Annotated in this window: 101 protein-coding genes, 1 tRNA gene, 1 other RNA gene and 1 pseudogene (1 of these 104 only partly in view); 52 read left to right on the top strand and 52 right to left on the bottom strand. The window is 71.4% G+C overall.

Features of this window, described 5'->3' with window-relative positions:
- The 4 genes in view from efeO to AQJ67_RS12890 are tightly spaced (at most 9 nt apart) and all read left to right on the top strand, a layout consistent with a single transcriptional unit that may run on beyond the window.
- Positions 1–224, top strand: partial view of an iron uptake system protein EfeO gene (gene efeO, locus AQJ67_RS12905; protein ID WP_062718722.1) — the 3' portion only. Its footprint begins 922 nt before the window's first position; 224 of the gene's 1,146 nt are visible here — the last part of the coding sequence; the start codon falls outside the window, past its left edge; the stop codon is at positions 222–224.
- Between the two features lie 9 nt (positions 225–233).
- Positions 234–1,502: an iron uptake transporter deferrochelatase/peroxidase subunit gene (gene efeB / locus AQJ67_RS12900; RefSeq protein WP_062718720.1), complete on the top strand. Its 1,269-nt coding sequence runs from the start codon at positions 234–236 to the stop codon at positions 1,500–1,502.
- Positions 1,503–1,505: 3 nt separating this feature from the next.
- The gene (gene efeU, locus AQJ67_RS12895; protein ID WP_062718718.1) at positions 1,506–2,378 is read left to right on the top strand and encodes an iron uptake transporter permease EfeU; all 873 of its coding nucleotides are present in this window, start codon (positions 1,506–1,508) and stop codon (positions 2,376–2,378) included.
- Positions 2,338–3,330, top strand: a complete 993-nt coding sequence (locus tag AQJ67_RS12890; protein WP_062718716.1) for an SCO2278 family lipoprotein — start codon at positions 2,338–2,340, stop codon at positions 3,328–3,330. The genes efeU and AQJ67_RS12890 overlap by 41 nt, the downstream gene beginning before the upstream one ends.
- Before the next feature lie 37 nt (positions 3,331–3,367).
- On the opposite strand, the gene AQJ67_RS12885 is transcribed toward AQJ67_RS12890, so the two are convergent.
- Both AQJ67_RS12885 and AQJ67_RS12880 read right to left on the bottom strand, forming a co-directional pair.
- Entirely contained in the window at positions 3,368–4,102 is a 735-nt protein-coding gene (locus AQJ67_RS12885; RefSeq protein WP_062718714.1) for a bifunctional DNA primase/polymerase, read from the bottom strand.
- A gap of 156 nt (positions 4,103–4,258) precedes the next feature.
- Positions 4,259–4,897, bottom strand: a complete 639-nt coding sequence (locus AQJ67_RS12880) for a TetR/AcrR family transcriptional regulator (RefSeq protein WP_062718712.1) — start codon at positions 4,895–4,897, stop codon at positions 4,259–4,261.
- A gap of 109 nt (positions 4,898–5,006) precedes the next feature.
- Here AQJ67_RS12880 and AQJ67_RS12875 point away from each other — a divergent pair, with 109 nt between their 5' ends.
- Positions 5,007–5,201, top strand: coding sequence for a DUF6243 family protein (locus tag AQJ67_RS12875; protein WP_062718710.1), 195 nt, complete (start codon positions 5,007–5,009; stop codon positions 5,199–5,201).
- Between the two features lie 34 nt (positions 5,202–5,235).
- On the opposite strand, the gene AQJ67_RS12870 is transcribed toward AQJ67_RS12875, so the two are convergent.
- The 5 genes from AQJ67_RS12870 to AQJ67_RS12850 form a co-directional block, all read right to left on the bottom strand.
- Positions 5,236–6,270: a small ribosomal subunit Rsm22 family protein gene (locus AQJ67_RS12870; protein WP_062718708.1), complete on the bottom strand. Its 1,035-nt coding sequence runs from the start codon at positions 6,268–6,270 to the stop codon at positions 5,236–5,238.
- The gene (locus AQJ67_RS12865) at positions 6,267–10,472 is read right to left on the bottom strand and encodes a caspase family protein (RefSeq protein WP_062718706.1); all 4,206 of its coding nucleotides are present in this window, start codon (positions 10,470–10,472) and stop codon (positions 6,267–6,269) included. The genes AQJ67_RS12870 and AQJ67_RS12865 overlap by 4 nt, the downstream gene beginning before the upstream one ends.
- On the bottom strand, positions 10,469–11,386 hold the full coding sequence (locus AQJ67_RS12860) for a hypothetical protein (protein WP_062718704.1): 918 nt from the start codon (positions 11,384–11,386) through the stop codon (positions 10,469–10,471). The genes AQJ67_RS12865 and AQJ67_RS12860 overlap by 4 nt, the downstream gene beginning before the upstream one ends.
- Before the next feature lie 118 nt (positions 11,387–11,504).
- Complete coding sequence (locus AQJ67_RS12855; RefSeq protein ID WP_079055935.1) at positions 11,505–12,638, bottom strand: serine hydrolase domain-containing protein; 1,134 nt, start codon at positions 12,636–12,638, stop codon at positions 11,505–11,507.
- On the bottom strand, positions 12,635–13,933 hold the full coding sequence (locus tag AQJ67_RS12850) for a multidrug effflux MFS transporter (protein WP_062718699.1): 1,299 nt from the start codon (positions 13,931–13,933) through the stop codon (positions 12,635–12,637). Before AQJ67_RS12850 ends, AQJ67_RS12855 begins: the two co-directional genes overlap by 4 nt.
- Before the next feature lie 103 nt (positions 13,934–14,036).
- On the opposite strand from AQJ67_RS12850, the gene AQJ67_RS12845 reads away from it, so the two are divergent.
- The gene (locus tag AQJ67_RS12845) at positions 14,037–15,068 is read left to right on the top strand and encodes a Gfo/Idh/MocA family protein (protein ID WP_062718697.1); all 1,032 of its coding nucleotides are present in this window, start codon (positions 14,037–14,039) and stop codon (positions 15,066–15,068) included.
- Here the strand turns inward: AQJ67_RS12845 and AQJ67_RS12840 are convergent.
- Positions 15,055–16,698 carry an alkaline phosphatase D family protein gene (locus tag AQJ67_RS12840; RefSeq protein WP_062718695.1) on the bottom strand — a complete coding sequence of 548 codons (1,644 nt, stop codon included), beginning with the start codon at positions 16,696–16,698 and terminating at the stop codon, positions 15,055–15,057. The two genes, AQJ67_RS12845 and AQJ67_RS12840, sit on opposite strands and share 14 nt — an antisense overlap.
- A 134-nt stretch (positions 16,699–16,832) precedes the next feature.
- Here AQJ67_RS12840 and AQJ67_RS12835 point away from each other — a divergent pair, with 134 nt between their 5' ends.
- Complete coding sequence (locus tag AQJ67_RS12835) at positions 16,833–17,609, top strand: SDR family oxidoreductase (RefSeq protein WP_062719332.1); 777 nt, start codon at positions 16,833–16,835, stop codon at positions 17,607–17,609.
- Between the two features lie 248 nt (positions 17,610–17,857).
- On the opposite strand, the gene AQJ67_RS12830 is transcribed toward AQJ67_RS12835, so the two are convergent.
- Entirely contained in the window at positions 17,858–18,844 is a 987-nt protein-coding gene (locus tag AQJ67_RS12830; protein WP_062718693.1) for an aldo/keto reductase, read from the bottom strand.
- 77 nt (positions 18,845–18,921) lie between these two features.
- Positions 18,922–19,248 carry a hypothetical protein gene (locus tag AQJ67_RS12825; protein WP_062718691.1) on the bottom strand — a complete coding sequence of 109 codons (327 nt, stop codon included), beginning with the start codon at positions 19,246–19,248 and terminating at the stop codon, positions 18,922–18,924.
- Between the two features lie 147 nt (positions 19,249–19,395).
- Between AQJ67_RS12825 and AQJ67_RS12820 the strand changes: the two genes are divergently transcribed.
- Positions 19,396–19,962 (top strand): DoxX family membrane protein, encoded by a 567-nt coding sequence (locus tag AQJ67_RS12820; RefSeq protein ID WP_062718689.1) that lies wholly within the window; start codon positions 19,396–19,398, stop codon positions 19,960–19,962.
- Between the two features lie 154 nt (positions 19,963–20,116).
- Here the strand turns inward: AQJ67_RS12820 and AQJ67_RS12815 are convergent, their stop codons facing one another.
- The 4 genes from AQJ67_RS12815 to AQJ67_RS12800 all read right to left on the bottom strand — a co-directional run bounded on the left by AQJ67_RS12815 (position 20,117) and on the right by AQJ67_RS12800 (position 26,088).
- Positions 20,117–21,775, bottom strand: a complete 1,659-nt coding sequence (locus AQJ67_RS12815) for an SMP-30/gluconolactonase/LRE family protein (RefSeq protein WP_062718688.1) — start codon at positions 21,773–21,775, stop codon at positions 20,117–20,119.
- Positions 21,772–23,574: a flavin-containing monooxygenase gene (locus tag AQJ67_RS12810; protein ID WP_062718687.1), complete on the bottom strand. Its 1,803-nt coding sequence runs from the start codon at positions 23,572–23,574 to the stop codon at positions 21,772–21,774. The genes AQJ67_RS12815 and AQJ67_RS12810 overlap by 4 nt, the downstream gene beginning before the upstream one ends.
- Before the next feature lie 147 nt (positions 23,575–23,721).
- Positions 23,722–24,483 (bottom strand): response regulator transcription factor, encoded by a 762-nt coding sequence (locus AQJ67_RS12805; RefSeq protein ID WP_079055934.1) that lies wholly within the window; start codon positions 24,481–24,483, stop codon positions 23,722–23,724.
- 84 nt (positions 24,484–24,567) lie between these two features.
- Positions 24,568–26,088: an esterase/lipase family protein gene (locus tag AQJ67_RS12800; protein ID WP_062718685.1), complete on the bottom strand. Its 1,521-nt coding sequence runs from the start codon at positions 26,086–26,088 to the stop codon at positions 24,568–24,570.
- A gap of 283 nt (positions 26,089–26,371) precedes the next feature.
- Between AQJ67_RS12800 and AQJ67_RS49235 the strand changes: the two genes are divergently transcribed.
- Together AQJ67_RS49235 and AQJ67_RS12795 are read left to right on the top strand one after the other, a co-directional pair.
- Entirely contained in the window at positions 26,372–26,785 is a 414-nt protein-coding gene (locus AQJ67_RS49235) for a hypothetical protein (RefSeq protein ID WP_244190447.1), read from the top strand.
- A gap of 550 nt (positions 26,786–27,335) precedes the next feature.
- On the top strand, positions 27,336–27,836 hold the full coding sequence (locus AQJ67_RS12795; RefSeq protein WP_062718683.1) for a hypothetical protein: 501 nt from the start codon (positions 27,336–27,338) through the stop codon (positions 27,834–27,836).
- A gap of 121 nt (positions 27,837–27,957) precedes the next feature.
- Here the strand turns inward: AQJ67_RS12795 and rnpB are convergent.
- Both rnpB and AQJ67_RS12785 read right to left on the bottom strand, forming a co-directional pair.
- An RNA gene (gene rnpB / locus AQJ67_RS12790) (RNase P RNA component class A) lies at positions 27,958–28,359 on the bottom strand.
- 103 nt (positions 28,360–28,462) lie between these two features.
- Entirely contained in the window at positions 28,463–29,041 is a 579-nt protein-coding gene (locus AQJ67_RS12785) for a Uma2 family endonuclease (protein ID WP_079055933.1), read from the bottom strand.
- A gap of 166 nt (positions 29,042–29,207) precedes the next feature.
- Here AQJ67_RS12785 and AQJ67_RS12780 point away from each other — a divergent pair, with 166 nt between their 5' ends.
- Positions 29,208–29,969, top strand: coding sequence for a MerR family transcriptional regulator (locus AQJ67_RS12780; protein WP_062718679.1), 762 nt, complete (start codon positions 29,208–29,210; stop codon positions 29,967–29,969).
- The gene (locus AQJ67_RS12775; protein WP_062718677.1) at positions 29,969–30,574 is read left to right on the top strand and encodes a hypothetical protein; all 606 of its coding nucleotides are present in this window, start codon (positions 29,969–29,971) and stop codon (positions 30,572–30,574) included. The genes AQJ67_RS12780 and AQJ67_RS12775 overlap by 1 nt, the downstream gene beginning before the upstream one ends.
- On the opposite strand, the gene AQJ67_RS12770 is transcribed toward AQJ67_RS12775, so the two are convergent.
- Positions 30,537–31,985 carry an RNB domain-containing ribonuclease gene (locus AQJ67_RS12770; protein ID WP_062718675.1) on the bottom strand — a complete coding sequence of 483 codons (1,449 nt, stop codon included), beginning with the start codon at positions 31,983–31,985 and terminating at the stop codon, positions 30,537–30,539. The two genes, AQJ67_RS12775 and AQJ67_RS12770, sit on opposite strands and share 38 nt — an antisense overlap.
- Positions 31,986–32,061: 76 nt before the next feature.
- On the opposite strand from AQJ67_RS12770, the gene yaaA reads away from it, so the two are divergent.
- Together yaaA and eda are read left to right on the top strand one after the other, a co-directional pair.
- Positions 32,062–32,844, top strand: coding sequence for a peroxide stress protein YaaA (gene yaaA, locus AQJ67_RS12765; RefSeq protein WP_062718673.1), 783 nt, complete (start codon positions 32,062–32,064; stop codon positions 32,842–32,844).
- A gap of 73 nt (positions 32,845–32,917) precedes the next feature.
- Complete coding sequence (eda, locus tag AQJ67_RS12760; RefSeq protein ID WP_062718671.1) at positions 32,918–33,556, top strand: bifunctional 4-hydroxy-2-oxoglutarate aldolase/2-dehydro-3-deoxy-phosphogluconate aldolase; 639 nt, start codon at positions 32,918–32,920, stop codon at positions 33,554–33,556.
- Here the strand turns inward: eda and AQJ67_RS12755 are convergent.
- Genes AQJ67_RS12755 through AQJ67_RS12745 form a run of 3 tightly spaced genes read right to left on the bottom strand, consistent with a single transcriptional unit; the run spans position 33,539 to position 36,482 of the window.
- Complete coding sequence (locus tag AQJ67_RS12755) at positions 33,539–34,867, bottom strand: bifunctional RNase H/acid phosphatase (protein ID WP_062718669.1); 1,329 nt, start codon at positions 34,865–34,867, stop codon at positions 33,539–33,541. The genes eda and AQJ67_RS12755 overlap by 18 nt on opposite strands.
- A 20-nt stretch (positions 34,868–34,887) precedes the next feature.
- The gene (locus AQJ67_RS12750) at positions 34,888–35,631 is read right to left on the bottom strand and encodes a zinc ribbon domain-containing protein (RefSeq protein WP_062719330.1); all 744 of its coding nucleotides are present in this window, start codon (positions 35,629–35,631) and stop codon (positions 34,888–34,890) included.
- On the bottom strand, positions 35,628–36,482 hold the full coding sequence (locus AQJ67_RS12745) for a Nif3-like dinuclear metal center hexameric protein (protein ID WP_062718667.1): 855 nt from the start codon (positions 36,480–36,482) through the stop codon (positions 35,628–35,630). Before AQJ67_RS12745 ends, AQJ67_RS12750 begins: the two co-directional genes overlap by 4 nt.
- A 278-nt stretch (positions 36,483–36,760) precedes the next feature.
- Between AQJ67_RS12745 and AQJ67_RS12740 the strand changes: the two genes are divergently transcribed.
- The gene (locus AQJ67_RS12740; RefSeq protein ID WP_062718666.1) at positions 36,761–37,948 is read left to right on the top strand and encodes a hypothetical protein; all 1,188 of its coding nucleotides are present in this window, start codon (positions 36,761–36,763) and stop codon (positions 37,946–37,948) included.
- Between the two features lie 95 nt (positions 37,949–38,043).
- The gene (locus AQJ67_RS48205; RefSeq protein WP_167366203.1) at positions 38,044–38,208 is read left to right on the top strand and encodes a hypothetical protein; all 165 of its coding nucleotides are present in this window, start codon (positions 38,044–38,046) and stop codon (positions 38,206–38,208) included.
- Between the two features lie 82 nt (positions 38,209–38,290).
- On the opposite strand, the gene AQJ67_RS12735 is transcribed toward AQJ67_RS48205, so the two are convergent.
- The 3 genes from AQJ67_RS12735 to AQJ67_RS12725 are packed head-to-tail and all read right to left on the bottom strand — an operon-like array spanning position 38,291 to position 41,221.
- Positions 38,291–39,229: a 3-oxoacyl-ACP reductase gene (locus AQJ67_RS12735; RefSeq protein WP_062718664.1), complete on the bottom strand. Its 939-nt coding sequence runs from the start codon at positions 39,227–39,229 to the stop codon at positions 38,291–38,293.
- A 25-nt stretch (positions 39,230–39,254) separates the two neighbouring features.
- Positions 39,255–40,331 carry a Zn-dependent alcohol dehydrogenase gene (locus AQJ67_RS12730; RefSeq protein WP_062718662.1) on the bottom strand — a complete coding sequence of 359 codons (1,077 nt, stop codon included), beginning with the start codon at positions 40,329–40,331 and terminating at the stop codon, positions 39,255–39,257.
- Positions 40,332–40,363: 32 nt separating this feature from the next.
- Complete coding sequence (locus tag AQJ67_RS12725; RefSeq protein WP_062718660.1) at positions 40,364–41,221, bottom strand: MaoC/PaaZ C-terminal domain-containing protein; 858 nt, start codon at positions 41,219–41,221, stop codon at positions 40,364–40,366.
- Between the two features lie 329 nt (positions 41,222–41,550).
- Between AQJ67_RS12725 and AQJ67_RS12720 the strand changes: the two genes are divergently transcribed.
- Positions 41,551–42,696, top strand: a complete 1,146-nt coding sequence (locus AQJ67_RS12720) for a sensor histidine kinase (protein ID WP_062718658.1) — start codon at positions 41,551–41,553, stop codon at positions 42,694–42,696.
- On the opposite strand, the gene AQJ67_RS12715 is transcribed toward AQJ67_RS12720, so the two are convergent.
- The 5 genes from AQJ67_RS12715 to AQJ67_RS12695 form a co-directional block, all read right to left on the bottom strand.
- A complete protein-coding gene (locus AQJ67_RS12715) occupies positions 42,677–44,431 on the bottom strand; it encodes an amylo-alpha-1,6-glucosidase (RefSeq protein ID WP_062718656.1) in 1,755 nt (584 codons plus the stop codon). The genes AQJ67_RS12720 and AQJ67_RS12715 overlap by 20 nt on opposite strands.
- A gap of 37 nt (positions 44,432–44,468) precedes the next feature.
- A complete protein-coding gene (locus AQJ67_RS12710; protein ID WP_062718654.1) occupies positions 44,469–45,293 on the bottom strand; it encodes a carbohydrate ABC transporter permease in 825 nt (274 codons plus the stop codon).
- A complete protein-coding gene (locus tag AQJ67_RS12705) occupies positions 45,290–46,273 on the bottom strand; it encodes a carbohydrate ABC transporter permease (RefSeq protein ID WP_062718652.1) in 984 nt (327 codons plus the stop codon). Before AQJ67_RS12705 ends, AQJ67_RS12710 begins: the two co-directional genes overlap by 4 nt.
- A gap of 20 nt (positions 46,274–46,293) precedes the next feature.
- A complete protein-coding gene (locus AQJ67_RS12700; protein WP_062718650.1) occupies positions 46,294–47,541 on the bottom strand; it encodes a sugar ABC transporter substrate-binding protein in 1,248 nt (415 codons plus the stop codon).
- Positions 47,542–47,721: 180 nt separating this feature from the next.
- A complete protein-coding gene (locus AQJ67_RS12695; protein ID WP_062718648.1) occupies positions 47,722–48,735 on the bottom strand; it encodes a LacI family DNA-binding transcriptional regulator in 1,014 nt (337 codons plus the stop codon).
- A gap of 402 nt (positions 48,736–49,137) precedes the next feature.
- Between AQJ67_RS12695 and AQJ67_RS12690 the strand changes: the two genes are divergently transcribed.
- The gene (locus AQJ67_RS12690) at positions 49,138–52,788 is read left to right on the top strand and encodes a LamG-like jellyroll fold domain-containing protein (RefSeq protein WP_062718647.1); all 3,651 of its coding nucleotides are present in this window, start codon (positions 49,138–49,140) and stop codon (positions 52,786–52,788) included.
- Positions 52,789–52,853: 65 nt separating this feature from the next.
- Positions 52,854–53,486, top strand: a complete 633-nt coding sequence (locus tag AQJ67_RS12685) for a response regulator transcription factor (RefSeq protein ID WP_062718645.1) — start codon at positions 52,854–52,856, stop codon at positions 53,484–53,486.
- 70 nt (positions 53,487–53,556) lie between these two features.
- On the opposite strand, the gene AQJ67_RS12680 is transcribed toward AQJ67_RS12685, so the two are convergent.
- Complete coding sequence (locus AQJ67_RS12680; RefSeq protein WP_079055931.1) at positions 53,557–54,987, bottom strand: MFS transporter; 1,431 nt, start codon at positions 54,985–54,987, stop codon at positions 53,557–53,559.
- Between the two features lie 191 nt (positions 54,988–55,178).
- Here AQJ67_RS12680 and AQJ67_RS12675 point away from each other — a divergent pair, with 191 nt between their 5' ends.
- The 3 genes from AQJ67_RS12675 to AQJ67_RS12665 all read left to right on the top strand — a co-directional run bounded on the left by AQJ67_RS12675 (position 55,179) and on the right by AQJ67_RS12665 (position 58,751).
- The gene (locus AQJ67_RS12675; RefSeq protein ID WP_062718643.1) at positions 55,179–56,921 is read left to right on the top strand and encodes an MFS transporter; all 1,743 of its coding nucleotides are present in this window, start codon (positions 55,179–55,181) and stop codon (positions 56,919–56,921) included.
- 167 nt (positions 56,922–57,088) lie between these two features.
- On the top strand, positions 57,089–57,739 hold the full coding sequence (locus tag AQJ67_RS12670) for a class I SAM-dependent methyltransferase (RefSeq protein ID WP_062718642.1): 651 nt from the start codon (positions 57,089–57,091) through the stop codon (positions 57,737–57,739).
- Positions 57,740–57,803: 64 nt separating this feature from the next.
- The gene (locus AQJ67_RS12665; protein WP_062718641.1) at positions 57,804–58,751 is read left to right on the top strand and encodes an N-acetylmuramoyl-L-alanine amidase; all 948 of its coding nucleotides are present in this window, start codon (positions 57,804–57,806) and stop codon (positions 58,749–58,751) included.
- Between the two features lie 134 nt (positions 58,752–58,885).
- Here AQJ67_RS12665 and AQJ67_RS50185 read toward each other — a convergent pair whose 3' ends face one another.
- Positions 58,886–59,008: a hypothetical protein gene (locus AQJ67_RS50185; protein ID WP_279616885.1), complete on the bottom strand. Its 123-nt coding sequence runs from the start codon at positions 59,006–59,008 to the stop codon at positions 58,886–58,888.
- Between the two features lie 28 nt (positions 59,009–59,036).
- Between AQJ67_RS50185 and AQJ67_RS47625 the strand changes: the two genes are divergently transcribed.
- The 4 genes from AQJ67_RS47625 (at position 59,037) to AQJ67_RS12640 (ending at position 62,099) form a co-directional block, all read left to right on the top strand.
- Positions 59,037–59,423 (top strand): hypothetical protein, encoded by a 387-nt coding sequence (locus AQJ67_RS47625; RefSeq protein WP_159058763.1) that lies wholly within the window; start codon positions 59,037–59,039, stop codon positions 59,421–59,423.
- Between the two features lie 389 nt (positions 59,424–59,812).
- Positions 59,813–60,640, top strand: a complete 828-nt coding sequence (locus tag AQJ67_RS12650) for a DUF5336 domain-containing protein (protein ID WP_062718638.1) — start codon at positions 59,813–59,815, stop codon at positions 60,638–60,640.
- 107 nt (positions 60,641–60,747) lie between these two features.
- Positions 60,748–61,758, top strand: coding sequence for an LLM class F420-dependent oxidoreductase (locus AQJ67_RS12645; RefSeq protein WP_062718637.1), 1,011 nt, complete (start codon positions 60,748–60,750; stop codon positions 61,756–61,758).
- Positions 61,759–61,805: 47 nt separating this feature from the next.
- Positions 61,806–62,099 carry a hypothetical protein gene (locus AQJ67_RS12640; RefSeq protein ID WP_062718636.1) on the top strand — a complete coding sequence of 98 codons (294 nt, stop codon included), beginning with the start codon at positions 61,806–61,808 and terminating at the stop codon, positions 62,097–62,099.
- Positions 62,100–62,206: 107 nt separating this feature from the next.
- Here the strand turns inward: AQJ67_RS12640 and AQJ67_RS12635 are convergent, their stop codons facing one another.
- The 3 genes from AQJ67_RS12635 to AQJ67_RS12625 all read right to left on the bottom strand — a co-directional run bounded on the left by AQJ67_RS12635 (position 62,207) and on the right by AQJ67_RS12625 (position 65,614).
- A complete protein-coding gene (locus AQJ67_RS12635) occupies positions 62,207–63,277 on the bottom strand; it encodes a prenyltransferase/squalene oxidase repeat-containing protein (protein WP_062718634.1) in 1,071 nt (356 codons plus the stop codon).
- Positions 63,274–64,008, bottom strand: coding sequence for a class I SAM-dependent methyltransferase (locus tag AQJ67_RS12630; RefSeq protein WP_062718633.1), 735 nt, complete (start codon positions 64,006–64,008; stop codon positions 63,274–63,276). Before AQJ67_RS12630 ends, AQJ67_RS12635 begins: the two co-directional genes overlap by 4 nt.
- 70 nt (positions 64,009–64,078) lie before the next feature.
- Positions 64,079–65,614 (bottom strand): glycosyltransferase family 4 protein, encoded by a 1,536-nt coding sequence (locus tag AQJ67_RS12625; RefSeq protein WP_244190446.1) that lies wholly within the window; start codon positions 65,612–65,614, stop codon positions 64,079–64,081.
- Between the two features lie 220 nt (positions 65,615–65,834).
- Between AQJ67_RS12625 and AQJ67_RS12620 the strand changes: the two genes are divergently transcribed.
- Positions 65,835–66,455, top strand: a complete 621-nt coding sequence (locus AQJ67_RS12620; protein ID WP_062718632.1) for a TetR family transcriptional regulator — start codon at positions 65,835–65,837, stop codon at positions 66,453–66,455.
- Positions 66,456–66,710: 255 nt separating this feature from the next.
- Here AQJ67_RS12620 and AQJ67_RS12615 read toward each other — a convergent pair whose 3' ends face one another.
- A complete protein-coding gene (locus AQJ67_RS12615; protein WP_062718631.1) occupies positions 66,711–66,944 on the bottom strand; it encodes a ferredoxin in 234 nt (77 codons plus the stop codon).
- A 3-nt stretch (positions 66,945–66,947) separates the two neighbouring features.
- Positions 66,948–68,405 carry an aldehyde dehydrogenase gene (locus tag AQJ67_RS12610; protein ID WP_062718630.1) on the bottom strand — a complete coding sequence of 486 codons (1,458 nt, stop codon included), beginning with the start codon at positions 68,403–68,405 and terminating at the stop codon, positions 66,948–66,950.
- A 208-nt stretch (positions 68,406–68,613) separates the two neighbouring features.
- Here AQJ67_RS12610 and AQJ67_RS12605 point away from each other — a divergent pair, with 208 nt between their 5' ends.
- From AQJ67_RS12605 to AQJ67_RS12570, 7 genes are all read left to right on the top strand, one after another.
- Positions 68,614–69,657, top strand: coding sequence for a Strvi_7410 family MBL fold metallo-hydrolase (locus tag AQJ67_RS12605; protein WP_062718629.1), 1,044 nt, complete (start codon positions 68,614–68,616; stop codon positions 69,655–69,657).
- A gap of 334 nt (positions 69,658–69,991) precedes the next feature.
- Positions 69,992–71,233, top strand: coding sequence for an SCO2321 family membrane protein (locus AQJ67_RS12595; RefSeq protein ID WP_062718627.1), 1,242 nt, complete (start codon positions 69,992–69,994; stop codon positions 71,231–71,233).
- Positions 71,230–71,874, top strand: a complete 645-nt coding sequence (locus AQJ67_RS12590; RefSeq protein ID WP_425264148.1) for an SCO2322 family protein — start codon at positions 71,230–71,232, stop codon at positions 71,872–71,874. The genes AQJ67_RS12595 and AQJ67_RS12590 overlap by 4 nt, the downstream gene beginning before the upstream one ends.
- Positions 71,867–73,039: an energy-coupling factor transporter transmembrane component T gene (locus tag AQJ67_RS12585; RefSeq protein WP_079055930.1), complete on the top strand. Its 1,173-nt coding sequence runs from the start codon at positions 71,867–71,869 to the stop codon at positions 73,037–73,039. Before AQJ67_RS12590 ends, AQJ67_RS12585 begins: the two co-directional genes overlap by 8 nt.
- Entirely contained in the window at positions 73,036–74,769 is a 1,734-nt protein-coding gene (locus tag AQJ67_RS12580) for an ABC transporter ATP-binding protein (protein WP_062718626.1), read from the top strand. Before AQJ67_RS12585 ends, AQJ67_RS12580 begins: the two co-directional genes overlap by 4 nt.
- The gene (locus AQJ67_RS12575) at positions 74,766–75,638 is read left to right on the top strand and encodes an ECF transporter S component (protein WP_062718624.1); all 873 of its coding nucleotides are present in this window, start codon (positions 74,766–74,768) and stop codon (positions 75,636–75,638) included. The genes AQJ67_RS12580 and AQJ67_RS12575 overlap by 4 nt, the downstream gene beginning before the upstream one ends.
- Positions 75,639–75,995: 357 nt before the next feature.
- Complete coding sequence (locus AQJ67_RS12570; protein WP_062719327.1) at positions 75,996–76,412, top strand: aggregation-promoting factor C-terminal-like domain-containing protein; 417 nt, start codon at positions 75,996–75,998, stop codon at positions 76,410–76,412.
- Positions 76,413–76,504: 92 nt separating this feature from the next.
- Here the strand turns inward: AQJ67_RS12570 and AQJ67_RS47620 are convergent, their stop codons facing one another.
- Positions 76,505–76,672, bottom strand: a complete 168-nt coding sequence (locus tag AQJ67_RS47620) for a hypothetical protein (RefSeq protein WP_159058762.1) — start codon at positions 76,670–76,672, stop codon at positions 76,505–76,507.
- 116 nt (positions 76,673–76,788) lie between these two features.
- The gene (locus tag AQJ67_RS12565; RefSeq protein WP_062719326.1) at positions 76,789–78,024 is read right to left on the bottom strand and encodes a cytochrome P450; all 1,236 of its coding nucleotides are present in this window, start codon (positions 78,022–78,024) and stop codon (positions 76,789–76,791) included.
- 236 nt (positions 78,025–78,260) lie between these two features.
- On the opposite strand from AQJ67_RS12565, the gene AQJ67_RS12560 reads away from it, so the two are divergent.
- Entirely contained in the window at positions 78,261–79,430 is a 1,170-nt protein-coding gene (locus AQJ67_RS12560; protein ID WP_062718623.1) for a steroid 3-ketoacyl-CoA thiolase, read from the top strand.
- Here AQJ67_RS12560 and AQJ67_RS12555 read toward each other — a convergent pair.
- The 3 genes from AQJ67_RS12555 to AQJ67_RS12545 are packed head-to-tail and all read right to left on the bottom strand — an operon-like array spanning position 79,414 to position 80,817.
- Positions 79,414–79,695: a DUF397 domain-containing protein gene (locus tag AQJ67_RS12555; RefSeq protein ID WP_062718622.1), complete on the bottom strand. Its 282-nt coding sequence runs from the start codon at positions 79,693–79,695 to the stop codon at positions 79,414–79,416. The two genes, AQJ67_RS12560 and AQJ67_RS12555, sit on opposite strands and share 17 nt — an antisense overlap.
- A 35-nt stretch (positions 79,696–79,730) precedes the next feature.
- Positions 79,731–80,009 (bottom strand): DUF397 domain-containing protein, encoded by a 279-nt coding sequence (locus AQJ67_RS12550; protein WP_062718621.1) that lies wholly within the window; start codon positions 80,007–80,009, stop codon positions 79,731–79,733.
- Positions 79,969–80,817: a helix-turn-helix domain-containing protein gene (locus AQJ67_RS12545; protein WP_062718620.1), complete on the bottom strand. Its 849-nt coding sequence runs from the start codon at positions 80,815–80,817 to the stop codon at positions 79,969–79,971. The genes AQJ67_RS12550 and AQJ67_RS12545 overlap by 41 nt, the downstream gene beginning before the upstream one ends.
- A 91-nt stretch (positions 80,818–80,908) precedes the next feature.
- Here AQJ67_RS12545 and AQJ67_RS12540 point away from each other — a divergent pair, with 91 nt between their 5' ends.
- The 4 genes from AQJ67_RS12540 (at position 80,909) to AQJ67_RS12525 (ending at position 88,259) form a co-directional block, all read left to right on the top strand.
- Entirely contained in the window at positions 80,909–81,334 is a 426-nt protein-coding gene (locus AQJ67_RS12540) for an ATP-binding protein (RefSeq protein WP_062718619.1), read from the top strand.
- Positions 81,335–81,490: 156 nt separating this feature from the next.
- Positions 81,491–82,375 carry a hypothetical protein gene (locus tag AQJ67_RS12535; protein ID WP_062718618.1) on the top strand — a complete coding sequence of 295 codons (885 nt, stop codon included), beginning with the start codon at positions 81,491–81,493 and terminating at the stop codon, positions 82,373–82,375.
- A complete protein-coding gene (locus AQJ67_RS50180) occupies positions 82,372–86,586 on the top strand; it encodes a caspase family protein (protein WP_079055929.1) in 4,215 nt (1,404 codons plus the stop codon). Before AQJ67_RS12535 ends, AQJ67_RS50180 begins: the two co-directional genes overlap by 4 nt.
- Positions 86,583–88,259 (top strand): hypothetical protein, encoded by a 1,677-nt coding sequence (locus AQJ67_RS12525; protein WP_062718617.1) that lies wholly within the window; start codon positions 86,583–86,585, stop codon positions 88,257–88,259. The genes AQJ67_RS50180 and AQJ67_RS12525 overlap by 4 nt, the downstream gene beginning before the upstream one ends.
- On the opposite strand, the gene AQJ67_RS12520 is transcribed toward AQJ67_RS12525, so the two are convergent.
- Positions 88,213–90,282: a bifunctional glycosyltransferase 87/phosphatase PAP2 family protein gene (locus AQJ67_RS12520; protein ID WP_062718616.1), complete on the bottom strand. Its 2,070-nt coding sequence runs from the start codon at positions 90,280–90,282 to the stop codon at positions 88,213–88,215. The two genes, AQJ67_RS12525 and AQJ67_RS12520, sit on opposite strands and share 47 nt — an antisense overlap.
- Before the next feature lie 356 nt (positions 90,283–90,638).
- Between AQJ67_RS12520 and AQJ67_RS12515 the strand changes: the two genes are divergently transcribed.
- Positions 90,639–91,310 carry an O-methyltransferase gene (locus AQJ67_RS12515; protein WP_062718615.1) on the top strand — a complete coding sequence of 224 codons (672 nt, stop codon included), beginning with the start codon at positions 90,639–90,641 and terminating at the stop codon, positions 91,308–91,310.
- A 19-nt stretch (positions 91,311–91,329) separates the two neighbouring features.
- Here AQJ67_RS12515 and AQJ67_RS12510 read toward each other — a convergent pair whose 3' ends face one another.
- The gene (locus AQJ67_RS12510) at positions 91,330–91,722 is read right to left on the bottom strand and encodes an FHA domain-containing protein (RefSeq protein ID WP_062718614.1); all 393 of its coding nucleotides are present in this window, start codon (positions 91,720–91,722) and stop codon (positions 91,330–91,332) included.
- A gap of 98 nt (positions 91,723–91,820) precedes the next feature.
- On the opposite strand from AQJ67_RS12510, the gene AQJ67_RS12505 reads away from it, so the two are divergent.
- Positions 91,821–92,261 (top strand): DnaJ family domain-containing protein, encoded by a 441-nt coding sequence (locus tag AQJ67_RS12505; RefSeq protein ID WP_062718612.1) that lies wholly within the window; start codon positions 91,821–91,823, stop codon positions 92,259–92,261.
- Here the strand turns inward: AQJ67_RS12505 and AQJ67_RS12500 are convergent.
- The gene (locus AQJ67_RS12500) at positions 92,250–92,552 is read right to left on the bottom strand and encodes a hypothetical protein (protein WP_062718610.1); all 303 of its coding nucleotides are present in this window, start codon (positions 92,550–92,552) and stop codon (positions 92,250–92,252) included. The genes AQJ67_RS12505 and AQJ67_RS12500 overlap by 12 nt on opposite strands.
- Before the next feature lie 5 nt (positions 92,553–92,557).
- A complete protein-coding gene (locus tag AQJ67_RS12495) occupies positions 92,558–93,235 on the bottom strand; it encodes a hypothetical protein (RefSeq protein ID WP_062718608.1) in 678 nt (225 codons plus the stop codon).
- A gap of 128 nt (positions 93,236–93,363) precedes the next feature.
- On the opposite strand from AQJ67_RS12495, the gene AQJ67_RS12490 reads away from it, so the two are divergent.
- Entirely contained in the window at positions 93,364–94,020 is a 657-nt protein-coding gene (locus tag AQJ67_RS12490; protein ID WP_062718607.1) for a dihydrofolate reductase family protein, read from the top strand.
- A 545-nt stretch (positions 94,021–94,565) separates the two neighbouring features.
- Here the strand turns inward: AQJ67_RS12490 and AQJ67_RS12485 are convergent.
- Entirely contained in the window at positions 94,566–96,623 is a 2,058-nt protein-coding gene (locus AQJ67_RS12485; protein WP_062718605.1) for an MDR family MFS transporter, read from the bottom strand.
- A gap of 171 nt (positions 96,624–96,794) precedes the next feature.
- On the opposite strand from AQJ67_RS12485, the gene AQJ67_RS12480 reads away from it, so the two are divergent.
- Entirely contained in the window at positions 96,795–97,778 is a 984-nt protein-coding gene (locus AQJ67_RS12480) for a peptidoglycan-binding domain-containing protein (protein WP_063807323.1), read from the top strand.
- A 298-nt stretch (positions 97,779–98,076) separates the two neighbouring features.
- On the opposite strand, the gene AQJ67_RS12475 is transcribed toward AQJ67_RS12480, so the two are convergent.
- Together AQJ67_RS12475 and AQJ67_RS12470 are read right to left on the bottom strand one after the other, a co-directional pair.
- A complete protein-coding gene (locus AQJ67_RS12475; RefSeq protein WP_062718603.1) occupies positions 98,077–98,745 on the bottom strand; it encodes an HAD family hydrolase in 669 nt (222 codons plus the stop codon).
- Positions 98,746–98,934: 189 nt separating this feature from the next.
- The gene (locus AQJ67_RS12470; protein WP_062718601.1) at positions 98,935–99,516 is read right to left on the bottom strand and encodes a TMEM165/GDT1 family protein; all 582 of its coding nucleotides are present in this window, start codon (positions 99,514–99,516) and stop codon (positions 98,935–98,937) included.
- Between the two features lie 377 nt (positions 99,517–99,893).
- Here AQJ67_RS12470 and AQJ67_RS12465 point away from each other — a divergent pair, with 377 nt between their 5' ends.
- The 5 genes and pseudogenes from AQJ67_RS12465 to AQJ67_RS12445 all read left to right on the top strand — a co-directional run bounded on the left by AQJ67_RS12465 (position 99,894) and on the right by AQJ67_RS12445 (position 104,902).
- Positions 99,894–100,538 carry an HNH endonuclease family protein gene (locus AQJ67_RS12465; RefSeq protein WP_062718599.1) on the top strand — a complete coding sequence of 215 codons (645 nt, stop codon included), beginning with the start codon at positions 99,894–99,896 and terminating at the stop codon, positions 100,536–100,538.
- Between the two features lie 102 nt (positions 100,539–100,640).
- On the top strand, positions 100,641–102,293 hold the full coding sequence (locus tag AQJ67_RS12460; protein WP_062718597.1) for an alkaline phosphatase D family protein: 1,653 nt from the start codon (positions 100,641–100,643) through the stop codon (positions 102,291–102,293).
- A pseudogene (locus AQJ67_RS12455) lies at positions 102,294–103,444 on the top strand (FAD/NAD(P)-binding protein); the annotation flags it as partial.
- 90 nt (positions 103,445–103,534) lie between these two features.
- Positions 103,535–103,972, top strand: a complete 438-nt coding sequence (locus AQJ67_RS12450) for a DoxX family protein (protein WP_062718595.1) — start codon at positions 103,535–103,537, stop codon at positions 103,970–103,972.
- Between the two features lie 330 nt (positions 103,973–104,302).
- Positions 104,303–104,902 (top strand): DedA family protein, encoded by a 600-nt coding sequence (locus tag AQJ67_RS12445; RefSeq protein WP_062719323.1) that lies wholly within the window; start codon positions 104,303–104,305, stop codon positions 104,900–104,902.
- A 715-nt stretch (positions 104,903–105,617) separates the two neighbouring features.
- Here the strand turns inward: AQJ67_RS12445 and AQJ67_RS12440 are convergent.
- Positions 105,618–105,854 carry a DUF2277 domain-containing protein gene (locus tag AQJ67_RS12440; RefSeq protein WP_062718593.1) on the bottom strand — a complete coding sequence of 79 codons (237 nt, stop codon included), beginning with the start codon at positions 105,852–105,854 and terminating at the stop codon, positions 105,618–105,620.
- Between the two features lie 89 nt (positions 105,855–105,943).
- Here AQJ67_RS12440 and AQJ67_RS12435 point away from each other — a divergent pair, with 89 nt between their 5' ends.
- A complete protein-coding gene (locus AQJ67_RS12435; RefSeq protein WP_062718591.1) occupies positions 105,944–106,882 on the top strand; it encodes a ketopantoate reductase family protein in 939 nt (312 codons plus the stop codon).
- Positions 106,883–107,026: 144 nt separating this feature from the next.
- On the opposite strand, the gene AQJ67_RS12430 is transcribed toward AQJ67_RS12435, so the two are convergent.
- Positions 107,027–107,794: a class I SAM-dependent methyltransferase gene (locus AQJ67_RS12430; RefSeq protein ID WP_062718589.1), complete on the bottom strand. Its 768-nt coding sequence runs from the start codon at positions 107,792–107,794 to the stop codon at positions 107,027–107,029.
- A 189-nt stretch (positions 107,795–107,983) separates the two neighbouring features.
- On the opposite strand from AQJ67_RS12430, the gene AQJ67_RS12425 reads away from it, so the two are divergent.
- Positions 107,984–108,328: a hypothetical protein gene (locus AQJ67_RS12425; RefSeq protein WP_062718588.1), complete on the top strand. Its 345-nt coding sequence runs from the start codon at positions 107,984–107,986 to the stop codon at positions 108,326–108,328.
- Positions 108,329–108,375: 47 nt separating this feature from the next.
- Here the strand turns inward: AQJ67_RS12425 and AQJ67_RS12420 are convergent.
- Positions 108,376–108,447: transfer RNA gene (locus AQJ67_RS12420), tRNA-Val, on the bottom strand.
- A gap of 195 nt (positions 108,448–108,642) precedes the next feature.
- Between AQJ67_RS12420 and AQJ67_RS12415 the strand changes: the two genes are divergently transcribed.
- Together AQJ67_RS12415 and AQJ67_RS12410 are read left to right on the top strand one after the other, a co-directional pair.
- On the top strand, positions 108,643–109,422 hold the full coding sequence (locus AQJ67_RS12415) for a DUF4097 family beta strand repeat-containing protein (protein ID WP_062718586.1): 780 nt from the start codon (positions 108,643–108,645) through the stop codon (positions 109,420–109,422).
- A gap of 73 nt (positions 109,423–109,495) precedes the next feature.
- On the top strand, positions 109,496–110,923 hold the full coding sequence (locus tag AQJ67_RS12410; protein ID WP_107122867.1) for a coiled-coil domain-containing protein: 1,428 nt from the start codon (positions 109,496–109,498) through the stop codon (positions 110,921–110,923).
- A gap of 33 nt (positions 110,924–110,956) precedes the next feature.
- Here the strand turns inward: AQJ67_RS12410 and AQJ67_RS12405 are convergent, their stop codons facing one another.
- A complete protein-coding gene (locus AQJ67_RS12405; protein WP_062718585.1) occupies positions 110,957–112,123 on the bottom strand; it encodes an amidase domain-containing protein in 1,167 nt (388 codons plus the stop codon).
- A gap of 112 nt (positions 112,124–112,235) precedes the next feature.
- A partial coding sequence (locus tag AQJ67_RS12400; RefSeq protein ID WP_482258142.1) for a polysaccharide deacetylase family protein occupies positions 112,236–112,944 on the bottom strand: 709 nt, incomplete at its 5' end.

The following is a 112,944-nucleotide window of genomic DNA, read 5'->3' as shown; positions in this document are numbered from 1 at the left end:
TGAAGCCGGTCGCCAAGGAGAACGACCAGGCGCTGGTCACCGAGCTCGACAAGCAGTTCGGCGCGCTGAACACGCTGCTCGACAAGTACCGGGCGGACAAGGCGTCGTACGACTTCACCTCGTACGACAAGGTCGGCGACGCCGATCGCAAGGAGCTGTCGGACGGCGTCAACGCGCTCGCGGAGCCGCTGTCCAAGCTCGCCGCCGCCGTCGTCGTGAAGTAGGGGCACCCCATGACTGAGACCTCGACCGGGAGTTCCCCCTCCCCGTCCCGGCGTGCGCTGATCGGCTGGGGCGGTGCCGGGCTCGCGCTCGGTGCCGCCGCGGCCGGCGGTGCCGTGGCGATGGCCCGCACGGGCGACGACGTGGATCCGGTGGGCGCCGACACGGGCGCCGCGATCGGCTTCCACGGCGCCCGGCAGGCCGGCATCGCCACCCCCGTGCAGGACCGGCTGCACTTCGCCGCGTTCGACGTGAAGACCGACGACCGCGCCGAGTTCGTGCAGATGCTGAAGGACTGGACGGCGGCCGCGCGCCGGATGACCGCCGGGCAGGCGGTCGGCGAGGGCGCGTACGGCGGTCTGGCCGAGGCGCCGCCGGACGACACCGGCGAGGCGCTGGGGCTGAAGCCGTCGCGGCTGACGCTGACGATCGGCTTCGGGCCGTCGCTCTTCGAGAAGTACGGCGAGGCGTTCGGCATCGCGGACGCCCGCCCCGAGGCCCTGGAAGAGCTACCGAAGTTCGCCGGCGACAACCTCGACAGGAACCGCAGCGGCGGCGACCTGTGCGTCCAGGCCTGCGCGGACGACCCGCAGGTCGCCGTGCACGCCATCCGCAACCTGGCCCGCATCGGCATGGGCAAGGTCGTCATCCGCTGGTCCCAGCTCGGCTTCGGGAAGACCTCGTCGACCACCCCCGAGGAGCAGACCCCGCGCAACCTCATGGGGTTCAAGGACGGCACCCGCAACATCGCGGGGACGGAGACGGACCGGCTGGAGAAGTTCGTCTGGGTGGGCGAGGAGGACGGCCCGCGGTGGCTGGCCGGCGGTTCCTACCTGGTCGCCCGCCGCATCCGTATGCACATCGAGACCTGGGACCGCACCTCGCTGCAGGAGCAGGAGGACATCTTCGGCCGGGACAAGGGCGAGGGCGCCCCGGTCGGCAAGGCCAAGGAGCGGGACGAGCCGTTCCTGAAGGCGATGCTGCCCGACGCGCACGTCCGGCTCGCGCACCCCGCCTCCAACGACGGGGCGACGATCCTGCGCCGCGGCTACTCCTTCACCGACGGCACCGACGGCCTCGGCCGTCTGGACGCGGGCCTGTTCTTCCTCGCCTACCAGCGTGACCCGCGCACCGGGTTCATCCGCATCCAGCGCAACCTGGCCACGGACGCGCTCAACGAGTACATCCAGCACGTGGGTTCGGCGCTCTTCGCGGTCCCGCCCGGCGTCCGTGACAAGGACGACTGGTGGGGCCGGACGCTGTTCGGCAAGGAGGCGTAGGCCGTGTTCTCCAACTACCTGATCGGACTGCGCGAGGGCCTGGAGGCGTCGCTCGTCGTCTGCATCCTCATCGCCTACCTGGTCAAGACGGACCGCCGGGACGCGCTGCGGCCCATCTGGACCGGCATCGGCGTCGCGGTCGCCCTGGCCCTCGGCTTCGGCTGCGCGCTCGAATTCGGCTCGCAGGAGCTGACGTTCGAGGCGCAGGAGGCGCTCGGCGGCTCCCTGTCGCTGCTCGCGGTCGGCCTGGTGACGTGGATGGTGTTCTGGATGCGGCGCACCGCCCGGCATCTGAAGGCCGAGCTGCACGGCAAGCTGGACGCAGCGCTCCGGATGGGCACGGGCGCGCTGGTCGCCACCGCCTTCCTCGCCGTGGGCCGGGAGGGCCTGGAGACGGCCCTGTTCGTGTGGGCGTCGGTGCGCGCGGCGGGCGACGGCAGCCCGCGCCCGCTGGTCGGCGCCGCCCTCGGCATCGCCACGGCGATCGTCCTGGGCTGGCTGTTCTACCGCGGCGCCCTGCGCATCAACCTCGCCAAGTTCTTCACCTGGACCGGCGGCATGCTGGTCGTCGTGGCGGCGGGTGTGCTGGCGTACGGCTTCCACGACCTCCAGGAGGCGCGCTGGCTGCCGGGGCTGAGCGACAAGGCCTTCGACATCAGTGACACCGTCGATCCGTCGAGTTGGTACGGCACTCTGCTGAAGGGCGTCTTCAACTTCCAGCCCGATCCGACCGTCCTCCAGGTCACGGTGTGGCTGCTGTACCTGGTCCCGACACTCGCGCTCTTCCTCGCCCCGGTAGGGTTCGCCTCCGGGAAGGGGAAGGTGAAGGAACCTGATGAGCAGGGATCGCGGCCCTCGAAAGCTCCGCAGGCTTGACCGGAGCGCACTGATTGCGGCATCGCTGACCGCTTTGTCGTTGACGGCAAGCGGATGCGTGGTGGTCCACGGGGAGCGGGAAGTCCTCCCGTCGGCCACCAAGGCGGAGGCCGCCAAGGCACTCCAGCAGTTCACCACCGCCTACAACGAGGCCGACAAGGCCTACGACAGTTCGCTGGACGCCGACCATGTCAGCGGCGCCCTCGGTGCCATCGACGAGGCGCGGCTGAAGGCCGGCAAGGCACTCAGTCCCGACGGCAACGCGGCGCACACCCCGCTGGAGCTGTCGGACACCAAGTTCACGATCCCGAAGAAGGCGGGCTGGCCGCGCTGGTTCGTGGCCGACGCGGCCGCCAACAAGGGCGCCACCGCCCGCTGGGTCTTCGTGTTCAGCCGCGACAGCCTGGCCGAGCCGTGGGAGGCGTCGTATCTGACGCTGATGGCCCCCGGCGACGTACCGCAGTTCAAGACGGACAAGGACGGCTGGGCCGAGGCCGTCCCGGCGAACTCGACCGAACTGGCCGTGCCGCCGGCGGACTTGAGCAAGGACTACGCGGCCTACCTGAAGGACGGCGGGAACACCTTCGCGGACAGCCGCCACACCAGCGGATGGCGTGCCAAGCGGGCCAAGGAGGCCGAACGTCCGGGCCTGGTCCGGCAGTACATCGACGAGCCGCTGACGGACGGTGACTACGCGCCGCTGGCGCTGCGCACGAAGGACGGCGGGGCGCTGGTGTTCTTCACCACCCGCCACTACGAGAAGGAGACGGCCCACTCCGGTGCCGCCGTCCCGACCCCGGAGAAGGCCGTGCTGGCGCTGACGACGGGCGAGATCAAGCAGTCGCTGACGGTGGAGATCGTCTCCAACGGGGCGGCGCTGGACCCGAAGGGCTCCGGCAAGGTGCAGATCATCGGCCGGACCCAGGGCATGACGTCGGCGAAGGGCGAGTAGTCACCGTTCGTACGGCGGCTCGCCGTTCACCGGAAGCTCAGTGGCGGCGCAGGGGCCAGGCCGCGGAGACGTGGTCGGGCTCCTCGCCGACATGGCGGGCGCAGGCGTCGGTGAGGGTTTCGAGGAGGCTGAGCGGGTCGGGCAGCGGGTGTTCGAGGCCGCGTACCCAGTGCACGGTCTGGCCCTCGCCGGGCAGCTGTGCGGGCGGTACGAGGACGTAGGACCCGCGGCAGTGCCAGCGCAGTCCCGGGTGCTCGTCCATGGTCTCGGGGTGGCAGTCCAGCTCGCAGGGCCACCACTCGTCCTCGTCCTCGGGGGTGCCGCGGGTGAGGGTGAAGAACAGCAGGCGGCCGTCGCCGCTCTCGGCGACCGGGCCGACCTCGATGCCCGCGCCGAGCAGCCGCTCCAGCGCCTCGCGCCCGGCCTCGACCGGGACGTCCAGGACGTCGTGCACCATGCCGGTGGCGGTGATGAAGTTGGCCTGCGGCTGGTGGCGGGCCCAGCGCTCGATCTGGGCGCGGTCGGTGGTGGACTGCGTCTGCCAGGCGAAGGACACCGGGTGCCGGGCCGGGGTGGGACAGCCGACGCGGTCACAGGAACATCGGTAGCCGGCCGGGTGCGCGGCGGGCGCGAGGGGCAGTCCCACCGCCGCGGCGGCGAGCAGCAGGTCCTCCCGGCCACCGTCGCCGGTGGCGTCCTTGGGGCGGCGTCCGCGCAGCCACTGGGAGAGTTTGCCCTGCAGGCCGGTCGGGCCGCCCAACTCCGCGCTCATCTATCCCCTCGCCTCGCTGTCGTGCGGAACAGCATGCCCTATGGTCCCACCATCGTGCGCTTCGGGGGGCCTTAGCGGACAACCGGGCCAGGTGGGGCGAGGTGTACACAGCACCTGGATCAGCGGTAATGGGCTCCTTTGGCGGGATTTACGCCTTTACCGCGCATGCGGGGCGATGCCGTACAGGGCGTAGTCGACGAGGGTGTCGGTGTACTCGTACGTGATCGGGCCGGTGTACTGCAGCCAGCGCTGGGCGAGGGGCGAGACCCAGAGTTCGAGGGCGATGCGCGGGTCGACCTCCTGGCGGACCTGGCCGGCCTCCTGGGCGGCGCGCACCCGGTCGACGTACAGCAGGAGCGAGGGTTCGAGCAGCTTGGTCATGCAGACCCGGCCGAGCTCCTCGTTGACCACGCCCTCGGCGGCCAGCGCGCGGGCCGGGACCTCGAAGCGGGGGTCCTTGAGCTGGTCGACGGTGAGGCGCAGCACGGCCTTGAGGTCGGCGGCGAGGTCGCCGGTGTCCGGGATGGCGAACTCGTACTCCGGACCGGCTTCCCGGGACGCCTGCTCACTGAGGTCGAGGAAGGCCTCCAGCAGGACGTCCGCCTTCGACGACCACCAGCGGTAGATCGTCTGCTTGCCGACGCCGGCGCGGGCGGCGATGCCCTCGATCGTGGTCCTGGGGTAGCCGACCTCCCCGACGAGGGCGAGGGCGGCGTCGTAGATGGCCCGACGGGACCTCTCGCTCCGGCGGGTGGTGTTGGGTGCGGGCTGCTGAGCGGACTTTTGAGCTGCCATGGCTCGAATTTATCAGGTTGACAAGACGGAGCGTCTCGCCGGACCCTGAACGGGTCGACATATCAAGACGATACGTCTCGTCCACGCGGGACATCGAGAGGAGCCCACCATGGCCCGAAGCGGCGGAAACATGCTCGGAGTCGGCGGCACCCGCCGCAACCTCGGCCGCAAGGCGCTGCGCGGCGGCGGCCGCGGCGGCCGGATCGGCGGCGAGGCCGACCCCCAGGCCCAGAAGAAGGAGCTGCTGCGCAAGTTGCAGGAGAAACAGCAGGGAGGCGACGGCACGGCAGAAGAGTCCGCGTGACCCGTCCGCCGCCAGGTGGCCGGCGCCCCGTCTCCTATACCTCTGGTACCTCTGGTACCTCTGGTACCTCTGGCTCCCGGTCCTCGGCCGGGGGCCAGGCGTCTCCCCAGTCCGTGTCGCGGGCCGCCCGGTAGAGGGCGCCGTGCCGTTTGGTGACCGTGGTGCGGCGCAGGGCGGGTTCGGTCTCGCACAGGTCGAGGAGGACCTGGCCCTTGCGGATCTGGGGTTTACGGACGACGCGGGCGGGGGCCGGGGTGACCGGGAGGCGGGTGGCGGCGACGTAGCTGAACTTCTCGTCCTCGTAGGGCAGGGAGCCGCCCTTGATCTGACGGTGGAGCGAGGAACGGCTGACCCTGGCCGCGAAGTGGCACCAGTCCGTGCCGGGGACGATGGGGCAGGCGGCGCTGTGCGGGCAGGGGGCGGCGATGCGGAAGCCGGCGGCGACGAGACGGTCGCGGGCCTCGATGACCCGGGCATAGCCGTCGGGGGTGCCGGGTTCGACGATGACGACGGCCTGGGCGGCGGACGCGACGGTGTCGAGGAGGGCGGTGCGGTCGGCCGCGGTGAGTTCGTTCAGGACGTAGGAGACCGTGACGAGGTCGGTGGGGTCCAGGGCGAGGGACGGGCCGATACGGGCCCGCTGCCAGCGGACCTCCCTCAGCGCCGGGTTCGCGGCGGCGATCTCCCGGCCGGCCGCGAGGGCGGGCTCCGCCCAGTCCAGCACGGTGACGCCGCGCTCGCCGGGCCAGGTCGCGCTGACCGCCCAGGTCGCGGCGCCGGTCCCACCGCCGACGTCGGCATGGCTGCCGGGCGCCCACTCCGGCACGGCCTCGGCGAACGCCTCCAACGCCGCGTGGACCGCCTCGAACGTGGCGGGCATGCGGTACGCGGCATACGCGGCCACGTCGGCCCGGTCGCGGAGAATCGGGGCGTCGGTGGGGGTCGCCCCGCGGTAGCTGGCGATCAGCCGGTCGACGGCCTGCGCGGCCTGGCGGGGCGGGAGACCGTCCAGGAGGGTGGCGAGGGCGCTGCGCAGGGTTTCGGCGGCCGGGAGTGCGGGGGCGTTCACCCGGCGATTCTACGAGTCCGGGACGCGCCCGCCTCGCCGGTCAGGGTGAGGACGAGGACCTCGTGCCTGAGGCCGAGCACCACGTCGGAGCCGAAGGTGGCCAGACCGTCCACCACGAGCGGCATCGCGATCGTCTCGACGAGCCTGTTCACGGCCAGGTCCCAGATCCGTACGGTCTTGTCGTCGCTGCCGGTCACCGCGTGGGGGCGGCCGTCGATGGTCAGGGGGGCGACGACGTTCACGGCGTCGGTGTGGCCCGTCAGCGTGGCCCGGTGCGTGCCGTCGGTCAGGTCCCAGACCCGGACGGTGTGGTCGTCGCCGCCGGTCACGGCGTGGGGGCGGCCGTCGATGGTCACCTTCGCCACGGCGCCCACCGGGGTCTCGTGGCCCTCTAGCGTGCTTCTGAGGGTGCCGTCGGTCAGGTCCCACACGCGCACCGTGTGGTCGACGCCGCCCGTGACGGCGCAGGGTGTGCCGTCGACCGTCACCGCGGTCACCGCACGCACGCCGCCGTCGTGGCCCACCAGGTTGGTGCGGAACGTGCCGTCCGTCAGATCCCACACCTGCGGTTCCGCCGGCGTGTAGCAGGAGATGACCGCGTGCGGACGGTCATCGACGGTGGCCGCCGTCATCGCGCGGACCCCGTCGATACGACGGCCTTTCAAGGTGGCACGGAGGGTGCCGTCGGTCAGATCCCACACCTTCGGACGCCCGGTCACGTAGCTGCTGGTGACGGCGCAGGGGCGGCCGTCGACAGTCGCCACCGCAACCGCACGTACCCAGAATTTGTGGTCGGCCAGGGTCGCACGATGGTTGCCGTCGGCAAGGTCCCACATCCGCACCGTCTGGTCGTCGCTGCCGGTGATGACACACGGGCGTCCCTCGACCGTCGCCACCGCGACCGCACGCACCCAGTCCCCGTGCCCCTCCAAAGTGGCCCCGTGGGCGCCTTCGGTCAGGTCCCACACCCGGACGGTCTCGTCCTGGCTGCCGGTCACGGCGTGCGGTCGGCCGTCGATCATCGCCACGGTCACCGCGTTCACCGGGAGGGTGTGGCCCCTGAGGGTGGCGCTGGGTGTACCGGCGGTCAGGTCCCACACCCGCACGGTGGTGTCGTCGCCGCCCGTGACGGCGTGGGGACGACCCTGGATCATCGCCACGGCCACGGTGTTCACCCCGTCGGAGTGCCCGTCCAGAGTGGCGCGCTCGGCCCCGTCGAGCAGGTCCCACACCCGCACCGTGCCGTCGTCATCACCGGTCACGGCATGCGGGCGGCCCTCGATCACGGCCAGGGCCACGGCGGACACTCCGCTGCCATGGCCTTCCAGGGTGGCGCGCTCGGAACCGTCGATCAGATCCCACACCTGTACGGAACCGCCCTGACCGGCGGCCACGGCGTGGGGGCGGCCGTCGAGGTCGGCCACCGCGACCGCCTTGATGCTGCCGCTGTGAACTTCGAGAGCGCCGCGCTCGGACCCGTCGAGCAGGTCCCACACCCGCACCGTGCCGTCGTCACCACCCGTCACCGCATGCGGACGGCCCTCGACCATCGCGACGGCGACGGCCCGTACGACGTCCGTGTGCCCTTCCAGGGTGGCGCGGTGACCCCCGTCGGTCAGGTCCCGTACCCGCACGGGACCGTCGTCCCCGCCGGTCACCGCATGGGGACGGCCGTCGATCACCGCCACGGCCACGGCTTCCACCTCGTCGGCGGGATCGTCCAGCGCTGCGAGCGTCGTGCCGTCGATCAGATCCCACACCCGCACGGCCCCGTCCTGACCGCCGGTCACGGCATGCGGTCGGCCCTCGACGGTCGCGACGGCCACCGCCCGCACGCCGCTGCTGTGCCCGGTCAAGGTGGTGCGCAGCGAGGGATGCACCAGCGCCCCGGTCGCCCAGCGCGGCTGCCAGGACCGTCGGCGCGTGAGTTCGGCGACGAGGTGGGGCTGGTTGTAGCGGGCCGCGTCGACGGCGAGGATGTCGCGTCTGGCGGTAGGTGAGGCAGCGGCGTGGGTGTCCGCCGAGGTGCGGTAGATGGCGCACACCGTCCGGGCTTCGGGGCTCTGGGCGGAGCGCATGGCCCGGGACAGCGGCAGGGGCGTCGCGTGGACGAGGTAGTCGGTGTCCTGCAGGAGGGCGTCGAGGGCGAGCGCCGCGGCCGCGTGGGTGGCGAGGTGGTCGCGGATGTACGGGTGGGCGGCCGGCCAGTCCCGGCTGCCGGTGCTCGGGTCGCGGGGTACCAGAGCGAGCAGCGCGTTCGTCACGGCCCGGTGCCGGTCGACGTCGTGGCCGGGGGCGCGCAGGTGCTCGGCCATGGTCTCGTGGAAGAGCCGGTAGGCGGAGCCGGCGGGCGTGGCGGCCTCGACGATGTAGGCGCCGGCGTGTTCGTGGAGCCACTGGAGGTCGTCCTGGGAGCACGGCACGCCGGACAGGGCCTCGACGAGCGGCGCCCAGAGCGTGGACCAGGGCAGGCCGGCGCCCTGGGCGTAGGCCAGGGGGCGCATGAGGCGTTCGACCTTGGGGCGGTGGGCGCCGAAGCGGGCGAGGTAGGCGGCGAAGGCCTGTCCGGCGTCGCTGGGCAGGGTCTGCTGCCAGCCGGGGCGGTCGGGGTCGATGGTGATCTGCCCGTGGACCAGTGCGCGAGCGGTCATCCGCGCGACGAGGAACGAGGTCCCCGCCCGGCCGGCTATCCCGGTGGCGACGACTTCCGCGAGCGCAGGGTTGCCCCGGTAGGGGGACAGGCTGTCGGGGTCGTGCGCGTCGAGCAGGAGGTCGCGCGCGTAGGCCGCGACGTCGCCGGGGCGGATGTAGCGGGGCTGGTCGAGGTCGATGATCTCGACGGCCCGGCCGAGCGCGGTGATCAGGGGGCGGCGGGTGCCGACGATCAGGCGTACGGCGGGCAGGGCGGTGAGCGGTTGCAGCAGTTCGCGTGCGATCCGGAAGCCTTCGGTGGCGTCGCCGACGGTTCCCGCCTCGTCGAGGGCGTCGACCAGGACGGTGACGGGTTCGGTGCGCTGCCCGAGCGCCTGGAGGAGCTCGTCGCGGTCGGCGCCCGGCAGGTGCAGGGCGCCGGCGAGGTCGGCGGCGATCTCCTCGGCACTGGCCCGGCGGGCGTGCAGCGGCACGACCGTAAGCCCCGCCGGTGGCAGTGCGTCGGCGGCGGTCCCGGCGCCGGGGCCGCGGGAGGGGTGGTCCGGGTCGGTCAGGGCGAGGAAGCGGCCGAGCAGGGCGGACTTTCCGGAGCCGGGGTCGCCGGTGACGACGCGGGCCTTGCGGTCGTGGCGGTCGGCGCGCAGCCAGCCGGACAGTTCGGTGAATGCGGCGGTGCGGCCGGTGAAGTAGTCGCCCTTCTCGCCCGCGTGCTCGACCCCGCGGCTGCGCGGGTCGAAGTGGCCGGCGTGCTGTCTGCGCAGCCGGGTCAGGGTCGCGACGTCGAGGTCGTCGGCGGGGAGGTCGGGGACGTGGGCGGGGTTGCGGAAGAACGGGTCCTGTCCGTCGCTGTCGACCGTGGAGTGGCGGGCGTGCTGGTGGGGGTGGTGGCCGCGGAAGTGGGCGTTGACCCGCTCGGTGACCTCGCGCACCCCCAGGAACTCCTGGTAGGCGCCGGCCCGTGGCTGGCCGAGCACGTCGGCGAGGGCGTCCACGAACGCGTTCTCCTTGGCCTTCTCCTTGCCGCGGGCCGCCGCGAGGAGCCAGCGCCCGGCACCGCCGCGCTGGGTGAGGGCGAGTTCGTTGGCGAGTACGGCGATGTCACCGGTGCCGGCGGCGGCGTAGCAGGTGTCGAGGATGACCAGGAGGTGGCCGACCGGGCTGCGGACCAGGGAGCGGGCGAGGTCCTCGCTGGGCAGTGCGGTGCTCCACAGGCCCTTCTCGGTGGTGGAGCACAGCAGGTAGTGGCGGTCGTCCGGGCGTTCGCCGTGGCCGGCGAAGTACACCACCACGACGTCCCGCGCGCCCAGGTCGGCGCCGGCCGCCCAGCGTTCGATCCCCTGGGCCAGTTCGGCACCGCCCGGGTCCACGGACAGCTCCGGCAGGATCCGGGTGTAGCCCATCGGCGCCAGCAGTGCGCAGACCCGCTCCACGTCGCGGGGGACCCCGGGCAGGTCTCCGATGCCCGCGTCGCGGTACGTGGAGACGCCCACGGCGATGAGGAAGCGCCGTCCGGGGGCCGTCGTCGTCCCGTCATCGTGCCGGCCGCTCACGAAGCCCGGTCTCCGCTCCCGGCGTCCTTGGTGGCGGGGCCGTCGAGCCCGGCGGCGACGGCGGCACCGGTGGTCCTGGCGGTGAGATAGCGCAGGAGGTCGTGCATGGCCGTTCCGTTGTGGATCCGACGGTCGCTCACCCGGTCACCGAAGCGCGGTGCCAGGGTGTGGACCAGGGCGACGATGTCGCCGGGGTCGGCGATGTTCGTCCAACGGTCCACCGCGCCCGGCCAGGCGCCAGTCCCGTCGGCGGGGGCGGGGTCGAGGCGGTCGAAGACGATCGGCAGGCCGAGCGGGGAGCCGACGGTGACGAGGTCGGTGACCGGCCAGTCCGGGTGTGCGCACAGGGCCTCGTAGGCGATGACAGAACCGAGGGAGTGCGCCACCAGGACACGGGTGTCGTCGGTGATCTCGGCGGCGATGCGCTCCCGCGCCGACCGTCTGATGTCCGGCTCGCTCAGATAGCGCCGGACCTGCTTCAACGCGAAGATCAGCAGCCGGTCGGAGACCTTGGCGAAGAACGGTGACGCGGCCAGCGCGACGAGCGCCTCCCGTACGCGGTCGGAGAGCAGGGCCCGGGACCCCGCGAACCCGACCAGGCCGCGGGTGTCGGTGTCGTCCGGGGGCGGCACCGCCGGGTCGGTGCGGGCCGCGGCCTCCCACCAGGCGGCCAGCAGCTCCGCCTCCAGCCCTTCCTCGACGTCGTGCTCGTCCCAGGGCGGCAGGTCGGTGCCGCGCATGCCGGGTTCGAAGTAGATGTCGCCGTAGAAGGCGCAGGAGACGTCCGAGGGGTCGAGTCGCGGTCCGGACGCGAGCCGTACGCCGTCGCGCAGTGCGGGACCGACCTGTTGTGCCATCAGTTCCGGACCGAGGAACTCCTGACCGACCCCGTGGACGACCACCACCCGAGCCATACCCCACCCCCAACTACCGTGCCCCGCGGCCCGATACGCCGGGCAGAGCCGCTGAAGCGAACTTTAGGACAGGCCGTGCCGCTCGCGCCGGAACATCCGGGAGCGCGCACCGAGCCGCTCACGCTCCCCGGACCGCCCGCGCCACCCGCGTCCCCGCCGCCGCCCGCGGCCGACTGTCCGGCGGTGTCCTGCGGCGCGGATGCACCGTGTTGGCCAGCAGGACGAGGAACGTGTCCGTCACCGGGTCCAGTACCAGCGAGGTCCCCGTGAATCCCGTGTGCCCCGCCGCTCCCCGCCCCGCCAGCTCCCCCATGAACCAGGGCTGGTCGACGCCGAAACCCAGCCCCGGCGGGGTCAGCAGCAGCTCCACGAAGTCGGGGCCCAGGATGCGGGCGGGGCCGTAGGAGCCGCCGGAGAGCAGTGTCCGGCAGAAGACGGCGAGGTCGCGGCCGGTGGAGAAGAGGCCCGCGTGACCGGCGACCCCGCCCAGCGCCCAGGCGTTCTCGTCGTGGACGACGCCCCGCAGCATGCCCCGGTCCGCCTTGGCCCAGGGCCGTCGCTGGTCCTCGGTCGCCGCGGCCTCGGGGCAGGGGCCGAAGCGGGTCGCGGTCATGCCGAGGGGGCGGGTGATGCCGTCGTGGACGAGGACGTCGAGGGTGCGGCTCGTGAGGCGTTCCAGGACGTGCTGGAGCAGCAGGAGGTTCAGGTCGGAGTAGCAGTAGGTGCCGGGCACGCCGACGGGTGGCTCCGCCCGGAGCGCCTCCAGGCGCTCGGCGTCGTCGGCGCGGTCGTACAGCGGGAGTTCGGGGCGCAGTCCCGAGGTGTGGGTGAGCAGTTGGCGCACCGTGAGGTCGTGCCGGGCGGCTGCGGGGAAGTCCGGCAGGTAGGCCCCGATCCGTGCGTCGATGCCCAGGGTGCCGCGTTCGATCTGCTGCACGGCGGCGACCGAGGTGAAGAGCTTGGTGAGGGAGGCCAGGTCGAAGGGGGTGTCCGTGGTCATCGGGACGCGTGCCCGGGGCGGCAGTTCCACCCCGGTGTCCTTCTCCTCGTCGTAGGAGGCGTAGCGCACCGCCCAGCCCGCCGCCTCCTCGACGGCGAGGTACGGTCCCCGCCCGGCGACCAGCACGGTCCCGGCCGCCCAGGGGCGTGGGCCGGTGGTGAGGTCGTGGACCTCCTGGACGAGGTGACGGATCTCCTCGGGGTCGAGTCCGGCCCTTTCCGGCGTGTCCCCGCGCAGTCTCGGCGCGCTCAGTTCTCTGCTCCCTCAGCATCCGTACGTTTGTTCCAGGGACGGCACATTCCCATGAAGCAGGCCAGCGCCACCAGTGCTGCGGCCAGTTGGACGACGGCCATCGGGACGGCGGTGTCCTCGCCGGCGATGCCCACGAGGGGCGACGCGACGGCGCCGATGAGGAAGGAGGACGTGCCGAGGAGCGCGGAGGCGGACCCGGCGGCGTCCTTGGTGCGGAGCAGGGCGAGGGCCTGGGTGTTGGGGAGCGTGACGCCCATCGCGGACATCAGGACGAAGAGGGCGGCGGCCACCGGGACCAGTCCGGCCTCGCCGAACACGTCGAGGGACATCAGCAGCAGCGCGGTCGCGGCCAGGATGACGACCGTCAGGCCCACGCCCAGCACCCGGTCCAGGCTGACCCGCCCCACCAGCACCTTGCCGTTGATCTGGCCGACGGCCACGAGGCCGACCGAGTTGAGCCCGAACAGCAGGCTGAAGGTCTGCGGCGAGGCGCCGTAGATCTCCTGGATCACGAACGGGGACGCCGCTATGTACGCGAAGAGGGCGGCGAAGGCGAACCCACCCGCCAGGGTGTAGCCGGTGAAGGCGCGGTCGGCGAGCAGCCCGCGCATGGCGCGCAGCGCCTCGCCGACGCCGCCGCCGTGCCGGTCCTCGGGCGCCAGGGTCTCGGGCAGCTGCCGCCAGACGAGGGCGGCGAGGAGCACGCCGACCACCGTGAGCACGACGAACACGCCCCGCCAGTCCGTGACTCGGAGCACCTGTCCGCCGATGAGTGGCGCCACGATCGGGGCGACCCCGGAGATCAGCATGAGGGTGGAGAAGAAGCGGGCCATGGCGACGCCGTCGTAGAGGTCGCGTACGACCGCCCGCGCGATGACGATCGCCGCCGCACCCGCGAGGCCCTGGGCCAGCCGGAAGGCGACCAGGAACTCGACGGTGGGCGCGAGGGCGCAGAGCGCGGTGGCGACGACGTAGACGGCGAGGCCTGTCAGCAGCGGGCGTCTGCGGCCCCAGCGGTCGCTCATCGGGCCGACCACCAGCTGCCCGAGCGCCATGCCGGCCAGGCAGGCGGTGAGGGTGAGCTGGACGGTCGCGGCGGGCGCGTGCAGGGAGCGGGTGACCTCCGGGAGGGCGGGGAGGTACATGTCCATCGCCAGCGGGGGTGTGGCGGTCAGGCCGCCGAGGACGAGGGTGACGAGGAGGCCGGTGCGGCGCAGGGAACGGGTGGATGCTTGTTTCGCCGTCGGTGCCGCCGTCTGCGGCACGTCCTGTATCGGCCGTCCACGCTCGCCCATGCGCCCCTCCCACTTCGACTGATCCGCCCTCTATGCTCTCAGCTCGTACAGAGTGCCGAGGGTCACATGAGCGAGGGGCGGGGCCGCAGTGGCGGAACGAAGCGTGCGGTGGGGAATCCTGGCGACCGGCGGGATCGCGGCCGCGTTCACCGCTGATCTGGTCGATCTGCCGGACGCCGAGGTGGTGGCGGTGGCCTCGCGGTCCCAGGCGTCGGCCGACGCCTTCGCCGAGCGGTTCGGGATTCCCCGGGCGTACGGGGACTGGCGCACGCTCGCCGAGGACGGCGACATCGATGTCGTGTACGTCGCCACCCCGCACGCGGCACACCGCGCCGCCGCCGGGATGTGCCTGGAGGCCGGGCGGAACGTGCTGTGCGAGAAGGCGTTCACGCTGAACGCGCGGGAGGCCGCGGAACTGGTCGCCCTGGCGCGGGCGCACGGCAGCTTCCTGATGGAAGCCATGTGGATGTACTGCAATCCGCTGGTCCGGCGCCTGAAGGCGCTGGTGGACGACGGCGCGATCGGCGAGGTGCGGCACGTCCAGGCCGACTTCGGGCTGGCCGGCCCCTTCCCGCCCGCGCACCGGCTGCGCGACCCGGCGCAGGGCGGCGGCGCGCTGCTGGACCTCGGCGTGTACCCGGTCTCCTTCGCCCAGCTGCTGCTCGGCGAGCCGTCGGACGTGACGGCGCGCGCGATGCTGTCGCCCGAGGGCGTCGACCTCCAGACGGGCGCCCTGCTCTCCTGGGACAGCGGGGCGCTGGCCTCGCTGCACTGCTCCATCGTCGGCGGTACGGCGACCTCCGCTTCGGTGACCGGCTCGGGCGGCCGTATCGACGTGCCGAACGGCTTCTTCTTCCCGGACCGTTTCGTGCTGCACCGCGACGGCCGTGACCCCGAGGAGTTCACGGCCGACCCGGCGGACGGGCCTCGCAACAGCCTGCGGCACGAGGCCGCCGAGGTGATGCGGGCCGTGCGGTCCGGCGAGACGGAGTCGCCGCTGGTCCCGCTGGAGGGCACGCTCGCCGTGATGCGGACGCTCGACGCGATCCGGGACCGGGTCGGCGTCCGCTACCCGGGCGAGGCCCCCGGGGAGGGTTCCGGCGAGGACCTCGCGCCCGTGCTCACGCCGGCGTGAGCCCCGGCTCCCCCACCTCCGTGACGAAGGACGCGGCCGTCGTGACCGGCGCCCCGGGCGTGGTCACGTACGGCACCGTCTTGAAGTCGGTCCGCGCCGACTGCTGTCCGAGCGCGACGGTCACATAGCCGCGCCGGCCGTTGTAGAACCGCATGTGCGGGTTGGCCCGCATGTACGTGTCCCAGTTGGCGGGCTTGTCGGTGCCGTCGCGGCCGCTGGCGATCGAGGTGGCCACGATCTCCGTGCCGAGCGTGGCGGAGTCGGGGTCGTCGAAGTCGTCCTTGATGTCGAAGCCGTACCCGACGTGGACGTCGCCGGTGAGGACCATCAGGTTCTCGATGCCGGCGGCCCGGGCGCCGTCCAGCACGCGGCGCCGGGAGGCGCGGTAGCCGTCCCAGGCGTCCATGGACAGCCGGGACGGCGTGGCCAGGTCGAACTTCCGCTGGGAGAAGGTGACCTGCTGCGGGACGACGTTCCACAGCGCCGCCGAGTCGCGCCAGCCGTCGAGCAGCCACCGCTCCTGGGTCGCGCCGGTCATCGTGCGCGCCGGGTCGTCGACGTCCGGTCCGGGGATCTGGGAGCCGTCGCCGTACGCCTGGTTGGAGCGGTACTGCCGGGTGTCCAGCACGTCGAACTGGGCGAGCCGGCCCCACGTCAGACGGCGGTAGAGCTGCATGTCGGGGCCGACGGGCTGCTGCGGGCGGCGCAGCGGCTGGTTCTCCCAGTAGGCCCGGTAGGCGGAGGCCCGGCGCAGCAGGAACTCCTCCGGCGGGACGCTGTTCTCCGGGGTGTCGCCGGCGTAGTTGTTCTCGGTCTCGTGGTCGTCCCAGGTGACGACGAAGGGGTGCGCGGCGTGCGCGGCCCTGAGGTCGGGGTCGGACTTGAAGAGGGCGTAGCGCAGCCGGTAGTCCTCCAGGGTCACCGTCTCCCGGTTGTAGAGGGCGGGGAGCGTGCGGTCGGTGTAGTTGCGGTAGCCGCCGACGGAGTTGACGGCGTACTCGTACAGGTAGTCGCCGAGGTGGAGGACGACGTCCACGTCGTCCTGCGCGAGATGGCGGTACGCCGTGTAGTAGCCGTCGGTGTACGCCTGGCAGGAGACGGCCGCGAGGGTCAGTGAGCTCGCCGCGCCGGCCGGCGAGGGCGCGGTGCGGGTGCGGCCCGTCTCGCTGATCCAGGTGCCCGCGCGGAAGCGGTAGTGGTAGACGCGGTCCGGGTCGAGCGCGCCGACCTCGACGTGGACCGTGTGGTGGAACTCCGGGTAGGCGATGGCGGCACCGCGTCTGGCGATCCTGGTGAAGTTCTCGTCGTGCGCCAACTCCCAGTGCACCGTGACCCGCTGGGCGGGCAGTCCGCCGTCGGGCTGGTAGGGGGCGGGCGCGAGCCGGGTCCACAGCAGGACCGAGTCGGGCAGCGGGTCGCCGGAGGCGATGCCGAGGGTGAAGGGGTCGGTGTCGATCCTGCGGGCGTCGAGCTCGGCGGCGCTCGCCGCGCCGGCCGCCGGCAGGTTCACGGCGAAGGCGAGCGCGGCGGCCGCGCCGGTCACGGTCAGGAAGCGGCGCCGGCCGATGTGGCGGGCGGCCGCACGCAGTTCGGGTGCGTGCTGGGGTCGAGGGTGTGCTGCGAGTGTCATCCGGTCCTCCCCTGACTGATGGATGCACGAGGCATTGGAGTGGCCGGGGACGACACTCGCTTGGCGCGTACACAACACCCGGATGGCGGATGGATGAGTTCCGAATGGCGGACCCTCCCGTACGCTGCCGGACCATGAATGACAGGCAGACGGAGACGGGGACGGACGCGAGGATCGCCGTGGTGACCGGCGCGGGCTCCGGCATCGGACGCGCGGTCGCGGCGGAGCTGCTGCGGGCGGGCTGGTCGGTGGCGCTGGCCGGGCGGCGCGTCGAGACGCTGGAGGAGACGGCGGCACTGGTGCCGGACGGGACCGCGCTCGCCGTACGGACGGACGTCTCACGGCAGGAGGACGTGGCCGCGCTGTTCGCCGCCACCGTGGAGCGGTTCGGTCGGGTCGACCTGCTGTTCAACAACGCGGGGACGTTCGGGCCGGGCGGGGTGCCGGTGGAGGAGCTGGCGTACGAGGCCTGGCGGCATGTGGTGGACACCAACCTCAACGGGGCGTTCCTGTGCGCGCAGGCGGCGTACCGGCAGATGAAGGAGCAGGACCCGCGGGGCGGCCGGATCATCAACAACGGCTCGATCTCCGCGCACACACCCCGCCCGCACTCCGTCGCCTACACGGCGACCAAGCACGCACTGACCGGCCTGACCAAGTCACTGTCCCTGGACGGCCGCCGCCACAACATCGCCGTCGGCCAGATCGACATCGGCAACGCGGCGACCGACATGACCGCGCGGATGCAGACGGGCGCCCTCCAGGCGGACGGTTCGGTGGTGCCCGAGCCCGTGATGGACGTGGCCGACGTGGCACGGACCGTGCGGCACATGGCGGAGCTGCCGCTGGAGGCGAACGTGCAGTTCGCGACGGTGCTGGCGACGGCGATGCCGTACGTGGGACGCGGCTGAACCCCCCGGTCTCCACAACTTGCACAAACGGAATCAGAAATTCCGCTGCGTAGATGCCGGTAGGCGACTTATGCTCAACTTCACCTACACCAGAGCTTCACATGTGGAGTAGGGGGCTTCGGTAGGCCGAACCGAGGGGGGAACGGCAGCCGTTCCATGAACCGGGTGGGGGTGGACCTCGCGTGGGACCGCGAGGTACGCACCGGTTCGTGGAACGGCTGCCGTATGCGTACGTCCTGCGGCGGCGCTCAGCGACCGAGGATCGAGTCGACCTCCGCCACCTGCCCGGCCGTCAGCGGCCCCTTCGCCAGCGCGCCGGCGTTCTGCTCGGCCTGCTCGACGGAACGGAACCCCGGGATCGGCACCGTGCGCGGGCTGCGGGCCCAAAGCCAGGCCAGGGCGCCCTGGCCGAGCGTACGGCCGCCGCTGGTGAGGATGTCCTTCAGCGCATCGACACGGGCCAGCCAGTCGGGGTCGGCGCCGGATCCGTCCTCGAAGCCCTGCAGCCACTCCGGCGGCCGGCTGCGGATGTCCCCGGCCTCCAGGGCCTGCCCGGTGCGCCGCTTGCCGGTCAGCAGGCCCATCGCCAGCGGGCTGCGGTTGATGCTGGCCAACTCCAGTTCCTCGCACAGCGCGAACATCTCCGGCGCGTCCTGGAGCACGTTCGCCATGTGCTGTACGGCCGCGCAGTGCTCCCCGCGCGCGAACACGGCGGCGCGGGCCGGGTCGTCGGTGCTCCACGCGTAGGCGCGGATCAGCCCCTCCCGCACGAACTCCTCGCACAGGTCACGCAGCTCGGCGGCGCGCTCCGGGTCGGCGTCGGAGAGGTGCAGCTGGTAGAGGTCGACGTAGTCGGTGTCCAGGCGCTGCAACGAGGCGGTCAGCGCGCGGCGGGCGTACGCCACGGTGTCGTCGGCGCCGGTGAGGGTGCGGGTCTCCTCGTCGAAGACATTGCCCCACTTGGTGGCGACGACGACCTCGGCACGGCGCTTGCCGAGGGCCCGGCCGAGGACGCGTTCGCTGTGGCCTGCGCCGTAGGTGTCCGCGGTGTCGAAGAAGGTGACGCCCAGATCGAGAGCGCGCCGGACCGCCCGCACCGACTCCTCGTCGTCCACCTTGCCCCAGCCGAGCGGCTGCCCGTCGGCGGACTGCCACTCCCCGCCGATGGCCCAGCATCCGAAGCCGAGGGCACTGACCTCGATGCCCGTGCGCCCCAACGTCCTCTTGGTCTCCATGGTCTCCATGAGGAAGGACGTTAGGAGTTGGAGTGCACACGAGGGCAAGCGCTTGTGAGGCTTTTTTGAGACGGGCCCTAGGCCTGCCCCGTCTCGAAGCGGGAGATCGTGCCGTCGTCCCCGACCTCGAAGTGCCAGCGGGTGCGCATCTCGCCCCAGGTGTCGTTGCGGTAGTGGGTGAGGAGGTCGCGGCCGCGGTTGGACTCGTTGTCGACTTCCATGTGGCCGTTGGAGGAGAAGATCTCCCGCTCGATCCAGTCGGCGAGGTCGCGGTCGGTGCCGTCGTCCGCCATGGTCGCGCCGGGCGCGAGGATGCTCAGGAAACCCTCGCGGTCATGAGCGTTGACGGCGGTGACGAAGGCACGGACGGCGGGATCGCTGAGTTTGGACGTCTGAATCGTCATACCGGTCAGCCTCACATCGCCTCCGTCGGCCCGCCACCCGAACGGCGGCGAGAGCGGGCCGGGTGGGTGTGGGCGGTGCGACGGTGGATACGCGGGAGGTCGTCCTGCCCGTGCCATCCGCCCGTGCTGTCTGTTCCGGGAGTCACCGTGAGTGCTTACGACCGACGTGATCTGGGCCTGCTGCTGCTCCGGCTGGGAGCCGGCGGCGTGCTGGCCGCGCACGGCACGCAGAAGTTGTTCGGCTGGTTCGGCGGACACGGTATCGAGGGGACCGGCCAGTTCATGGAGTCCGTCGGCTACAAGCCGGGCAAGGCCAGCGCGACGGCGGCGGGCCTCGCGGAGGCAGGCGGCGGCACCCTGCTGGCGCTGGGCCTGGCGACACCGGCGGCGGGCGCGGCGGCCGCCGGCGGCATGGCGGGCGCGGCCACCGTGCACGCCCCGAACGGCTTCTTCAACCAGGAGGGCGGCTACGAGTACGCCGCCACCCTCGCCCTCGCCGCGACCGGCCTCGCCATCGCCGGCCCCGGCCGCCTCTCCCTCGACCACGCCCTCGGCCATGTCTTCGACCGGGGCTGGATGGTGCCGACGGCACTGGGGGCGACGGCGGCGGTGACGGCGCTGGTGGTGGGGGCGCGGAACAGGAGGCTGGACCGGGCGGAGAAGGAGGAGCAGGCGGGCCTGTTCGACGAACAGGAGGCGCTGTTCGGGGAGTAGGCGCCCCTTCGGCCCACCTGAGCAGCCTGAGCGAACCGGGGCACGGTCCAGCAACCCCCTAAGGGGCGCGGGGCTGTGACATGTGCGGCTCCGCCGCGTGGGCGCGACCAGCCACGACGCACCCGCAGTCGCTCTACGACCTATCCCGGCACTGTCAGCGGGCGTTCGGCGTCAACCGCAACACCGCCCCCTCTCCGTTCCCCGACAGCAAAAGCACCCCATCCGACCCTGCCGCCAACCCCGCAAACCGACGAGCCATGCCCGGCATCCCGTTGGCAAAGAGAGCAGGTTCCGCACGCGGAACCACCCCCGGCGGCGCCCCGACCGGCAGGTCCTCCGCGTCGACACGGCCCTCCCCCACCGCCCCCTCCGCGAGCGACACCGCCCGCAGCCTGCGCGCCCCCGTCTCCACGACGAACAGCTCCTCACCCAGCACCGCCAGCCCCTGAGGCGCCGCCAGCCCGTCCGCCACCACCGCCGGCGGCCCCTCCGCCTCGATCCGCAGCACCGCGCCGAGCCGCTCGTCGCTGACGTAGCAGCGTCCCCCGGCATCGAAGGCCACGTCGACGGGCTGTTCGAGTCCGTCGGCGAGGACGGTGAGGGTGTCCTGCTCGTCGACGGCCACGACCCGCCCCGCGTCCGACTCGGCGACGACGAGCGAGCCGTCGGGCGCGACGCCGATGCCGAGCGGCCGCCGCAGCCCGCCGGCCCGCTCCCGCACGGCCCCGCTCCCGGGGTCGTACGTCTGAACCTGCCCGAACTGCGAGGTGAGGTGCAGCAGTTCGCCGTCGGCGACGATGCCGTGCGCGAAGTGCAGCAGGGAGTGGGTGGTGACGCCGGTCGGCGACGGCCCGGCCACCCGGTAGTGGTCGGCGGCGTACACCGTGCCGCCGAGGTCGATCGTCACGCCGTACGGTCCGTCGAGTCCGCGCGGCACGATCTCGCGGGTGCGCCCGTCGGGGTGCATCTCGGTGACGCCGCCGCTGGCGTAGCTGGAGACGAACATGCGGTTCTCGGCGTCGAAGGCCGCGTTGTCCAGCCCGACGACGCCGCTGGTGACCAGGGTCCGCGAGCCGCTGCCGTGCAGGTCGACCCGGGTGACGATGCCCTCGGGGCCCCGGGACAGCACATGCAGCACCCCGCCCCGGTCGAACCGCACGGCGACCGGCTGGTGCACGTCGTCCGCGACGACCTCGGGCGCGCCCCCGTCCGGCGGGATCCGCCAGACCTGGCCGGTGAGGAGAGGATTCGGGCCGCTCATCATGTGCGGGTAGTAGAGGTGCCCGTCCGGGCCGACCTGCATGGCGTTGCCGAGGGCGAGCCCGCTGGTGAGGACCACCGGCTCGCGGGCGCCGTCGGGGAAGAGCTCCATCAGCCGCCCGTCCGGCTTCATCTCGTTCACGAACAGCCGGTCGCCGAGGCAGGTGATGCCGTTGGGGTTGGCCACGTCCCCGGAGACGAGCGTGTACTCCCCGTCCGGGCTGCGCCGCCACACCCGCCCCGGCACCAGGTCGGCGATGAACATCGAGCCGTCCGCGCCGAAGGCGAGGTCGTCCGGCGACTGCACGGGACTGTCCATCGGTACGACCACCTCGACATCGCCGGTGGCCGGGTCGACGGCGCTGATCTGCCCGGCGAGGAACTGGGCGACGTACAGCCGCCCGTCGGGCCCGAACGCGACGCCGTTGGAACCCCACAGCCGGTTGGGCGGGTTGAGCCGCTCGACCGTCCAACGGGCGCTGGTGGCAGCGTCGCGCTCGCCCGCCGCGCCGTACCTGCTCGGCTCACCGCCGGGCTCGCGGGCGACGCTCATGCCTCTCCCTCCACCAGCACCTCGCGCATGCCGCCGTCCGACCGCCAGCGCCGCAGCAGTTCGTGGAAGGCGACGGGCCCGTCGCCGTACGACTCGCTGCGTTCCCGGGGCCGCCCCTCGTTGTTGTAGTAGCCGGGCGTGCACTCGGCCTGGAACTTGTACAGGTCGGCGGCCTTCTGACGGATCGTCGCCACCCAGGCGTCCTGCGCCGCACCGGTCGGCTCGACGTACCGGGCCTGCCGCTTGCGTGCCTCCGCGACGACCTCGGCGACATGTGTGGCCTGTTCGTCGAGGATGTGGACGTAGTTGACGGAGGCGGCGTTCTGCATGGAGCCGAGCAGGAAGAGGTTGGGGAAGCCGCGGGTGGTGAAGCCGTGCAGCGTCTTCAGCCCCTCGGTCATCCAGGTCTCCAGCAGCCCGGCGCCGCCCCGCCCGTACACCGGAAGCCTGCCGGACAGCACCCCCGACCGGCCGACGTCGAAGCCGGTGGCGAAGACGATGCAGTCGACCTCGTACTCCTCGCCGCCCACCACGACGGCGTTCTCGGTGATCCGCTCGACGCCGTGGGTGTCGGCGGTGTCGACGAGGGTGACGTTGGACCGGTTGAAGGTCTGGAGGTAGTGGTCGCTGAAGGTGGGCCGCTTGCACATGTAGCGGTACCAGGGCTTGAGCGCTTCGGCCGTCGCCGGGTCCTCGACGATGTCCTCCACCCTGGCGCGCAGCTCGTTCATCTTCTGGAAGTCGGCGACCTCGTAGGCGAGTTCGCGCTCATCGGCCGGGACGTCCGCGTAGGCGTTGGTCGGGATGAGCTTCTCCTGGAGCCGCGCGCTGGACGTCCAGGCGTCGTTCACCAGGTCCTCGTCCTGCCGGACGCCGGTGACGACCTTGAGGAAGTTCTCCATGCGGAGCCGCTGCCACCCGGGCTTCAGCGCTTTCGCCCACTGCGGATCGGTGGGCCGGTTGCCGCGTACGTCCACGGAGGACGGGGTCCGCTGGAAGACGTACACCTGCGCCGCGTCGGCCCCGAGGTGCGGTACGACCTGGATGGCGGTGGCGCCGGTGCCGATGACGGCGACGCGCTGGTCGGCGAGCCCGGTCAGACCGCCGCTCGCGTCGCCGCCCGTGTAGGCGTAGTCCCAACGGCTGGTGTGGAAGGTGTGCCCGCGGAAGGTCTCGATGCCGGGGATGCCGGGCAGCTTGGCCTGGCTGAGGGTGCCGCTGGAGACGACGACGTACCGCGCCCGCACCTCGTCACCACGATCGGTGCGCACGACCCACTCCAAGTCCTCCTCCTCCCAACGGAGTTCGGTGACCTGGGTCTGGAAGCAGGCGTGGTCGTAGAGGCCGAAGTGGCGGGCTACGGCCTGCGCGTGCTCGCGGATCTCCTCGCCCGGGGAGTACTTCCACTTCGGTACGTAGCCGAGCTCCTCCAGCAGCGGGAGGTAGATGTACGACTCGATGTCGCAGTGGATGCCGGGGTAGCGGTTCCAGTACCAGGTGCCGCCGAAGTCCGCGCCCTTCTCGATGACCCGGATCTCCTGAAGCCCGGCCTGCCGCAGCCGCGCCCCCGCGAGCAGCCCGCCGAACCCGCCGCCGACGACCACGGCCTCGACCCGGTCCCGCAGGGGCTCGCGGGTGAACTCCGGGTCGGCGTGGGGGTCGTCGTCGTACGTCCCGAACTCGCCGACGGGCTGCTGGTACTGCGCGGATCCGTCGGGCCGGATACGCCGCTCGCGCTCGGCGCGGTACTTGGCGCGCAGGGCTTCGAGGTCGAACTCCAGGTGCCGGGGCTCGGACATGGGGTGCTCTCCTGGTCGTGGGGCCGGCCACGGGAGGGCCGGGTCAGGGGAAGTGAGCGCCAGTCAAGCGAAGCGGGCTGACAGCTCCCGGACATATCCCGGACACTTGATCAATGTGCTCCAGGCCACAAGACGCCGCGCGGGTGCTTACGGCCTTCCTGCCTGCCCCAGCCAGTAGCCGAACCCCCGCCGGGTGTGGATCAGCGCGGTCTGCTCCCCGTTCACCTTGAGCCGCAGTCGCGAGACGAGCCGCTCGATCGCGCCGTCGGTCGGCGGGTCGTCCCAGACGTGCCGCCCGATCTGCTCCTTGGACAGCACGCGCTCGGCGTTGACGAGCAGGCAGCGCAGCAACCGGTACTCGGCGGGCGTGAGCTCGATGGCGCGCTCGCCACGCCGGGCGCGACGGGTGGAGTGGTCCAGCACGAGGTCGCCGTAGCGCAGGGCGCCGTCCCATCCGCCGGGCTCTGCGCCGCGCACCAACTGCCGTGCGTGGGCGAGCACTTCGGCCACCCGGCCGGAGGCCCCGCCGCCCTGCCCGTCCACGCCGTCCGCACCGTCCGGGCCGCCGCCGGGAAGGCTGCCCAGGAACTCGCCGTCGCCCGTGAGGAGCAGGACGGCCGGGCGGTCGGGGGCGAGGAGACGGCGGCTGTGCCGCAGCGCCTCGGTGTCCGGCAGCGTCACATCGAGGATGACCAGATCGAACCGGCGCCCGGCGAGCAGGTCGGTGGCCTCGGTGGCCCGGTCCACCACGACGGTCCGGTATCCAACGAGCTCCAGCATCGTGGAGAGCGGATCGGAGGTACGGGCGTCGCCTACGACGAGGAGGACGTCCGGTACGGCGTCTGCCGCGCCCACCGCGTTCACCGCGTTCACCGCGTTCACCGCGTCGGAGGACGGCGGCTTCGGCATGGGTTCACTTTACCTGCGGGTCGTCCGGGACGAGTCAGGGGCGAGTCAGGCGCGAGGGCGAGGCCTCAGGTCCAGGGCGAGGCCTCAGGTCCAGGGCGTGGCGACGAGCCGGATCCGCGCGTCCGGGCCGAGGAGGGGTGCGGCGGTGGTGGGAAGGGGAATGTGGGCGACCCAGCGATCCGGGGTGGGATCCTCGTCGACGCGCGGTTCCCCGGCGACGCCGTGGTCTCGGATGGCTCCCTCGATGTCCGAGTTCCAGGCGGCCCAGATACCGGGGCCGGCCTCCGGTGTGCCCACGTCGATGACGAGGGTGTCGGAGAAGTCGGCGGTCTGCTCCAGGTGCTCGCCGAGGTCGAGGATGCCGTGCCGCTCGCGCAGGGAGATGAGCCGCAGACCGAGGATGAACCGCATGGGTACGCCTTCGGACTGTCTCAGCGCACTGTTGAGAAAGGTGGTCGCGAGGGACACGGCGGCCGGCCCGGCTGCCGGTGCCGCCTGCCCGTCCGGGGCCACGTCGAGCTGGATGGGACACCAGTGGGCCGCGAGCCGCTGATGCATCACGACGGGCAGCCCGCGCACCGACAGACGTGTCTCGCCCTGCCACACGAGGTCACCGTCACGGCGCAACCGGTAGTCGACGAGCGAGGCCTCGATCCGGGTGTCCCCGAACAGGAACCGCCGCAGGTTCTGGTACCCCTCCTCGGAGTTGACCATCCCATAGCGCCCGCTGTGACTCCGGTGCACGAACGCCCGGTGCGCGCCCGGCACATACGCCCGCTCGATCTGCACGAGCCCGTCGCTGTGCGGTCCGACGGCGGCGGAGGACAGCCCGAAGGCCACGTCGTAGTCGGCCGGGTCGGTGCCGACCAGACAGAAGACCCGCTCGACGGGCAACGCCCCCGGCCCGGCCGGCATCCGACGGGCGTCCCACCCCTCGGGCGGGCCGTCGGGGTCGAAGTCGGCCTGCGGGGTGAGGTACTCGTACATCCGCCGGGGCCCGAAGATGTCCGCGCCCTGAACACCGGTCATGTCCCGAAGCCGGTCCAGCAGCCCGCCACCGAGGTCGAAGGTGATGCCTCCGTGCGGGGTGCCGTAGGTGAAGAACTTCGCCACGCACCCGACGGCGTCCCGCCCCCGGTCCGGCAGCACCTTCTGCAACAGACACCGGCAGATCAGCCCGCCCATGGAGTGGGCGACGAGGATGACGGCCGGCGCCCCTGTCCTGTCGAGGATCAGATCGATCAGCTCGAGCAGATCAGCGGCGGCGGTCTCCAGCCGGTACTCCTGGGGGCTGCCTCCCCAGGTGGTGGCCGAGCGGTCGTAGAAGCGGTGGATCCAGATGGTGTGGGCCGGGATGTCGTCGTGCTGGTCCAGGTAGGCCGCCTGGTCCCCCTTCACCAGCAGTTCGTAGCCCTCCTCGCGCAGGAGGCGCAGCAGCGGGCTCTCGAACTGGTGGAAGTGGGGCTGGTTGTTCGCGCCGACACGGATGTGCACGGAGCCCTCGTTGAAGCCGTAGAAGGGGTCGTCCACGGCTTTGTCGATGCCTCGGGTCCCGCCGGCGAAGCCGCGGACGTAGACGAGGGGAAGTTTGCGGGGGTCGTCCACGGCTCGCCTCCGAGCGTTCTGGGTTCACTCCTCCTGAGTCCTGAGTCCTGAGTAGATGAAGACCGGGGCTCTGGCCTCCGGGAATAGGCCGGAGCGGTGACGTGCCGCGGCGGGCGGCGTAATGGCACGTTCCTGGCCGCCGAGTTCCCCACGTCCCTCCAGGCGCGCCACGTGCTCTCCGTGATCGGCAGCGGCGAACGCACCTTCGAAACCATCGCCGCAAAGGCCCGGAGCCGCCGGTCGCCCCCTCCTTCCCGGCTCACTCGACCCGGCCCTGCGCGCCTTGGCGGACAAGCGGCTCATCGCCGTCGACACCCCGCGCCCCACTCGCCCCGGCGACCGCGACCGCCGCCACCGCGTCGCCGATTCCTACGTCCGGTTCTGGCTGGCCTTTCTGGAACAGGGCATCGCCGAGACCGAGCGCGGCCGCGGCCGACTGGTGGCCGAAGCGGTCGAACGCGGCTGGACCTCATGGCGCGGCCGCGCGATCGAACCCGTCGTACGTCGGCTGGACCTCGTGGCGCGGCCGCGCGATCGAACCCGTCGTACGGCGGCTGGACCTCGTGGCGCGGCCGCGCGATCGAACCCGTCGTACGGGAGTCCCTGGCCCGGCTGCTGCCCGACGGGACATGGCCGCAGGTCCGGGAAGTCGGCGGCTGGTGGCCCCGCACGAACAACCCCGAGGTGGACCTGGTGAGCGCGGACCGCTACCCCACCCGGAGATCGCCTTCGTCGGCTCGATCAAGTGGCACGAGAACGGCTCTTTCGACATGGGGTGGAGCGAGGGCGGGTGGGGCTGCCGCCCGGCTTGCTCGAGCCGGCGTGCGTTGTGGTCTTTGTGCGGTGGTGTCGGCAAGTCTGTCCGCGGTGGCTGTGTGGGGCCCGCTAGAGTCCGTGTTGTGAGGCGCTGATCAGGGCAGATCCAGATGCTCGAAAGTGGCCTCCTAGCCGTCGTGCGGGGCGTTGTCAATGCCCGACACGCGCGCAGGAGTGTGACGGGGAGTCAGTCAGGCCCCCCGGATGGCCCAGTGTTGTGGCCAAGTCGCTTCTCCTCTCACTTTTTGACGGCCCATCACATGTGCTGTTTCGGGATCTTGAACGCCCGATCGGCCCCTTCCTTGCGCCTCCCACAGATTTCTGAAGTGGCGACAGAATTCGGCGTGAGTAGGTTCTTCCGTAGGCGGCCGGGTCGGCTGACATCCCTGAGAGATGGAGAAAGCAATATGCCTGCGAGAGGGAGAAGCGGAATGCGTACGCGTACCGTGGTCGGGATCGCATTGTCGGTGGGCATCACCGTCGTCGCTGCAACCACCGTGAACTATGCGTCGGCTTCGAGTCCCGCGCCGGAGTCCGCCCCGGCGGTGCAGGAGGCCGCCGCCTCCTTGCCTCAGGGAGGGGACGTGGGCGGGAACGGGCAGACGGGAGGGGACGAGCTGTCGAACCACGGCTACGGGAGGGACGATGACGATCGCGGACGGGTCTATGTCAACGAGCGAACGTATTCGGTCGAGGGGGGCGAGTGCATCGCTGTAATCAGTAGTCCGGCCACCAGCTTCAACGTCCGGAACGAAACTGACAGGAGAATCGAATTCTTCACCGGGATTACGTGCGACAACGGCGCTGCAATTGCGACCATCGGCCGCGGAGACTCCAGCAACGCAATCCCCGGAACTGTGGTCTTCGACGGGACCGTGGTGCCCTTCGCGCTCGTCGGCAGCTTCCGGGCCGTCGACAGGAAGCACCACTGACCCCGATACCGGCCAGGGCCTGCGGCGACGGCAGCAGAAGTAACGCACGATGGGCCCGGACCGCTCGGTCCGGGCCCATCGTGTGCATGGTCAGGGTCCGCCTGGCCAGGTCCTTGGGCGGCAGACGAGTCGGGCTGTACGCCGGGTTCTGTTCCGGAGGGTCCTCACGAACCCCCCGGCGACGGCCATCCATCTACGACCGGCGTTGCCACCGGCCTCCTGCGGTCTACCCGCGGACTCGGGCGGGCAGCCCTCGAACGTCCGCGCAGAAACACCGGGGTGTTTCCTCTTGACCTTGCTCCGGGTGGGGTTTACCTAGCTGCTCAGGTCACCCTGAGCACTGGTGGTCTCTTACACCACCGTTTCACCCTTACCGAGGACCGAGGTCCCCGGCGGTCTGCTTTCTGTGGCACTGTCCCGCGGGTCACCCCGGGTGGCCGTTAGCCACCACCCTGCCCTGTGGAGCCCGGACGTTCCTCGGGAAGCTCCCTGGGGAGCTCCACGCGGCCGTCCGCCCGGCTCGTCTGCCGTGCGGACCATGTTACCGGCCCGGACGGGGCGGCCGTCGCCAGGACCGAGCCGGCCACGGCCGTGCTGATCGCGCCGACGGAACCAGAGTGAGGTGCTCAGAGAAAGTCCGACGTGTCCAGGTCGAAGGCGAAGGGCTCCGGGAGGGCGAGGGGTTTGCCGAGGGGGCGCGTGCAGTGCTCTCGGTAGTCGTCCTTCTCCGGGTCGCTGAACAGCGTGATCGAAGATGCCTCGCGATCGACGAGCAGGTAGAGCGGGATGCCACCGCGGGCGTAGCAGCGGCTCTTGGCCTCGCGGTCGGCCTTGGGCTTGGTGGACGTCACCTCCAGGACCAGGGCGACGCCCTCGCAGGGCATCCAGGAGTCGGCGCCCCGGTAGAGCCGCAGCTTCGTGGGAGCGATGGTGCCGTCCGGGATCACGTGGTCCTTCGGGCAGCCGCCTCCGCTCTGCAGCTTCAGCCCCTTGTTTCCGGAGAAGTCCATGTCGGTCCGGGACCTCCTGATCACCTGCTTCATGATCAGATTGATGTAGTCCTCGTGATCCCCGTCCGGCGGCGGCGTCACAACGATCTCCCCCTCGATCAACTCGGCCCGGAAACCCTCCGGGGTGTCCAGGGCGAGAAAGCCCTCCAGCAGGACCTCTTCCTGCGTGAGCGGCTCGTGGGCCATGGCAGTCATGTCACGCCCCTCCTTCTGTCGCTCGCCAGACTGGGACATCGGTTGATCACCTGGCCGTGAGATCGGGAACCGTTCCCTCGATCGTGGCACACCGGCAGCGCCACCGGCAGGCGACGAGTCCGCGTCCGCTTGACCCTGCCGCGACGTCAACGTCTCTACTGATCCCATGCGGATCGGAGAACTCGCCGCCACCGTAGGCGTGACCACGCGGACCGTGCGGCACTACCACCACCAGGGCCTGCTGCCCGAACCGGAGCGGCGGCCGAACGGCTATCGGGAGTACACGCTGCGGCACGCGGTCGTGCTCGCGCGGATCCGGCGGCTGACCGAGCTGGGGCTCGGGCTCGCGGAGGTGCGGGACGTGCTGGCCGAGGACGCAGGGAAGGATCTGGTCGAGGTGCTCACCGAGCTGGATGAGGATCTCGCCCGACAGGAGGACGCCATCCGGGAGCGGCGGGAGCGGCTGCGGGCGTTGCTGGAGACGGAGGGCGGGCTGCCGGCCGAGGGGCCGGTGTCGCCGAGGCTGGCCGCGCTGTTCCAGGACATGGCGCACATCGGCGGCGACTCCCCGATGGCCGCCAAGGACCGCGAGATGCTCGCGCTGATCGAGACCACGGCCGGTCCCGAGGCACGGGAGGAGTTCATGGGCGCCCTGGGCGGCGCGCTCGCCCGGCCCGGCGGCCAGGAGCGGGCCCTCGCCGCGTACGCCCTGCTCGACCAGCTGGCCGACGCCGACCCCGCCGACCCGCGCGTGGACGAGGCGGCCCGTGCCCTCGCCGACTGCCTGCCTCGCGACCTGTTCCCGGGGCCGGTCGGCGTCGACCCCGACAACAGCTTCCTGCGCGCCTTCTACGCCGACTTCGCCCCGGCGCAGGCGGAGGCCATCCGCCGTACCCTGCGCATCCTCACGGAAGGAGACGGGCCGTGATGCGGGCCTCGGTACGGTCCCTGCTCGCCCTCGTCCGGCACGAGCTGCGGCTCCTCGTCAGTCTCGGGCTGTGGGTGACCCGGCGCCGGCAGGGGATCGGCGACGGTGGCACCGCCTTCGGGTACGCGCGCGGGCAGGGCCCGATGATGTTCGGGTTCGCGTTCGTGTGCGTGATCGAGTCGCTCACCATGGCTGTTCTGTTGCGGGACTTTCCGGCCGTGCACCGGGTGGTGTTCATGCTGGACGTGTACACCGTCGTGCTCGTCGTCGGGATGCACGCCGCCTCCGTCGTACGGCCCCACGTCCTCGACGCCCATTTCCTGCGCGTCCGGCGCGCCGCGCACGTCGATCTGCGCATACCGCTGGAGAACATCGCGCACGTACGGCGCGAGCTGCGCACCACCCATGAGCGGGCCGACGGGGAGCTCAACCTCGCGATCGGCGCGCAGACCACCGTGACGGTCGAACTCGCCGAGCCCGTCGCCCACTTCACCTTCCTGGGCCGCCGGCGGGACGTCCGCCTCGTGCGCCTGCACTGCGACGAGGCCGCCGACCTCGTCCAGGCGGTCAAGCGGGCTCGAACCGCACCTTCGCCGCTCGGGTGAGGCGGACCCTGAGCCGCTCGCCCAGCGGCAGACGGTCCCCGTCGGTGTTCTCGATCCGGCCGATGACCGCCGGGGACTCCAACTGGACCGTCCCGACGGCAGGACGGCGTTCCTCCACGTCCACCACCCAGCCGTCGAACACCTCCCCGACCCGGTCCTTCAGCAGCGCCCCCTCGACGAGGTCCAGGCACTCCCGCTCCACCGTGCCCGCGCGCCGGGCCCCCTCGGCCATCCGCGCGGGCAGCGCGTCGAGGCCGGCCCGCACCCAGTCGGGCACCGGCTGCCCCGCCGCCACCGCGAGGCAGATCTCGCAGGCGTAGCGGTCGGCGAGGCGGCGCAAGGGGGCCGTGCAGTGGGCGTACGGGGCGGCCACGGCGGAGTGGGTGGTGATGGCCGGGAGGGTGCCGTCGTGGAAGACCGTGTATCCGGCGCCGCGCAGCAGGGTCGTGCATTCCTGGAGGAACGCCGCGTGGTGCGGGCGGTGCGGGTCCAGGGAGCGGACGAGTCCGGCGTAGGAGACGTGGTGCGGCCAGTCGATGCGCAGGGCGTGCGCGGTACGGCGGAGCCGGCCGACGGCGCCGTCGGGGGCGGGTGGGAGGGTGCGCAGGATGCCCGTGCCGCCGGCCAGCATCAGGTCGGCCGCGGCCATGCCGGTCAGCAGGGAGATCTGGGCGTTCCAGCCGTCGGCCGGCAGCGGGGCGCGATAGGCGAGCTCGTAGGTGTGGTCGCGCTCGACGATGTCCTGCTCGGGCACGCTGAGCGAGATCCCGCCCCGCTCGACCTCCAGCCGTTCCCGCAGCTCCCCGATCTCCTTGAGCAGCGCGAGCGGCTCCTCGGCCGTCGCGCCGTCGATCTCCTTCTGCACGCCCGCGTAGTCCAGCTTGGCCCGGCTGCGGACGAGGGCGCGGCGGACGTCGACGGCGAGCGTACGGCCGTCCGCGTCGAGGTCGATCGTCCACAGCACGGCGGGCCGGTCCTGGCCGGGCAGCAGGCTCGCCGCGCCCTCGCTCAGCGACTCGGGGTGCAGCGGGATGCGCAGGTCGGGGAAGTAGAGGGTCGTCACCCGCCGGTGGGCCTCGCCGTCGAGCGCGCCCGACGGTACGACGAAGGCGGCGACGTCGGCGATGGCGTACCGGACGCGGTAGCCGCTGCCGGTCCCGGCGCGGGTGCCCTGGCGGGACAGGTGCAGGGCCTGGTCGAGGTCGGTGGAGGTGGAAGGGTCGACGGTGAAGAAGGGGATGTCGGTGGCGTCGTACGGCGGGCGGGCCGGGGCCTTCGCGGCGCGCTCGGCCTCCGCCAGCACCTCGGGCGGGAAGCTCCCGGGGACGCCGAGTTCGGTACGCAGCGCGGTGAGGGCGGCCCGGAGGGGGGCCTCGGGGGCGCCGGTCACCCGGATGTGGCGGCGGGGCATGAGTCGAGCGTAGGGCGCGGGCCGCCGACCGGCACGCCGTACCCTCGGTGTCGGAGTTTTGAGAGAAGGAGTACGTGTGCTTGTCCTGCTGCCGCCTTCCGAGGGGAAGGCCTCGTCCGGTCGGGGTGCCTCGCTGAAGCTGGAGTCGCTGTCCCTGCCGGGGCTGACCGAAGCCCGCCAGGCCGTGCTGAATGAGCTGGTCGAGCTGTGCGGCGGCGACGAGGACAAGGCGCGCGACGTCCTCGGGCTGAGCGAGGGGCTGCGCGGGGAGGTCGCGAAGAACGTCGGGCTGCTCTCGGCGGGGGCGCGGCCGGCCGGGGAGATCTACACCGGTGTGCTGTACGACGCCCTCGACCTGGCGTCGCTGGACGCGGCGGCGAAGAAGCGGGCGGCCGGGTCGCTGCTGGTGTTCTCGGGCCTGTGGGGCGCGGTGCGTGTCAACGACCGCATCCCCTCCTACCGTTGCTCGATGGGCGTGAGGCTGCCCGGTCTCGGGGCGCTCGGCGCGCACTGGCGGGAGCCGATGGCGCGGGTGCTGCCCGAGGCGGCCGGGGACGGGCTGGTACTGGATCTGCGGTCGTCGGCGTACGCGACGGCGTGGAAGCCGCAGGGCGAGGTGGCCGGGCGGACGGCGACGGTACGGGTGCTGCACGCGCCGACCCGGAAGGTCGTCAGCCACTTCAACAAGGCCACGAAGGGCCGGATCGTACGGAGCCTGCTGACGGCCGGGGCGGCGCCGAAGGACCCGGCCGGGCTGGTGGAGGCCTTGCGGGATCTCGGGTACGAGGTGGAGGTGGAGGCGCCGGCCAGGGCGGGGAAGGCGTGGACGCTGGACGTGCTGGTGGCGGAGATCCACTGAGGCACAGCCGCAGCGCGTTGCAGTATGCGCAATGACCTTTGCGCACTGTGCTTGATGCCGACAGGATGAGGCCATGCCCTCTCCCCTGCCTGCCTCCGTGCTGGATCTCGCGCCCGTCGTCCCCGTGGTCGTGGTCGACGACCCCTCCGACGCCGTACCGCTGGCCCGCGCCCTCGTCTCGGGCGGGCTGCCCGCGATCGAGGTGACCCTGCGGACGCCGGCCGCGCTCCAGGCGATCCGGGCCATCGCGGACGCCGTGCCGGACGCGGTGGTCGGGGCGGGCACCGTGATCACGCCGGAGCAGGTGACGGACTCGGTCACGGCGGGCGCGCGTTTCCTGGTCAGCCCCGGCTGGACGGACGTACTGCTGGACGCGATGCGCGCGTCCGGGGTGCCGTTCCTGCCCGGGGTGTCCACGACGTCGGAGGTCGTGGCGCTGCTGGAGCGCGGGGTGCGGGAGATGAAGTTCTTCCCGGCCGAGGCGGCGGGCGGTACGGCGTATCTGAAGTCGCTGGCCGGACCCTTGCCGCAGGCCCGGTTCTGCCCGACGGGCGGCATCGGCCCGGCGACGGCAGCCGACTATCTCGCGCTCCCCAACGTCGGCTGCGTGGGCGGCAGTTGGATGCTCCCGGCGGACGCGGTGGCGGCGCGGGACTGGGGGCGGGTGGAGGCGTTGGCCCGCGCGGCGGCCGGGCTAGGCGCGCAGGTGTGACGTGTCGTTGAAGAGCCGTACGCTCGCGTTGCCGTCGGCGTAGTACGCCACCGCCGAGAGGGAGGCCGCCGAGAGTTCCATGCGGAACAGGGACTCGGGCGGGGCGCCCAGGGCGAGGCGGACGAACGTCTTGATGGGCGTGACGTGCGAGACGAGCAGGACGGTGCGGCCGGCGTGGGCCGCGACCAGCTTGTCGCGGGTGGCGGCGATCCGGGTGGCGGTCGCCGCGAAGCTCTCGCCGTCGCCGGTGGGGCGGGCCTCCGGGTCGGCCAGCCAGGCGTTGAGGTCCTCGGGGTAGCGCTCGCGCACCTCGCCGAAGGTGAGCCCCTCCCAGGCGCCGAAGTCGGTCTCGCGCAGACCGTCGTCGACGGTCACCTCCAGGCCGAGGCGGGCCGCGACGATCCCGGCGGTCTCCCGGGTACGGGCGAGCGGCGACGCCACGATCGCCTGGATGGTGCCGCGCCGGGCGAGGGCGGCGCCGACGCGCTCGGCCTGGTCCCGGCCGACGTCGGAGAGGGCCGGGTCGGTACCGCCGCTGCCGGAGAACCGCTTCTGCGGGGTGAGGGGGGTCTCGCCGTGCCGCAGCAGGACGAAGGTGGCGGGCGCGCCCATGTCGGCGGGGGCCCAGCCGGACGAGGGCGCGGCCACGGTACGGGCGGCCCTGACATCTCCCTCGGCCTTGGCCCTGGACTCGGCGTCGGCAGCGGAAGCGGAAGCGGAAGCGGATGCAGTGGCCGAGCCGCGTCCCTCCGCCAGCGCCGCACGCGCCCGTGCCGCGCCCGCGGCAGCGTCTCCCGGCGGGCCGGACGGCTCCGGCTCGGCGGCCCCCTTCGCAGCCCTCGCGGCCCTCGCGTCAGCCGCCTCCAGCTCCGCCGTCGAAGCCGCCGCCGACCACTGCTCCCCCCGCTTCCCGGCGTCCATCGCCTCGTTGGCCAGCCGGTCCGCGTGCTTGTTCTGCTCGCGGGGGATCCACTCGTACGTCACCTGGGCAGCCGGGTAGACACGCGCCGCCTCGAACGCCAGCGGCTTCATGTCGGGGTGCTTGATCTTCCAGCGGCCCGACATCTGCTCGATGACGAGCTTGGAGTCCATGCGGACGTGGATCGTGGCCGCCGGGTCCAGGTCGTACGCGGCGCGCAGACCGGCCACCAGACCCCGGTACTCGGCGACGTTGTTCGTGGAGACGCCGATGTACTCGGCCGCCTCGGCCAGCGTCTGGCCCGTCGCCGCGTCGATCACGACCGCTCCGTAGCCCGCGGGCCCCGGGTTGCCCCGTGACCCGCCGTCGGCCTCGACGATGAACTCCCGCACGGCACAGACTCCCTGGGCTCTTAAAGGCCGGACTCGGCCGTACGCACCAGGATCCGGCGGCAGTTCTCGCAGCGCACGACGGTGTCCGGAGCCGCCTGGCGGATCTCGTTCAGCTCGGTGATGGCGAGCTCCTGGCGGCAGCCCTGGCAGGTGCGCTGGTACAGCTTGGCCGCGCCGATGCCGCCCTGCTGCTCGCGCAGCTTGTCGTAGAGCTTGAGCAGGTCGGCCGGGACAGCGCTCGCGATGACCTCGCGCTCCTTCGTCACGGTGGCCACCTCGCCGTCGATCTCCTCGAACGCGGCGTCCCGGCGGGCGGTCGCGTCGTCGACCTTCCCCTGCACGGCGCCGACCCGCTCGGTCAGCTCGGCGACCCGCTCCTGCGCGGACTCCCGGCGCTCCATGACCTCCAGGACGATGTCCTCCAGGTCGCCCTGGCGCTTGGCGAGGGAGGCGATCTCGTGCTGGAGGTTCTCCAGGTCCTTCGGGGAGGTGATGGCGCCGGAGTCCAGGCGCTGCTGGTCGCGGGTGGCGCGCTGGCGCACCTGGTCCACGTCCTGCTCGGCCTTGGTCTGCTCGCGGGCGGTGTCGCTCTCCTCGGTCTGCGCGGCCACGAGCAGGTCGCGCAGCTGGGTGTGGTCCTTGGTCAGCGACTCGATCTCGGCGTGCTCGGGCAGCGACCTCCGCCGGTGCGCGAGCTGCTGGAGCCGGACGTCGAGGGCCTGGACGTCGAGGAGGCGGATCTGGTCGGCGGGCGCGGCGTTCAGTTGGGGGCTCCAGTTGTGTCGGTGACGGTGGATGCCGCGTGGGCGGTCCAGGGGTCGGTGACCGTCTTCGAGACGTGGACGCGCAGGTCCCATCCGTTGCGGTCGGAGATCTCGTCGAGCTGGGTGGCGGCCAGCTCGCACCAGGGCCACTCGGTGGCCCAGTGCGCCGCGTCGAGCAGCGCGAGAGGACTGTGGGCCACGGCCTCGGACGCCGGGTGGTGGCGGAGGTCCGCGGTGAGGAAGGCGTCGACGCCGGCGGCCCGGACCTGGTCGAAGAGGCTGTCGCCGGAGCCGCCGCTGACGGCGATCGTGCGGACCGTCGCCTCGGGGTCGCCGGCCACGCGGATGCCCTGCGCGGTGGCGGGCAGCCGCTCGGCGGCGCGGGCGGCGAGTTCACGGACGGTCAGCGGGTGGTCGAGTTCGCAGATCCGGCCCAGACCCCGGCGGCCCGCCGGGTCGTTCGCGTCCGGCACCAGCGGTCCTACGACCCGCAGGTCCAGGGCGCCGGCCAGCGCGTCGCTGACTCCCGGGTCGGCGGTGTCGGCGTTGGTGTGCGCCACGTGCAGGGCGATGTCGTTCTTGATCAGCGTGTGCACGACCCGGCCCTTGAAGGTGGAGGCCGCGACGGTCGTCGTACCGCGCAGATAGAGCGGATGGTGGGTGACCAGCAGGTCGGCGCCCAGCTTCACCGCCTCGTCCACGATCTCCTGGACCGGGTCGACGGCGAACAGGACCCGGGAGACCTCCTGGTCGGGGTCGCCCACGACGGTGCCGACCGCGTCCCAGGACTCGGCCCGCTCGGCGGGCCACAGGGTCTCCAGCGCGGCGATGACTTCAGACAGACGGGGCACGAAGGAAAGGCTACCTGGGCACCTCTGTGCGCCTGAACCGGCGCCGCTCTCGCGTAGGTGGCTGATCGCCGTCGTGGTTCCCCACTTGATGGTTGCGGTGGTCTTTGCGGGCGCGACGCTGCCGATCGGCCCGCGGCCACCTCCGGCCCGCCCAGCACAATCACCCCCGTTACCTCAGGCGAATCGTTCCTGGGCCACCCCTTTGTGTGAAGCCGAACCTCGTCGATCCCACGCCCGCGCGTGCGAAAACTAGCTTCGTTACCGGAGGTGACCGGACCATGACGGCCTGTGCGATCGAGCCTGCGGCGGAGCACGAGGACGGCGACGCGCCTCGGGCGGGGTGCAGCATCACGGCGGACGGTTCCTACGCCGCCCGTCTCGCGCCGTCCGGGGACTGCTGGTTCCCGGAGCGGTGGACCCTGGACGGCCCCGAGCCGTATGCCGTGCCGCTGCCCGCCCATCAGCCGGAGGAGCCCGGCACCGAGGTGCAGCCGATGGGCGACGGGCGGGTCCTGATCTGCCGCCGGACCGACGGACGGCACCTGTTCTCGCTGCTGTACCCGACCGGCCCCGGCACCGGTGAGCTGCCGCTGGGCGCGGTGCAGTGCCCGGACGAGCAGACCCGGCTGCGGCTGCTGCCCCCGGCGCCGGGCGGCGACAAGGCGTACGCCCTCGCGGTCGGCCGGCGCTCCAGCGCGGTGTGGCTGGTGGCGGGGGGTGCCTTCGGGCCCGAGCGGCTCGCGGAGGTCCCGGGGCGCTGCTCGGGCGGGGTGTGGCTGGACCGGGGCGGGCGGATGCTGGCCCTGGACCGGGAGTCCGGGGGCCGTACGAAGGCCGTCGTGGTCGACCTGGAGCGGGGCGGCGAGGTCTCTCCGCTGCTGCAGATCACGGACGACAGCGACGACCGGCTGGCGCTCGCCGACCCGGACAGCGGGCTGCTGCTGATCCGGTCGGACGCTCCCTCGCCGGGTCGGGAACGGCTGGGCTGGGGCGTGCTGGGCAGCACGCTTCCGGTGCGCTTCCCGGAGTGCCTGCGGATGCCCGACTGCGTGGTGACGCCGTTCGCGATCCAGCCGGGCCAGGTGCTGACCCCGGAGGGCTGCGGGGTGGCGTTGCGCATCGACGGCCCGGCCGGCACCTGGGTCGGCGTCTGGAGCGCGGCCGAACGCCAGGTACGCCATCTCCCGGCACCGGAAGGGTGGTTGGCGGGGTCGGGTTGGTGGACCCGGGAGGGGGTGCTGCAACTGCCGTACGCGACACAGGAGATGGGGTGCGGCGTCGCCGGCTGGGAAACGCCGCACAGGGAAACCCCCTCAAGGGGCGCGGGGAACTGCGCGACAAGCCACGACGCCGCCGCACCCGCCCAACAACAGCACCCGGCACCCCCAAAGGCCCCCTCGCCCCCCGCGCGGCAGCGCCCCGTGCCGCTCCAGCAAGCCCCGTTGGGCGGTCTTGTAACGAAGTAGTGGCGGTTGGCGTGGGCGCCTGGATTCGGCCCATGGTGCTCTGGTTAAACTCGCCCGGCTGTAAGAAAGATCATGTTGACGGGGTGAGTTTTCCGATGAGTAACGCCAGCACGACCCAGCCGGGGCCGGCCGACGTTCACGACGTTCAGAAGGCCGCCGGTCACGGCAGGCACCGGGGCCCGGTGTCCGCCCAGGACGGCGAGACGGCCCCCCGCGGCCGTCACCGCAAGCCGGTCGAGGAGACCGAGACGGCCGCCTGACGCCGCGCTAGCAACGGCATACGGCCCTGTCCTCACGAGGGACGGGGCCGTTCCCATTTCCACCGCCGCCTCCGGTCCCGCGTCAGGCCCGCTTCAGCCCCAGCACCTCCGCCGCCCCGAACGTCTCTCCCGCCGGCCGCCCGGCGAAGTGCGAGGTGAGCAGCGCGTCGAGCTCGTCGTAGGTGAACGTCTCCTGCTTGCTGTCGAACTTCGCGGCGATCCGCGGCCGTTCGACGACGGCCACCATGCCGCCGTGGACGACGAGCAGCTGGCCGTTGACCCGGGCGGCGGCCGGTGAGGCCAGGTAGCCGACGAGCGGGGCGACATGCTCCGGGGCGAGCGGGTCCAGTCCGTCGTCCGGCCGGGCGAGGCCGGCGAAGACGTCCTCGGTCATCCGGGTGCGGGCGCGCGGGCAGATGGCGTTGGCGGTGACGCCGTACTTGGCGAGCGCGAGGGCGGTGGAGGTGGTGAGCCCGACGATGCCGCCCTTCGCGGCCGCGTAGTTGGGCTGCCCGGCCGAGCCCGCCAGGAACGCCTCCGAGGAGGTGTTCACGATCCGTCCGTACACCGGCCCGCCCACCGCCTTGGACCGCTCGCGCCAGTGCGCGGCGGCGAAACGGACGGTGTTGAAGTGTCCCTTGAGATGGACCCGGATCACCGAGTCCCACTCACCCTCCGCCATGGAGAAGACCATACGGTCGCGCAGGATGCCCGCGTTGTTGACCAGGATGTCCAGCTTGCCGAACTCGGCTACGGCCAACTCGACCAGTGCCGAGGCCTGTTGGAAGTCGGCGACGTCCCCGGTGTGGGCGACTGCCGTGCCGCCCGTCGCGCGGATCTCGGCGGCGACCTCCTCGGCGGGCCCGGCGGAGGCCTCGCCCGAGCCGTCCCGGCCGGGCTGTCCGTAGTCGTTGACGACGACGGCCGCGCCGAGCCGGGCGAGTTCGAGCGCCTCTGCCCGGCCGAGCCCGCGCCCGGCGCCGGTGACGATCGCGGCGAGGCCTTCGAGTGGCAGTGACATCAACGCCCCTTCGCAGCAGGTGGGTTCAGATCTCTATGCAGGTGCGCAGGGCCGTGCCCGTGCGCATCTGGTCCAGGGCCTCGTTGATGTCGGCCAGCGGCACCCGGTGCGTGATCAGGCCGGCGAGGTCGATACGGCCCGCGCGCCAGAGGGCGATCGTGCGCTCGTAGGAGCGCAGGACGTCTCCGCCGCCGTACATGGACGGCAGGATCCGCTTCTCGTCGAAGAACAGCTCGAACATGTTGAGCTGGAGGAAGTCGTCCATGGCGCCCGCGCCGACGACGACGAGGGTGCCGCCGCGCCGGGTGTTCTCGTAGGCCGTGCGGGCGGTGGCCGACCTGCCGACGACCTCGAAGACGTAGTCGAAGCCCTCACCGGCCGTGACCTGCTGCTTGGCGTCGGCCAGCCCGTCCGGGGCGACCGCCTTCGTGGCGCCGAACCGGAGCGCGGACTCGCGGCGCGAGGCGACCGGGTCGACGGCGACGATCTCGGCGGCGCCCTTGAGCCGGGCGCCCTGGATCGCGGAGATGCCGACGCCGCCGCAGCCGATGACGGCGACCGACGAGCCGGCCTCCACGTCGGCGGTGTTGAGCGCGGCACCGAGCCCGGTGGTCACCCCGCAGCCGATGAGGGCGGCGATGTCGAAGGGCACGTCGTCGGGGATCGGCACCGCGCAGCCTGCGTCGACGACGACCTCCTCGGCGAAGGTTCCGGTGCCGGCGAAGCCGAAGACGTCCCCGGCGGGGCGTTTGAAGTTGGGGGTGCCGGCGTTCATGAACCCGGCCAGGCACAGTTCGGTCTGGCCGCGCTTGCAGGCGGCACAGGCACCGCAGGCGGGCAGCCAGCAGACGACGACCCGGTCACCGGGCTTCAGGTCACGGACGCCCTCCCCGACCTCGACGATCTCGCCGGCGCCTTCGTGGCCGGGTACGAAGGGCGCGGGCTGGGGCAGTACGCCGTTCATCGCGGACAGGTCCGAGTGACACAGCCCGGTGGCCCGTACCCGGACCCTCACCCGGCCGGGCCCGAAGCCCACCGCCTCGACGTCGTCGAGGACCTCCAGCTTGTCCTGGCCGGTCTCGTGCAGTACGGCTGCGCGCATGGTGCGGGCTCCCCTCGTACGGCGTTCTGGGTTCAGGAGTGTTCGACGACGGTGTCGGCGAGGACGGGCGCGTCCTCCCGCTCGACCGCGCTGACCGCGACCCGTACGGCACCGTCCTGCCGCCACATGCGGATGCGCAGGGTCTCCCCGGGGTACACGACCCCGGCGAACCGGGTGACGTAGGACCGCACCCGGGTCACATCGCCGCCGAGCAGCGTGTCGACGACGGCCTTCAGCGTGATGCCGTAGGTGCACAGCCCGTGCAGGATGGGCCGCTCGAACCCGGCGACCTTGGCGAACTCGGGGTCGGCGTGCAGCGGGTTCCAGTCGCCGCAGAGGCGGTAGAGCAGCGCCTGGTCCTCGCGGACGGGCCGCTCGACGGTCCGGTCGGGCTCGCCGGCCGGGGGGTCGAGGCGGGCGGAGGGGCCTCGGTCGCCGCCCCAGCCGCCCTCGCCGCGGATGAAGATCTGGGCGTCGTTGGTCCACAACGGGCCCTCGGCGTCGGCGACTTCGGTCCGCAGGACCAGGACGGCCGCCTTGCCCTTGTCGTGGACGGCGGCGACGCGGTGGGTGGCGGTGGCGGTGCCCGCCGTCGGGAGGGGCCGGTGGACGGTGAGCGACTGGCCGCCGTGCAGGACGCGGGCGAGGTCGACGTCGATGCCCGGCATGGACAGTCCGCTGATCACGCCGGGCGAGCCCGAGCCGGCGACGGTGGCGAAGCTGGGCAGGACGTGCAGACGGGACTCCAGGGTGTAGCGCAGCTCGTCGGGGTCGGTGGCCGGGATGCCCGCGCCGATGCCCAGGTGGTAGAGCTGGACGTCCTTGGAGTTCCAGGAGATCTCGCCGGTCCGGGGTTCGGCGGCGAGGGCCTTGGCTGCGTCGATGGGCATACGGCTCCTGACAGTGGCTTCGGTCAAGACCCCGGTACGGCCGTCCGCACCGTCGGCCGCACCGAGGTCGTCGCGGGCCGATCTAGAACGCGTTCCAGTCCGGCGACCTCTGTATAGCCGAGCACACCGCAGTTGTGAAGGCTCCTGACGGAGTGTCAGGTCGCCATGGTGCCACGGCCCGCCCCTCCCGTCCGTGACATTTGTCCTGCCGGAGTGCGGACAGGCGGCCCTGCCGGACGCGGGCCTCGATCCGTAACGTCGGAGGCATGACACTGAGGACGGGGCCGAGGACGGACCCGACGACCGAACCGGTGAACGGGGGACGGGACATGTCCTGGATGCGCAAGGTGTCGTGCACGCCGGCCCCGCACCCCACCGGCTTCGCCCTGCTGCCGTGGCTGCTGCTGGGGATGGGCTCCTTCTCCAACCTCTTCCAGGGCCGGACCCCCAACCCGTGGATCGGCGGCCTGGGCCTGTTCGTCTTCAACTCGCTCTACATCTACATAGCGACCCGCGCCTTCGTGAAGGAGAAGCGCGAGTCCCCCTCCACCCAGGTCGCGCTGGCCGCGCTGGCCGCGGTGACCTGCGGGCTCGGCATGGGGTACGGCGGTTCCTGGCTGCTGTTCTTCCCGCTGCTCGGGCTGGCGACCGGGGCGGCCGTACGGATGCCGCGGCTGCGCTGGACGGGTGCCGCGGTGACCGTGCTCGCCGGGGCGACGGCCTTCGTACGGGATGGCTGGGGCGGCCTCGACATCGCGTACGCCACCTGGATCTCGACGATCGTGACGGCGGCGATCCTCTCCTTGTCCGAGGCGGTACGGGAACTGCGGGCCGCCCGCGAGGAACTGGCCCGGCGCGCGGTCGAGGAGGAACGCCTGCGCTTCTCCCGCGATCTGCACGACCTGCTCGGTCACACCCTCTCCGTCATCGTGGTCAAGTCGGAGGCGGCGCGGCGGCTGGCGGCTCGCGATCCGGACGCCGCGCTGGCCCAGGTCGTCGACATCGAGTCCGTCGGCCGGCAGGCGCTCACGGAGATCCGGGAGGCGGTGACGGGTTACCGGGACGGGAGCCTGGCGACGGACCTGGACCGCGCGGGCTCGGCCCTGTCGGCGGCGGGTGTGACCCCTCGGATCACCCGGTCAGGCCCTCCGCTCGCGCCGCGCACCGAGGCCCTGCTGGGCTGGGTGGTGCGCGAGGCGGTCACCAACGTCGTCCGCCACAGCGACGCCACCCACTGCGAGATCGCCCTCTCCGGCACCCCGGAACACGCCCACCTCACCATCACCGACGACGGCACCGGCACCCCCGTCACCACCCCCCGCGAGGGCATCGGCGGCACCGGCCTGAGGGGCCTGGCAGAACGCCTCGCCGCGGCGGGCGGCACGCTGACGGCTGGGCCGGGGTCGCGCCGAGGGTTCGTGGTGACGGCGGAACTGCCGGTGGAGGCACCCTCTTTCAGCCCGTCCGGCGTGTGAGGACGCCGTCTCGGTGTGCGTGCGCCTGTGCGAGCAGGAGGTAGCTGCTCGCGGTCCACGTGTAGGCGCGGTCGCGCAGGCCGGTGCCGGTGAGGGCGTCGAAGTTCTCGGCGAACCCGTGGGTCTCGCACAGGGCGCGGAAGCGGGCGCTGATGTCGTCGGCGAGGCGGTCGTGGCCGGCGCGGCGCAGGCCGTCCTCGACGAGGACCGTGGCGGGGGCCCAGATCGGGCCGCGCCAGTAGCCGTCGGCCAGGTAGTGCGGCGAGGTGGGCAGTTCGGTGGCGAGGCCGTACGGGGTGAGGTGGGCCTTGATGTGGTCCGCGAGGGCGGCGGCGATCTCGGCGGGCAGATGCTCGCCCAGCGCGATGGGCATCAGGTCGAGGAGGCTGGCGCTGCTCCAGGTCTCCCCGGTGTCGGCCGAGCGGGCGACGAACCTGTCTCCGGTCCAGAGCTGGTCGAGCAGGGCGGTCTGCGTCTCCTCGGCCGCGGCACGCCAGCGGCTCGCCTCGCCGGGTCTGTTCAACGCCGTGGCCAGTTCGGCGAGTTCACGCATCTGGAGGGTGAGGAAGGCAGCCAGGTCGGCGGTGACGACCACGCGTTCGGGGTCGAAGGTGGTGGCGTTGTCCCAGCCGCTGTCATTGCCGTGCTGGTAGTGGGGCAGGTCGGCGCCGGGGGCGCGGCGGGCGGCGAGCCAGAAGCCGGTCCAGCGTTCCAACCGCTCGTACACCTCGGCCAGTTGGGCCTGGTCGAACGAGGTCGGGAGCCGACGGTTGAGGTGGCCGAAGGCCCAGCCGTGGATGGGCGGCTTGACGAAGTTGTAGAGGACCTCGGAGTGGGTGACCGAGTCCGGCAGGGCGCCGCTGTCGTCCTGGTGGTCGAAGGGCAGGTGGAACTGGTCCTGGGCCAGTTCCGGGCAACCGGGTGCGAGGGCGAGGGCGTTGAAGCAGTGGTCCCAGCTCCACACCTTGTCCATCCAGTGCTTGGACATCAGCACACCGGGCCGGGTGACCAGGCCCTTCGCCGCCACGGTCGCCGACCACACGACGTAGGCGGCGAGTTCGGCGGCCGGGGTGGCGTCCGAGCGCCAGGGGGCCACGGCGTCGACGAAGTCCGCGAAGGCGCCCCGCGCGGCCGCCACGATGTCGTCGAAGGAAGCCGAGGAGCTGTACGGCGGCCGGGCGGTGTCGAGTTCCTCGATCGCGATCTCCCAGCCGCCGTCCGCCCGCACGGTCACGGCGACGCCGCGCTCGCCGCCGCCCAGGGCCTGGGCGCCGGCCGTGCGGGCGATCGTGCCGGACAGCACGGTGACGCGGTAGCGGCGGCCGGTCTCGTAGGAGGTGAACACGTGCCCGTTCGCCGCCGGGTCGTGGAAGAAGTACGTCCCGCTGAAGGGGGTCAGGGTGTGCGCGGCGGCGAAGACGCCGAGGTCGAGGCCGCTCCCCCGCAGTCGTACGGTGTCCGGTGCCTCGTACGCGAGGTCGACGCGTCCGCGATCGGCCGTCCAGCTCAGCAGGCCCGGTGTCGCCTCGACGCGGGTCTGGGCGCGGGCGGCCGAAGCCGTGTCCAGGGGGGCCAGTCGCAGGACGGCGTGCATGCCGTTCTGGTGCGAGACGAGGTGGAGGTCCTCGGCATACGTCTTCTCCGCGATCACGGGCGAGATGTCGAACCAGGATCCGTACGTGCTGAACGGGATGTCGTGGACGGAGAAGGCCGGACCGGAGGGGGCGGCGGTCATGGGGCGTGACTCGTTTCTGGAGCAGGGGGGTGGGGGCTCAGTCCTTCACGGCACCGGCGGTCACGCCGGCGGCGACGTAGCGCTGGGCGAGGACGAGGATGACCGCGGCGGGCAGCGAGGCCACTACGGCGGTGGCCATGACGGCGTTCCACTCCTGGTTGTTGTTGCCGATGTAGTGGTAGATGCCGAGGGTGATCGGCTCGTGGGCGCCGCCGTTGACGAGGGTGCTCGCGAAGACGAAGTCGGACCAGGACCACAGGAAGGCGAACAGGGACACCGTGACGACGGCGTTGCGGCTCATCGGCAGGACGACGGACCAGAAGGTGCGCAGGGCCTGTGCGCCGTCCATCTGCGCGGCCTGGAGCAGTTCGCCGGGGATGCCGGACATGAACGCCGTGAAGATCAGCACCGCGAACGGGACGGCCAGGGTGGAGTCGGCGACGATCAGGCCGGGGACGGACTGGAGCAGGCCGAGTTGGAGGTAGATGGCGTAGAAGCCCATCGCCATGATGATGCCGGGGATCATCTGGGCCGCCAGCAGGACGAAGCTCAGGACGCCGCCGCCGCGCGGGCGCAGCTTGGCCAGGGCGTAGCCGGCCGGTGCGGCCAGGGCCACGGTGAGGACGACGGTGCCGAGGCCGATGACGAGGCTGGTGCCGAGGTAGGGCAACTGCTCGTCGAGGACCGTGCGATAGCCGGCCAGGGTGCCATGGGTGGGGAACAGGTCCGGTGGGCTCTTGCGCATGTCCTGGTCGCGGGTGAGGGACACGTTGAGCATCCAGTAGACCGGGAAGAGCATGATCGCGGTCAGCAGGACGCCGATCGTGGTCTTCCCCCGCGTACGCCCACGGGTTCGGCTCATGACAGCGCCTGCTTTCTCTGCGCCCGGACGTAGACCAGGCCGAAGACCAGGGCGGCGACGACGAGCAGGTTGCCGACTGCCGCTCCGGGGCCGAAGGCGGGCAGGAGGTTGCCGAAGCCGAGCTGGTAGGACCAGGTGGCGAAGGTGGTGGAGGAGTCGGCCGGGCCGCCCTTGGTCATGATCCAGATGATGTCGAAGACCTTGAGGGTGTAGACGAGCCCCAGCAGCAGGGTGATCGCGGACACCGGGCGCAGCAGCGGGAAGGTGATCCGCCAGAACCTCTGCCATGCGTTCGCGCCGTCGAGGGCGGCCGCCTCGTACAGCGAGGCCGGGATGGACTGGAGGCCGCTGTAGAGCACGACCAGGTTGAAGGGGACGCCGATCCAGATGTTCGCGACGGTCACCGAGGTCAGTGACCAGGACGGCGAGGTCAGCCAGTTCACCGGGTCGAATCCGAGGGCGCTCAACAGGGCGTTGACGACGCCGGAGTCGCTGTTGAGCATCCACGACCAGGTGGAGGCCGAGACGATCAGCGGCAGCAGCCACGGGACCAGGAACAGGGCGCGCAGCGTGGCCGAGAGCCGGAAGTTCTGGTGGAAGAAGACCGCGAGGGCGAGCCCGACGGCGTACTGGAAGAGCAGGCACACGGCGGTGAAGACCACGGTGTGCAGCAGGGCCGGTGCGAAGGTCGGGTCGTCGAGGATCTTGCGGTAGTTGGCCAGGCCGGTGAACGGTGCGTCGCCCTGGACGAAGGAGCGGACGGTGTAGTCGCGCAGGCTCAGGTCGAGGTTGCGGTAGAGCGGATAGGCGTAGAAGAGGGCGAGGTAGAGGGTCACCGGGGCGAGGAATGCCCAGGCGGCCCACTGGGTGGAGGTCGGACGGCGGCGCTTCCCGCTGCGGGCCGGTGGCGGGGCGGCGGTGGCCGCCCCGGTCCGGACGGCCGCGGACCGATGGTCCGGGAGCTGTGTCGTGTGGTGCATCAACGACCCTTGCGGTCGGGTCACTTGGCTGCGGACTGGGCCTCGGACAGCGCGTCCTCGGGCGACTTGGAGCCACTGAGGGCGGACTGGACGGCTCTCCACATCTGCTCGGAGATCTTCGGGTACTTGGTGCCGAGGTCGTCGCTGGTACGGCCCTTGGCCGCCTTGACCGCGTCGACCCACGGCTTGAGGTCGGCGTTCGCGGCCACCTGCTTGTCCTGGACCTCGCTGGTGGGGGCTACGTAGGAGAGCGTGGTGTCGGTGGTGTAGAGGTTCTCGCCGCTGGTCAGGCAGGTGACCAGCTTCTGGGAGGTGGCGTAGCGGCCGGAGTCCTCCTGGACCGGGACGGTGACGAACTCGCCGCCGGTGGGGGCCGCCGCGTTGCCGCTCGTGGCGGCGGGGATGGGCAGTACCCCGTAGTCGAAGCCGGTCTTCTTCGCGTTGGCGAGCTGCCAGGTGCCGTTCTCGCCGAACGCGTAGTCACCGCCGGCGAACTCCTGCCAGCTGGTCGTCTGGGTGTTGTTGAGCACCGAGTTGGGGGCGTAGCCGTTCTGCAGCCAGTCCTTCCACAGGGAGAGGGCGGAGGCGGCCTGGGCGGAGTCGAGTTCGGTCAGCTCGGCACCCGAACCCCAGAACCACGGCAGGAACTGGAAGCTGCCCTCCTCGGTACCGATCGCGGAGAAGGTGATGCCCTTCTTGCCGGCTTTCTTCACCTTCGCGAGGGCCGCCGTCAGCGACTTCCAGTCCTTGATGGAGGCGGCGTCCACGCCGGCCGCCTTCAGGACGTCCTTGTTGTAGTAGAGGGCGAGGGTGTTGGCGCCGATCGGCGTGCCGTACGTCTTGCCGCCCGACTGGCCGGCCGCGAGCAGGTTGGGGTCCACCTTGGAGGTGTCCAGCTTGTTGTCGTCGGTCGTGGTGAGCACGCCCGCCTCGGCCAGGGTCGACACCACCGGGTTGTCGACGACGAGGACGTCCGGCGAGTTGCCCTGCTGCGCCGCCAGCAGTGTCTTGTTGCCCAGGTCGCTGGTGTCGAAGGCGGTCCGCTTGACCTTCACACCGGCCTTGGTGCCGCACTCGTCCAGCAGCTTCGCCCAGTCCGAGGTCTTGTCGAACTGCGGGTACGGGTCCCAGACGGTGTACGTGCCGCTGTCGGCGCCCTGGGCGGCGCTGCCGCCGGAGCCGGAGGAGCAGGCGGTGGCGGTGACGGCCACGGCGAGCGCGGTGACGGCCACGCCGGTCAGACGGCGCTGTCTGGAGGAGCTGTTCATCGCGAGGGTTCCTTTGTTCTGGGCATGCGGGTGCCGGTGTTCTGGGCATGCGGGTGCCGAGGCACGGGGTGGCGGGCGCAGGCGGGCACGGCGAACGGCACGGTGAGCGTTCGTGCGTCCGGTGAGGTGAAGTGCGCTGAGGTGAAGTGAAGTGAGGTGAGGTGAACCAGGCGGTTGTGGTCAGGAGGCTGTGCAGGGACCGGTGCTGGCCCGCAGGGAGATGGGCGGGGTGAGGAGGTGGTGCCGGGGCGGCGCGTCGGGATGGTCGAGCCGTTCCACCAGCAGGTCGACGGCGAGCCGGCCCAGCTCCTCCGCCGGCACGTCCGCCGCGGTGAGCTGCGGGGTCACCGTCTCCGCCCACCGGCCGGCGACGACACCCGTGACGGAGAAGTCGCGCGGCACATGGCGACCCGCCTGGGCGAGCCCCCGGTACAACCCGCCCAGAGCGGCCTCGTTCAGGGTGACCAGGGCCGTGGTGGCGGGATCGTCGTGCAGGATCCGCGCCAGACACGCCTGCCCGGAGGCCGCGTCGTCCCCACAGCAGTACGTGCGTACGGTCAGCCCACGCTCGGCCGCGGCCTTGGTGAAGCCGTCCAGGCCGCGGTGCGCGGACTCGTACCCCGTCCGCAGCAGTTGCTCGGGCCGGTTGACGAAGGCGATCCGGCGATGGCCCAGATCCGCCAGGTGGTGCACACACGCCGCGGTCAGCGCGGTGTGGTCCAGGCCGACCCACCAGCCGCGCTCCGGGTGGGCGGTGCGGCCGATGGCGACGGCGGGGAAGTCCAGCTCGGCCAGGTGAGCGGCCCGGTCGTCCTCCAGTCTGATCTCCATCAGGATCGCGCCGTCGACCCGCCGCTCCCCCAGCAGCCGCTGGAACGAGCGGTCGCTGTCCACACCGCTCGGGGAGAGCAGGACGTCGTAGTCGAAGGCCGCTGCGGCCTCCACCACACTGCCGATGAAGTCCAGCTGCATCCCCGTGTAGTGGTTCCCGGCCGGCGGGAACACCAGGCCGATCGTGCTGGTCCGCCCGTTGGCCAGGGCACGCGCGCTGGCGTTGGGCCGATAGCCCAGCTCGTCGATGACCCGCTGGATCTTGCGACGGGTCTCCTCCGACACCGAGCGCTTGCCGCTCAATGCGTAGGACACGGTGCTCCGCGAGACACCGGCCCGCTTGGCGATCTCACCGATGTTCACGGGAACTCCTTGCTCGAACCGGTTCGCTGCTCCGGGAGGAACATAGCGCCGGTCGCGTGCGGCTGGGAACGGTGAAGAGAGGCGACGTCCGGCTGTCGAACCGGTTCGCTTGAAGTGAAAGTAGGAACAGACCGGACGCCTGTCAACACCCTCGGCAGCACATCCACGCTCGACAGAACGCCGGATTTCTTCGGGTCGAGGGGATTGCTGCCCCGGTTTCCCGGTGCTAGCTTCCCCGAACCGGTTCGATGAACAGATCCTTCCGACGACCCGACGCCGGTTCCGTGCCTTCCTTGGAGCCGCTGAGCCGCCATCCCCGTCAGTCACGCGAGTTTCCCGCTGCCCCACGCTTCGATCGAACCGGTTCGATGTACCGAGACTTCAGGATTGAGGACGCGATCCATGCCATCCGCTGACAGATCAGCCCCGCGCCGGGCCCCGGCCGCCGTGGCGCTGGCCCTCGGCGCCGGCCTGCTGGCCGCGCCGGCCGTGCCCGCGCAGGCGGCCGAGGTGCCCCAGCCCGTCGCCCACTACACCTTCGACCAGGACGATCTCGCCTCCGGAAAGATCACCGACAGTTCCGGCAACGGTCTGACGGCGGCCCTGGTGAACCAGTCCACCGCGCAGTCCGTCGTGGGCGCGGACGGCGGCAAGGCGCTCGCCCTGCCCGGCGGGGCGCCCACCTCCACCGGCGCGTACGTCCGGCTGCCCCGCGAGGTGCTCGCGGACGCGAGCGACCTGACGGTCTCCGCCCGGGTGAAGTGGAGCGATGACAAGTCGGCCTGGCAGCGGATCTTCGACCTGGGCACCGACACCACGAAGTACCTCTTCACCACCCCGTCCAACGGCGGGGTCCTGCGCACGGCCGTGACCACCGGCGGAGGCGGCGCCGAGGCGCAGGTCTCCGGGTACGCCCCGCTCCCCGCCGACCGGTGGCGGACGGTCACCGTCACCCTCGACACCGCCGCCGGACGCGTGACCACCTACCTCGACGGTGTGGCGGTCTCCTCGGCGGCTACGACCGTCAAGGCCAGGGACCTGCTGAGCACTTCGGCGACGGCCGCCGGCTACATCGGCAAGTCCTTCTGGCCGGACCCCCTGCTCAAGGGCGCGATCGACGACTTCACCGTGTGGCACGCGGCGCTCAGCGCCGAGCAGGTGGCCGGTACCGTCGCGACCGTGCCCACCCTCCAGCAGCTCTCGCAGACGTCCTTCGAGGTCCGCACCACCACCGGCACCGCCCCGTCCCTCCCCGCGGCGGTCCGCTCCACCTACTCCGACGGCTACGACCGTGACACGCGGATCGTCTGGGACGCCGTACCGGCCGAGAAGTACGACCGGCCGGGAAGCTTCACGGTGGCGGGCACGGCGGCCGGGCGCGAGGTGAAGGCGACCGTGACCGTGGTCCGCGAGGGACAGCTCACCGTCGACCTCGGCTCCGACACCGGCGCGTTCCACGGCGGTGCCTCCGGCACCCTCTACGGCGTGTACGGACCGGACGTCCCCACCAACAACCTCATCGAGGGCATGGGCCTGCGCACGGTCTCCACCAAGGCCCAGGACGGCCCCCAGCACCCGGGGGCCGACGCGCTGGAGGTGGTCAGGCCGCTGGCCGACTCCACCGACGGCGACGTGTACATCTACATGACCGACATCCACCGCGGCTTCCCGTACGAGTGGCCGGGCAGCACTCCCGCAGAGAAGCTCAAGCTCTACGAGGAGAAGATCGCGACGCAGGTCGACCAGGTGCTGAAGCTGCCGACGGAGTACCAGGACAACATCGTCTTCGTGCCGTTCAACGAGCCCGAGGGCAACATGTTCGGCACCGGCGAGTGGAGCTACGACAAGGTCAGCTGGCTGAACGACCCCGACGACTACTTCGCCGCCTGGGACTCCGCGTACAAGCTCATCAAGGGCAGGATGCCCGACGCCCGTATCGCCGGGCCCAACACCAGCGTCCTGTACGACCAGGTGCAGGGCTTCCTCACCCACGCCCTGGCCGCCGGCACCCTGCCCGACGTCATCACCTGGCACGAACTGAGCCACCCGGAGGCGGTGCGCCAGAGCGTGGCCAAGTACCGGGCCTGGGAGCAGGACCTGTTCAAGGGCACCGCCCGCGAAGGAACCCAACTCCCCGTCAACATCAACGAGTACGCCTTCAACTACCACACCTCCGTCCCCGGCCAGATGATCCAGTGGGTCTCCGCGATCGAGGAGTCCAAGGTGGACGCCGACATCGCGTACTGGAACATCGACGGCAACCTCTCCGACTCCGCGGTGCAGTCCAACCGGGGCAACGGCCAGTGGTGGCTGCTGAACGCGTACGCCTCGATGAGCGGGCACACGGTGGAGGTCGACCCGCCGTTCCCGGGCGAGAACTACACCATGCAGGGCGTGGCCACGCTCGACACGAGGAAGAAGCAGTCCCGGCTGGTCTTCGGCGGCTCCAACGGCAAGGGCCACATCATCTTCGACCACGTCCCCAGGAAGGTCTTCGGGGACAGCGTCCACGCCTGGGTGAAGGAGATCGACTGGAGCGGGCAGGTCGGCGACAACTCCGGCCCGAAGCTGCTCACGGAGACGAATCTGAAGGTCGGTGACGACGGCAAGGTGGTCGTCGACTTCGGCGACGGCGCGCTGCCGGAGCTGAAGGAGTCCTCGGCGTACGAGATCGTCCTCAGCCCGGCCGGGAAGGCGAAGGGCACGCAGACCGCGCCCGTGCGCTGGCAGGGTTCGTACGAGGCGGAGGACGCCGCCCACACCGGGTCCGGGTACTCGAAGAACGGGCCGGAGGGATCGCCGCGCGACGTGTCCAAGTTCTACACCTCCGGCGGCCACGACGTGGGCGGCCTGCGCACCGGCTCGGACGTCACGCTCGACTTCACGGTGGACGTGCCGGAGGAGGGCACCTACGACCTGAGCGTCTTCGCCAACTCCCTCAACACCTTCGACAAGGTGAAGGAGCAGGGTCCGACCAACGTCTTCCTGCGCGTGGACGGCAAGGCGGACAGCGAGCAGGAGCTGTACCTGCCGCTCGGCTACAAGTGGGTGGTGTGGGACCACACCGACACCAAGGTCCACCTCACCAAGGGCGAGCACACCCTGACCCTCGCCGCGCGGAGCGCCGACGGCAAGCGCGCCACCAAGGGCGACGCCATCGTCGACCGCCTCACCCTCGCGCTTCCCGACGCCTCGGCCGGCACGCAGGTGTACGAGGGCGAACTGGCCTGGCTGGGCGGCGGTGCACGGCCGCTCTACGACCTGCCGAAGCGGGCGGCCACCGGATCGGGCGCGGCCCGGCTCGCCAAGAACCAGACGGCCACGTTCTGGGTCTACTCCCCCGCCGACCGCGAGGCCACCCTCAGGGTCGACACCCTCGGCGGCGCCGACGGCCGGGTCTCGGTCAACGGACATGAGGTGCTACGGCTGTCCAAGGACCGGCGTGCGGTGGCGGTCTCCCTCTCGGGCGGCGTCAACAAGGTGACGGTGACCGGCGGTTCGGCCCCGACGCTCGTCGACCGCCTGACGGTCACACCCACCGAGGACGCGCTGCCGGCGCGGACGTACGAGGCACAGGACGCGGCACTCGCCGGTACGGCGACGCTCGCGACGCTGTCACTCGCCACCGACGGTACGGCGATCACCGGCATCGGCGGCGCCCCGGGCAACGGCAACACCGCGACCTTCACCGTCACCGCGGACAAGCCCGGCCTCTACGCGCTGCGCGTCCGCTACTCCAACCCCGAGCAGTCCGAGGCCACCCACTACAACCCGGACCCGCTCGCCCGTCACGCCGACATCAGCGTCAACGGCGGCGCGATCCAGCGGGTCGGCTTCCCGCACACCTTCCACCAGAACGACTTCTGGGAGCTGACCGTCCCGGTCCAGCTGAAGAAGGGACAGAACACGATCGCCTTCCGCTCCGAGGAACTGCCGAACTTCGACGGCACGACCTACGCCTCGGACACCTTCCCGGGAGTGCTGCTGCGCTCGCGCTACGCCCCGCTGATCGACCGGATCACGGTGGCGCAGTACGCACGGGAGGTGCGCTGAGTAGCTGACCACCGGCGGGGCGCTCCGCGGGGCGCCCCGCGTCCTACTCTTGGGCCGTGAACGAGATGCCCCGGGATCACCGTCCCGCCAAGTCCATCCGGGTTCTGCTCGCCGAGGACCAGGGCATGATGCGCGGCGCTCTCGCCTTACTCCTCGGGATGGAGCCGGACATCGAGGTCGTGGCGCAGGTGTCGGCCGGGGACCTGATCGTGGACGCCGCTCTCGTCCACCGCCCGGACGTGGCCCTCCTCGACATCGAACTTCCCGGCCGCAGCGGGCTGGACGCCGCGGCCGAGCTGCGCGACCAGGTTCCCGACTGCCGCGTGCTGATCCTGACGACGTTCGGCCGCCCGGGCTATCTGCGCCGGGCCATGGAGGCCGGCGCCGCCGGTTTCCTGGTCAAGGACGGCCCCGTGGAGGAACTGGCCGCCGCCGTCCGCCGCGTACTGACCGGCGAGACGGTGATCGATCCGGCCCTCGCCGCGGCCGCTCTGAGCGCCGGGCCCAGTCCGCTCACCGCCCGCGAGTGCGACGTCCTCACCGCCTCGACGGACGGCGCGACGGTCGCCGACATCGCGACCAGGCTGCACCTGTCGGAGTCCACGGTCCGCAACTACCTCTCCTCCGCCATCGGCAAGACGGGCACCCGCAACCGCATGGAGGCACTACGGGAGGCGCGTCAGCAGGGGTGGCTGTAGAAGGGCGGGGGCCAGCAGGGGTGGCTCCGGCAGGGCAGGGGTCAGCAGGGGTGGCTGTAGCAGGGCGGGGTCAGTGGCCGGCAGGCCTGCGCGGCAGCCACACCAGCATCAGCACCACTCCCCCGCCCAGCACCCACGCCCCCGCCCGGAACGCCAGCGCATACCCCTCCGTCAGCGCCTCCGGCGTCGCCGTGCCGCCCGTGCGGGCCGCCGCCAGCGTCGACAGGACCGCGAGGCCCAGGGAACCGCCCATCGTGCGGGAGGTGTTGACCAGCCCCGAGACCAGCCCGGCCTCCCCCGCTTCCGCCCCGGACGTGGCCAGCGCCGCGAGCGGGGTCGCCGCGAGGCCCGCGCCGAGCATCATGAGGATGCCCGGCACCATGATCGAGGTGACGTATCCGCCCGTGACGCTCAGCGTCGACTGCCAGCCGAAGCCGACGACGGCCACGAGCGTGCCGGCGACCGCGACCGTGCGGGTGCCCGTCCGCGGCATGAGCCGGGGCGCGAGCTTGGAGCCGAGGAGCACGGCCAGCGAGCTCGGCACGAGGGCCAGGCCGGCCTCCAGCGGGGTGTAGCCGAGCACGTTCTGCGCGTACAGCGTCATGAAGAACCACATGCAGAACATCGCCGACCCGCACAGGAACATCGCCGCGTTCGCCGACGACACCGCCCGCACCCGGAACAGCCCGAGCGGCATCAGCGGAGCCGCCGTACGCGACTCCACGAGGACGAAGACGCCGATCAGGGCGAGCCCCGCGAGCAGCGGCACGACCGTGGCCGTCGCCGTCCAGCCCGACGCCTCCGTCTGCGAGATGCCGTACGCCAGCGTCGCCAGCCCCGCCGTCACCAGCACCGCGCCCGGCAGGTCCAGCCGCCGCCCGTCCCCGGCCCGGCTGTCCACGAGCCACAGCAGCGAACCGGCCAGCACGACCGCGCCCACCGGCACGTTGATCAGCAGCACCCAGCGCCACGACAGCACGTCCACCAGCACCCCGCCGACGAGCCCGCCCGCCGCACCGCCGCCCGCGCCGACGGCCGTCCAGGTGCCTATGGCCCGCGCCCGCGCCGCGCCCTCCGGCACCGCCGCCGTGACGATCGTCAGCGTCGAGGGCGCCAACACCGCCGCGCCGAGCCCCTGCACGGCCCGTGCGAGCAGCAGCTGCCAGTCCTGCTGGGCCAGCCCGCCCGCCAGCGAGGCCAGCGTGAACACGGCGAGCCCGACGAGGAACATCCGCTTACGGCCGTACAGGTCCCCGGCCCGCCCGCCGAGCAGCATGAACCCGGCGAAGGCGATGGCGTAGGCGTTGACGACCCACTGCAGGCCCTGCGCGCTCATCCCCAGATCGGCCCGCATCGAGGGCAGCGCCACGTTCACGACGGACACGTCGAGCACGACCAGGAACTGTCCGGCGCAGGCGAGCGCCACCACCAGCCAGGCAGGGGGCGCGGTACGGCGGGACAGGCGGGCGGTGGCGTCAGCGGCTCCGAGCATGAGTGTCATGTTCTCAACGACCGACGCTCCTGGCATCAGGAATTGGACCCAGGTCCTCCGCCGCCGATCGACCTAGGCCCGCGGTCCCCGGTCGCCCCCGTCCACGCCACCTCGCCCCTTTTCCCAAGAGAAGGTCAAGAAATCGTTAGCTGGCCAAAGCATCGGAATAGTTGCCCAGGCACACCAGGTTGGTCCCTCACATGACACAAACGACGAACGACCAGCCCACCGGCAGAGCGACCGGCCCCCTCGTCCCGGTCCTCGCCTTCGCGGGCATCGTTGTCGCGGTAATGCAGACCCTGCTCGTCCCGGTCATCAAGGACCTGCCGCAGCTGCTGAGCACCGCGCCCAGCAACGCCACCTGGGTCCTGACCTCCACCCTGCTCTCCGGCGCCGTCGCCACCCCGATCATGGGCCGCCTCGGCGACCTGTACGGCAAGCGGCGCATGCTGATATCCAGCCTGGCCGTCATGGTGCTCGGCGCGCTGGTCAGCGCGGTCACCAGCGATCTGATCCCCATGATCGTCGGCCGCACCCTCCAGGGCTTCGCGATGGGCGCGATCCCGCTCGGCATCGGCCTGATGCGCGACATGCTGCCCCGCGAGAAGCTCGGCTCGGCGATGGCCCTGATGAGCTCCTCCATCGGCGTCGGCGGCGGCCTCGCCCTGCCCGCCGCGGCCCTGGTCGCCCAGAACGCCGACTGGCACGCCCTCTACTACGGCGCCGCCGGCCTCGGCGTGCTCGCCATCGCCCTCACCCTCCTCGTCGTACCGGAGTCCGAGGTCCGCGCGGAAGGCACCTTCGACCTGCTCGGCGCGCTCGGCCTCTCCGCCGGCCTCGTCCTCTTCCTCCTGCCCATCACCAAGGGCAGCGACTGGGGCTGGACGTCGGGCCTCACGCTGGGCCTGTTCGCCGCGTCGGCCGCGGTCCTCCTCCTCTGGGGCGGCTACGAGCTGCGCACGAAGGCCCCGCTGGTCGACCTGCGCACCACGGCCCGCCCGGCCGTCCTCTTCACCAACCTGGCCTCGATCATGGTCGGCGTCAGCTTCTACGTCGTCTCCCTCGTCCTCCCCCAGCTGCTCCAGCTCCCGAAGGAGACCGGCTACGGCCTCGGCCAGTCGATGGTCGTCGCGGGCCTCCTGGTCGCCCCGCTCGGTCTGACGATGATGTTCACGGCCCCCGTGTACGCCCGGCTCTCCGCCAAGTACGGCCCCAAGACCACCCTCATCCTCGGCATGCTGATCATCGCGATCGGCTACGGCGCCGGCCTCGGCCTGATGAGCGCCCCCTGGCAGAGCCTGGTCATCTCGGTGGTCCTCGGCGCCGGCATCGGCCTCGCCTACTCCTCCCTGCCCGCCCTGATCGTCGGCGCGGTCCCGGCCTCGGAGACGGGCGCGGCGAACGGCCTCAACACGCTGATGCGCTCCATCGGTACGTCGGTCTCCAGCGCCGTCATCGGCATGGTGCTGGCGAACACCGCGAACGACGTCGGCGGCGTCGAGATCCCGACCATGCACGGCTTCCGGGTGTCCTTCCTGATCGCGACGGCGGCGGTCGCCGTAGGCCTGCTCCTGGCCCTCTTCCTCCCGAAGCAGCGCCCCGCCTCCGCCCACCCCCAGCTGCGCGCCAGCAGCGAGGAGGACGCCAACCTGGAACGCGCCGAGCAGGCCCTGCGCGGCTTCCGCGGCCGCGTCCTGGACGCCGAGGGCACGCCGGTCGCCCGCGCCAAGGTCACCCTGATCGACCGCCGCGGCCGCCAGGCCGGCGCGACGCTCTCCGAGGATGACGGCAGTTATGCACTCACCGTCCCTACGCAGGGCGCGTACGTCCTGGCAGCGCGGGCCGAGGGCCACGGGCCGCTGGCCTCTTCGGCGACGCATGCGGGCGATGACAGCGCGGTGGATGTGGATCTGGCGTTGCCTGGTGCCAGTGTGACTGCGTAGCGCCCAAGGGGGTGCCGCGATGTGTTGTCTGGCGGCTGCGGGTGCGTCGTGGTTTGTCGCGTAGTTCCCCGCGCCCCTTTGGGTGCGCTGCCGCACCCCCCGTCACGAGTTGACGGGGGGTGGTGCACCATGGGCGCCCACACACCCGTACGACCGAAAGGGACCCCATGGCCCCGTCCCCCAAGCCCGAGATCCTGGCCGCGTTCGAGGCGGCGAAGGGCTTCATGCCGGTGGACGAGGGGCTGGCCCTGTACGCGGCGGCGGTCGAGGCCGGGCGCCTCGGCCTCCCCCTCCTGGAGGTCGGCACCTACTGCGGCCGCTCCACGATCCTGCTCGCCGACGCCGCCCGCGCGGCCGGGGTGACGGCCCTCACGGTCGACCACCACCGCGGCAGCGAGGAGCAGCAGCCTGGCTGGGAGTACCACGACCCGGAGACGGTCGACCCCGAGATCGGCCTGATGGACACGCTGCCGACGTTCCGCCGCACCCTGCACGGGGCGGGCCTGGAGGAGCACGTCGTCGCCCTGGTCGGCCGCTCCCCGCAGGTCGCGAAGGTCTGGGGCACCCCGCTCGGCCTGGTCTTCATCGACGGCGGCCACACCGACGAACACGCCACCGCCGACTACGAGGGCTGGGCCCCGCACGTCGCCGAGGGCGGCCTGCTCGTCATCCACGACGTGTTCCCGGACCCGGCGGACGAGTTCACGGGCCAGGCCCCCTACCGCGTGTACCTGCGGGCGCTGGAGTCCGGCGCGTTCACCGAGGTGTCCGTTACGGAGTCGCTGCGCGTGCTGCGGCGGACGGGGACTGGGGTCTGAACTCGGAACCGGCTCGACCGTGCCTTCCCAGCGCGGGCCCTGGTCGGCCCGTAAGGTGGCAGGCGTGTCGTACGTAGGCCCGGACTTCGATCCTCCCCAGCCCCGCCGCAACCGCCGCCGAACCCTGACCGTCGCGCTCGCCGCGCTGGTACCCGGGGCCCTGCTCGGCTGGGTGGTGTACGAGGCCGTGAGCAGTCCCGGCGACGGCGGCAGCTCGGGCAACGCGGCCGTACGGCTGTCGCCCTCGTCGCCGTCGAACACGGCGCCGACCATTTCCGCCACGAACGACGACAAGCCCCCGGGGCCCACTCCCACCCCGGAGTCCACGACCACCTCCGGCCCCCTCAAGGGCAAGGTCGTCGTCATCGACCCCGGCCACAACCCGAACAACTTCCAGCACACGGCCGAAATCAACCGCAAGGTGAACATCGGCACGAACTGGAAGGAGTGCGACACGACAGGGACTTCGACGAACGACGGCTACACCGAGGCCAAGTTCACCCTCGACGTCGCGCACCGCATGCGCACCCTGCTGGAAAAGCAGGGCGCCACGGTCGAGTTCACCCAGGACGGCGACCGCTCGTGGGGCCCGTGCGTGGACGAACGCGCCCAGATCGGCAACAAGGCGCACGCCGACGCCGTCGTCTCCATCCACGCCGACGGAGCCGGCACCGGCCAACGCGGCTTCCACGTCATCCTCCCCGGCAAGGTGAACGCGGGTGCCGCCAACACAGAGCCCATCGTCACCCCCTCCCGCGACCTCGGCGAGCGCATCGCGGGCTCCTTCGTTCGCGTCACGGGCAGCGCACCCTCCAACTACGTCGGCGACGGCACCGGTCTCGTCACGCGTGAGGACCTGGGCGGTCTCAATCTGTCAACGGTTCCCAAGGTGTTCATCGAGTGCGGCAACATGCGCGATAGCAAGGACGCGGCGTTGCTCACCAGTGGCGCCTGGCGGCAGAAGGCGGCGCAAGGGATCTCTGAGGGAATCGCGAACTTCCTGGAAAGGTAAGAAGTTCAAACCACCGAGATTCGTCATGCACACGCTCAAATCTACCTCAAAATGATTGCAGCAGCACCCACCCCCTTGATCGACTAGCTTCGACCGGAGGCGATCGAAGCCTTCTCTTTTATGATCATGGGGGATCATTTGAAGCTCCACTCAGTCCAGCGCGGGGCCACCGTTGTCGCCTTGTCCATGAGCCTGCTCAGCGTGGGCGCCTCGGCACAGGCCGCCTCGAGCACGACCAACTCCAATATCGCGAGCATGGAGACACCTCGGATCGGAGGTGGCTACATGATGAAGAGGCTGACTAACGTCCGCCCAATCGGGACTAAATGCGGCAAGGAGCCCATCGCAATAGCCTCAGGCCAGGGCAAGATGACCCTGCGCATAGATGAGACCCGATCCACAGGCTCGGTACTCTCGAAACACATCGAGGCTTCGGCGAAGGTCATCAGCGGGGGTGTCGGCTGGGATGTGACAAAGTCCCGAAGCATCACCGTGAGCGGCTCCAAGGAAGTGCCTCGCGGCAAGCACGGCACGCTCACCGGCTACGTGAAGTACTCCGGGAAGAAGTTCGACGTTCAGGGCCTGCTCGCCGTAGGCGGGTGGCACACCTTCCAGAAGAACAAGACGGCCTACAAGCCAATCGGCGTCTGCTTCAAGTACAGCCAGCGATAGCCGACTCTCGAGTCACGTTCAGCCCTTGACGAAGCGGCTCGCCGGACGCACCCCGGCGGGCCGCTTCTCACTGCGGACGGCGGTCTCAATCTGCCAACGGTTTCCGAGCCGTTCCACGGATCGGGCATCTGGGCCATAGCAAGGGTGCGGCTGCTGACCACCGGCGCGAGGTGCACGCGGGCGTCCGTGGAATCTCTGAGGGGATCGTGAGTTTCCTGCACGTGTAGTGGTCCACCGGCTGATCCCTGCGGACAGCCTCGTCGGTCGGACGATAAGGTCGTCCCTACGATGAGGGGCCACCCCCGCGCTTCACACCGGGGCCTGACGGCGACATGGTGACAGCGACGCCTCTACCGATGACGAGACGACTGACTGAAGGACCGACTGAAGTGAATATCCGCTCCCTCACTCGAGGCGACGGCGTGGTGATCGGAGCAGCGGTGTTGCTGTTCATCGCGTCGTTCCTCGACATCTACTCCGTCGACGGTGCCGAGGGCATCGACCTGCCGAACGCCTGGGGCAGCGGACCGCTCCTGCTCGGCGTCGTGCTGGCGGGCCTCATCGGCGCCGCGCTCATCGTGGTCGCCCGGGGACTGCCGCAGGCGCCCAAGGTTGCCGGACTGGACCTCGGCCAGTTCGGCGTCGCCTTCACGGTCTTCGCTGCCTGGAGTGCACTAGGCAATATCTTCGACCCTGCCGGCGGCGCGAACAACGTAGGCGAGAGTTCCTCCTCCGGCCCGGACGCGGGCACCGGACTGATCCTCGCCCTGATCGCCACTCTGGTCCTGGCCGCTGCCGCCATCGCCACCCCCTTGGTCCCCGCCCTCCAGGCCCCCCTCCTCCCCACCCCCAGCCCCGCCGCCCCCCAGCCCTACGGCGCCCAGCCCCCCGCTGGTTACGGCTACCCGGGTGCTCAGCAGCCGCAGGCCGGGCAGCCGTACGGTGGGCAGCCGCAGGCCGGGCAGCCGTTCGGTGGCGGGCAGCCGCAGCAGGCTCAGCAGCCGCAGGCGCCCGCGGCGGACTTCTCGCCGTTCTGGTTCGCCGTGCCGGTGGCGCGGCCGCTGTTCGCGGAGGACGGTTCGCCGACGCCGATCGCCGAACTCGCGCCGGGCACCTGGTACCTGGCCGTCGAGCAGCGCGGTCCGGCCCTGGTGGCGCAGACGCAGGACGGTCGCCGTGGCGTCCTCCAGGACACGTCGGGCATCCAGCGCGGCTGACCACAGCAACTGAACCCGTACGAACGGCCCCTCACCCTTCCCGGTGAGGGGCCGTCGTCGTACAGTCGCAAGCCGATGTAGAACTGACGGAGCGTCAGGAGGCGGACATGCGGCTCGGGCTCGCACTCGGTTACTGGGGTCGCGGCCCCTCCACGGACCATGCGTCCCTCGCGCAGGAGGCCGAGCGGCTGGGCTACGACTCGGTGTGGACCGCCGAGTCCTGGGGTTCGGACGCGTTCACGCCGCTCACCTGGATCGCCGCGCAGACGTCAAGAATCAAGCTGGGTACGGCCGTTGCGCAGATGGCCGCCCGGTCGCCGACCACGACCGCCATGCACGCCCTCACCCTCGACCACCTCTCCGGCGGGCGCATGATGCTGGGGCTCGGGCTGTCGGGGCCGCAGGTGGTGGAGGGGTGGTACGGGCGGCCGTTCCCCGCCTCGCCGCTGACCGCCACGCGCGAGTACGTCGACATCGTACGGCAGGTCCTGCGGCGCGAGGCACCCGTCGAGCTCGACGGGCGTTTTCACTCCCACCCGTATCGCGGCCCGGACGCCACCGGTATCGGGAAGGCGCTGAAGCCGATCACCCATCCCCTGCGCGCCGACCTCCCGGTGCTGCTCGGCGCCGAGGGCCCGAAGAACGTCGCGCAGACGGTCCGGATCGCCGACGGCTGGCTGCCGTTGTACTGGTCGCCGAGCAGGCCGGAGGTGTACGGGGACGCCGTACGCGACCTCCCTCAGGGCTTCCTCGTCGCGCCCATGGCCAGGGTCCAGGTCTGCGACGACGTCTCCGAGGGGCTCCTTCCCGTCAAGGTCATGCTCGGCTTCTACATCGGCGGCATGGGGCACGCGGCCCGTAACTTCCACGCCGACCTCATGGCGCGCATGGGGTACGAGGAAGAGGCGCGGCGGATTCAGCGGCTGTTCCTGGAGGGCCACCGGGAGGAGGCCGTGCGCGCCGTCCCGGACGCCTTCGCCGACGAGATCTCCCTCGTGGGGCCGCGTGAACGCATCGCCGAGCGGCTGGAGTTGTGGCGGAAGGGCCCGGTGACGGATCTGCTCGCCCTGTCCCCCGACCGGAACACGTTGCGTGTGCTCGCCGAGCTCAACTCATAGTCCGGCACGGCGGGTTTCATCCGGGATTCAAGGGCTACCCGCAGGGCATGTCCCCTCGATATCGCACTGGTGCCCATCAGGCCGGCACGGTCATAGCGATCGTCGCCGACGTCATGGCCCTCATCCTGGGCCTCTGGATCCTGATGTACCTGCTGGACGCCAACCGCGCCAACGATTTCGTCCAGTTCGTCCACGACGTGGCCCGCTGGCTGGCGGGATGGTCGCACGACCTGTTCACGTTCGACGAGGAGTGGGCGAGGGTGGTGGCCGGTTACGGCCTGGCGGCGGTGGTGTACTTGTTCGTGGGCCACGCCATAGCCAATCGAGTCCACCGCCACTGAAACGCCCCGAAAGGGGCGCGGGCCTGTATCAATATGCGGCTCCGCCGCGTGGGCGCGACCAGCCACAACGAACCCGCACCCGCCGCACAGCAGAACCACCCGAGCTCTCAGGCGCAACAATCCGGGTCAAGCCCCGTCGGCAACTGCTCCCCACCGAACACCGCACACGTCGCCTCATGCCCACCCAGCGCGGCCACGGCCAGCAACAACGACCCGGCCGTCCAGGTGGTCAGCTCCCGGGGCCAGACGGCGTCGTCCTCGAAGACGTACCCCGTCCAGTACAGCCCGCTCTCCGCATCCCGCAGGTGCTGGATGGACTGGAGGATCTCCAGGGCCCGGTCGGACTCCCCCATCGCCCAGAGCGCGAGGGCGAGTTCGGCCGACTCGCCGCCCGTGACCCACGGGTTGGGCACGACGCACCGCACCCCCAGCCCGGGGACGACGAAGCGTTCCCAGCCTTCCTCCATCCGGGACTTGGCCTCGGCGCCGGTCAGCGCGCCGCCCAGCACCGGGTAGTACCAGTCCATGGAGTAACGGTCCTTGTCCAGGAACCGCTCCGGATGCCGCCGGATCGCGTGCCGCAACGCCCCCGCCGCCAACTCCCAGTCCGGCTGCGCCTCTTCCCGCTGCTCGGCGATGGCCAGCGCGCACCGCAGGGCCTGGTGGATGGAGGACGAGCCGGTCAGCAGGGCGTCCGCGGTCGCCGTACCGTCGTCGTCGCGCCGCCAGCCGATCTGTCCGCCGGGCTGCTGCAGCTGAAGGACGTACTCGACGGCCGCGTACACGGACGGCCACATGCGGTCCAGGAACGTGTCGTCGCCGGTGGAGAGGTAGTGGTGCCAGACGCCTACGGCTATGTAGGCGACGAAGTTGGTCTCGCGGCCGGTGTCGGTGATGTCGTCGTGCGCGCCGTCCGCGTAGGCGGCGTACCAGGAGCCGTCCTCGTTCTGGTGGGTCGCCAGCCAGGTGTACGCCTTCTCGGCGGCCGTGTGCTCACCGGCCGTGTCCAGGGCCATGGCCGCCTCGACGTGGTCCCACGGGTCGAGGTGATGCCCGCGGAACCACGGGATCGCGCCGTCCTCTCGCTGCACGGCAAGGATCCCCGCCACGGTGGCGGCGGCCTGCTCGGCGGTGAGGACCCCGGGCAGGACGAGGTGTTCTGTCCGGGGAGTGGTCACCGCGCGTCCACCGCCGGGAGGTGGGGCTTGGTCGCGTACGCCACGAAGCTCTTGCCGATCAGGGGGTTGAGGGCCTGCTCGGCCACCCTCGTCGCCAGCGGTTTCTTCATGATGTCCCAGACCAGCAGCTTGTGGTACGCCCGCACCGCCAGCGCCTTGTCGTTGTCGACGCCGAACGCGCACTTCAGCCACCAGTAGGGGCTGTGCAGGGCGTGGGCGTGGTGGGTGCCGTACGGCTTGAGGCCGGCCTCGCGGATCTTGGCCAGCAGCTCGTCCGCCTTGTAGATGCGGATGTGGCCGCCCTCGACCTCGTGGTAGGCGTCGGACAGGGTCCAGCAGACCTTCTCGGGGCCGTACCGGGGGACGGTGATGGCGATGCGGCCGCCGGGCTTCAGCACCCGGACCATCTCGGCGAGTACGCCCTTGTCGTCCGGGATGTGCTCCATGACCTCGGAGATGATCACGACGTCGAAGGACTCGTCGGGGAAGGGGAGGGCCAGGGCGTCGCCCTCCATCGCCGTCGCGGTGGCCCCTTTTGGTGCCTCGCCCGCTTCCTTCATCGCCGCGAACCACTTCGCGACCTCGCGGATCTCCTCACCGTTCTGGTCCAGCGCCACGACCTGGGCGCCGCGCCGGTAACACTCGAACGCGTGCCGGCCGGCGCCGCAGCCGAGGTCCAGGACGCGGTCGCCCGGGGCGAGCGGGAACCGGGAGAAGTCGACGGTCAGCACGTGGGCCTGCTTTCGCGGTCGGAACGGTGGGCGGGGCGGGGGGCGTGGGTGCCGTGGTCACGGCCGACGCTCATGAGGCGGCCTCGGTCATGTGCACGGCCTCGCTGTCCCTCACGGTCCGGGTCACGCCCGCGGGACCGTCGGCCTGCGCAGCCTCGGGCCCCGGCGGGGTGCCGGTCCCCCTTGCCGGTGCGCCCTGTGCGCCCTGCGCGCCCGGTGCGCCCTGCGCGGAAGGGCCGGGAGGCAGGGGCGCGGAGCGGGGGGTGCCGGCCGGGGAGCGGCGTGGGCCGTCGCCCGCCGAGTCGGCTATGGCCTCGCGGTAGCGGCTCACCGTGCCCTCGGCGGCCTTGGCCCAGGTGAAGTTCCGCAGGACGCGGTCACGGCCGGCCGCTCCCAGGCGGTCGCGGAGTTCAGCGTCGCCCAGCAGTCGGCTGAGCGCGGCGGCCAGCGCCCCGGGCTCCCCCGGCGGCACCGCCAGACAGGTCTCGCCGTCGCGCCCGGCGACCTCCGGGATGGCCCCGCCGGTCGTGGCGACCAGCGGCGTTCCCGTGGCCATGGCCTCGGCGGCCGGCAGGGAGAAGCCTTCGTACAGCGACGGTACGCAGGCGACCTGCGCCGAGCGGACCAGATCGACGAGTTCGGCGTCGGAGATGCCCTTGACGAACTCGACGGCGCCTTCGAGGCCGTACCGTTCCATCGCCTGGGCGACCGGGCCCTCCTCGGGGCGCTTGCCGACGACGACGAGGTGGGCGTCGGGGTGCTCGGCGCGGACCTTGGCGAGTGCCTCGACGAGGAAGACCAGGCCCTTGAGCGGGACGTCGGCGCTGGAGGTCGTGACGATGCGGCCGGGGATCTGCCGTACGGCGGGATCCGGCGAGAACAGGTCGGTGTCCGCGCCGATGTGCACGACGTGGATACGGTCCTGCTGTACGCCGAGATGGTCGACGATCTCCGCCCGGGAGGTGCCGGACACCGTCAGCACGGACGGCAGGCGGCGGGCCACCCGCTTCTGCATGCGGGTGAAGGCGTACCACCGGCGCACCGACAGCCGCCGGCGCCGGCTCTCGGCCGCGTCCAGCTCCAGTTGGCGGTCGACGGTGATGGGGTGGTGGATGGTGGTGACGAGGGGCGCGCCGACATCGCCCAACAGCCCGTATCCCAGCGTCTGGTTGTCGTGCACGACGTCGAAGTGCCCCCGCCTGGCCCGCAGATGGCGGCGGGCGCGCAGCGAGAAGGTCAGCGGCTCGGGGAAGCCGCCGGTCCACATGGTCGCCACTTCCAGCGCGTCGACCCAGTCGCGGTACTCGCCGCGGCCCGGGGTGCGGAAGGGGTCGGGCTGGCGGTAGAGGTCGAGGGAGGGGAGTTCGGTGAGGGTCAGCCGGCCGGCGTACTCCGCGCCCTCGTCGAGGACGGGGTAGGGCTGGGAGCCGATGACCTCGACGCGGTGGCCGAGGCGGGCGAGTTCGCGGGAGAGGTGCCGTACGTAGACGCCCTGGCCGCCGCAGAACGGGTTCCCTTTATAGGTGAGAAGCGCAATGTCGAGCGGTCGCTCGCCGTCGGCGGCAGGGTCCTGTGAGAGCCCGGCCTCCCTGGCCTCAGCGGTCACTCCGGACCCCCTTCTCCCTGCGTTCTCCCTGCGATGTCCCGCGAGATTACGCGGGACGCTAATCTAGAACAAGTTTCAGACTTGATCGTTCAAGAGGCTCTGAATCTACCGGCAGGTAGCGCCGCTGTGAGCGATGGATCGGGTGATTCACGCCACGGCCGACGCACTGGCATGCTCTGTCCGGTCACTCAGCCTCACCGACTGTCACGGAACGGGATCCATGCCTGCGGAAGTCAGTAGCGCGAGCCCCTCCTCACCGCCTCTCACCGAGCGGCAGGAGGCCCGCCGCCGACGCATCCTGCACGCCAGCGCGCAGCTCGCCAGCCGGGGCGGTTTCGACGCGGTGCAGATGCGGGAGGTCGCGGAGTCCTCGCAGGTGGCGCTGGGCACGCTGTACCGCTACTTCCCGTCCAAGATCCATCTGCTGGTCGCCACGATGCAGGACCAGCTGGAGCACATGCACGGCACGCTGCGCAAGAAGCCGCCGCACGGGGAGACGGCGGCGGAGCGGGTGGCGGAGACGCTGATGCGCGCCTTCCGTGCCCTGCAGCGCGAGCCGCACCTGGCCGACGCGATGGTCCGCGCCCTGACCTTCGCCGACCGCAGCGTCTCCCCCGAGGTCGACCAGGTCTCCCGGCAGACGACGGTGATCATCCTGGACTCGATGGGGCTTGAGAACCCGACACCCGAGCAGCTCTCCGCCGTCCGCGTCATCGAGCACACCTGGCACTCGGCCCTGATCACCTGGCTGTCGGGCCGGGCCTCGATCGCCCAGGTGAAGATCGACATCGAGACGGTGTGCCGGCTGATCGACCTGACGGCCCCGGAAGGGCACAGGTAAAAGGGCACAGGTAAAACCTACGAGACGGGTTCCCTTCGCCGGTATTGTCCGGATCAGGTTCTGGGGGTCGCCTTCCGGCCCTGCTGCTGCCTTCCGGCCTCTCAGCCCGGACCGTCGACGTCGGCACCGGCGGAAACCGTCTGCTTCCTGCCAGCGTCGGCTACTCCGGTTCGGACTCCCTCACTCGTCCCGTAGGCCACTACCAGGATAGAACTCCCAAGCCCATATGGAACACCCCAAATAGGATATTTTTCACTATTCCTCCGGCGGGAACACCGGCTCCCCACTCCCCAGCACCGTGATCACGATCGCCTCCACCGGGCAGCTCTCCGCCGCGGCCAGGATCTTCTCGTTGGCGTCCGTCTCCGGGTCGGCCGGGTGGGACTGGCGGGCGGTGTCGAGGTGGAAGCCGTCGGGGGCGTGATGGACGCACTGGGCCGAGCCGATGCACACCGACCGGTCTACCTCGATGTGCCAGCGGTCGCCCATCCCCTACGCCTCCCAGCCCGCCGGGAGGTGGATCATCTTGTGCTCCAGGTACTCGCCGAAGCCCTCGGGGCCGAACTCCCGCCCCAGGCCGGAGTTCTTGTAGCCGCCGAAGGGGCCCAGCATGTCCAGGCTGAAGGTGTTCACCGAGTACGTTCCGGTACGGACCTGGCGGGCGACCTCGATGCCGTGCCCGGTGTCGGCCGTCCAGACGCTGCCGCTCAGGCCGTAGTCGGAGTCGTTCGCGATCTTCACGGCCTCGGACTCGTCGCCGTAGGGCAGCAGGCAGATGACGGGGCCGAAAATCTCCTCTCGCGCGATCCGCATGGAGTTGTCGACGTCGCCGAAGAGGGTCGGCTCGACGTACCAGCCCTTGTCCAGACCGGCCGGACGCCCGCCGCCGGTGAGGATCTTGGCGCCCTCCTCCTGGCCGATCCGGATGTAGTCGAGGTTCCTGCGCTGCTGCCGCTCCGCCACCAGCGGGCCCACCTGGGTCGCCGGGTCCAGCGGGTCGCCGACCACCAGCGCGCCGGCCGCCGCGGCGAAGGCCTCGGCGAACTCGTCGTAGCGGGAGCGCGGGAGCAGGATCCGGGTCTGGGCCACGCAGGCCTGGCCGTTGTTCATCCAGGCCGCCGGGACGACTCCGGCGACGGTCGCCGCGACGTCCGCGTCCGGCAGGACGACGGCCGCGGACTTGCCGCCCAACTCCAGTGTCACGCGGGTGAGATTGCGGGCCGCGACCTCCATGACGCGCTTGCCTGCGGCGACGGAACCGGTGAAGGAGACCTTGTCGACGGAGGGGTGCCCGACCAGGTACTCGCTCACCTCGCGGTCGGCCGGGAGGATGGACAGGACCCCCTCCGGCAGCCCGGCGTCCTTGGCGATCTCGGCGAGGAGATAGGCGTCGAGCGGCGATTCCGGGGACGGCTTCAGCACCACCGTGCAGCCGGTGAGCAGCGCGGGCGCGAGCTTGGCGGCGGCGACGAACTGCGGGACGTTCCAGGGGACGACGGCCGCGACGACGCCGACCGGCTCGCGCCGGACGAGGATCCTGCCGAGGACACCGTCGCGCCGCTCCTCGTACGTGAAGTTCCGCGCGACCGTGATCGCCGCGTCCCACACCATCATCGCGCCGAGCGCCTGCGCGAGGACGCTCCAGGAGTACGGGGAGCCGTTCTCGGCGGAGATGACGCGGGCGATCTCCTCGTGCCGTACGGCGATTCCGTCCTTGATGCGGGTGACGACCTCGATCCGCTCGTCGAGGCTCATCCGCGGCCAGGGTCCCTCGTCGAACGCCTTCCGCGCCACCGCGACCGCCCGGTCGACGTCGGCGGGCGAGGCGTGCGGGACGCGTCCGATGACCTCTTCCGTGTGCGGCGAGACGACCTCGATGACGTCCTGGCCCAGGGGGTCGGTCAACTCCCCGCCGATGATCAGCTGTCCGTGTTCCACGAGCTCGGTCATGGCCGACGCCTCCTGCGGAGCTGGAGCGGATTCCTTGGTTTCTGACGCTGTTTCAGGAACTGATACCAGTTCCACCCGGAGGAGTCCACGGACCGCACACGCCTCCCGCCCACTTGGTAGGTGACTCGGGCTCCCATCGAAACCCGTTCTAGTTATAGTGACCGGGAGTCCTTCACGGCCGGGACATGTCGCGGCGATTGGGGAGCCCATGGCGACGGTGTACGACCACGGCGGCGGCGTGAAGTCCATCCAGGTCCCCATCCCGGACAACCCGCTCGGCCACACGCTCGTGTACGTCGTCGACACCGACCGCGGCCCGGTGCTCGTCGACACCGGCTGGGACGACCCGACGTCCTGGGACACGCTCGCCGAAGGGCTCGTGGCCTGCGGCACCGCGCCCGGTGACATCCACGGCGTGGTGATCACCCACCACCACCCCGACCACCACGGCCTGTCGGGCACGGTGCGCGAGGCCTCCGGCGCGTGGATCGCGATGCACGCGGCGGACGCGGCGATCGTACGGCGCACCCGCGCGACCCGGCCGGGGCGCTGGTTCTCCTACATGGCGGCCAAGCTCACCGCGGCCGGCGCCCCCGACGCCCATGTGGCCCCCCTGCGCACCGCCCACCGCCCGAGCACCCTCCCCGGCCTCTCCCCCGCCGCCCCCGACCGCGAGATCGTCCCCGGCGAACTCCTCGACCTCCCCGGCCGCCGCCTGCGCGCGATCTGGACGCCGGGCCACACCCCCGGCCACGTCTGCCTGCACCTGGAGGAGGAGCACCCGGCCCGGCTCCCCGGCCACGGCCGCCTGTTCTCCGGCGACCACCTCCTCCCCGAGATCACCCCGCACATCGGCCTGTACGAGGACCCCGACGACACGACTGTCACCGACCCCCTCGGCGACTACCTCGCCTCCCTCGAACGCGTCGCCCGCCTCGCCCCCGCCGAGGTCCTCCCGGCCCACCAGCACACGTTCACCGACGCCCCCGCCCGCGTACGGGAGTTGCTGACCCACCACGAGTCCCGCCTCACCGACCTCCAGGCCCTCCTCGCCGAACCCCTCACCCCCTGGCAGCTCGCGGAACGCATGGAGTGGAACCGCCCCTGGTCCCATATCCCCTACGGCTCCCGGAACATCGCCATCGCGGAGGCCGAGGCCCATCTGCGCCGGCTGGTGAAGCTGGGACGGGCGGAGGCGGTGGCGGGGAGCGAGCCGGTGACGTACGTGGCCTCGGCCCGTCCGTCGCTGTAGCCCCGCCGGCCCGCCGCCGCTCACAGCCTCCCCTCAGCCGCTTGGCTACGGGCCGGTAGAGTGGCCGCGTCGTCATCACACCCGTACGTACAGGGGGAAGCCGGTGCAAATCCGGCGCTGACCCTCCCCCAGTGCCTTGAGGGCCTGGGTGGTACCCCCATCGTGAACCGGTCGTAGCAGGCCGGTGAGCCGGATCGCCCCGTACGGATTCGTGACCGGCTCACGTGCCCCGGCAGCCCGCCGGAGCGCGGCACCGTCGAGGTATACGGAGCCGAGCCGCCCGGGGGTCTTCCCTGTGCTGCCCGGCCCCTTGAGGGAAGGGCATCCGCCGATCATGTACGTCCGCCGCAGCGCCGCGGTCCTGGCCGCCGTCACCGTGATCGGCACGGTCACGCCCGCCTTCGCCGCCGACCCGTCCCCGTCGCCGTCCGTCGCCCTCCCGTCCGGGCTGTACGGCACCACGGACCCCACGTACGACGGCGTGTGGCGCCAGTCGCTCGCGCTGCTCGCCCAGGACACGGTGGACGTGAAGCCGGCCGCGAAGGCCGTGGAGTGGCTCGCCGGGCAGCAGTGCGCCGACGGCGGGTTCGCCCCGTTCCGTGCCGACGTCTCGAAGGCCTGCGACGCGAAGACGCCGGTCGACACCAACAACACGGCCGCCGCCGTCCAGGCGCTCGCCGCGCTCGACGGCCACGACACGGCGACCGGCAAGGCGGTGGAGTGGCTGAAGTCCGTGCAGAACAAGGACGGCGGCTGGGGGTACATGCCGGGCGGCGCGAGTGACGCGAACTCGACGTCCGTCGTGATCGGCGCGCTCGCCGCCGTCGGTGAGAAGCCCGCGGACGTGCGCAAGGCGGGCAAGTCGCCGTACGACGCCCTGCTGAAGCTGTCCCTGCCGTGCGGCGACGAGGACGCGGGGGCGTTCGCGTTCCAGCCCGACAAGAAGGGCGCGCTGGCGGCCAACGCCGACGCGACCGCCGCGGGCGTGGTCGGCGTCCTCGGCCAGGGGCTCGTGGCGGCCGCGGGCAAGGCCCCCGCGAGCACCCGGAAGTGCCTCGGCGGCAAGACCCCGACGCCCGCCGACGCGGCCCTCAACGGTGCCGTCCACCTCGCCCGCGGCATGAGCGGGACCGGCTACCTGAAGTCCGTGCTGCCCGGGGCCAAGGACCAGCCGGACTACGGCAACACCGCCGACGCCGTGGTGGCGCTCTCCGCCGCGGGCCTGACCCAGCGGGGCCGGGAGGTCCTGGTCTGGCTGGAGCAGCACTACGCCGCGTGGGCCGAGCAGAGCGGTCCCGCCGCCTACGCCCAGCTGATCTTCGCCGCGCACGCCGCCGGCATCGACCCGCGTGACTTCGGCGACACCGACCTCGTCAAGCAGCTCAACGCGACGGGGCCCGCCCCGCAGTCCGCGTCCGCGCCGAACGCGTCGGTCACGGCGTCGGCGAAGCCCTCCGAGGACGAGGAGAAGGAGGACGGCGACAGCCCGTTCGGCGTCTGGTGGTACGTCGGCATCTTCCTGGTCGTCGGCATCGGCATCGGCTTCCTGCTCAGCGGCCGCAACAAGGGCAAGTGAAGGTCACCGTGATCCGCCGCCGCGCTCTCACGCTCGTCCTGGCCGTACTGGTCGTCCTGACCGGCGCCGCCCAGGCGCAGGCGACCGGTTACCGCTACTGGTCCTTCTGGGACCGCGACGGCGAACGGTGGACGTACGCGACCCAGGGCCCCTCCCTCGCCCGCCCCTCCGACGGCGACGTCCAGGGCTTCCGCTTCGCGGTCAGCGAGGACTCGAACGACGCCGCCCGGCCGAGGGGCGCCGCCGAGTTCGCCGTGATCTGTGCGCGGACGCCCGCGCGGGACGGCACGAAGCGGGTGGCTCTGGTCATCGACTTCGGTACGGCCGCGGACGCCCCGTCGGGGGAGGCCCCGCCGGCTCGCCGTACCGCGTGCGCGCGGGTGTCGCCGGAGGCGACCACGGCGGAGGCGCTGGCCGCTGTGGCGAAGCCGCTGCGGTACGACACGAACGCTTTGTTGTGCGCAATCTCGGGGTATCCGGCGAAGGGGTGTGGGGAGCCGGTGGTTGAGGGCGAGCAGAAGAAGGAGGCGTCGGGGGCCTCGGGCGGCGGTCCGTCTCTTGGCCTGGTGGCCGGGATCGCGGTGGTCGTTGTGCTGGGGGCGGCGGGGGTCTGGCAGGTGCGGCGGCGTAGGGATGGGTGAGGGCTCCGTAGGAAGGGGGACGAAGGGTCGTTCCGAGGGTGCGGCGCCATCGTGGCTGGTCGCGCCCACGCGGCGGAGCCGCACATGTCACAGCCCCGCGCCCCTTCAGGGCGTTGTCCATCCCGGCGCCTGGTGGCTTTGGGCTCTCTCCCTCGGGGTTGCCGCCACCCGGACCACGAACCCCCTCCTCCTCGCCCTCCTCATCGCGACCTCGGCCTACGTGGTGGCGACCTGTCGCTCGAACGCGCCCTGGGCCCGCTCCTACGCCGCCTTCGTGAAGCTCGCCCTTGCCGTGCTGCTCGTCCGGCTCTTCTTCGCCGTGGCCCTGGGGTCCCCCATCCCCGGCACGCACACGGTCGTCACGCTCCCCGAAGTGCCTCTCCCCGACTGGGCGCAGGGGATCCGTCTGGGCGGCGCGGTGACGGTGGAAGCGCTGGTGTTCGCCCTGTACGACGGGCTGAAGCTCGCCACGTTGCTGATCTGTGTGGGCGCGGCGAACGCGCTCGCGAACCCCGCCCGGCTGCTGAAGTCGCTCCCGGGCGCGCTGTACGAGATGGGCGTGGCGGTGGTCGTCGCGCTCACCTTCGCGCCGAACCTGATCGCCGATGCCCAGCGCTTGCGGGCCGCGCGTCGGCTGCGTGGCCGACCGGACCACGGTATCCGCGGTCTCCTGCAGGTCGGGCTGCCGGTGCTGGAGGGCGCGTTGGAGCGTTCGGTCGCTCTGGCCGCGGCGATGGACGCGCGCGGTTACGGCCGTACCGCACAGGTGCCGGCCGCCGTCCGCCGTACCACCACCGCCCTCACCCTCGGCGGTCTCCTGGGCGTCTGCGCCGGAACGTACGGCCTGCTCACCGCCCAGGGCGCCGCCTACGGCCTCCCCGTCCTCCTCGCCGGCCTGGCCTCCGCGCTGGCCGGCCTGTGGCTCGGGGGCCGCCGCACCCCGCGTACCCGCTACCGCCCCGACCCGTGGGACGCCCGTGCCTGGCTGGTCACCGCCTCCGGCGTCGCGGTCGCCGCGCTGCTCACCCTGGCCGCCTCCCGGGACCCCGGGTCACTGCACCCCGGCGTCATCCCCCTGACCGCCCCCACCCTCCCCCTCTGGCCCGCAGCAGCCGTACTCCTCGGCCTCCTGCCCGCCTTCCTCACCCCCAAGGAGCCGTCGTGATCCGCTTCGAGGACGTATCGGTGACCTACGACGGCGCCCTCGAACCCACCGTCCAGGGGATCGACTTCGAGGTGCCCGAGGGCGAGCTGGTTCTGCTGGTCGGCCCGTCGGGTGTGGGCAAGTCAACGGTGCTCGGGGCCGTCAGCGGCCTTGTGCCGCACTTCACCGGCGGTACGCTGCGCGGTCGTGTCACGGTGGCGGGCCGGGACACTCGCAGTCACAAGCCCCGCGAGCTGGCGGACGTCGTGGGCACGGTCGGCCAGGATCCGCTCTCCCACTTCGTCACGGACACGGTCGAGGACGAACTCGCGTACGGCATGGAGTCGTTGGGGCTCGCCCCTGACGTCATGCGGCGTCGTGTCGAGGAGACCCTCGACCTCCTGGGCCTCACCGGCCTCCGCGACCGCCCCATCGCCACCCTCTCCGGCGGCCAGCAACAACGTGTCGCCATCGGCTCGGTCCTCACCCCCCACCCCAAGGTCCTCGTCCTCGACGAGCCCACCTCCGCCCTGGACCCCGCCGCCGCCGAGGAGGTCCTCGCGGTCCTCCAACGCCTCGTCCACGACCTGGGCACGACGGTTCTGATGGCCGAACACCGCCTGGAACGGGTCATCCAGTACGCCGACCGCATAGCCCTCCTCCCCACCCTCACCGTAGGCACCCCGGCAGAGGTCATGGCCGTCTCTCCGGTCTACCCACCGGTGGTGGCGCTGGGCCGCCTGGCGGGATGGTCCCCCTTGCCCCTGACGGTCAGGGACGCCCGCCGCAAGGCAGCAGGCCTACGTCAACAGCTGGAGGAGCGGGACACCAACGCCTCAAACGGGCGCGGGGCTGTGACATGTGCGGCTCCGCCGCGTGGGCGCGATCAACCACCCACAACCCGCACCCGCCAACGCCCGACACCCCCCACCCCATTGGGCGCCCCCCACCGCTGGTTCAGGCGCAACAGCACCGCAACCACCCAAACCACCCCCTACGCAGCCCAAATACAGGCCCTCTCCGTAACCCGCGCCCACATCCACGCCCTACGCCACGTAGACCTCACCGTCACCCCCGGCGAGACCATCGCCCTCATGGGCCGCAACGGCGCCGGCAAATCCACCCTCCTCAACACCCTCGTCGGCCTGGTCCCGCCCACCACCGGCTCGGTCCACGTCGACGGAGCCGTCCCCCACGAGACCGCCCCGAAGGACCTCGTACGCCGCGTGGGCCTGGTCCCCCAGGAACCCCGCGACCTCCTCTACGCCGACACGGTCGCGGCGGAGTGCACGGCCGCGGACCAGGACGCCGGCGCGGCCCCCGGCACCTGCCGCGCCCTCGTCGCCGAGCTCCTCCCCGGCCCGGGCATCGCGGACGACACCCACCCCCGCGACCTCTCCGAGGGCCAGCGCCTCACCCTCGCCCTGGCCGTGGTCCTGACCGCGAACCCGCCCCTTCTCCTCCTCGACGAACCGACCCGCGGCCTGGACTACGCGGCGAAGGCCCGGCTCGTCACGCTGCTGCGCGACCTGGCCGCCCGGGGCCACGCCATCGTGCTGGCCACGCACGACGTGGAGCTGGCCGCCGAGCTCGCGCACCGGGTCGTCCTGCTGGCCGACGGTGAGGTGATCGCCGACGGCCCGACCCCGGAGGTCGTCGTCGCGTCCCCGTCCTTCGCCCCGCAGGTGGCCAAGATCCTGGCCCCGCAGAAGTGGCTCACGGTCGCCGAGGTGCGAGAGGCCCTGTCATGACCGGCGGCCGGGGCACCCCCCAGACCACCCCCCAGAGCCCCCCGAGCCCCCCGAGCCCCCAGGCCCGAGCCGTCCGTCTCGGCCCCCGTTCCGTCACCGCCCTCGCCCTGGTCAGCGCCGTCGGCTTCGCCGCCTTCGGGTGGCCGTTCCTCGCGCCGCCCGCCTCCCAGCTGAGCGCGCACGCCCAGGACGCGCCTTGGCTGTTCTCGGCGCTGCTCGTCCTCCTGGTCGCGGTCGTCTCCGCCACGATCTCCGAGTCGGGGATCGGCCCGAAGGCGGTCGCGATGCTCGGGGTGCTGGCGGCGACGGGGGCCGCGCTGCGGCCGATCGGGGCGGGGACGGCCGGTATCGAGCCGATGTTCTTCCTGATGGTGCTCAGCGGCCGGGTCCTCGGCCCGGGGTTCGGTTTCGTCCTCGGCGGGGTGACGATGTTCGCGTCGTCGCTGCTGACGGGCGGCGTGGGGCCCTGGATGCCGTTCCAGATGCTGGCGATGGGCTGGTTCACGATGGGCGCGGGCCTGCTGCCGGGCCCGGACCGCCTGCGCGGGCGGGCGGAGCTGCTGATGCTCGCCGCGTACGGCTTTCTCGCGGCCTTCGTCTACGGCACGATCATGAACCTCGCGGGCTGGCCCTTCATGAGCGCGCTGGCCTCGAACGTGGCCTTCGACCCGACGGCGGCCGTTCCCGCGAACCTCGCCCGTTTCGTCGCGTACTGCCTGGCCACCTCGCTCGGCTGGGACCTCGGCCGGGCGCTCGTCACCGTCGTACTGACCCTCGCGCTCGGCCCGGTGATCCTGCGCGCGTTGCGCCGGGCCACCCGCCGTGCGGCTTTCGAGAGCCCCGTCACGTTCGACGCTCCCGCAGGGTGAGGAGCTCCGCGCACACGGTCACGCCCTCACCCCCTCTCCGGTGAAGCACCCCACATGACCCACATCACCTACTATTCACGCTAGTCGGGCAAATAGGACGCCATGTCCACGCCATAATGCGCCCTGACCTGCACATTGAGAGCCAGATCACACGAACGACCTTCGTCCCGCATACGACCACAACTAGCAAATGCCCTCATTGCGGACGCCTTCCCGGCCTGGTTCTGTGGATGACGTCGCACGGCGCCGACGTGCCCTCAGGGCCGCGGCGCCAACGTATGCCCCCGCCTCGCATCGCATCGCGTGGCTCCGGCATGCCCGCGATCCGACGTCCCCGAAGAAAGGCTCCCCGTGACCGTGTCCGTCGCTTCCTCCTTCCGCCGCATCTCCGCCCCGAAGAAGACCCTCACCGGTGTCGTCCTGGCGGCCGCCACCGCCGGCACCCTGTTCGCCGCCGCGCCCTCGCAGGCCGCGACGACCGAGACCGGCTCGGCGCAGCAGATCGCGCAGAAGATGATCTCGGACTCGGCCCAGTACCAGTGCTTCTCCAAGATCGTGGACCACGAGAGCGGCTGGAACGTCAGCGCCACCAACGCCTCCAGCGGCGCCTACGGCCTGGTTCAGGCCCTGCCGGGCAACAAGATGGCCTCGGCCGGCTCCGACTGGAAGACCAACCCGGCCACCCAGATCAAGTGGGGCGTGGACTACATGAAGGACCGCTACGGCAGCCCGTGCGGCGCCTGGAACTTCTGGCAGTCGAACGGCTGGTACTGAGCCGACACCGCCAGACGGAACTGAAGGCGGCGGCCCCCGATCCCCGGGGCCGCCGCCTTCGCCATGCCTGCTTGTCCTGCTTGTCCTGCTGCCTACTTCCGTTCCCCCGCCACCGCGTCGACGGCGAAGCCGACGGCCGCGAACGTGACGGCGAAGAGCAGCACCATCACGACGTGCCGCGTGTTGCCCGGATCGGTCAACGCCGGACCGGCGCCCCAGGAGACTGCCACGGCCGCGGCGATCGGCACCGATCGCTTCATGATCTTTCTTCGCACAGGGGCGAGGGTAGCCCAAGAGGTCTCGGGGGAGGCAGGAACGGGGCGTAGGGATAGGGGGTGCTCCTGCCTCCCTCGGGACAGGTCAGCCGTGCCGGTCGTCAGCCGGTGCTGACCTGCAGTTCCTTCACGCCGTTGATCCACGCGGAGCGCAGGCGGCGAGGGTTTCCGACCAGTCGCAGGCCGGGCATCGCGTCGGCCACGGCGTTGAAGATGAGGTCGATCTCCAGGACCGCGAGGGACTTGCCCAGGCAGTAGTGGGGGCCGCCCCCGCCGAAGCCGAGGTGGGGGTTGGGGTCGCGGGTGATGTCGAAGGCGTCGGGATCCTCGAAGACCTCGGGGTCGTGGTTCGCCGAGGCATAGAAGATGCCTACCCGCTCACCCTTCTTTATGCGCTTTCCGCCCAACTCCGTGTCCTGAGTGGCCGTCCGCTGGAAGGACACGACCGGCGTCGCCCAGCGGACGATCTCCTCGGCCGCCGTCGCCGGCCGCTCCCGCTTGTACAGCTCCCACTGCTCGGGGTGGGTGAGGAAGGCGTGCATACCGTGGGTGATGGCGTTGCGCGTGGTCTCGTTGCCCGCAACCGCCAGCATCAGCACGAAGAACCCGAACTCGTCCGAGCGCAGGTTGCCTTCACCCTCGGCTGCCACCAGCGCGCTGACGATGTCCTTCGCCGGGCACGCCCGCCGGTCGGCGGCCATGTTCATGGCGTACGCGATGAGTTCGGTGGCCGACTCCTGGCCGACCTCCTCGGTGATGGCGTACTCGGGGTCGTCGTACGCGATCATCTTGTTGGACCAGTCGAAGATCTTGGCCCGGTCGTCCTGCGGGATGCCGATGAGCTCGGCGATGGCCTGGAGAGGCAGTTCGCAGGCGACCTCGGTGACGAAGTCGAAGGGGCCGGAGCGGTCGCGAGCGCTCGCGGCGATGTTCAGCGCCCGCGTCCGCAGCCGTTCCTCCAGGGCGCGGATGGCCCGTGGCGTGAAGACGCGCTGGACGATCTGGCGGACCCGGGTGTGCTCAGGCGGGTCCATGTTCAGCAGGATCAGCCGCTGCGCGTCGATCGCGTCGCGCTCGATGTGCTCGTTGAAGCGGATGATCGCGGTGTTGAGGGTGGACGAGAACAACTCCGGGTGCGTCGAGACGTACTTGACGTCCGCGTGCCGCGTCACCGCCCAGTACCCCTCGTCCTGGAACCCGGCCACGTTGCCCGACTGCGGGATCCAGCGGACCGGTTCGGCGCGGCGCAGCTCGGCGAACTCCGGGAGGGGCACGCGGTGGTGCAGCACATCGGGATCGGTGAAGTCGAACCCGTCGGGAAGCGCTGGACAGGGCATGGACAGCTCCTGACGGTCCATCAGCAAAGAGGGTCCCCGTGACGGTAGTAACGGGTTCTACAACTGGCAATAGCCACGGACGTCCCAGTTGCCTGCACACCCCTTGCCGTCACTGAACCTTCGTCAGCACACTGCAAGACAGAACTAGAACGCGTACCAGTTCCGTCCCCGTTCCGCCCCCGATCCGCCCCCGATCCGCCCTGACTCCGCAGAGCCCTCGGAGAGGACCCGCACCCATGGCTGCCGAACCCGTGATCGTCGAAGCCGTACGCACCCCGATCGGCAAGCGCGGCGGCGCGCTCGCCAACCTCCACCCCGCCTATCTCCTGGGCGAGACCTACCGCGAACTCCTGGGCCGCACCGGTATCCCCGCCGACTGTGTCGAGCAGATCGTCGGCGGCACGGTGACCCACGCCGGCGAACAGTCCATGAACCCCGCGCGCACGGCCTGGCTGACCATGGGCCTGCCCTACGAGACGGCGGCGACGACCGTCGACTGTCAGTGCGGCTCCTCGCAGCAGGCCTCGCACATGACCGCCAACATGATCGCGGCGGGCATCATCGACGTCGGGATCAGCTGCGGCGTCGAGGCCATGTCCCGGGTGCCGCTGGGGTCGGGATCGAAGCACGGCCCCGGAAAGCCGTTCCCTGATGAATGGAACGTCGACCTGCCCAACCAGTTCGAGGCGGCGGAACGCATCGCCCGCCACCGTGGCCTGACCAGGGAGAACGTCGACTCCCTGGGCCTGCTCTCGCAGGAGCGGGCGGCCGCCGCCTGGGCCGAGGAACGCTTCAAGCGGGAGACGTTCGCCGTCCAGGTCCCCACGACCGAGGACGAGCAGCGCGCCGGGCAGGGCATGTGGCGGCTGGTCGACAAGGACGAGGGCCTGCGCGACACCTCCATGGAGGCCCTGGCGGGACTCAAGCCCGTCATGCCGACGGCCGTCCACACGGCGGGCAACTCCTCCCAGATCAGCGACGGCGCGGCGGCCATCATGTGGGCGTCGAAACGCATGGCCCGCGCCCTGAAGCTGCGGCCGAGGGCGCGGATCGTGGCCCAGGCCCTGGTGGGATCCGACCCGCACTTCCACCTCGACGGGCCGATCGACGCGACGAAGGCGGTACTGGGGAAGGCCGGGATGTCCCTGAAGGACATCGACCTCGTCGAGATCAACGAGGCCTTCGCGTCCGTCGTGTTGAGCTGGGCGCAGGTCTTCGAGCAGGACCTGGAGAAGGTGAACGTGAACGGCGGCGGGATCGCCCTCGGACATCCGGTGGGGGCCACCGGGGCCCGTCTGATCACGACCGCGCTGCATGAACTGGAGCGTGCGGACAAGGAGTTCGCGCTGGTGACGATGTGCGCGGGGGGCGGGCTCGCCACCGGGACGATCATTCAGCGGTTGTAGCCGACGTCCAGGTGACGAAGGTGGTGAACGCGGCGGGGTCGAGGGTGACGATCGGCCCCGCCGGGTTCTTGGAGTCGCGGATGGCGATGGTGGTGTGGGGGGTTTCGGCGATCTCGATGCATTCGCCGCCCTGGTCGCTGCTGTGCGAGGACTTGCGCCAGGCCAGGGCGCCGAGCGGCACGCACTCCACGCAGTTGCCGCCCTGGTCGCCGCTGTAGCTGGACTTACGCCACCGAATCCCCATCGGGATCACGTTGCTCGCCATAACGCCCCTCCATTGCAGGTTGGCTACCGGGACGGTCATGCAGCAGCTGCGGACGTCCAGTTGACGAAGGTCGAGAACGCGGCGGGGTCGAGGGTGACGATCGGCCCCGCCGGGTTCTTGGAGTCGCGGATGGCGATGGTGGTGTGAGGGGTTTCGGCGATCTCGACGCAGTTGCCGCCCTCATCGCCGCTGTGCGAGGACTTGCGCCAGGCCAGGGCGCCGAGGGGCGCGCACTCCACGCAGTTGCCACCCTGGTCGCTGCTGTAGCTGGACTTACGCCACTGGATCCCCGCCAGAATCTCGGTGCTCTCCATAACGCTCCTCCATCACGCGCCGGATCAACTCCGCCGAGTCCTTGAGGGAGAGAGCGGCGGCCTGAAGATGATCGTAACGGAGCGAGCAGTCCTTGACGGTGTCCGGGTTGGCGGTCGGATGCGCGCTGCCGTACCCCTCGGTGTAGACGATCGTCGGATCGCTCGGGAAGCGGTAGAGGTCGAACGAGCCTGTCAGTCCCGCGTGCGCCCCCGCCGAAAACGGCAGCACCTGGATGTTGATCCGGGGATTGCCCTCGAAGGACAACAGGTGGGCGAGTTGGTCCCGCATGGTCTCCCGGCCGCCAATCTCCTGGCACAGCGCGGCCTCACTGAGGATCACCCAGAAGACCGGGGGCTCCCCCCTCTCGAAGATGCGCTGACGGGCGAGCCGTACGGCGGTGCGGTCATCGAGGTCGGTCTTGTCGAGCACGCCGAGCACAGCACTGGCGTAGGCCCTGGTCTGGAGTAGGCCGGGCACCATCTGCGGCTCGAACGAGCAGATTTCGACGGCCCGCGCTTGCAGCTCCGCCACCTGCTGAAACCAGGCCGGAAGTTGACTACGCATCACCAGCTCATGCAGCCGCGACAGCGCCCCGCCCGTCCCCAGCGCGATGTCCACCCGCTCACTGAACGGCAACGTCGGCAGTTTCCGGGCCGTCTCGATCTGGCCGACCAGGGAGCCCGTGCAGTAGACGATGTCCCCGAGCTGTTTCTGCGTCAGCGAGGCGGCCTCTCGGTGGCGGCGTAGCTCGAAGCCGTAGTAGTCGAGGGGCGAGGCGCCCGGGTCAAGGGTGTTGATGTGGGTCACGCGGAACCCCTCTCACGCAACTCGGCCCACTTCGGGACCCGTTGTATTCGTTCCGTAGCCCAAAGTAGTCGCGCGAGGTCACGCTCGTACCGTGAACGGATACATTCCCCCCACCTACCTGGCCCCCTTCCGCCATCAGTACCGCCTGCGCCTCACCGTGGGCGAACACTCGGCCCGGCACATCCGTGCCATCGCGCGCTCTCTGCTCGCCGAGTGGCGCATGCGCGAGCTGACCGACGCCGTGGAGCTGGGCGCGACCGAGCTGGTCGCCAATGTCGTACGGCATGTTCCGGACCGGCGCTGTGAGGTGCTGCTCCTGCGGCAGACGGGCGGGGTGCGGGTCGAGGTGACGGACGGTTTCGGTCAACTCCCGGCGTTTCCGGCACAGTCGAGGCCGGAGGACGAGGGCGGCCGCGGGCTTCTGCTGCTTGACGCGGTGTCCGACAAGTGGGGTGTGGATCCTGTGGCAGGGGGTGGCAAGGCGGTGTGGTTCGAGTGCTGGTGCGGAAGTACCTGAGCGTGCGACGAGCGGTTCACCGAGGTCTGCGATCGCCGGCACCCGGTCCACACTCCAACGCGTGCGAACGGCTTGGTTGTTGCCCGCCCCGGCGCCCGTTCCTCCTGTCTAGAGTGAGGAGACTCAGGCGGTTCGGGGAACGGGGCGGACGAGGCGATGGCGCGAATCGTCGGTGTGCACGGGGTGGGCAAGCAGCGGCTGGGCGGCAACACGCTGCTGAAGGACTGGGAGCCGGCGCTCGCCGACGGGCTCGACCGGGTGGGCGGCGCCGCGAAACTCGCCCCGGGCGATCTGCGTATGGCCTTCTACGGAGACCTGTTCCGGCCGCCGGGCGACACCCTGGCCGTCGGGGACCCGCAGTTCACGCCGGACGACGTCGAGGCGGGCTTCGAGACCGAGCTGCTGCTGGAGTGGTGGGCGCGGTGCGCGCGGACCGACCCCGGGGTGCCGCCGCCCGGCGCGACGGACACGCTGGCCCGCTCCCCGAGGGCGGTGCAGACGGCGTTGCGGGTGCTCCAGCGCTCCCGTTTCTTCGCCGACGTCACCTTGCGGGGCCTGGTGTTCGACCTGAAGCAGGTGCGGCGCTATCTGACGGACGACGGCTTGCGGGCCGCGGCGCGGCGCCGGGTGGAGGAGGCGATCGAGCCGGACACCCGGGTCGTCGTCGCCCACTCGCTGGGCTCGGTCGTGGCGTACGAGGCGCTGTGCGCTCGCCCCGGCCACCAGGTGCGGGCGCTTGTGACGCTGGGCTCGCCGCTGGGCATGCGGATGGTGTACGACCGGCTGCGCCCTGAACCGGGCGGCTGGCCGGGCACGACGGTGTGGACGAACGTCGTCGACGAGGGTGACGTGGTGGCGGCGGTGAAGGACCTGTCCCTGTTCTTCGGTACGGGAGTGACAGGGGAAGGGGTGACGGGGGAAGGGGTGCCGCGTGAAGGGGTGACGGGGAAGGTCGTCCACAACGGCTCGCACGCCCACGACGCCACGCTGTACCTGACGGCGAAAGAGACGGGCCAGGCGGTGGCGGAGGGGCTGGCATGAGCGACGGCACGGCTGCCGGGGCCGGCGGGCCGCGCCGCTTCCTCATCGCCACCGCGGTCAGCCACTACCCGCACGCCCCGGAGTGGGACCGGCCGGGGCTGGTCGAGGCGCGCCGCACGATGGTGGAGCTGTTCACGGCCAAGCTCGGCTACGAGCACGTCTCCGACCTGGGCGCGAACCCGACCCAGCAGCAACTGCTGCGGGAACTGCGGGAGTTCTGCCGCTCACCGGAGCGGCGGGCGGACGACATCGTGGCGGTCTACATCGCCGGGCACGGCGAACTGCTCGACAACGACGAGTACGTACTCCTCACCTCGGACACCAACCCGGACGACCTGTACGACGCGCCGGCGCCGAGCACCCTGGCCCGGAAGATCCTCGCCGGGACGAAGGTGCGGCGCCTGCTGCTGATGCTGGACACCTGCTTCTCGGGCCAGGGCGGCAATGAACTGCTCGCCACCATGGCCAAGTTGAAGAACAACTGGCGGGAGAAGGACGCGGGCCTCGCCGTCATCACGTCCGCGCAGCCGAACGAGCTGGCACAGACCGGCGCCTTCCCCGAGCTGCTGGCGGAGGCGGTGAACAGCCTCGCCACGGCCGGTTACACACCGCCGCTGCTCTCCCTGGGCGCGGTCGTCGAAGCCACCCGCAACAACCCCAAGCGCCCCGACTTCCAGCACATCGGCTGGGAGATCATCGGTCTCACCGGCGAGATCCCGCCCTTTCTCCCCAACGCCAAGCACAGCAACCGGCTCTCGCACACCGACCTGGCCCTGCAACGGGCGGCGGAGTGGGAGGAGCAGGACAGCCGGCGGGACGTGGAGTTCCGGACCCGGTTGCTGCGTCGGGCGATGGGGCACCGGGACGAGGAGCGGGTGGGGTGGTGGTTCTCCGGGCGGCACAAGGCGTTGCGGGACATCACGGCCTGGCTCGCCGAACTGCCGTACGGGCGGCCCGCGTTGGTGGTGACGGGCGACCCCGGGTCCGGCAAGACGGCGGTGCTGGGGCTGTTGGCCGCGGTGAGTGATCCGGAGTACCGGCGGACGGTGCCGTTGTCGGGCCTGGGGCTGAGCGCGGAACTGCTGCCGCCGCCGAGGGCGATCCGTACGGCGGTGTACGCCCAGAACCTCACCGACCAGCAGGTGGTGCGGGCGCTGGCGGCGGCGTTGCGGCTGCCGCCGGTGGAGGCGGTGGCGGACCTGCTGAACCACCTCAACGCGGGGCCGGAACCGGACCGTCCCAGGGTCGTACTGATCGACGGCCTGGACGAGGCGGCGACACCCAGCGCCCTGTGCGGCCAGGTGCTGCGACCGCTGATGGAACTGGCAGGGGCCCGCCTGAGACTGCTGCTGGGCACCCGGCCGCACCTCCTGGCCCCGCTGGGCCTCGACCGGGGTGACCAGGTCGACCTGGACTCGCCCCGGTACGCCGATCCGCAGGCGGTGCTGGCCTACGCGGTCCGCAACCTGATCGACGCGCACCCTGAGTCGCCGTACCTGGAATGCGAGAACGATCTACGTCTCGGGGTGGCCCGGGCGGTCGCCGCGGCAGCGGGCCACTCCTTCCTCGTCGCCCGCATCACCGCCGGCACCCTGGCCGCGACACCCGCACTGCCCGATCCCCTGGACACCGTCTGGCGCCGCTCACTCCCGAGCGCCGCGGCCGACGCCATGCACCGCGACCTGCACCAGCGCTTCGGCCCGGCCGCCGACCAGATCCTCGACCTGCTGCGACCACTGGCCTACGCCGAGGGGCAGGGCCTGCCGTGGGAGGACATCTGGGCCCCCCTCGCCGCGGAGCTGTCGGGCCGGCGGTACACCAACGAGGACCTGCGTCAACTGCGGCGGGACGCGGGGGCGTACGTGGTGGAGGCCGTCGAGGACGGGCGGTCGGTGTACCGGCTGTATCACGAGGCGATGGCGGAGTATCTGCGGCAGGGGCAGGACTACGGCGAAGCGCACCGTGCCTTGACCACCGGACTGCGTCGGACCGTGCCGTACCGCCTCGACGGTTCGCCGGACTGGGGGCGGGCCCATCCCTACGCACTGCGGCACCTCGCCGTCCATGCCGATCACGCCGGCCTGCTCGACGGGCTGGTCACTGAGCCCGAGTACCTCGTACATGCCGACGCGGACACGCTGGTGCTGCTCCTGCTGGGAGTCAGGAGCGACACCGCCCGGCTGCACGCCGCCGTCTACCGAGCGTCCATTCAGGCCCATCGCCATCTCGAAGCCACCGGCCGTCGCGGAATCCTCGCCCTCGACGCCGCCCGCTACAACGAACCGTCCCTGGTGGAGGCGTTCGGCAGCGGGGTGGCCGAGCGGATGTGGAGACCCGTCGCCGCATCCGGTTCGCTGCTGTCCGGCAACCTGCTCAACGCCTTCACCGGCCCAACCGAAGGGGTTGTCGCAGCGGACTGCACAGTCGTCGATGGCCGCGAAGTCGTCGTCACCGGATCGGTGGACATGAGTCTGAGGGTCTGGGACCTGGCCACAGGCCAACCCCTCGGCAGGCCCATGACCGGCCACACCAAGAGGGTGGAAGCCGTGGCGTGCACGACACTGGACGGCCGTCCGGTCGCCGTCAGCGGATCGAGTGACGAGACGGTCCGCATCTGGGACCTGACCGCCTGCGTGCCGGTGGGGAAGCCCATGACCGGCCACACCAAGAAGGTGAACGCGGTGGCGTGCACGACACTCAACGGCCGCCCGATCGCCGTCACAGGCTCGGAGACAGTGCGGATCTGGGATCTGGCCAACGGCGAACCGGTGGGCGAACCGATCGACGTCGGCGGCCGGGTGACCGCCCTGGCGGTTGCCATGACGCCCAGCGGCCCTGTCGCCGTCACGGGCCTCACGAACGCACGGGTACGCGTGTGGGACCTGGCAAGCGGCCTGGAGCGTGGTGAGTTGGAGGGCGGCGAGGGACTCTATGTGACGGGGTTGGCGAGTACGGAACTGGGCAGCGACCCGGTGGTCATCGCCCTGACCCAGGCCAACAGGGCGCACGTGTGGAATCTGGAGACACATCGGCGCCTCGCCACGCTCGAGTCGCGCGAGGCGCACAGCCACGCCGTGGCGTGCACGCAGGTGGAGGGCCGTCCCATCGCCGTAGTCAGCTCGGTGGACCGGACACTGGCCGTCTGGAATCTGAAAGCCCGCGTGCGGGCGGGAAGCTTCGGGAACGACGGTGATGGCGTCACGTCGTTGGCATGCACGTCGTTGGCCGGGCGACCGGTCGTGGTGTGCTGTTCTCACGACGTCGTACGGGTCTGGGACCTGTCGTTCTCACGGCCCTTGGGCCGACCCGTGACCGGTCACGTTCGGCGGGTCGCTGCCATGGACATCAGCAAGTTGAACGGCCTGCCGGTCTTCGTCACCGGCTCCCACGATCGGACGGTCCGGATATGGGATGCGCGCACCGGCTCACCCATCGGTAAGTCCATGAAGGGGCACCGGCACAACGTGCAGTCCATGGCCTGCACCACGCTGGGCGGTCGGTCCGTCGCCGTGACCGCCTCCTTGGACGGCCAGGTGCGGGTGTGGGACCTGGAACGACAGGCAACGCTCGTCCATCTCACCGACGACCACCACGAACTCGTGAACAGGGTCAGGTGCGTCGTCCTGAACGGCCGTCCGGTCGTCGTCGGTGCAGGGCGGAACGACTGCTTGTGGACGTGGGACCTCGAAACCGGGAAGCGCCTGTACCCGCCTGTCCCCTCCGCCGGAGGAGCGGACAGGCGGGCGCGCCGGGTGATGGCCTCCACTGTCGCGGACGGTCGCCTGATCGCGATCACCTCGGGTGACGGGGTGACACAGTTCTGGGACCTGGCCGATGGCTGCGCGCTCGCCGAGATCCGGCACAGTGCCCTGGCCATCGTGTGCGGCGACATCGGTGACCGGCGCGTGGTCGTGACCAGTGGCAGGGACGCCACGGTCCAGGTGCGGGACCTCGCGACGGGCCGCCTCCTCGGCCCACCGATGACCGGCCACAGCAAGCCCGCGCATTCCGTGAGATGCGGAAGTCTGGACGGCCGTCCGGTCGCCGTCACCTGCTCCATCGATGACACGGTCCGCATCTGGGACCTGGAGAGCTGCACTCCCGTCGGCACCCTCCACGTCCCCGGACTCTCCGAGGCGGTGCTCCTCGACGACACCGGCCGCCTGGCCTGCACCTTCGGCAGCGACGTGGCCGTCTTCACGCGCCGATGAACGCTTCCACCCGGTTCCACGTCTTCGATCACGTGGCCCAAGCCGAGCAACTCACCCACGCCCCAGCCCCGCAGGCGGCGCCCCCTGCCCGGAACCAGCTGCTGCGCAGGGTGTGGGACCGCCACCGCATCCCCCTTCTCGCCACACTCCCCACGGTCCCCTTCTACGCCCTCTGGTGGGCCGTCCTCGCCACCGGAGGCGGCGACCTGGCCGCCCAGTACGCGTGGACCGACTTCGCGACCCGGCACGGCGGCTCGGCCTACAACCTGTTCTGGTACGGCGGCACCCACACGGCCAACTACAGCCTGATATCCCCGTACTTGATGGCCACGCTGGGCGTCCGGGCGGTCACCGTCGTGTCGGGGCTGGCGGCGACCTGGCTCGCGGCGGTCCTGATCAGCCGGGTCGAAGGGCTCCGAAGACCCCTGGGCCCGGCCCTGCTCGCGTCCTTCGCCCTGTGGTGCAACGTGGCCTCCGGCCGCACCACCTTCGCCCTCGGCGTGGCCTTCGGGCTCGCCGCCTGTCTGCTGCTGTCCCGTGCGAGACGGGTCGTCCTGGCCGCCGCGTATGCCACGCTCGCGACGATGGCGAGCCCGGTCGCCGGTCTGTTCCTGGTGGTCGTGGGCGCCGCCTTCCTCCTGACCCGGGACTACCGCCGCGCCCTCACCCTGCTCCTGCCGCCCGCGCTCACCGTCGGCGTGACGACGCTCCTCTTCCCCTTCAAGGGCGAGCAGTTGATGTCCATGGACCGCATATGGCCACCGTTCTTCCTGGGCCTGGCCGTCACCTTCCTCGCCCCGCGCTCGTGGCGGGTCGCCCGCTGGAGCGGTGCCGTCTACGCGGCGGGGGCCGTCCTCACCTATCTCATCCCCTCCCCCATCGGCACGAACGTCGAGCGCTTCGCCGAACTCTTCGCCCCCGCGGCCCTCCTCGCCGTCCTGCTCGCCCAGCCCCGCCTCGCGAAGGTCCGCCGAAGGCTGCTGATCACCGCGCTGGTCTTCTCCGTGGCCTGGGTCGGGAAGAAGACCGGAGACGACCTCTACGTCTCCACGAAGGTGCCCGCCTGGGCCGCCGAGACCCACGGAGTGGTCCGCGCCCTCGACCGCCTCGGCGCCGACCGCACCCGCGTCGAGGTCGTCCCGGCCCGCAACCACCGCGAGGCCAGCGGCCTCGCCCCGTACGTCAACATGGCCCGCGGCTGGAACCGCCAGCTCGACATGGAACGGGCCCGCCTCTTCTACGACGGCTCCTTCTCGGCCACCACCTACCGGGCCTGGCTGGACCGCTGGGCCGTCGGCTACGTCGTCCTCCCCCTCGGCAGGCCCGACGGCTACGCCAAGGTCGAGGCCCGCCTCATCCGCGAGGACCGGCCCGACTGGCTGGAGCCGGTCTGGCAGGACGCGCACTGGCGCGTGTACCGGGTACGCGACGCGGTACCGCTGACCTCCGCCCCGGCGACCGTCGCGTCGACGTCCAGCGCCGACCTCGTCGTCCACATGCCCCACGCGGGCACCACGACCGTCCGCATCGCCCACTCCCCCTGGCTCCGCGTGGACGGCGCCGCGTGCCTGACCCCCGAGGGCGAGTTCACCCGCCTCACCGTGCCCGGCTCGGGCGACTACCGCATCAGCTCGGAGTACGGTCCTTCAGCGGGGCCGGCGCGTCGCTGCTGACCTTCTCGGCCCGCGCCGTCACCATCCGGGCCCGCGGCCCCTGGAACACGTACGTCACGCCGAAGCCGGCGGCCACGACCACCGCTCCGCCGGCCGCGTCCAGGACCCAGTGGTTGCCGGTGACGACGATCGCGGTGACGGTGAGGAGGGGGTGGAGGAGGCCGAGGGCCTTCATCCACCATCTGGGGGCGAGGACGAGGATGACCAGGCCGCACCACAGGGACCAGCCGAAGTGCAGGGACGGCATCGCGGCGTACTGGTTGGTGAGCTCGGTGAGGGTGCCGTAGTCGGGCTGGGTGAAGTCCTGCGGGCCGTGGACCGTGTCGATGAAGCCGAGGCCGGGCATCAGGCGGGGCGGGGCGAGCGGGTAGAGCCAGAAGCCGATCAGGGCGAACACCGTGGCGAAGCCGATCGCGGTGCGGGCCCAGCGGTAGTCGACGGGGCGGCGCCAGTACAGGACGGCGAGGATCGTGAGCGGCACGCCGAAGTGGAACGACTCGTAGTAGAAGTCGAAGAAGTCACGCAGCCAGTCGACCTGCACCACGGCGTGGTTGGCCCAGTGCTCGATGTCGATGTTCAGGGCGCGTTCGACGGAGTGGATCTCCCGGCCGTGCTCCTCGGCGGTGACCCGCCCGGCCGAGTTGGAGCCACCCGCCGCGGCGAGCCGGATCTGGGCGTACGCGTAGTAGGTGACCCGGATCAGTAGCAGCTCGAAGAACAGGTTCGGGCGGGTGATCACCCGGCGCAGGGACGCCACCAGCGGGATGTGCCGGAAGCGGGACGGGACCGGGTCGGCGTACCGGGTCGGGATCGGCGTCTGCCAGTACGGCGACGTACGCGACAGGAACGGGACGACGGCGGCCGTGGCGAGCGCGGCCAGGAGGATCAGGTCGGCGCGCAGCGGGTGCAGGAACGCCTTGTCCGGCACCATCATCTTCGCGGGCAGCGTCATCACCAGGACGACGGCGACCGGCCACACATACCGGTCGCCCGTGCGTCTGCCCACCTGGCCGACGACCGCGAGCAGCACCCACAGCAGCTGGTGCTGCCAGGCGGTGGGCGACACGGCGATCGCCGCGCAGCCGGTGACGGCGACGGCGAGCAGGAGCTGCCCGTCGTGGGCGTAGCGCACGGCACGGCGCAGCGCGAGGACGGCGACGCCCGCGCCGAGCAGCAGGAAGAGAACGATCTCCAGGGGGCCGGTCAGCCCGAGCCGGAGCAGGGCGCCGTGCAGGGACTGGTTGCCGAGGTCGTCGGCGCGTCCGCCGAGGCCGACGCCGGCCATGTGGTGCACCCAGTACGTGTACGAGTCTCGCGGCATCGCCACCCAGGCGACCACCGTGCTCACGGCGAATGTGGCGCCCGTGGCAAGCGCGGCCCGGCGCCGGCCGGTGAACCACAGCAGCGGGGTGAACAGCAGCAGCGTCGGCTGCAGCGCGGCCGCGAGGCCGATGAGGACGCCGCTGGCGCGTTCGCCCCGTACGGCGAAGCAGCCGAGGAGGACGAGCAGCACCGGCATGATGCTGGTCTGACCGAGGTAGAGGGCGTTGCGGACCGGCAGCGACAGCATGAGCAGGCTGACGGCGACGGGCGCCGCGAGCAGCGAGGTCCGGCGGCTCACCGGCTGCGGCAGGGCGCGGGCGGCGACCAGGCCGAGGGCGACGACGAGCAGCAGCGTGCCGAAGGTCCAGCCCCAGCCGAGGGCCTGTTCGGCGGCGCGGGTGAGCGGTTTGAGGACGAGTCCGCCGAACGGTGTACCGGTGAACTGCGTCGACTCGTACAGCGAACCCTTCACATGCAGGACGCCTTCGGGGCCGACCCAGGTCTCCAGATCCGTGAGCCGCTCCCCGCGCGGCGTACCGAGGACGACGGCCACCTGGCGTACGGCGAGAATCGCGGCGATCAGCCACAGCCCGAGCCGTGCCACCCGCACGCGGGCCTGGACCGTACCGACGGCCGTGGCTCCGACGGCCGCAGCTCCGAGTGCCTCCGCCGGTCGCCCACCGCGCTCCGCGTTCGCCACGCCCCGTCGGCCTCCCGCCCCGGTCGTCTCACGTCCCACGTTTACGGAATCACTACGAACCCTATGCGGCTCGCCCACCTCCGGGCGACTGGGTGGTGCTCTGGCGGGTGCGGGTCGTGGCGGGCTGGTCGCGCAGTTCCCCGCGCCCCTGGGTTGGCGGCCGCGAGGCCGACCTTCAGGGGCGCGGGGAACTGCGCGACCAGCCACCGGCGACCCGCACCCGCCATCGAACCGCCACCCCCCGAGCTGTCAGGCACACCCCCCTGCGCCGACCGCCTGAATCCACCATCCTGGGAATCAGTGCCGCGCAAGACGGGTAGTTAGCGCATCTAACTAGCCATACGAAAGGCAAGGCGATGAGCGAGTCGCAGCTCTGGGACGACGTCGACGAGTACTTCTCCGCCCACCTCTCCCCCGAGGACGACACCCTCCAGGCGGCCCTGCGCGACAGCGACGCGGCCGAGCTCCCGCACATCAACGTCACCCCGTCCCAGGGCAAGCTCCTCCAGCTCCTCGCCCAGATCCAGGGCGCCCGCAACATCCTGGAGATCGGCACGCTCGGCGGCTACAGCACCATCTGGCTGGGCCGCGCCCTGCCCGCCGACGGCCGTCTGATCTCACTGGAGTACGACCCCAGGAACGCCGAGGTCGCGACCCGCAACATCGCGCGGGCCGGTCTGGACAGGATCGTCGAGGTGCGGGTCGGCCCGGCCCTGGAGTCGCTGCCCAAACTGGCCGACGAGAACCCGGCCCCCTTCGACCTGGTCTTCATCGACGCCGACAAGGCCAACAACCCGCACTACGTCGACTGGGCGCTCCGCCTCACCAGCACCGGCAGCCTGATCATCGTGGACAACGTGGTGCGCGGCGGCCGGGTCGCCGACCCCGCCGACACGGCCGCGGACGTCCGGGGCACCCGCGCCGCCCTCGAACTGATCGGCAGCCACCCGAGGTTGAGCGGTACGGCGATCCAGACGGTGGGTGCCAAGGGCTACGACGGCTTCGCCCTGGCCCGCGTCCTGGCGTGAGCCGCCGCCCCCGGCCCGCTCAGGCCTCGTGATAGAAGCCGACGTTGACGCTGCGCGGCGCGGTGCGGTCGTGGATGACGATCTCGCCGCTGCCGCCGCGGGGCAACGGCACGGTCCCGCCGTAGCCGATCGGCTGGGCGTACTCGCCGACGGTCAGCCGCACCTCGGAGGACGGGTCGGGCTGCGAGCCGCGCAGCCAGGTCACCTGCCACGCCCCGTCGGGCCCGCACAGGAACTCCAGGTGGACCCGGGACACGAACAGCCAGTCGTCCGGCGTCGAGAGCCGGCAGACCTGCTTGTCGCGGCCCACCCGCAGCACGGCGCCCGGCTCGCTGGGCGCGTCGGCCATGAGCATGCCGGCCGTGGCACCCTCGTCCGCCGCGGACACGGCGGCCATGGTGAGTTCGAGCACGTGCGCTCCTCCTGAAACCTGCTTGAGTGGCAGCCGTTTTGGCCACCGACGCCGCATGATAAATCGCCCGGCACCGCCGCGTCCGGCACAATGAACTCATGACCGAGCGAAAGCCCCCCGGTGTCCCGTTCGAGTCTTGGGTCGACAAGCAGATCCACGACGCGCAAGCGCGCGGCGACTTCGACAGCCTGCCCGGAGCCGGCAAACCCCTGCCGAACGATCTGGAATCCCCGTACGACGAACTGTGGTGGGTCAAACGCAAGATGGCCCGCGAGGGCCTGTCGGTCCTGCCCCCGGCGCTGGCCCTGCGCAAGGAGGCGGAGGACGCGCTGACGGCGGCCTACGCGGCCAGGTCGGAACCGGCGGTCCGGAAGATCATCACGGACGTCAACGCCAAGATCCGCGACATGCTCCTGAAGCCGCCGCCCGGCCCTCCCCTGGGCCGCAAGTCGTACGACGTGGAACAGGTCGTACGGGAGTGGCAGGAGAGACGCCGGACGGCGGGTGGGTCACGTGTGCCAGGAGTGTCAGAGGCGTAGCAGCCGTTCCGCCAGCTCGCGGTAGTCACGCAGCGCGAGCCGCAGCTGCTCGGTGTCGGCCTGCTCGTCGGCCGCCTGCCAGGACGTGCGCAGTGTGCGACGCCGTTGCGCCATGGCGTCGCTGACCCGCCCGACGAGATCCTCGACCAGCCGATCGGCCTCCTCGACGGCGGCCCGGGGGCCGTCGACGAACCCGGCGACGGACTGCTGAAGCCTGAGCTCGTACTTGTCGGACTCCTCACGCGGCACGAGCGCACTGACCTCGCGCCCGGCCTTCGCCACCTCCGTCATGTCCCTCAACTCCCCTTCGCGTGACGGCCGGTGAAGCCCCACGGCAGATGGCCGCGGTGACCGTCGGCGCCCCGCCGTGACTCGTGGGACTCCCGGTCCTTCTCTCCCGAGCCTCCGCGCCGGAGCGGCCCCGTCAGCTCCTCGAACAGGACCCGGGCCTCGACCATGGCCTCGCGCATCTCCTCCGTACCCGGCCCCCCGCCGTCCGCCCCGGCACTCGCCCGCGCATGGGCGACCCGGTGCACATGCCGGTACCCCTGCACATGGCGCGCATGGTGCACGGAGAGAGCGGAGAGCTGCTCCTCGTACTGCGCCCCGTCCGGAAACCCGCGCGCCCGCGCCAGATCCGCCAGCACCCGGTCCGCCTCTTCGACGGCATCCCTCGGCGAGTCGACGAAGTGCTCCTGGGCAGCCGTCCACCGAGCCTCGAACCGCTCGGCCTCCTCCGGCTCCAACGCCCGCTCCCGCAGCCCGCCGTGCCGCTCCACCCGTTGGGCGAGCTCCCGCTCGGCGGCCTTGGCGTCCCCGTCGTGCCGGGCCACGGCCCGCTCGTATTCGGGCCCGAAGCGCCGCTTCAGCCCTCGACCGCTCTGCGTACCCCGGGCACGCAGCGCAAGGACGGCCGCGCCGATCACCACGACGACCGCCACCACCACGACCAAAATGATCACACCTGTGGACATGTATGCCGGGTTGCCCCCAGAGCCCACCTCAAACGGCGGCCGAATCGGCCACCCCCGGCGTGTCGATTCGGCGGCGCCCCGATCGACGTCATGGTGAATGGCGTTGACCGCGCAGGAAAGGAAGGGCCATGACACTCGCCCGCGTCCACAACTTCTCCATCTCGCTCGACGGCTTCGGCACCGGTGAGGGCCAGAGCCGGGAGACACCGTTCGGCCACGCCGGTGAACGGCTGCACGAGTGGATGTTCGCCACCGGCTTCTGGCACAGCATGACCGGCCGTCCCGGCGGAACCGGCGGCGTCGACGACGCCTTCGCACGGCAGCACGGTCCGGGGATCGGCGCCGAGATCATGGGCTCCGGGAAGTTCGGCCCGCCCGGATGGCACGAGGACCCGGAATGGAAGGGGTGGTGGGGCCCCAACCCGCCCTTCCACACGCCGACCTTCGTCCTCACCCGTCACCCTCGCCCGTCGATCGAGATGGAGGGCGGCACGACGTTCCACTTCCTCGACACGTCACCCGCCGAGGCACTGGAGACGGCCCGCGAGGCGGCGGGCGACCTGGACGTACGCATCGGCGGCGGTGTCACCCTGCTCCGCGACTTCCTCGCCGCCGGCCTCATCGACCACATGCACCTCGTGGTGGCCCCGATCCTGCTCGGCCGAGGCGAACGCCTCTGGGACGGACTGGAGAACCTGGAGCAGTCCTACGACATCGAGGCCACCCCCTCGCCCAGCGGCGTCACCCACCTGACGTTCACCCGCGCGACCGTGGAACGCGGATAATCCGGGCCCCTCAAATCGGCTTGCGGCACCACCCCCCGTCACCACAATGACCGCCATGACCTGGACCGTCACCCCGGAACCCCCCGACTCCCCCACCGCCACCGCGCTCTGGCAGAACTGGAACACGAGATCGCCGCCCGCACCTGGCCCGAACTCCAGCCCCCAAGGGCCAGTTACTGGTGGCCCACCACAACAACGAGCCGGCGGGCACAGCAGGCATACGCCTCCTGACCCCGAGACCGCCGAACTGACCCGCGTCTTCATCCCACAAACACCTACGGTGGTTCACCAAGCCCTTGAACTGACGACACGGGGGACGATCCGTCAGCCGCGCACGGCCCCACCCACAGCAACGGGCCGCCGCAGGCACCCAAGGGGCGCGAGGCTGTGTCGATATGCGGCTCCGCCGCGTGGACGCGACCAGCCCCCACCCACAGCAACGGGCCGCCGCAGGCACCCAAGGGGCGCGAGGAACGGCGCGACCAGCCCCCACCCACCGCAACGGGCCGCCGCAGGCACCCCGCCCAACCGCCGGAGGCCCCCGCTCAACCGCCGGAGGCACCCGGCTGTTCCCGCTCCGACCCGCACAACTCCTCGTTGATCTCCTTGACCAACTGCACCAGATCAGTAGACCGCCCCGGCCCCCACCAGTCCCCCAACAACTCCGCCAACGACTCCTCCCGAACCCGAGCCAACCGCGCCGCAACCTCCCGCCCACCCTCGGTCAGCACCAGATCCAGCCCCTCCCGCACGGCCAACCGCCGCTCCTCCACCTGCCGAGCGGCCTCGAGAATCACCGGCAACGGCACGGAACTCCGCTCGGCGAGCACCGCCGGCTCCACCCACCCGTACTTCTTGATCCGCAGCAACAGCCAACTGGCCGCCGGCAACAGGTCGTACCCGGCCCGCTCGGTGATCTCCCGGTACACCTCCCGCCGCCCCTCCCGCGTCCCGAGCACCGACAACGCCCGGCACACCTCGTCGTACGACGACCGCTCCACGGGATTGCTGGCCAGCGTCTCGGTGACATCAGGCGCGGTCACCGACCCCCGCAGCCGGTCCTCCCGCAGAAACCAGGCCAGCACGAACCCGGCCAACGCCACCGGCGCCGCGTACAGGAAGACATCGGTGATCGAGGACGCGTACGCCTCCAGCGCGGCCGGCCGCAACGCCCCCGGCAGCCGGGCGATGTCGCGTGGATCGGCCTCCAGCCCTTCCAGCGAGACCCCGCTCGGCAGCCGCACCCCCCGAAACGCCTCCGCGAGCTTGTCGTCGAGGCGGCTCGCGAAGATCGTGCCGAAGATGGCGACGCCGAACGACGCCCCGATGGACCGGAAGAAGGTCGCCCCGGAGGTGGCGACGCCGAGATCCTCGTACGAGACGGCGTTCTGCACGATCAGCACGAGCACCTGCATGACGAGCCCGAGCCCCAGCCCGAACACGAAGAAGTAGCAGCTCATCTCCCAGGTGGAGCTGTCCACGTCGAGCTGGTGCAGCAGCAACAGCCCCAGCGTGGTGACCCCGGTCCCGGCGACCGGAAACACCTTCCACCGCCCGGTACGGCTGACGATCTGCCCGGAGGCGGTGGACGCGAGCAGCATGCCGGCGACCATCGGCAGCATGTGCACACCGGACGTGGTCGGACTGACGCCCTGCACGACCTGGAGAAACGTCGGCAGATAGGTCATCGCGCCGAACATGGCGAACCCGACGATGAAGCTGATGACGGCCGACAGGGCGAAGGTCCGCACCCGGAACAGCTTCAGCGGAAGCACGGGCTCGGCGGCCCGCCGCTCGACCGCGACGAACGCACAGGTGAGCACCACTCCCAGCACCGCGAGCCCGACGATCTGCGCCGATCCCCACGCCCATGTGGTCCCTCCGAGGGAGGCGACCAGTACCAGACAGGTGGCGACGGACGCGATCAGGAACGTCCCCAGATAGTCGATGACATGCCGCGTCGACTTCCGGGGGATCCGCAGCGCACCCGCGATCACCACCAGCGCGACGACCCCGACGGGCAGATTGACGTAGAAGACCCACCGCCAGCTCAGATGCTCCGTGAACACCCCGCCCAGCAACGGTCCGAGCACACTCGTCGCCCCGAACACACCTCCGAACAGCCCCTGGTACCGCCCGCGGTCCCGGGGCGACACGATGTCCCCCACGATCGCCATGGACAGCACCATGAGCCCGCCGCCCCCGAGCCCCTGCACGGCCCGGAAGGCGATGAGCTGGGCCATGTTCTGCGACATGCCGCACAGCGCGGACCCGACGAGGAAGATCACGATCGCGATCTGGTAGAGCCGTTTGCGTCCGTACTGGTCACCGAGCTTGCCCCACAGCGGAGTCGCGGCCGTGGACGCCAGCAGATACGCGGTCACGACCCAGGACAGATGCTCCAGACCGCCGAGGTCGCTGACGATGGTGGGCAGCGCGGTCGACACGATGGTCTGGTCGAGCGCGGCGAGCAGCATGCCGAGCAGCAGCGCGCCGATGGAGACGAGGACGTTGCCGGGCACGTTCTCGTGCGCGTCGGCTCCCCGCCTCGGAGGCTGCGCGTCACGCACATTTCCCGACATACCGTGCGCGTCCCCGGCCATGAAGACCTCCCGAGGGTCTCGTTACATCCCCCATCGTGATCGCTATGGCCGGTTATGGCCTGTCGAGTCCCATTGGAATCAGTCCTTCCGGGGGCTTCCGGAGACCACGTGAGGAACGTCTGCATAGTGTGGGGAGTTCGCGACGGGGAGGGACGGGGGAGGGACGAACGCGTGACAGAGCGGACGGGCACGAAGGGTCCGGAAGACCAGGAGGGCCCGATAGGCCAGAACGGTCACGCCTGCCCGGAGTGCGGTACGCCGAGAGCCCCCGACAACACGCCGTCCTGCGGCTGCGGGCAACGCGTGTCCGAGGCCCTGCGCGACGCCCGCACCGCGGAGGCGGCAGCGGCGGAGGACTTCGATCCCCTGCGCATACGCCCATACGTGGAGCTGGAGGCCGACGGCGACAACGGTGCCGCCGCGCTCCCCGCCGACGCGACGATGCCGCTCCGGCCGATCCCTCCGGCGCCGGCCCCCGCCCCCAGCACACGGGACCTCAGCCTCTTCGAGCCGGATCCCGACGCCGGCGCACCGGGCACCGCGGCGACCGGTCACCGCCGTACCCGCACCGTCCTGCTCGGCGCGGGCGGCGCGCTCGTGGCCGTGATCGCCGCGGCCGGCCTGGCGAGCGGCCTTTTCACCTACGAGACCCCGTCCCGGGACACGGCCCTGCCGGACGACGTACGGGCAAGCGTCCCGGCACCGTCGACCAGCGAGGCGTCGCAGCCGCCCGCCCCGACACGGACGCGGTCGGCGCCGCCCCCTGCGTTCCCCACCCCCACGCGGAGTACGTCCCCCTCCCCCTCCCCGTCCCGCTCCAGCGCGTCCCCCGCCCCGTCCCCCTCCACGGAACCGACGAACACCTCCGCCCCCTCACCCACGGATGCCGCCGGCGCCCAGGAGGAGTCCGCCGCGGCCCGTGACCCCGCCCCGCCGACGCTGCGCCGTGGCGACCGGGGCTCCGAGGTGGTCGAACTCGAACTCCGCCTGACCCAACTCGGCCTCTACACGAGGGAGGCCGGGGGCAGCTACAACGAGGGCGTCGAGGACGCGGTGAGCAGGTACCAGTGGGCGCGGGGGGTTCAGCCGGAGGAGTACGGCGTCTACGACCTGGCGACGCGGGAACGCCTGGAGTCGGAGACCCAGGAGCCCTGACGCGCTCCGCCTAAGAACTCGGGTGCGCAGGTCCGATGGCGACTACACCTCCACGGTGGCTGGTCGCGCAGTTCCCCGCGCCCCTGGGCCAGCAGCCACAAGGCCAACCTTCAACGACACGGGCACCTGCGCGAGCAACCCCCCACCCCCCAAGGGGCGCGGGGAACTGCGCGACCAACCCACCACAACCCGCACCCACCACCCAACCCGCACCCCCAACCCCCCAAGGGGCGCGGGGAACTGCGCGACCAGCCCCCCTCAACCCGCACCCGCCATCGATCCCGCACGCCCCACCCCCTCAGGCGACGTACAACCGAATCCCGCCCCCACCCCCCGCCTCAACCCGAACCTGCCACAAATCAGCCACAGCAACATCCGGCGCATAGAACGGGGCCCGCGGCCCAACCCCGACCACCCGCATCCCCGCGGAGCGCCCCGCCTGAATCCCCGCCCCCGAGTCCTCGAACACCACACACTCCTCCGGCGCGACCCCCAACTCCGCCGCCCCCTTCAGAAACCCCTCCGGATCCGGCTTGCTCGCCCCCACGGACTCCGCGGTCACCCGCACATCCGGCAGCTCCAGCCCGGCGGCAGCCATCCGTGCCGTGGACAGCGGAACATCGGCCGAGGTCACCAACGCATGCGCCAGCCCCCACTCCCGCAGCGAGGCCAGAAACTCCGGCGCCCCAGGAACCGGCACCACGCCCGCCACGTCCGCCGTCTCCTCGGCGAGCATGCGGGCGTTGTCCGCGTGGTTCTGCTCCATCGGCCGGCCGGGCAGCAGCAGGGCCATCGTGGCGTACCCCTGCCGTCCGTGGGCGACCTTCATGACCTCGTCGGCGTCCAGCCCGTGCCGTTCGGACCAGCGGCGCCAGATCCGTTCCACGGCGGCGTCCGAGTTGACGAGGGTGCCGTCCATGTCGAGCAGCAGGGCACGGGCGGTGAGGACGGTGGGCGTGGCCGGCATCGGCAGCTCCAGGGCGAGGGGCGCGGGGCGCGGGGGTACAGGGGTGGCCGCCGGAGGGACAAGGTGGTCCCGCCCGCCGGTCAGGGAAAACGGGCGGGAACCACTTTGTTCCCCCACGGTACAAAACCGATCCCGATCGCGCCAGCACCTCCAGGAACCGTTCACCGACAGTTCAGCTCGCGCCCGGCCTCACCCGGCGACCGCCTCCCACAGGCTCCACACGCCCAGCCCGAGCATCAGCAACGCCGCCACCTTGGTGATCAGCCGCAACGGCACCCGCCGCATCAGCGCCTTCCCGCCGACGATCCCGATCCCCGCCACGGCCCACAGCGCCAGCACCGCACCGACGCCGACCGACAGCGGGTCGTCGTAACGCGCCGCGAGGTTCGCCGTCATGATCTGCGTCAGGTCCCCGAACTCGGCGACCAGGATGAGCATGAACCCGGCCCCGGACACCTTCCAGAAGGACTGGTTCTCGGGCTTGCGGATCTCCTCCTCGTCCTCGTCCTTCTTCATGAGCAGCACCGCCGCGCCACCCAGGAAGAGCACGCCGGTCACCGCGTGCACGATCTGCTGCGGCAACAGCGTCAGCACGCTGCCGGCCGCCACGGCGAGGGCGACGTGCAGCGCGAACGCGGCGGCGACGCCGGCGAAGACGTAGGAGGCGCGATAGCGCGTGCCGAGGACGAGCCCGGCGAGTGCGGTCTTGTCGGGCAGTTCGGCAAGGAAGACGACGCCGAAGACGACGGCCGTCACGGTGAAGCTGATCAAGGTTCCTCAATCGGTCGGGGCTGCCCCACCGAGAGCATGGTCACTGCGCTGCGACACCTCGGCACGGCAGCACACGTGGGCACCCGCACCAAAGGGCACGGGCGTGCACTGCTTGCCGAAGGTCTCGCTGGCCGACCTCGTGACGAGGCCTGCCTCCGGGCGCCGGCTCAGACGAGCTGAGCAGTATGTCGACGGTCCGGCGAAGAGCTACTCCCCTTCTGCGTTCCCCATGATACGAGATCGTTTCGCCGTAAACCTTGTTATGTCATGTGCGCGTCATTAACTTCTAACCCGTCGCACACCTCCCGGCAACAGGGCGTCGCGAGCATTCCATTCGCTCGCCCGCCAACACCCCCACCTCCCAAGGGAGTTCGCACATGTCGAAGTTCTACGCGCGTCGACGCGTCAGCATACTCGCGGCGCTGACCGGCCTCATAGCCTCCGTCGGCCTTTTCAACGGCCCGACCGCCTCCGCCGCGCTCCCCACGCCCGTCAGTGCCGCCACCGCCCGCACCTACCTCGCCTCGCTCACCGTGGCCGCCGAGGACCGCACCGGCTACGACCGCGACCTCTTCCCGCACTGGATCACCCAGTCCGGCACCTGCAACACCCGCGAGGTCGTTCTCAAGCGCGACGGCACGAACGTCGTCCAGGACTCCGCCTGCGCCGCCACCAGCGGCAGCTGGTACTCCGTCTACGACGGCGCCACCTGGACCGCCGCCTCCGACCTCGACATCGACCACCTGGTCCCGCTGGCCGAGGCCTGGGACTCCGGCGCCGACAGCTGGACCACCGCCCGGCGCCAGGCGTTCGCCAACGACCTGACCCGCCCGCAGCTGATCGCCGTCACCGACAACGTCAACCAGGCCAAGGGCGACCAGGACCCGGCCACCTGGATGCCGTCGGTCAGCTCGTACCGATGCACCTACGTCCGCGCCTGGGTCCAGGTGAAGTACTACTACGGCCTCTCGGTCGACTCGGCCGAGAAGTCCGCCCTCACGAACTACCTCGCGAGCTGCTGACCCCGGTCCCGCTGACGGAGTTCCGCAAACCGTGACCCGCGGAACCTCCCCGCTCACCTCCGTCGTTCCGTACCGTACGGGGCGACGGAGGAGGGCGATCACGTGGCGGAACTGCGCCTGGGACCACTGCTGAGGTACGCCGACGGCACGTCCGCGACCGTCTGGGTCGAGGCGAGCCGTCCGTGCACCGCCGAGGTGCGCGGTGCGGACGGCGCCCACGGCACGTCCCGCACGTTCCAGATCGCGGGCCATCACTACGCCCTGGTCCCGGTGACCGGCCTGACTCCGGGATCCTCGGAGGCGTACGAGGTCCTCCTCGACGGCACACGCGTGTGGCCGCTGCCCGGCTCCCCCTTCCCGCCCTCGGTCATCCGCACCTCCGCCGCGGGCGACCGCGACGGCGACACCGTCCGCCTCGCCTTCGGCTCCTGCCGCTGGGCCGCGCCGCCGGCCGACGAGGAGGATCCGGTCGGCCCGGACGCCCTCGACACGCTGGCCGCCCGGATCGCGGCCGATCCGGAGGGCGAGCGGCCCGACGTGCTGGTCCTGCTGGGCGACCAGGTGTACGCCGACGAGACCTCCAAGGCGACCAGGCGCTGGCTGGCCGCCCGGCGTGATCTGCGCGACCCGCCGGGCGACGAGGTCGCGGACTACGAGGAGTACACCCGCCTCTACTACGAGTCCTGGCTCGACCCGGAGGTGCGCTGGCTGCTGTCCACCGTGCCCAGCTGCATGATCTTCGACGACCACGACGTCATCGACGACTGGAACACCTCCGCCGCCTGGCTCGCCGACATGCGGGCCACGCCGTGGTGGCGGGAGCGGCTGCTGAGTGGACTGATGTCGTACTGGGTGCACCAGCACTTGGGGAACCTGTCCCCGGTCGAGCTGTCCGCCGACCCCCTCTACGCCGCCGTACGCGAAACCCCCGACGGCACCGACCTGTTGCGCTCCTTCGCCTGCCGGGCGGACGCCGACCCGGCCTCGGTCCGCTGGAGCTACCGGCGTGACTTCGGGCGCGTACGGCTGCTGATGGTGGACACGAGGGCGGCCCGGGTCCTGGACGAGGACGCGCGCTCGATGCTCAACGCGGGCGAGGCCCGCTGGCTGCGCGAGCAGGCCCTGGACGCGCCCGGCTCCTACGACCACCTCCTCATCGGTACGTCCCTCCCCTGGCTGCTGCCGCACCTGGTGCACGACGCCGAGGCGTGGAACGCGGCGCTGTGCCGGGGCGAGCGCGGGGAGCGGTGGGCGCGGTTCGGGGAGAACCTGCGGCGGCGGGCGGACCTGGAGCACTGGGCGGCGTTCCCGTCGTCCTTCGACGCCCTGGCGGCGCTGATCGCCGAGGCCGGGTCGGGCGCGGGGGCTCCGGCGACGGTGTGCGTGCTCTCGGGCGACGTCCACCACGCCTACGCGGCCGAGCCGACCTGGCCGACCGGCGGCGGACCCGACGCCCGCGTCTTCCAACTCACCTGCTCCCCCGTCCACAACGCCATCCCGCTGGCCATCCGCCTCGGTTTCCGCTTCGGCTGGAGCGGGCTCGCCCGGGGGCTGGGGCACCGGTTCGCCGGGCACGGGGGCTGTCCGCGTCCGCCGATCGACTGGCGCCGCACGGGCGGGCCGTGGTTCGGCAACCAGCTGATGACCCTGACACTGAGGGGGCGTTCGGCGCGGCTGCGGCTGGAGCAGGCTCGTGTGCTGCGCGGGGGCGCTGCGCGGCTTCGGACGGTGGCGGAGTCGGAACTGGCGCCGTGAGGGCTGCGCTACCTCCCCTCCGGCAACGAGCCGCTCCTGTACGCCGGTTCGCGGCGCGGCATCCCGTACCAGGCGCGCGGCGACAACGCGAAGGGGCCGTACGGCCGCCATCTCCCGCTCGTCCTGACGCCGGAGGTGATCACAGTTTCCGCAAGCGGGCGGACTCGGGTGCGGCGCCGGACTTCCTGGCGGAGATATGGCCGCTGGTGGCGAAGGAGGTGGAGGCGGTGTACTACGCGGCGCTGATACCGCTGATACCGCTGACACCGCAGCTTCCGCGCATACCGGCGCCCCGGGGCCCGGGGTTCGTCGAGCGCTTTCTCGCCGTCCCGCACGGCGACCCCCAAGAGGCCGATCTGCTCGCGGAGTTCGGCGTACCGGAGCGCGAGCGCTTCTGCTGGGACCGGATCTCCCGGCCGTACGCGGGGCGCGACTTCGCGGATCCCGGGCAGTGGCGCGGCTGGCTGCTGGGGTATCTGCGCGAGGACGCCGCACAGGCCGGCCGGGGCAATGTGCACGGCCCGCTGAAGTCGGCCCTCGACGTGCTGCGCGACCAGGCGTTGAGCGGGGTGTACCAGCGGTCCAGGTGGTCCCGGCGGGAGGTGCCGGTGAGGCCGTCGTGGTCGGCCCGCCCCGGCGCCGGGTGGAGGAGTTGGTGGCCTTGATGGAGGCGGGTGTGGTGGAGGTGCTCGGGCCCCGGCTGGAGGTGCGGGAGGAGGCGGGGGCCTGGGTGGCGCGCTCGCCGGAGGTGCCGGTTCGGCGGTGCGGGCGACGACTCTCGTCGAGGCGCGGCTGCCGGAGCCCGACGTGCGCCGGAGCGCCGACGGCCTGCTGGCCCGGCTGCTGAAGAGGAGGAGTGCCGCGCGCACACCATCGACGGCCATGAGACGGGAGGGGTGGACGTGACACAGCGGTCGTACCGCCTGATCGACCGTCAGGGGCGGGCGCACGCACGGAGGTTCGCGTTCGGTGTGCCCACGGAGGGTGTGCACTGGGTGACGGCGGCGGGGGCTCGGCCGGGTGTGGATTCGGTCACCCTTTCGGACGCCGACGCGGTGGCAAGAGCCGCGCTACGTGCGGTTGTTCCTGTGGCGGATGGGGATGACGATGCCAAAACGTGGCCAAATGTTGAACTTGAAAGTATTGATTAGGGCTACCTAACGTGGGGCTACCGATCAGTATCCGTCCCCATGCCGTTCCTCAAAGGGACCGGTAAACCCCACACCGAGGGAGTCCCCCACATGACCGGACGCCTCAACAGCGCCCAGCCGTATGCCATCGGCCTCTTCCGCGCCGTCGTCGGCCTGCTCTTCGCCTGCCACGGCGCCAACTCGCTCTTCGGCACCTTCGGCGGCGACACCGTCGAGGCCGGCACCTGGCCCGGCTGGTTCGCCGCCGTGATCGAACTCGTCGGCGGCAGCCTGGTGCTGCTCGGCCTCGGCACCCGCGCCGCGGCGTTCATAGCCTCCGGCGCCATGGCGTACGCGTACTTCAAGGTCCACCAGCCACAGGCCCTGTGGCCCATCGAGAACAGCGGCGAAGGCGCCGCCATGTACTGCTGGGCCATGTTCCTGCTGATCTTCACGGGCTCCGGCGCGTTCGGGCTGGACCGCCTGTTCGCCAAGCGTTCCGCGACGCAGAGCCGGACAGCGGCCGACAAGACGCCGGTGGCCGCCTGACACCCGGTGGCGCCCTGTCGGGGCTCCGCTCTTCGAACGGCGGCGTCCGTACCTGCGCGGCTCACGCGGGTACGGGCGCCGTTCCATGTCCGAGGCCGTGTCCGCATCCGCATCCACGTCCACGTCCACGTCCACGTTCGGCCCGGCGGGCAGCCGGGTGAAGATGCTGTGCCGAACACACGAGCCCCCGATGAATCTCCTGTCACACCCCCGGCGTACGCTGTATGGCTGTCATAGGCCGCATCTGCCGCTCCCCCGCGACGTCGCGGCACGGCACGGACCGGCCACGGGGGTAAACGGGGAGTTGTGGTGCTCGAGGGTCTCGAGGACATGGGTTCGCTGACGGCGGCCCCATGGATCTATGTGGTCGTAGGACTGTCGGTCCTGCTGGACGTGTTCGTCCCCGTCCTGCCCAGCGGCGTCCTGGTGATCACGGCCGCGACGGCGGCGGCCGCGGGGACGGGTGCCGCGACCGGTCAGGTCCCCGGCGAGGTCCCCGACATCCTGGCCCTGACCCTCTGCGCCGCCACCGCCTCCGTCCTGGGCGACCTGGTCGCCTACCGCCTCGCCTGGCGCGGCGGCGCCCGCCTGGACCGTGCCATCGCCCGCTCCCGCCGCCTCACCTCGGCGCAGGAACGTCTCGGCACGGCCCTCGCCCGCGGCGGCGGTGCCCTGGTCGTCCTGGCCCGCTTCGCCCCCGCGGGCCGCTCAGTGGTCTCCCTCAGCGCCGGCGCCACCCACCGCAGCCCCCGCGACTTCCTCCCTTGGTCCGCCCTCGCCGGCCTCACCTGGGCCACCTACAGCGTGGCCCTCGGCTACTTCGGCGCCCAGTGGCTCGGCCCCACCTGGCTGGCCACGGCCGTCTCGGTCGGGGCACTCTTCGCGGCGGGCGCGGGGGCCACGTACCTGATGCGCCGGAAGCCGGCGTAAGCGCTCCGCTGGGGGGGCGGGGGCTGAGTCGGCGCGCTTCGACGGCGGCTTGTCCAGCCCCTTCGGCGTTTGAGGAGCGGGGTCTGGGGCGGAGCCCCAGAAGGGGCGCGGGGCTGCGTCAATTCGCGGCTCCACCGCGTGGGCGCGACCAGCCCCCACCGGCCCGCACCCGAAGGCTGCCGTGCGGGCACAGGCGATCCGGCGCCAGGCGGGCCTGGCCACCCGATGGCTGGCCGCGCGGGTACCACCAACCCGGTGACTACCGGGCGGGTACAACCGCCCGATGACCGCCGTGCGCGTGCAGCCACCCGATGGCTGGCCGCGCGGGTACCACCAACCCGGTGACTACCGGGCGGGTACCACCGCCCGATGACCGCCGTATGCGCGCAGCCACCCGATGGCTGCCGCGCGGGTGCCGCCAACCCGGTGACTACCGGACGAGCACAGCCGACCCGCGGACTACCGAGCGCGCACAACCGACCGGCGACCGACCACGCGGGTACAGCCGACCGGCGACTACCGGCGTGCACAACCGACCCGGGGACTACCGAGCGCGCACAACCCGACGACTGCCGAGCGGGCACGGCCGACCGGCGGCCGACCACGCGGGCACAGCCGGCCGGCGACTGGGCGTACGTGCCCTTCCGAGCGGCCAGGTCCGCACCCCGGCGTGGCGGGCGCCGACGGTGTGGCGGGGGCCTGGGCCTCCCGTGTCCTACCCGGCCTTGCGCGCCACCGCGCCGGCCCCGCGTACCTCCAGCCCGTCGAGGAGTTCGGCCGTGGCGGCCGCGATGAGCTCGACGGCGTGGTCGAAGACCTCACGGTTGTGGGCGGCCGGGGCGCGGAAGCCGGAGACCTTGCGGACGTACTGGAGGGCGGCGGCTCGGATCTCGTCCTCTGTCGCCTCTTCGGGCAGTACGGGCGGACGGAGTGTCTTGATGCTGCGGCACATGTCGAACAGTCTCCCTCGGGGAGGGGCCCGTCTGCCATGATCACGTCGAGGCGGCCACCGCATCGGGGCCGACCGACGAGAGGAATCGCATGACTGCGCAACGCACGACGGCGCGACAGACGACCGCGAACGACCCGCTCACCGTGGCGGTGCTGGGCCCGGGCGGCATCGGTGGCCTGCTCGCCGCGCTGCTGTCCAGGGCCGGCCACCGTGTCGTCTGCCTGGGCGGTGACGAGACGGCCGAGGCCCTGCGGACGAACGGGATCCAGGTCCGCAGCGCCCGCTTCGGTGACTTCACGGCCCAGGTGGAGGCGGACACCGAGCTCCGTGAACCGGTCGACGCCTGCCTGATCGCGGTCAAGGCCACCGCCCTGGACGCGGCCCTGACCCGCGTCCCGCCCACCGCACTCGGCGACGACGCCCTGATCGTCCCGTTCCTGAACGGCGTGGAACACCCGGCGGCCCTCCGCGCCCGGTACCGCCCGGAGCGGGTCGCCCCCGCCGTCATCCGCGCCGAGTCGACCCGCGTCGCCCCCGGGCAGATCGAACACGCCAGCCCCTTCGCCGAGATCGACCTCACCGGCGACACGGTCCCCCGCGACCGCCTCGACGCCCTGGCGCACGCCCTCGACACCGCCGGCCCCAGCACCCGCGTCCTCCCCGACGAGACGGCGGCCCTCTGGGCGAAGATGTCCTTCCTCGCCCCCTTCGCCCTGCTGACCACCCGCCACGCCCTCCCCCTCGGCGACGTACGCACCCACCACCGCGAGCAGTTGACGTCCCTGGTCGAGGAGACGGCAGCCGTCAGCCGCGCCTGCGGCGGCCCCGCCGACCCGACCCAGGCCCTCGCCCGCTACGACGCCTTCCCGCCCGGCATGAAGTCGTCGATGCAACGCGACGCCGAGGCGGGCCGCCCCCTCGAACTGGACGCCATCGGCGGCGCGTTGCTGCGCGCGGCGGAGCACCATGGGATTCCCGCGCCGGTCACGACCGGCCTGGTCCGTGAGTTGAGGGAGGCCGGCCACTAGCCGACCGGGCTCGGGCCTGTCCTTCGTGGTCGATGCCGGGTGACGCCGGGTGACGCCGGGTGACGCCGCTCGTCGACGCGGGACGGCTGACCACGACCGACGGCCCGAGCCCCGAGCCCCGATCACCCGCCCGCTGCCCGGCGGTCAGCCCGCGAGCCGGGCTTTCCAGATCTCCTCGCTTGGCCATTGGTGGGCCCAGTCGGCGGAAACCTCCTCGTAGTCCCGGTGTGCGGGCCGGGGCGCCTGGACCTCGATCAGGTCCTCGACGACGAAGCCCGAGGACCGGAGCAGACGAAGCATCTCGCCATGCGGCAGGACGAACTGCACGTGGTTCCCCCCGTCCAGCCGAGTCAGGCCGAACTGCCCGCGGGACAGTGTGGTGGACGCCGTTCCCTCGGGCCGTAGGCACAGCGCGAACAGCGGGGAGTAACGCATGAACACCAGACGGCCTCCGGGAACGAGTAGCCGGGCCGCCTCCGGGATCCACTGACGGGGGTCGCACCACAGCGAGGCGCCGTACTCGCTGATCGCCAGGTCGAAGGTGTTGTCGTCGTAGGGGACCTCCTCGGCCCTGCCCAGGACGAGCGGGAAGTCGATGCCGAACTCCGCCTGCATCGCGCGTGCGGTGGCGAGCTGCTTCTCCGATACGTCGATCCCCGTCGGGTGGGCCCCTGCTCTGGCCAGCCAGGCGGAGACGTACGCGGTACCGCAGCCCAGCTCGATGGTGCGCATCCCGGCGACGGAGTCGGGGAGCACCGAGACCTGTGACTCGGGGGTGGCCCACAATCCCCAGCGCCGCTCCGTCCGCGACCAGTGATCACGGGCGAGCGGCCCGTGCCACGCGGCCGCCTCGTCGTCCCAATACCGTCGGTTCTGCTCCACATGGTCCGCAGGGTCCTCGTGAACAGTCATGGGGGCATTCGATCGAAGACGCTGACGCTCCGGCAACGGATTTACGCCCTCGCAGCACAGATGCCCACACCCGTTGCCGCACACCCGTTGCCGCACACCCGTCGCCACACACCCGTCGCCACACACCCGTTCGCATGAACCACCCAAACAAGCTCGCCACCCAAAATCGAACAGGCGTAGCATTGGCCCGTGGCTACGCCCTATGACTTTCCGAGTGACCTGCTCGCCGGTCAGGAGGAGCTGCATCAGGTCCGGGCCGAGCTGTCGGCCCTCCTGAAGCGGCTCCCCTGGTCGGTCGTGCCCGTGGACGCCTTCAGCGACGACAACGGCTGGCGCAAGGTCGAGCGCCCCGCCTCCCCCGGCTGGACGGAGGACGAGCAGGCCCACGTGGAGAAGCTCCGCCGCCGCGAACACGAACTCACGATCTTCATCAGCGGCCACCGCTACTGGTCGGAACTCGCCGGAGCCGAACGGGTGGACGCCCGCTCCCAGTTGAAGCACGCCCATGAGGCGTCGGCACCACAGGAGAGCTGAAAAAGGCGAAGGACCCCGGCCGCGAACGGCGGGGTCCTCTACCGCGGTGGGCGCGGACGGTTTCGAACCGCCGACATCCTGCTTGTAAGGCAGGCGCTCTACCCCTGAGCTACGCACCCGAGAACGAGTCGACAGCCTACCTTGCCGGGGGCCATGTCCCGCAAACCCGTATCGGGGTCTTCCTGGGGTTATCCCCACCTCGGATCCGGGAGCGGCCCGGATCCCGGCCGGCCCCGTGGATCCGTACGGTCGAACCACATCCGAATCCTGGGCCCTGAAGGGCAGGTCTCAGGGAGTCTCAGGGGGAGATCGCCATGGCCCGTACCGTTCCCGGCCCCGTCCGCGCTGTCGCCGCCGTCGGAGTCGTCGTGGCGCTCGTCGGGGGGCTCGCCGCGTGTGGGGTCTCCGCCGGGGACGACAAGGAACCCGAGCACCGGTCCTTCGCGCTGGAGGGGCGGACGCTGACCGTGGACTCCGACGACTCGGCGTTGGAGATCGTCGCCGCCGCCGGGAACAAGGCGGGGACGGTCGAGGTGACGCGGTGGTTCCGGGGGACGGTCGCGATCGGCTCGGATCCGAAGGTGACGTGGTCGATGGAGGACGACCGGCTGGTGCTGCGGGAGAAGTGCTCGGGCATGATCGCGAACTGCTCGACGAAGCACCGCATCGAGGTGCCGCGCGGCATCACCGTGAAGGTCGAGGACGGGGACGGCAGTGTGCGGGCGCGGGGGTTCCGTGATCCGTTGAGCGTGCGGACCGGGGACGGGTCCGTGCGGGTCACCGACTCCAGCGGGCCGCTGGACCTGCGGGCGGGCGACGGTTCCGTCCGGGTCTCCGGCGTGTCCTCACGCACGGTGAAGGCACGGACCGGTGACGGCTCGATCCGGCTCGAACTGGGCACCGTGCCGGATCTGGTGGAGACCCAGAGCGGCGACGGCTCGGTGACGGTCGAGCTGCCCCGGGCGACGTACGACGTGACGACCGAGACCGGCGACGGGGCGGTCGACGTGTCCGTGCCCCGGGACAGCACCAGCCCGCACGAGGTCTCCGCGCGGACCGGCGACGGAAAAGTCACGGTGCGAACCGCGAACTAACCGGCCCGTGTGTTCGTCCTAAACCGGTGGGAGAATGAACCGGGCAGGGTGAATGACAGCACGGGAGAGGGATGTGACGGCGACACCTCCGCAGCCGAACTCGCCGTCAGCGCCGGGCGCGCAGACCGACCCGGAGTGCGTGCGGGCCGACCCCGTCGGCCCTGTCCCACTCGGCCTCCGCCGCGCCCTCCGTGACACCCTCGCCCTCGCCGCCCTCCCCCTCCTCGTCGCCCTCGCCCTGCCCACCGCGTTCGCCGGCGGCGGCACCCGGCGCTGGTTCGGTGGGCGCGCCGAGAGCCAGCGGGCCGAGGCGCAGGCCGCGAAGGACGCCGCGGCGGCCGCGTTCTACGAGCTGGACACCGCCCAGCGGGACCTGCGGATCTCGATCGAGACGATCGCGGCCGTCGACGACTCCCCGGCCGCCCGCCGGGCGATCGGCGACTTCGAGGCGCTCGGCCGGCGGATCGACGAGGTCAGCCACCAGTACATCCAGGCGGTCGACGCCCATGACCTCGACCGCGACGACCTGGAGGCCTCGGTCGCCGCCCGGGCCCGTGGCGAGCTGACCAAGGCCAAGGACGACCTGGACAACGTCAAGCGGGAGCTGGAGCGGTTCGCGGACGGGCTGGGACCGCTGCTCGGCAAGGCCGAGACCCAGCTGGCCCGCCTCGCCCCGGCCGTCGAGCGCGCCCGGCAGGGCCTGCTGGCCGCCTCGAACGCGCTGGACGCCGTACGGGCGTCGGGGCTGCGGGCGGACGACCTCGCGGCACGGCTGGCGGCGCTCGCACCGGAGCTGACCAAGCTGAACCAGGGTGCCGGGCAGCATGGCGTCCCGCAGACCCTGGAGCGGGCCGAGCGGGTCGCGCGGGAGGCGGAAGCGGTCCGGGTGGAGGCCGAGCGGCTGCCGGAGCGGGCCGCCGAGATCGATCACCGGCTCGTGTCGCTGCGGACCCGCGCGCAGGCACTGACCACGCGGGCCGGGCAGGTCGAGCCCGTGCTGAGCGAGCTGCGGCGGCGGTTCACGGTGGCGTGCTGGCAGGACCTGCAGCACGTGCCGGACGGCGCCGGGGAGAACGTACGGCAGGCCGAGCTGAAGCTGAAGGAGGCGCGGGCCGCTCGGGACGAGCAGCGCTGGCCGGACGCCACCGCGCTGCTGTCGACGGTCCGGGCGCTGCTGAACAGCACCGACGAGTCGGTGTCGGCGGCCGGTGACCGGCTGCGCCGGCTGAACGCCGTGCAGAAGGACCCGCAGCAGGAGATCGACCGGACACGGTTCGCGATCCGGGACGCCCAGCGGCTGGCCATGTCCGGGCGGAACACCCCGGATCCGCGGCACGCGCGCCCGCTGGACGACTCCGTCGCCCGGCTGGAGCGGGCGATCGGCACGCTGGAGGGGCGCCACCCGGACTACTGGCACTTCCTGACCGAGACGGAGGCGGTACGGCAGACGGTGGCCCGGGTCGTCATGCAGATCCGCGAGGAGCGCGGGGCCGGACACTGAGCCGGGCGGCCGTGCCGCCCCCGTCCGGGGTGATCAGGTGCGGTAGGCGTAGTACGCGGCGTTCGGGTCCGACGCGATGATGCTGGCGAGCGAACGCCGGTAGGTGTTCGTGGAGTGGTACGTCAGATACGGCACGCCCTGCGGGCTGCGGTAGGTGACGATCATCGTGTGGTCCTTGGAGCCGTTCCTGTCGAAGTCCATCTGGAGCACGTCGCCGATGTCCATCTGGTAGACGTTGGCGAGGCTGGTGGTCCGCTTGGAGTTCTGGGCGAACCAGGACCACTCGTTGACGCCGACGAACGAGTGCGACTGGATCTCGGCGTTGCCGAACCACTTCGTGTAGTCGTAGACGTAGCCGGGCACGTGCTTCCAGCCGCCGGCCTTCAGGGACTGGCTGACGAAGTTGGTGCAGTCGCCGCCCGCGCCCTGGCCGTTGAAGTCCGGGTAGTCCTTGTTGTAGGTCCTCCAGTACTTCTCCGCGTACGCCGCCATGCCCTTGTAGTCGAGGGCCGTGCCCGTGAGCGTCTTGGGCTTGGCCGGGGCGGGGTAGGTGGTCGCGGCGCGCGGGGCGGACGGCATGGTGTCGTCCACGGTGGGCGCCTTCACGGACGGCTTGGCGAGGGTGTTCACCGCGATGCCCTGGTCGGTGTCGCGGATGCCGGTCAGCTGCCAGTCGCCACGGGGGTCGGCGGTGAAGGTGAGCTCGTGGTGGGCCTGGAAACCGGTGGTCGGCGGCTCGTCGCCGCGCACCTCGGCGTAGGTCAGGGTCGTGGTCTCGGTGACGGCGGCCTTGGCCGTACGGCCCGTCACGCGTGTGGCGTCCAGGGTGACGGCGGTGTCGGCCGTGCGGTACCGCTCGCCGAGCCGCGCGAGCAGGTCCTTGCGGCTCTCCAGCGCGGCCCGGGCGGTGTCCTCGGCGCGGGCCGTCCGGGAGGACAGGCGGACGTCGCCGGAGAAGCCGTCGGTCAGCGGCTTCCGGGTGCGCTCGCCGTCGACGAGGGCCTGGGTGCGGTCGGTGAAGACCGCGTCCGCAAGCCGCTGGAAGGTGGCCCTGGTCCTGGCGTCCACCGTCGGGCCGTCGGCGACTGCGGCGCAGGCGCTCCAGGTGGGCAGCAGTGCCGCCGAGGCGGCGATCGAGGCGACGGCCGCCGCGACTATGGTGGCGCGGCAGCGCGTACGGATCGGTGTTCTTGGTCTCACGGGGATTCTCCTCACCCGGGGTGGTCGAACCCGGGTGAGGAATCTTTACACCATCTCCCCAACTCCCCCACGCCCGGGGGTAGTTGAACGCAGTAGCCGAGCCTCCGTCCGGCTACTTCACCACCGTCGACCAGTCCGGCGACTGCGCCGGGTCCAGACCGCGCAGCCGCCGCAGCGTCTCCGGCTTCTGTACGTCCATCCAGTCGGCGAGCTCCCTGAAGGACACGCACTTGACGTCCTTCTTGGTGCAGACGTTCTTGATGACCTGGTCGACGGCCTTCATGTAGATGCCGCCGTTCCACTCCTCGAAGTGGTTGCCGACGAACAGCGGTGCCCGGCTGCCGTAGTAGACCCGGTTGAAGCCGGCCATGTACGTGTCGAGCGTCTCCTGCTGCCACTCGGCATGCCGGGCCGGATCGCCGTCGGTCTCGCCGTCGGACTGGTTGTAGAGGAAGTTGAAGTCCATGGACAGGCCCTGGAAGTCGCCGTCCTCGTACGGGAGCATCTGCAGCGGGAAGTCCCAGAGGCCGTTCTTCTTCGAGGGCCATATCTGGAAGTCGCCGGTGGAACTGGCGTCGTAACGCCAGCCGTAGCTCTTGGCGGCCTTCAGCAGGTTCCCCTGGCCTTCCAGACAGGGCGCGCGGCCGCCGGTGACCTCCTTGCGGAAGTCGAACGGCAGCGGGGCGAGGTCGGTGTAGCCGGTGTTGGTCTTCCACTTCTCCACGAAGGCGTAGAACTGGTCGATCTCGCTCTTCCACTCCGCCACACTCCAGTCGTCGCCGCCCTTGGCGCCGCAGAAGTGGCCGTTGAAGTGGGTGCCT

The organism is Streptomyces caeruleatus (genome assembly GCF_001514235.1).
Taxonomy (GTDB): Bacteria; Actinomycetota; Actinomycetes; order Streptomycetales; family Streptomycetaceae; genus Streptomyces; species Streptomyces caeruleatus.
This window is presented reverse-complemented; position numbering and strand designations above follow the sequence as displayed.

Coding starts and splice junctions, on each gene's coding strand:
- AQJ67_RS12735 (WP_062718664.1), bottom strand. CDS start 39,229: ATGTCACTGCCACTCGAAGGCCTCGCCGCGATCGTCACCGGCGCCGGG.
- AQJ67_RS12700 (WP_062718650.1), bottom strand. CDS start 47,541: ATGAACAGCTCCTCCAGACAGCGCCGTCTGACCGGCGTGGCCGTCACC.
- AQJ67_RS12445 (WP_062719323.1), top strand. CDS start 104,303: ATGGGTTCGCTGACGGCGGCCCCATGGATCTATGTGGTCGTAGGACTG.
- AQJ67_RS12465 (WP_062718599.1), top strand. CDS start 99,894: ATGTCGAAGTTCTACGCGCGTCGACGCGTCAGCATACTCGCGGCGCTG.
- AQJ67_RS12690 (WP_062718647.1), top strand. CDS start 49,138: ATGCCATCCGCTGACAGATCAGCCCCGCGCCGGGCCCCGGCCGCCGTG.
- AQJ67_RS12515 (WP_062718615.1), top strand. CDS start 90,639: ATGAGCGAGTCGCAGCTCTGGGACGACGTCGACGAGTACTTCTCCGCC.
- AQJ67_RS12770 (WP_062718675.1), bottom strand. CDS start 31,985: ATGCCCCGCCGCCACATCCGGGTGACCGGCGCCCCCGAGGCCCCCCTC.
- AQJ67_RS12595 (WP_062718627.1), top strand. CDS start 69,992: ATGTACGTCCGCCGCAGCGCCGCGGTCCTGGCCGCCGTCACCGTGATC.
- AQJ67_RS12785 (WP_079055933.1), bottom strand. CDS start 29,041: ATGACTGCCATGGCCCACGAGCCGCTCACGCAGGAAGAGGTCCTGCTG.
- AQJ67_RS12485 (WP_062718605.1), bottom strand. CDS start 96,623: ATGGCCGGGGACGCGCACGGTATGTCGGGAAATGTGCGTGACGCGCAG.
- AQJ67_RS12710 (WP_062718654.1), bottom strand. CDS start 45,293: ATGAGCCGAACCCGTGGGCGTACGCGGGGGAAGACCACGATCGGCGTC.
- AQJ67_RS12415 (WP_062718586.1), top strand. CDS start 108,643: ATGGCCCGTACCGTTCCCGGCCCCGTCCGCGCTGTCGCCGCCGTCGGA.
- AQJ67_RS47625 (WP_159058763.1), top strand. CDS start 59,037: ATGATGAAGAGGCTGACTAACGTCCGCCCAATCGGGACTAAATGCGGC.
- AQJ67_RS12555 (WP_062718622.1), bottom strand. CDS start 79,695: ATGGCGAGCAACGTGATCCCGATGGGGATTCGGTGGCGTAAGTCCAGC.
- AQJ67_RS12720 (WP_062718658.1), top strand. CDS start 41,551: ATGTCCTGGATGCGCAAGGTGTCGTGCACGCCGGCCCCGCACCCCACC.
- AQJ67_RS12535 (WP_062718618.1), top strand. CDS start 81,491: ATGGCGCGAATCGTCGGTGTGCACGGGGTGGGCAAGCAGCGGCTGGGC.
- AQJ67_RS50185 (WP_279616885.1), bottom strand. CDS start 59,008: ATGCTCGCGATATTGGAGTTGGTCGTGCTCGAGGCGGCCTGTGCCGAG.
- AQJ67_RS12775 (WP_062718677.1), top strand. CDS start 29,969: ATGCGGGCCTCGGTACGGTCCCTGCTCGCCCTCGTCCGGCACGAGCTG.
- AQJ67_RS12490 (WP_062718607.1), top strand. CDS start 93,364: ATGACACTCGCCCGCGTCCACAACTTCTCCATCTCGCTCGACGGCTTC.
- AQJ67_RS12715 (WP_062718656.1), bottom strand. CDS start 44,431: ATGACCGCCGCCCCCTCCGGTCCGGCCTTCTCCGTCCACGACATCCCG.
- AQJ67_RS12565 (WP_062719326.1), bottom strand. CDS start 78,024: ATGCCCTGTCCAGCGCTTCCCGACGGGTTCGACTTCACCGATCCCGAT.
- AQJ67_RS12725 (WP_062718660.1), bottom strand. CDS start 41,221: ATGCCCATCGACGCAGCCAAGGCCCTCGCCGCCGAACCCCGGACCGGC.
- efeB (WP_062718720.1), top strand. CDS start 234: ATGACTGAGACCTCGACCGGGAGTTCCCCCTCCCCGTCCCGGCGTGCG.
- AQJ67_RS12435 (WP_062718591.1), top strand. CDS start 105,944: ATGACTGCGCAACGCACGACGGCGCGACAGACGACCGCGAACGACCCG.
- AQJ67_RS12835 (WP_062719332.1), top strand. CDS start 16,833: ATGAATGACAGGCAGACGGAGACGGGGACGGACGCGAGGATCGCCGTG.
- AQJ67_RS12860 (WP_062718704.1), bottom strand. CDS start 11,386: ATGGCTCGGGTGGTGGTCGTCCACGGGGTCGGTCAGGAGTTCCTCGGT.
- AQJ67_RS12495 (WP_062718608.1), bottom strand. CDS start 93,235: ATGTCCACAGGTGTGATCATTTTGGTCGTGGTGGTGGCGGTCGTCGTG.
- AQJ67_RS12670 (WP_062718642.1), top strand. CDS start 57,089: ATGGCCCCGTCCCCCAAGCCCGAGATCCTGGCCGCGTTCGAGGCGGCG.
- AQJ67_RS12450 (WP_062718595.1), top strand. CDS start 103,535: ATGACCGGACGCCTCAACAGCGCCCAGCCGTATGCCATCGGCCTCTTC.
- AQJ67_RS12730 (WP_062718662.1), bottom strand. CDS start 40,331: ATGCGCGCAGCCGTACTGCACGAGACCGGCCAGGACAAGCTGGAGGTC.
- AQJ67_RS12810 (WP_062718687.1), bottom strand. CDS start 23,574: ATGTCCGAGCCCCGGCACCTGGAGTTCGACCTCGAAGCCCTGCGCGCC.
- AQJ67_RS12550 (WP_062718621.1), bottom strand. CDS start 80,009: ATGGAGAGCACCGAGATTCTGGCGGGGATCCAGTGGCGTAAGTCCAGC.
- AQJ67_RS12740 (WP_062718666.1), top strand. CDS start 36,761: ATGACGGCCTGTGCGATCGAGCCTGCGGCGGAGCACGAGGACGGCGAC.
- AQJ67_RS12575 (WP_062718624.1), top strand. CDS start 74,766: ATGACCGGCGGCCGGGGCACCCCCCAGACCACCCCCCAGAGCCCCCCG.
- AQJ67_RS12525 (WP_062718617.1), top strand. CDS start 86,583: ATGAACGCTTCCACCCGGTTCCACGTCTTCGATCACGTGGCCCAAGCC.
- AQJ67_RS12585 (WP_079055930.1), top strand. CDS start 71,867: ATGGGTGAGGGCTCCGTAGGAAGGGGGACGAAGGGTCGTTCCGAGGGT.
- AQJ67_RS12615 (WP_062718631.1), bottom strand. CDS start 66,944: ATGGGCGACCGCTGGCACATCGAGGTAGACCGGTCGGTGTGCATCGGC.
- AQJ67_RS12640 (WP_062718636.1), top strand. CDS start 61,806: ATGTCCCCTCGATATCGCACTGGTGCCCATCAGGCCGGCACGGTCATA.
- AQJ67_RS12795 (WP_062718683.1), top strand. CDS start 27,336: ATGCGTACGCGTACCGTGGTCGGGATCGCATTGTCGGTGGGCATCACC.
- AQJ67_RS12605 (WP_062718629.1), top strand. CDS start 68,614: ATGGCGACGGTGTACGACCACGGCGGCGGCGTGAAGTCCATCCAGGTC.
- AQJ67_RS12880 (WP_062718712.1), bottom strand. CDS start 4,897: ATGGCAGCTCAAAAGTCCGCTCAGCAGCCCGCACCCAACACCACCCGC.
- AQJ67_RS12885 (WP_062718714.1), bottom strand. CDS start 4,102: ATGAGCGCGGAGTTGGGCGGCCCGACCGGCCTGCAGGGCAAACTCTCC.
- AQJ67_RS12875 (WP_062718710.1), top strand. CDS start 5,007: ATGGCCCGAAGCGGCGGAAACATGCTCGGAGTCGGCGGCACCCGCCGC.
- AQJ67_RS12840 (WP_062718695.1), bottom strand. CDS start 16,698: ATGACACTCGCAGCACACCCTCGACCCCAGCACGCACCCGAACTGCGT.
- AQJ67_RS12430 (WP_062718589.1), bottom strand. CDS start 107,794: ATGACTGTTCACGAGGACCCTGCGGACCATGTGGAGCAGAACCGACGG.
- AQJ67_RS12560 (WP_062718623.1), top strand. CDS start 78,261: ATGGCTGCCGAACCCGTGATCGTCGAAGCCGTACGCACCCCGATCGGC.
- AQJ67_RS12620 (WP_062718632.1), top strand. CDS start 65,835: ATGCCTGCGGAAGTCAGTAGCGCGAGCCCCTCCTCACCGCCTCTCACC.
- AQJ67_RS12440 (WP_062718593.1), bottom strand. CDS start 105,854: ATGTGCCGCAGCATCAAGACACTCCGTCCGCCCGTACTGCCCGAAGAG.
- AQJ67_RS12675 (WP_062718643.1), top strand. CDS start 55,179: ATGACACAAACGACGAACGACCAGCCCACCGGCAGAGCGACCGGCCCC.
- AQJ67_RS12780 (WP_062718679.1), top strand. CDS start 29,208: ATGCGGATCGGAGAACTCGCCGCCACCGTAGGCGTGACCACGCGGACC.
- AQJ67_RS12685 (WP_062718645.1), top strand. CDS start 52,854: ATGCCCCGGGATCACCGTCCCGCCAAGTCCATCCGGGTTCTGCTCGCC.
- AQJ67_RS12825 (WP_062718691.1), bottom strand. CDS start 19,248: ATGACGATTCAGACGTCCAAACTCAGCGATCCCGCCGTCCGTGCCTTC.
- AQJ67_RS47620 (WP_159058762.1), bottom strand. CDS start 76,672: ATGAAGCGATCGGTGCCGATCGCCGCGGCCGTGGCAGTCTCCTGGGGC.
- AQJ67_RS12645 (WP_062718637.1), top strand. CDS start 60,748: ATGCGGCTCGGGCTCGCACTCGGTTACTGGGGTCGCGGCCCCTCCACG.
- AQJ67_RS12475 (WP_062718603.1), bottom strand. CDS start 98,745: ATGCCGGCCACGCCCACCGTCCTCACCGCCCGTGCCCTGCTGCTCGAC.
- AQJ67_RS12850 (WP_062718699.1), bottom strand. CDS start 13,933: ATGGGCGAGCGTGGACGGCCGATACAGGACGTGCCGCAGACGGCGGCA.
- AQJ67_RS12505 (WP_062718612.1), top strand. CDS start 91,821: ATGACCGAGCGAAAGCCCCCCGGTGTCCCGTTCGAGTCTTGGGTCGAC.
- AQJ67_RS50180 (WP_079055929.1), top strand. CDS start 82,372: ATGAGCGACGGCACGGCTGCCGGGGCCGGCGGGCCGCGCCGCTTCCTC.
- AQJ67_RS12830 (WP_062718693.1), bottom strand. CDS start 18,844: ATGGAGACCAAGAGGACGTTGGGGCGCACGGGCATCGAGGTCAGTGCC.
- AQJ67_RS12500 (WP_062718610.1), bottom strand. CDS start 92,552: ATGACGGAGGTGGCGAAGGCCGGGCGCGAGGTCAGTGCGCTCGTGCCG.
- AQJ67_RS48205 (WP_167366203.1), top strand. CDS start 38,044: ATGAGTAACGCCAGCACGACCCAGCCGGGGCCGGCCGACGTTCACGAC.
- AQJ67_RS12680 (WP_079055931.1), bottom strand. CDS start 54,987: ATGACACTCATGCTCGGAGCCGCTGACGCCACCGCCCGCCTGTCCCGC.
- AQJ67_RS12705 (WP_062718652.1), bottom strand. CDS start 46,273: ATGCACCACACGACACAGCTCCCGGACCATCGGTCCGCGGCCGTCCGG.
- AQJ67_RS12610 (WP_062718630.1), bottom strand. CDS start 68,405: ATGACCGAGCTCGTGGAACACGGACAGCTGATCATCGGCGGGGAGTTG.
- AQJ67_RS12815 (WP_062718688.1), bottom strand. CDS start 21,775: ATGAGCGTCGCCCGCGAGCCCGGCGGTGAGCCGAGCAGGTACGGCGCG.
- eda (WP_062718671.1), top strand. CDS start 32,918: ATGCCCTCTCCCCTGCCTGCCTCCGTGCTGGATCTCGCGCCCGTCGTC.
- AQJ67_RS12805 (WP_079055934.1), bottom strand. CDS start 24,483: ATGCCGAAGCCGCCGTCCTCCGACGCGGTGAACGCGGTGAACGCGGTG.
- AQJ67_RS12890 (WP_062718716.1), top strand. CDS start 2,338: ATGAGCAGGGATCGCGGCCCTCGAAAGCTCCGCAGGCTTGACCGGAGC.